Annotated in this window: 74 protein-coding genes and 3 pseudogenes; 40 read left to right on the plus strand and 37 right to left on the minus strand. The window is 43.8% G+C overall.

The window, feature by feature from the left end:
• Positions 1 to 190: 190 nt before the first annotated feature.
• The 6 genes from B5P39_RS20710 to B5P39_RS20735 form a co-directional block, all read right to left on the minus strand.
• On the minus strand, positions 191 to 643 hold the full coding sequence (locus B5P39_RS20710; RefSeq protein ID WP_037426858.1) for an RES family NAD+ phosphorylase: 453 nt from the start codon (positions 641 to 643) through the stop codon (positions 191 to 193).
• Complete coding sequence (gene parS, locus B5P39_RS20715) at positions 640 to 1,101, minus strand: type II RES/Xre toxin-antitoxin system antitoxin (protein WP_050991311.1); 462 nt, start codon at positions 1,099 to 1,101, stop codon at positions 640 to 642. Before parS ends, B5P39_RS20710 begins: the two co-directional genes overlap by 4 nt.
• A 133-nt stretch (positions 1,102 to 1,234) precedes the next feature.
• Entirely contained in the window at positions 1,235 to 5,479 is a 4,245-nt protein-coding gene (locus B5P39_RS20720; protein WP_088212822.1) for an Ig-like domain-containing protein, read from the minus strand.
• Between the two features lie 185 nt (positions 5,480 to 5,664).
• Complete coding sequence (locus tag B5P39_RS20725; RefSeq protein WP_088212837.1) at positions 5,665 to 6,570, minus strand: thioredoxin fold domain-containing protein; 906 nt, start codon at positions 6,568 to 6,570, stop codon at positions 5,665 to 5,667.
• A 55-nt stretch (positions 6,571 to 6,625) separates the two neighbouring features.
• Positions 6,626 to 8,620, minus strand: a complete 1,995-nt coding sequence (locus tag B5P39_RS20730) for a helicase-related protein (protein WP_088212823.1) — start codon at positions 8,618 to 8,620, stop codon at positions 6,626 to 6,628.
• 68 nt (positions 8,621 to 8,688) lie between these two features.
• Positions 8,689 to 9,180, minus strand: coding sequence for a hypothetical protein (locus B5P39_RS20735; protein ID WP_037426866.1), 492 nt, complete (start codon positions 9,178 to 9,180; stop codon positions 8,689 to 8,691).
• Between the two features lie 138 nt (positions 9,181 to 9,318).
• Here B5P39_RS20735 and B5P39_RS20740 point away from each other — a divergent pair, with 138 nt between their 5' ends.
• Positions 9,319 to 10,041: an HDOD domain-containing protein gene (locus B5P39_RS20740; protein ID WP_037426869.1), complete on the plus strand. Its 723-nt coding sequence runs from the start codon at positions 9,319 to 9,321 to the stop codon at positions 10,039 to 10,041.
• A gap of 30 nt (positions 10,042 to 10,071) precedes the next feature.
• Here B5P39_RS20740 and B5P39_RS20745 read toward each other — a convergent pair whose 3' ends face one another.
• The 3 genes from B5P39_RS20745 to B5P39_RS20755 all read right to left on the minus strand — a co-directional run bounded on the left by B5P39_RS20745 (position 10,072) and on the right by B5P39_RS20755 (position 14,324).
• Positions 10,072 to 12,756 (minus strand): TraC family protein, encoded by a 2,685-nt coding sequence (locus tag B5P39_RS20745; protein ID WP_037426871.1) that lies wholly within the window; start codon positions 12,754 to 12,756, stop codon positions 10,072 to 10,074.
• A 12-nt stretch (positions 12,757 to 12,768) separates the two neighbouring features.
• The gene (locus tag B5P39_RS20750) at positions 12,769 to 13,428 is read right to left on the minus strand and encodes a TraV family lipoprotein (protein WP_254915831.1); all 660 of its coding nucleotides are present in this window, start codon (positions 13,426 to 13,428) and stop codon (positions 12,769 to 12,771) included.
• Positions 13,429 to 13,496: 68 nt separating this feature from the next.
• Positions 13,497 to 14,324: a hypothetical protein gene (locus B5P39_RS20755; RefSeq protein ID WP_037426876.1), complete on the minus strand. Its 828-nt coding sequence runs from the start codon at positions 14,322 to 14,324 to the stop codon at positions 13,497 to 13,499.
• A gap of 278 nt (positions 14,325 to 14,602) precedes the next feature.
• Between B5P39_RS20755 and B5P39_RS20760 the strand changes: the two genes are divergently transcribed.
• The 4 genes from B5P39_RS20760 (at position 14,603) to B5P39_RS25195 (ending at position 17,743) form a co-directional block, all read left to right on the plus strand.
• Entirely contained in the window at positions 14,603 to 15,865 is a 1,263-nt protein-coding gene (locus B5P39_RS20760; protein WP_088212824.1) for a PD-(D/E)XK nuclease-like domain-containing protein, read from the plus strand.
• A 14-nt stretch (positions 15,866 to 15,879) separates the two neighbouring features.
• On the plus strand, positions 15,880 to 16,227 hold the full coding sequence (locus B5P39_RS20765; RefSeq protein WP_037426880.1) for a hypothetical protein: 348 nt from the start codon (positions 15,880 to 15,882) through the stop codon (positions 16,225 to 16,227).
• 259 nt (positions 16,228 to 16,486) lie between these two features.
• Positions 16,487 to 17,413 carry an Abi family protein gene (locus tag B5P39_RS20770; RefSeq protein WP_037426882.1) on the plus strand — a complete coding sequence of 309 codons (927 nt, stop codon included), beginning with the start codon at positions 16,487 to 16,489 and terminating at the stop codon, positions 17,411 to 17,413.
• 180 nt (positions 17,414 to 17,593) lie between these two features.
• Entirely contained in the window at positions 17,594 to 17,743 is a 150-nt protein-coding gene (locus tag B5P39_RS25195) for a zinc ribbon domain-containing protein (protein ID WP_425061542.1), read from the plus strand.
• A 623-nt stretch (positions 17,744 to 18,366) separates the two neighbouring features.
• On the opposite strand, the gene B5P39_RS20780 is transcribed toward B5P39_RS25195, so the two are convergent.
• From B5P39_RS20780 to B5P39_RS20790, 3 genes are all read right to left on the minus strand, one after another.
• Positions 18,367 to 19,440, minus strand: coding sequence for a hypothetical protein (locus tag B5P39_RS20780; protein WP_037426883.1), 1,074 nt, complete (start codon positions 19,438 to 19,440; stop codon positions 18,367 to 18,369).
• Complete coding sequence (locus B5P39_RS20785) at positions 19,430 to 20,647, minus strand: AAA family ATPase (RefSeq protein WP_011711563.1); 1,218 nt, start codon at positions 20,645 to 20,647, stop codon at positions 19,430 to 19,432. The genes B5P39_RS20780 and B5P39_RS20785 overlap by 11 nt, the downstream gene beginning before the upstream one ends.
• 1,274 nt (positions 20,648 to 21,921) lie before the next feature.
• Positions 21,922 to 23,085, minus strand: a complete 1,164-nt coding sequence (locus B5P39_RS20790) for a replication initiation protein (RefSeq protein ID WP_011711564.1) — start codon at positions 23,083 to 23,085, stop codon at positions 21,922 to 21,924.
• Positions 23,086 to 23,736: 651 nt separating this feature from the next.
• Between B5P39_RS20790 and B5P39_RS20795 the strand changes: the two genes are divergently transcribed.
• From B5P39_RS20795 to B5P39_RS20820, 6 genes are all read left to right on the plus strand, one after another.
• The gene (locus B5P39_RS20795; protein WP_011711565.1) at positions 23,737 to 24,312 is read left to right on the plus strand and encodes a hypothetical protein; all 576 of its coding nucleotides are present in this window, start codon (positions 23,737 to 23,739) and stop codon (positions 24,310 to 24,312) included.
• A 72-nt stretch (positions 24,313 to 24,384) separates the two neighbouring features.
• Positions 24,385 to 24,912, plus strand: a complete 528-nt coding sequence (locus B5P39_RS20800; RefSeq protein WP_011711566.1) for a single-stranded DNA-binding protein — start codon at positions 24,385 to 24,387, stop codon at positions 24,910 to 24,912.
• A 128-nt stretch (positions 24,913 to 25,040) separates the two neighbouring features.
• Positions 25,041 to 26,648, plus strand: coding sequence for a hypothetical protein (locus B5P39_RS20805; protein WP_011711567.1), 1,608 nt, complete (start codon positions 25,041 to 25,043; stop codon positions 26,646 to 26,648).
• 203 nt (positions 26,649 to 26,851) lie between these two features.
• Positions 26,852 to 27,139 carry a hypothetical protein gene (locus tag B5P39_RS20810; RefSeq protein ID WP_011711568.1) on the plus strand — a complete coding sequence of 96 codons (288 nt, stop codon included), beginning with the start codon at positions 26,852 to 26,854 and terminating at the stop codon, positions 27,137 to 27,139.
• 152 nt (positions 27,140 to 27,291) lie between these two features.
• The gene (locus B5P39_RS20815; RefSeq protein WP_254915832.1) at positions 27,292 to 27,696 is read left to right on the plus strand and encodes a hypothetical protein; all 405 of its coding nucleotides are present in this window, start codon (positions 27,292 to 27,294) and stop codon (positions 27,694 to 27,696) included.
• Between the two features lie 78 nt (positions 27,697 to 27,774).
• Positions 27,775 to 28,026: a hypothetical protein gene (locus B5P39_RS20820; protein WP_011711570.1), complete on the plus strand. Its 252-nt coding sequence runs from the start codon at positions 27,775 to 27,777 to the stop codon at positions 28,024 to 28,026.
• An 866-nt stretch (positions 28,027 to 28,892) separates the two neighbouring features.
• On the opposite strand, the gene B5P39_RS20825 is transcribed toward B5P39_RS20820, so the two are convergent.
• Positions 28,893 to 30,047, minus strand: a complete 1,155-nt coding sequence (locus tag B5P39_RS20825; protein ID WP_217895753.1) for an RNA-guided endonuclease InsQ/TnpB family protein — start codon at positions 30,045 to 30,047, stop codon at positions 28,893 to 28,895.
• 44 nt (positions 30,048 to 30,091) lie between these two features.
• Between B5P39_RS20825 and tnpA the strand changes: the two genes are divergently transcribed.
• Entirely contained in the window at positions 30,092 to 30,520 is a 429-nt protein-coding gene (tnpA, locus tag B5P39_RS20830; protein WP_011711573.1) for an IS200/IS605 family transposase, read from the plus strand.
• 105 nt (positions 30,521 to 30,625) lie between these two features.
• Here the strand turns inward: tnpA and B5P39_RS20835 are convergent, their stop codons facing one another.
• The gene (locus tag B5P39_RS20835; protein ID WP_011711574.1) at positions 30,626 to 30,937 is read right to left on the minus strand and encodes a helix-turn-helix domain-containing protein; all 312 of its coding nucleotides are present in this window, start codon (positions 30,935 to 30,937) and stop codon (positions 30,626 to 30,628) included.
• Positions 30,938 to 31,267: 330 nt separating this feature from the next.
• Here B5P39_RS20835 and B5P39_RS20845 point away from each other — a divergent pair, with 330 nt between their 5' ends.
• From B5P39_RS20845 to B5P39_RS20875, 7 genes are all read left to right on the plus strand, one after another.
• Positions 31,268 to 31,861, plus strand: a complete 594-nt coding sequence (locus tag B5P39_RS20845; RefSeq protein ID WP_012588474.1) for a tyrosine-type recombinase/integrase — start codon at positions 31,268 to 31,270, stop codon at positions 31,859 to 31,861.
• A 164-nt stretch (positions 31,862 to 32,025) separates the two neighbouring features.
• A complete protein-coding gene (locus tag B5P39_RS20850; RefSeq protein WP_088212827.1) occupies positions 32,026 to 33,129 on the plus strand; it encodes a helix-turn-helix domain-containing protein in 1,104 nt (367 codons plus the stop codon).
• The gene (locus tag B5P39_RS20855) at positions 33,110 to 33,604 is read left to right on the plus strand and encodes a PIN domain-containing protein (RefSeq protein ID WP_088212828.1); all 495 of its coding nucleotides are present in this window, start codon (positions 33,110 to 33,112) and stop codon (positions 33,602 to 33,604) included. Before B5P39_RS20850 ends, B5P39_RS20855 begins: the two co-directional genes overlap by 20 nt.
• Positions 33,605 to 33,659: 55 nt before the next feature.
• Complete coding sequence (locus B5P39_RS20860; RefSeq protein WP_088212829.1) at positions 33,660 to 35,219, plus strand: type I restriction-modification system subunit M; 1,560 nt, start codon at positions 33,660 to 33,662, stop codon at positions 35,217 to 35,219.
• Positions 35,216 to 36,490, plus strand: a complete 1,275-nt coding sequence (locus tag B5P39_RS20865) for a restriction endonuclease subunit S (protein ID WP_088212830.1) — start codon at positions 35,216 to 35,218, stop codon at positions 36,488 to 36,490. Before B5P39_RS20860 ends, B5P39_RS20865 begins: the two co-directional genes overlap by 4 nt.
• Position 36,491: 1 nt before the next feature.
• The gene (locus tag B5P39_RS20870) at positions 36,492 to 37,781 is read left to right on the plus strand and encodes an anticodon nuclease (RefSeq protein WP_088212831.1); all 1,290 of its coding nucleotides are present in this window, start codon (positions 36,492 to 36,494) and stop codon (positions 37,779 to 37,781) included.
• Positions 37,778 to 40,891 carry an HsdR family type I site-specific deoxyribonuclease gene (locus tag B5P39_RS20875; protein ID WP_088212832.1) on the plus strand — a complete coding sequence of 1,038 codons (3,114 nt, stop codon included), beginning with the start codon at positions 37,778 to 37,780 and terminating at the stop codon, positions 40,889 to 40,891. The genes B5P39_RS20870 and B5P39_RS20875 overlap by 4 nt, the downstream gene beginning before the upstream one ends.
• A gap of 328 nt (positions 40,892 to 41,219) precedes the next feature.
• Here B5P39_RS20875 and B5P39_RS20880 read toward each other — a convergent pair whose 3' ends face one another.
• From B5P39_RS20880 to mobI, 16 genes are all read right to left on the minus strand, one after another.
• Positions 41,220 to 41,831: a mobile mystery protein B gene (locus B5P39_RS20880; RefSeq protein ID WP_011711581.1), complete on the minus strand. Its 612-nt coding sequence runs from the start codon at positions 41,829 to 41,831 to the stop codon at positions 41,220 to 41,222.
• Positions 41,828 to 42,316 carry a mobile mystery protein A gene (locus tag B5P39_RS20885; RefSeq protein ID WP_011711582.1) on the minus strand — a complete coding sequence of 163 codons (489 nt, stop codon included), beginning with the start codon at positions 42,314 to 42,316 and terminating at the stop codon, positions 41,828 to 41,830. The genes B5P39_RS20880 and B5P39_RS20885 overlap by 4 nt, the downstream gene beginning before the upstream one ends.
• Positions 42,317 to 42,723: 407 nt before the next feature.
• On the minus strand, positions 42,724 to 42,993 hold the full coding sequence (locus B5P39_RS20890) for a hypothetical protein (protein ID WP_037426904.1): 270 nt from the start codon (positions 42,991 to 42,993) through the stop codon (positions 42,724 to 42,726).
• A gap of 19 nt (positions 42,994 to 43,012) precedes the next feature.
• Entirely contained in the window at positions 43,013 to 43,315 is a 303-nt protein-coding gene (locus B5P39_RS20895; RefSeq protein WP_011711591.1) for a hypothetical protein, read from the minus strand.
• 9 nt (positions 43,316 to 43,324) lie between these two features.
• Positions 43,325 to 43,588 carry a hypothetical protein gene (locus B5P39_RS20900; RefSeq protein ID WP_037426906.1) on the minus strand — a complete coding sequence of 88 codons (264 nt, stop codon included), beginning with the start codon at positions 43,586 to 43,588 and terminating at the stop codon, positions 43,325 to 43,327.
• 6 nt (positions 43,589 to 43,594) lie between these two features.
• Positions 43,595 to 44,137 carry a hypothetical protein gene (locus B5P39_RS20905; protein ID WP_011711593.1) on the minus strand — a complete coding sequence of 181 codons (543 nt, stop codon included), beginning with the start codon at positions 44,135 to 44,137 and terminating at the stop codon, positions 43,595 to 43,597.
• Between the two features lie 3 nt (positions 44,138 to 44,140).
• Positions 44,141 to 45,499, minus strand: coding sequence for a TraB/VirB10 family protein (locus tag B5P39_RS20910; protein WP_011711594.1), 1,359 nt, complete (start codon positions 45,497 to 45,499; stop codon positions 44,141 to 44,143).
• Position 45,500: 1 nt separating this feature from the next.
• A complete protein-coding gene (locus B5P39_RS20915) occupies positions 45,501 to 46,760 on the minus strand; it encodes a type-F conjugative transfer system secretin TraK (RefSeq protein ID WP_041413324.1) in 1,260 nt (419 codons plus the stop codon).
• A gap of 5 nt (positions 46,761 to 46,765) precedes the next feature.
• The gene (locus B5P39_RS20920; protein WP_011711596.1) at positions 46,766 to 47,422 is read right to left on the minus strand and encodes a TraE/TraK family type IV conjugative transfer system protein; all 657 of its coding nucleotides are present in this window, start codon (positions 47,420 to 47,422) and stop codon (positions 46,766 to 46,768) included.
• Between the two features lie 9 nt (positions 47,423 to 47,431).
• Entirely contained in the window at positions 47,432 to 47,716 is a 285-nt protein-coding gene (locus B5P39_RS20925; RefSeq protein WP_011711597.1) for a type IV conjugative transfer system protein TraL, read from the minus strand.
• Between the two features lie 71 nt (positions 47,717 to 47,787).
• On the minus strand, positions 47,788 to 48,186 hold the full coding sequence (locus B5P39_RS20930; RefSeq protein ID WP_083848304.1) for a hypothetical protein: 399 nt from the start codon (positions 48,184 to 48,186) through the stop codon (positions 47,788 to 47,790).
• Positions 48,187 to 48,300: 114 nt separating this feature from the next.
• The gene (locus B5P39_RS20935; protein ID WP_011711599.1) at positions 48,301 to 48,936 is read right to left on the minus strand and encodes a DUF4400 domain-containing protein; all 636 of its coding nucleotides are present in this window, start codon (positions 48,934 to 48,936) and stop codon (positions 48,301 to 48,303) included.
• Between the two features lie 12 nt (positions 48,937 to 48,948).
• Positions 48,949 to 50,823: a conjugative transfer system coupling protein TraD gene (gene traD / locus B5P39_RS20940; protein ID WP_011711600.1), complete on the minus strand. Its 1,875-nt coding sequence runs from the start codon at positions 50,821 to 50,823 to the stop codon at positions 48,949 to 48,951.
• Complete coding sequence (gene mobH, locus B5P39_RS20945) at positions 50,816 to 53,641, minus strand: MobH family relaxase (protein ID WP_011711601.1); 2,826 nt, start codon at positions 53,639 to 53,641, stop codon at positions 50,816 to 50,818. Before mobH ends, traD begins: the two co-directional genes overlap by 8 nt.
• Complete coding sequence (locus B5P39_RS20950; protein WP_011711602.1) at positions 53,641 to 54,360, minus strand: hypothetical protein; 720 nt, start codon at positions 54,358 to 54,360, stop codon at positions 53,641 to 53,643. The genes mobH and B5P39_RS20950 overlap by 1 nt, the downstream gene beginning before the upstream one ends.
• A 9-nt stretch (positions 54,361 to 54,369) precedes the next feature.
• Positions 54,370 to 54,861 carry a conjugative transfer protein MobI(A/C) gene (gene mobI / locus B5P39_RS20955; protein WP_083848305.1) on the minus strand — a complete coding sequence of 164 codons (492 nt, stop codon included), beginning with the start codon at positions 54,859 to 54,861 and terminating at the stop codon, positions 54,370 to 54,372.
• A 655-nt stretch (positions 54,862 to 55,516) separates the two neighbouring features.
• On the opposite strand from mobI, the gene B5P39_RS20960 reads away from it, so the two are divergent.
• The 7 genes from B5P39_RS20960 to B5P39_RS20990 all read left to right on the plus strand — a co-directional run bounded on the left by B5P39_RS20960 (position 55,517) and on the right by B5P39_RS20990 (position 65,779).
• The gene (locus B5P39_RS20960) at positions 55,517 to 56,584 is read left to right on the plus strand and encodes a hypothetical protein (RefSeq protein ID WP_011711604.1); all 1,068 of its coding nucleotides are present in this window, start codon (positions 55,517 to 55,519) and stop codon (positions 56,582 to 56,584) included.
• Positions 56,585 to 56,592: 8 nt separating this feature from the next.
• Positions 56,593 to 56,880 (plus strand): hypothetical protein, encoded by a 288-nt coding sequence (locus B5P39_RS20965; protein WP_011711605.1) that lies wholly within the window; start codon positions 56,593 to 56,595, stop codon positions 56,878 to 56,880.
• A gap of 98 nt (positions 56,881 to 56,978) precedes the next feature.
• The gene (gene traF, locus B5P39_RS20970; RefSeq protein ID WP_011711606.1) at positions 56,979 to 57,974 is read left to right on the plus strand and encodes a conjugal transfer protein TraF; all 996 of its coding nucleotides are present in this window, start codon (positions 56,979 to 56,981) and stop codon (positions 57,972 to 57,974) included.
• Entirely contained in the window at positions 57,971 to 59,365 is a 1,395-nt protein-coding gene (locus B5P39_RS20975) for a conjugal transfer protein TraH (protein WP_037426927.1), read from the plus strand. The genes traF and B5P39_RS20975 overlap by 4 nt, the downstream gene beginning before the upstream one ends.
• A 3-nt stretch (positions 59,366 to 59,368) precedes the next feature.
• Positions 59,369 to 64,219, plus strand: a complete 4,851-nt coding sequence (locus B5P39_RS20980; protein ID WP_088212833.1) for a conjugal transfer protein TraG N-terminal domain-containing protein — start codon at positions 59,369 to 59,371, stop codon at positions 64,217 to 64,219.
• A gap of 110 nt (positions 64,220 to 64,329) precedes the next feature.
• Entirely contained in the window at positions 64,330 to 65,220 is an 891-nt protein-coding gene (locus B5P39_RS20985) for a hypothetical protein (protein ID WP_037431066.1), read from the plus strand.
• A 13-nt stretch (positions 65,221 to 65,233) separates the two neighbouring features.
• Complete coding sequence (locus B5P39_RS20990) at positions 65,234 to 65,779, plus strand: hypothetical protein (RefSeq protein WP_011711610.1); 546 nt, start codon at positions 65,234 to 65,236, stop codon at positions 65,777 to 65,779.
• Positions 65,780 to 65,866: 87 nt separating this feature from the next.
• Here the strand turns inward: B5P39_RS20990 and B5P39_RS20995 are convergent, their stop codons facing one another.
• Positions 65,867 to 66,772, minus strand: coding sequence for a hypothetical protein (locus B5P39_RS20995; RefSeq protein ID WP_011711611.1), 906 nt, complete (start codon positions 66,770 to 66,772; stop codon positions 65,867 to 65,869).
• A 143-nt stretch (positions 66,773 to 66,915) separates the two neighbouring features.
• The gene (locus B5P39_RS21000; protein ID WP_011711612.1) at positions 66,916 to 67,788 is read right to left on the minus strand and encodes a DNA replication terminus site-binding protein; all 873 of its coding nucleotides are present in this window, start codon (positions 67,786 to 67,788) and stop codon (positions 66,916 to 66,918) included.
• A gap of 120 nt (positions 67,789 to 67,908) precedes the next feature.
• Here B5P39_RS21000 and B5P39_RS21005 point away from each other — a divergent pair, with 120 nt between their 5' ends.
• Positions 67,909 to 68,652, plus strand: a complete 744-nt coding sequence (locus tag B5P39_RS21005; RefSeq protein WP_011711613.1) for an OmpA family protein — start codon at positions 67,909 to 67,911, stop codon at positions 68,650 to 68,652.
• A gap of 30 nt (positions 68,653 to 68,682) precedes the next feature.
• Positions 68,683 to 69,447 (plus strand): hypothetical protein, encoded by a 765-nt coding sequence (locus B5P39_RS24780; protein WP_176370374.1) that lies wholly within the window; start codon positions 68,683 to 68,685, stop codon positions 69,445 to 69,447.
• A gap of 2 nt (positions 69,448 to 69,449) precedes the next feature.
• Here the strand turns inward: B5P39_RS24780 and B5P39_RS21015 are convergent, their stop codons facing one another.
• Positions 69,450 to 69,692: a hypothetical protein gene (locus B5P39_RS21015; RefSeq protein WP_041413326.1), complete on the minus strand. Its 243-nt coding sequence runs from the start codon at positions 69,690 to 69,692 to the stop codon at positions 69,450 to 69,452.
• 139 nt (positions 69,693 to 69,831) lie between these two features.
• On the opposite strand from B5P39_RS21015, the gene B5P39_RS21020 reads away from it, so the two are divergent.
• Positions 69,832 to 70,284, plus strand: a complete 453-nt coding sequence (locus tag B5P39_RS21020; protein ID WP_011711615.1) for a hypothetical protein — start codon at positions 69,832 to 69,834, stop codon at positions 70,282 to 70,284.
• On the opposite strand, the gene B5P39_RS21025 is transcribed toward B5P39_RS21020, so the two are convergent.
• Positions 70,265 to 70,549 carry a hypothetical protein gene (locus B5P39_RS21025; RefSeq protein WP_037431062.1) on the minus strand — a complete coding sequence of 95 codons (285 nt, stop codon included), beginning with the start codon at positions 70,547 to 70,549 and terminating at the stop codon, positions 70,265 to 70,267. The genes B5P39_RS21020 and B5P39_RS21025 overlap by 20 nt on opposite strands.
• A gap of 109 nt (positions 70,550 to 70,658) precedes the next feature.
• Between B5P39_RS21025 and B5P39_RS21030 the strand changes: the two genes are divergently transcribed.
• Both B5P39_RS21030 and B5P39_RS21035 read left to right on the plus strand, forming a co-directional pair.
• On the plus strand, positions 70,659 to 73,040 hold the full coding sequence (locus B5P39_RS21030; protein ID WP_011711616.1) for an Ig-like domain-containing protein: 2,382 nt from the start codon (positions 70,659 to 70,661) through the stop codon (positions 73,038 to 73,040).
• 10 nt (positions 73,041 to 73,050) lie between these two features.
• Positions 73,051 to 75,468, plus strand: coding sequence for an Ig-like domain-containing protein (locus B5P39_RS21035; protein WP_011711617.1), 2,418 nt, complete (start codon positions 73,051 to 73,053; stop codon positions 75,466 to 75,468).
• A 60-nt stretch (positions 75,469 to 75,528) separates the two neighbouring features.
• On the opposite strand, the pseudogene B5P39_RS21040 reads toward B5P39_RS21035, so the two are convergent.
• Both B5P39_RS21040 and B5P39_RS21050 read right to left on the minus strand, forming a co-directional pair.
• Positions 75,529 to 76,446: pseudogene (locus B5P39_RS21040) on the minus strand (IS5-like element ISSpu16 family transposase).
• Between the two features lie 495 nt (positions 76,447 to 76,941).
• Positions 76,942 to 77,893: pseudogene (locus B5P39_RS21050) on the minus strand (IS30 family transposase).
• Positions 77,894 to 78,085: 192 nt separating this feature from the next.
• Here B5P39_RS21050 and B5P39_RS21055 point away from each other — a divergent pair.
• The 8 genes and pseudogenes from B5P39_RS21055 (at position 78,086) to B5P39_RS21085 (ending at position 83,843) form a co-directional block, all read left to right on the plus strand.
• Positions 78,086 to 78,472: a hypothetical protein gene (locus tag B5P39_RS21055; protein ID WP_254915833.1), complete on the plus strand. Its 387-nt coding sequence runs from the start codon at positions 78,086 to 78,088 to the stop codon at positions 78,470 to 78,472.
• Positions 78,473 to 78,608: 136 nt separating this feature from the next.
• Complete coding sequence (locus B5P39_RS25055) at positions 78,609 to 78,779, plus strand: hypothetical protein (RefSeq protein ID WP_254915834.1); 171 nt, start codon at positions 78,609 to 78,611, stop codon at positions 78,777 to 78,779.
• 92 nt (positions 78,780 to 78,871) lie between these two features.
• Positions 78,872 to 79,123 (plus strand): annotated as a pseudogene (locus B5P39_RS25060) (DUF411 domain-containing protein); the annotation flags it as partial.
• Positions 79,120 to 81,138 carry a copper resistance system multicopper oxidase gene (locus B5P39_RS21065; RefSeq protein ID WP_083848294.1) on the plus strand — a complete coding sequence of 673 codons (2,019 nt, stop codon included), beginning with the start codon at positions 79,120 to 79,122 and terminating at the stop codon, positions 81,136 to 81,138. The pseudogene B5P39_RS25060 and the gene B5P39_RS21065, both read left to right, overlap by 4 nt.
• 23 nt (positions 81,139 to 81,161) lie before the next feature.
• Entirely contained in the window at positions 81,162 to 81,875 is a 714-nt protein-coding gene (locus B5P39_RS21070) for a copper resistance protein B (RefSeq protein WP_011711624.1), read from the plus strand.
• Between the two features lie 115 nt (positions 81,876 to 81,990).
• Positions 81,991 to 82,413 (plus strand): copper resistance CopC family protein, encoded by a 423-nt coding sequence (locus B5P39_RS21075; protein ID WP_088212835.1) that lies wholly within the window; start codon positions 81,991 to 81,993, stop codon positions 82,411 to 82,413.
• Between the two features lie 14 nt (positions 82,414 to 82,427).
• Positions 82,428 to 83,324, plus strand: coding sequence for a copper resistance D family protein (locus tag B5P39_RS21080; protein WP_011711626.1), 897 nt, complete (start codon positions 82,428 to 82,430; stop codon positions 83,322 to 83,324).
• Positions 83,325 to 83,399: 75 nt separating this feature from the next.
• On the plus strand, positions 83,400 to 83,843 hold the full coding sequence (locus B5P39_RS21085; RefSeq protein ID WP_011711627.1) for a YybH family protein: 444 nt from the start codon (positions 83,400 to 83,402) through the stop codon (positions 83,841 to 83,843).
• Positions 83,844 to 84,031: 188 nt separating this feature from the next.
• On the opposite strand, the gene B5P39_RS21090 is transcribed toward B5P39_RS21085, so the two are convergent.
• Complete coding sequence (locus tag B5P39_RS21090) at positions 84,032 to 84,577, minus strand: CueP family metal-binding protein (protein WP_011711628.1); 546 nt, start codon at positions 84,575 to 84,577, stop codon at positions 84,032 to 84,034.
• A 471-nt stretch (positions 84,578 to 85,048) separates the two neighbouring features.
• Between B5P39_RS21090 and B5P39_RS21095 the strand changes: the two genes are divergently transcribed.
• Positions 85,049 to 86,230, plus strand: coding sequence for an OprD family outer membrane porin (locus tag B5P39_RS21095; protein WP_140418344.1), 1,182 nt, complete (start codon positions 85,049 to 85,051; stop codon positions 86,228 to 86,230).
• The last annotated feature ends 259 nt before the right edge of the window (positions 86,231 to 86,489 follow it).

Genomic DNA, 86,489 nt, shown 5'->3' on the forward strand with positions numbered 1-86,489 from the left:
AGCTGTGGTGGTGCGCCAATTGAGATCATCCGGCAGTATATTGAGCAGCAACAAACTCCGGCGTAGCCCTCAGAACGGCTTCGCCGTTGCGCTATTCATCCTCGCCCTGAACGGCGAGGTTTTCCGCACTATCCGATAAATAAAATGAGAACCCGCTTAACCGAGTTGTCTATGCTAGCTAATCAACAACTTAAATTAGTCTTGGATCGATTTGATATTTTAAATCAACGGCATTCTTAACCGACTCAATTACAACTGGATTGGAAGGGTTGACCAACACATTGTGCTCCAAGGGCACAATAAACGAGGGCACCATCAGTCCAGCCGCCGATTCAGACTCTATAAACGAATCTCCAAGCCCTCTGGACATTATGTCGTTGTATCGCCACCCCTCGGCCAATTCGCTTTGTGGCAACATCATCAATTCACTTTCGGGCAATTCCAGTTCAAGCGTGACGAAGTTATCGAATCTTCGGGGTGAATTGAGATGCACTAAGACTTCTAGGATTGCTAGAGATAGTGTAGGAGAGGTATACACCATCGGTACTCCCAATGAGTTCCAGCGCCCCCCATACATTGCAGCCCCTTGTCCATTCCATGCAGAATCCACGTACTGCTTTGATACAATGCGATAGAGCTTCACATGTAAACTCCGTGCATTAATCTATTAATTAGACGAATGACATCTAATGTGCCCGACTCAGAGCCCATTAACTCAATTGGTCTTTTACCGTTCAATCCAATTGCGGGTTCATTGAGCCATTGAATAGCATCAGCCTTGTTTCCACCAAGCATCAAAGTTGCTGCTTCATACATTCGTATCATCCTTGCAAACGCTTCGCTTTCACTAGGTTTCAGTCGATGTTCTTTATCCTTTACCCGACGGGCGAAGGTTGCCCGGCTTAAACCGGCATACTGAACAAGGTTCGTAACGGGCATGGAAACGGCTTCGGCAAAGCGATTCACAACATCAATACTAAACCCATGATTTATTGCGTCACTTAGCACAGGGCCTTCGCCAGCAGGCAACCCCACTTTAGCCCAGATAGATTGATGTGCTTTAGGTTTTAATCTGAACTCACGTAATTGTTGAACAGCCATATCAATGACTCCTGCATTCCAAAATTATGATTAATTATCGCACTATACGTCTCATTTGACAAATTTTAATGTCTCACATGAAATTAGCATTTATAAAAAATCCCGCACTTGCGGGATTCTTTATTTGAACGGTTTAATATGTGTAATGTTTCTCAATAGAATTTGAGTAAGCGCCAGAGTCATCCACGCCTCTAGCGATAATCACAGCACTATAACCAGTTGACTTACTTACGTAAATATAAGATCCAATGTAGGGTGATACTTCACCGTTAATGTTCCACTCGTATTTCGCCATCTTACCATCTTCGTCAGTACATATCAGATCGAGTCGGAGAATGTTGGAATAATTGCTTTCCTTCACGTTACATTTGGGTTCTACGTTTTTGGCAACGGGGATTTCCATTTCGTACTCCCGTTGGATGTTGAATACGGATGTCATAACCGCTTTTAGTTTGTGAACACCCGCTTCAACACCACTTACCATCACCCTCAGATTGGTAGGCTCCACCAGCTTGCCATCTAGATACCAACTAACCGTGTTGATTCTGTCTAATGGATGTCCCATTTTGCCTGACAAGTTTGCTATCACGGTTAATGGCTCGCGCATCATAGTGTTGCTATAACGTGGCTCAATGCTCAACTGGGGCTCCGGCGCTTGGTTGGTGCCAATATAGCTTGAAACCACCTTAGCGTTTCCTCTGTTATCGGTGACCGTAGCTTGAACATTCTCGGTTCCCGCTTCCGTCACATTGAAAACCACTTGCTTATCTGACTTACGAACCACTTCAAATGTCTCAGGGATTTTCCATTCTACTGAGAAAGTCACTCCTGAATAGTAAGGAGGGAGATCTGTCGGTGTGTTAATCAACATTGAACCAGAAGTTGGGGCATAACTACTGTTCGTTTTGCTGATGATCTCAAAAGATGGGAAAGTATATCTCCATGCAGCAGGCGTTAACCGTTTCAGGTTTTCAGTCTCAGCCTGATACCCCTCTGCCCATGCTCTGACTTGTAGTGTAACCAGCTTATTAGTGACATCTGCCGCTGTTGGGGTGTAACTGATGGACGGCGCTAACGTCTTGGTGCCGTCTGGTAATGTCCACTCAGTGATGATTGGCGTACCCGCAGCGGTATCCGCTAGCTTCGTAGTCGCTTCCAGTGTGTACGGAACGCCTTCTTCCATCGCCTTGATCACCGGCAATGCCATTCGCACAGGTTGTAAACGTGCGGCACGTACAATCTTAGTAGCCTTCGCATACCTGGCGTCGCCAGCCAAATCAGTATTCACATAAGCTGCGCGAGCATAGATGTTATAGCGAGTTTCACTGTCCATCGTTAACGTGAAACTATCATCACCTTTCACCCAGTTCACGCCATCTAACGACCATTCTACTTCGGTTGATGTCAAATCGACTGATTCATCATTATCAAGCAGCTTATATTGGCCAATCTCGCCAGCATGTAATGCACTAACACCCTCAATCTTCAGTTCTGGTTGGTCGTACACCAACACCTCTTGGAAATCGGTGGTCTGTTTAATACCGCTGTACTTGTTAGCAATCTGGGCTCTAAATTGATAGATACCTTTGTTAGATAACAGGATTTGCACAAAGTCTTTGTTAGTGGCAATTTCTTCCCATGTACCGCCACTATCTTTCGACATTTCCCAAGTCACGTCGCCTTTAGCACGACGGTCATTTAGTGTATTAGGTACGTATAGCAATTGAGCCGCGAATGGCGCTTTACCCGCCATGCGCTTTATCAGGATATCTCCGTCAATAGCCTCACCTTTATAAATCTGGAAAAATGCAGAATTACTCTTAATCGTTTTTTGGTAATCAGCCAGTTTACTGTCCACAGTCACCAGAGCCACTAAGCGAGAACTGCCGATAGAAAAGTCCTTGAATGGGATTTCCGCAGATGCCACACCTTCACTGTTAAGCTTTAATGGCTCTGTTAGGTTTTGATAGCTAGTACCTTCTTTGTTTCGCGACTCCAATGCAATGACCGCAGACCAATCACCCATAGTCTCTTTATCGTAAGTCATTTTTCGAGTTAAGAAGTCCAGAGAGCCAATACTCACTTTAGCAGTGATCGTAGACTGAGTGTTTTGAAGTACCTCGGGGGTTTCTAGCTTCGCTACAATAGTATTAGCTGGCACAGTCAGAACTTTAACCTTCTTAGTGCCTAACGCGGTTTTGTCCCCAGTGTACTGAGCTTTTAGCTCAATATCTCTTGTGGTCCACAAGGCAGATGCCCCCACACTTAAAACTTTACCAATCCGCTTTTTAGACTGAGCTGAGCCTGATTGTGTGTAAGGGTATGACACCTGAGTGCCATCACTGCTAGTGATTGAAAAAGTTAAATCACCGTTAATAAACTCAGCTGACGTGGTGGTAATCACCCCACCATCAACTGTCGTCGTAAAAATGTCAGGTTTAAATTCACGGTATTTAGCAACAGTTACTACTGGCGGCTCCGGCTCAGTCACTTTAAATGCTTGCGAACCCACAAAGCTGAGCGCTTCTGAGTTTTTTCGGTTGATCATCCAAACCTTGTACTTAGCCTCGTTAAGTGAGGATGTACTGGTCGCTTTTTGGAACGTACCCGCGAGGACTTGCTGAGAGTTAGACCATTCAGAGCCTGTGCCATCAGGGAATTGTAGCCATTCAATAAAACAGCGATAATTTAACTGACCACCAGCTTTACGTGCCTGCTCAGCTGACGCATACATGCGACAACCAACCCCCTCGGTGTTTTTGAGTGGCATAGAGACCGCTTGAACACCTCTTCGATAGGTCTGGCTTCTGTCATCTATCTGCCATTTTACTGGCATATATCGAATTGAGACTTCCTGTACTGATGTGTTACCAGCATTATCCTGGACTACCACAGATAGTAATTTATCAGTATTGGGCTCTAATGGAGTATCTGGAGTTTTGAGCATTTTTAAATACTCAATCCCTTCATCAATACCATCTCCAAGAACTGATTGGCCATCCACTGACGCAGCAATCACCTTCCCCCCACCAGACATGGAATCAACAGCCGCAACGAGAATATCATCAAAGAAATAAATAGGGTCGGCAGCGTTAACAATGCCGCCGTTAGTGTTGTAAATCCTGATAGTTGGAGGATTTCTATCGATGTTACTGGACTCACCTACGACACCTTCCCAGGTGTTGCTGTAAGTGTCCGTCAACGTCGCGTATGGGATGTAAACGCCATCTGGAAGCGAAGACAGGTCAAACTCGAATGCCCATACATCGGAATGCTGCTCAACGAGCTTAGGGCTCAGCTTAAGTTCTCCCGTAGGTAAGGTAATAACATCGGTAGAGAGAATGTCATTTCCTGCCAGGTTATAGCTTGGTTGTTTGATTGAATACTGTGGATCTGGTTTTAGCGTAATAGTCGCCTGTGGATGCCACCACGTACCTGATTTACCCGCGTGAGGGGTAGCTACTGTTAATAGCGCTTTTTCGTTATCGATAGTTAGTGTCGTGCCGTCAGCAAATGTTTTAGTGATTGGCACCTCGTTACCCGAGGCCACCGCTTGCATCATATAATCGTCGAGTGTCGCGGTCCTGAAGTCCCATGCGAGATTGTATTGCGACTGATATTGGCCATTGATGGTTTTGAAATAGCCATTATCCGAATCTACGCTCATGCTGTAGTTGGTTGAGCCCGTCGAACTGCTTGTGTCGGTAACAATAGTCGTGCCAGCTGTGGACATGGTACATGATGTGCTGCCAATCGGGATGGTACACGCCCCGAGACTCGGCGCATTAACTACTTGGGTATATGGCCTTGAATCGGTCTTAACTTGGACGGTTTTGAGGATGTTTCCCTTGCTGTTGCTGGTTACGTCCGAACCTAACTGGATACCAGTGGTTAAGTCACTTACGATTTCAACGATGTTTGGGGAAATAGCTTGCGCCGCTTCCACAGTCATCGAACCTGTTTCAACCAGCACTTTTTCACTGCCACTGCCAGAATAAATACTTACGGTATACCCGATGATGTTATTGCCAGAGTTATTCAAGTAACCCTGAATACCATCGCTGTAAGTGCTTAACCCTGATGGCAAGCTCCACTCCAGTAAACAGAGCATGTTACCTTGGGATTGCGTAAAGGCTTTTGCCGCCGCTACATCCGTCGTTAAGCTACAACCCGCACCGGATCCTTGAGTTGGTTTGATTTGCACCTGCTGGACGTTTGCCACCACTCCTGAAGGTGGGGTCAAGACGATTTCGGGCATTTTTGCAGACAGTTCACCAGTGATGGTTACACCGGATACAGCTAAAGCGTTAAATGACCACGCCGATTGCGCTAGTATAAGTAGCGCTATAGCGGATTTACTGAAAGTTAAGTCGCGCATTCTGAACCCAACATTTTTTTATGATTACATAGGTTATCAGAATTATATAAATGGATAAATTTATTTACCCATTTTTTGAGCAATTAATGGGAATTTTGCGATGAATTAATACACATTAAATTAATCAAATGAGTTTATGATACCAAGGAGATCCCAATATGGGATCTCCTTATGGAGTTGGGAAATTAATTGACTGATGCGGTGAGTTGTAGCGAGTTTATGGCTTGGGAGATTGCGGCAAAGTTATTCACCACTTTGACCATTTCACCACCATTGCGATAAAACAGCGTCGGCGTACCTTGGATGCCCAGTGTACCCATGAGCTCAGAGTTTTGGATGATGGCCATCTTAGTTTCTGGGGTTGGGGTTGCAGTGGCATAAGCAGCTTTAGTTTGCTTCGCCTCTTCGTGCTTCCACACCGCGTCCTTACCGCCATCAATCATGGATTGGATTGCTGGGACAGAGTTGGCGCTGATCCACGCTAACGGCACCAAGCGCACATCCAACTGTTTGCTTTCAATCTCGGGTTTCAAACGTGCGAGTAAACTACTGCAAGCACTACAGAAGGGTTCAAAGAATACATAAATAGCTTTCTCAGCTGACGCTTGTTCATAGCCCAGTTGAATGTATTTCGCCGCAGTGAGACTTTGCCAATCCTGCTCAGTGTAAGATTGCTGAGCAACAGGTGCGCGTTGTGCTTGACCTGCTTGTTGTGGCTGATTCCTATCGGCTTCGGAGATGCCCAGCGTCGTTGCCCACTGCTCCGTTAAGTTGACGCCATTCGCATCCACCAGACCACCAGCAATAACAAAGTCACCCGTGCTCCAATAAATTTGTTTTTGACCACTCAGATCCACCAGCCAGCCCGTGATATTTTGCGAACCGTCGGTGACACTCCATTTCTGGATCACTTTGTTATTGACGTTACTGCTCAACAAAGTTGCTAGGGCCGTTGGGCCATCTTTGGCAACACCCGTTGGTAGTGATGTTTTATAGCTGTTGAACTGGCTCACTACCCAAGCGAGAAGGACAAGAGCCAAGATAACAATAAATGCGATGAACGATTTTTTGCTTAACGATTGTAGTTTCATACCTTGCCCATAAACCATAAAGCGCTTGGATTAATAAAATTGTGTTGATTTTGGCCTAACTTGAGGAATCAATCAACTCAATTGCATCGTTTAAATCATCAAGATTGATTTTGTAACCGAACAAATATCGCTGATTAACTCCCGTTTGCGAGCGACCTGATTTGGTTAAATCGCCAAATCCTCTTAATTTCATGTCCTCAATCGCTAGCGTCACGCCATGAGAAATTTGAGAAATTAACTCTAGCCTATCCTTTGATTTTGGGCTTATTTCAAGGGGTAACAGTAAATCAAAGTACCCTACCCCTCCGTGCCTTGCTAAGCGCCCTCTAAGCTGATGGAGTTGGACGAGACCTAGCCTGTCTGGATTCATCACAATGCAGTGGGTTAACCCTTTAATCGTCAGCCCAGTTTCAACTAATGTCGTCGCTACCAGCACGTTTGCATCACCCGTATTGAGCGCATCGATTGCCGCAGCATTTTCTTCGTTTGTTAGCCCTCCATGCGCCAGAACTACCCCGCTACCATCCGGCAGGAGGTGACGATTACTATGGATGAATCGGCACCATTTCTCGTATGCCTCTGTCGCATTCTGAATATCCGCAAATGCCTCACACTGGCTTTCATCTTTAAGGGCGCAAACGATCAATAACTTTTGGCCGCTTTGAAGCGTTTTTAACGCTCTTATTGCCAAGTCTCGACCTGCGTAATGCTCTAACAAACGACTCTCAATACGCTTATCTACGAAGCAATGCTTTAGCTCGTATACCTTCAGCACTCCATGTTTCAGCAAAGCCGCAGTTCGCGGTACTGGGGTTGCTGTCGATTCCAGTAAATGCGCCCCGTCAGCGCAAAAAAGCTCACGCTGTTCTACTGAAAACTTGTGCTGCTCATCCACGACGGCCAGATCAAATGTGAATGGCCACTGTTTGTGTAAAATCGCCGTGGTACCAATCAACATTCGACATTGGGAAATCTCTTCAATGATCTCCCCTTCAATGACTAACGTCGGGCTGATGTCAGGGTAATACTCAGAGAACTCTCGATGTAACTGACGCGCTAAATTCGAAGTAGGCAGCATAATGGCCACTCGCCCACCAGCATCCACAACTGAGGCGGCACAGGTGCCAATCACACAGCTTTTTCCGGTGCCAACGTCACCAATTAACATCATGTGTTGAGATACTGCCGAAGTCATTTGCGTGACCATACTAAATGCCGCGGATTTTTGTTCCTCGGTCATTTGGAATGGTAACGATTTAATGCGGTTATCTATCGCCTCTGACTCAAACTGCAACGGGACACGCTTTACTCCCCACTGTGACGCCAATTTCTTTGCCTCTGCACCAATGAGGACTGCTGCTAACTTACTAACTTGCCGAATCCGTGCGTAACCTCGTTGAACACAATCGGGGAAATGGATCTCCTGTAACATCTGCTCGATGTTGTCACTCGGGGCTGCACCCAGAAATTGCTTTAGTCGTTTGTTACTTACAGCGGTAGCTGAAAGCAGCTCTCTAATCTTGTCAGCACACTCCTTGATAACATCACGTTCTGACAGTAAGCGGCTGAGGAAATCGATTACCTTGGGTTCCGCTTTGCTCATTCCCTTGGCCAGTTCATAGCACACATGCAACCGCCCTAAATCATCGGGGGCAACAAACTCCTGATTTTTTAAAATCAGTTGTTGGTTTTGATATTCCGGTAAGCCATAGACATAGATAGGGTGATGCTGATTAGCCATCGCGAGCCCGTTGCTCAACGATTTTAGGTTTTCAGCTGTGTCGTAAACGAAGGTTTTCAGTCGGAACCCCTGTTGGTCTGTCAGCTCAACAATGATGAAGGGACTGCGTTTTTTAGTGCGTCCTAACTTGATGTCAGATACGGAGTGAATATGACCGCCGAAAAGCGTCATCCCAGAGAAGCCTTGATAGGGATTCAAGTCATATTGAACAAGGCGTAAATCTTTGTATTGCAGAGGCATTACAAGTCCAACTTGCCATAACTCAGTTATGCCAAACTTGGATAATTGCTCTAAAGACGTGTCTGTCATGCCCCAATCCGATTCGTGTTCTATGTCTCCATTAGATCACGCTTCTTGATTGAGGCAAATTTTGAGAATTAGATGTTGGGACTAGCACACTGCACGAATTCTTGGAATCCCCTTTTCGTCGGCTGCGCTTCTCTTTCGTCACAGCGTCCTAGGAACTCGATTGGCTTATTAATAACCCCCATACACGAGGCCAACGTCCAGTAGCTCCCAAACGATGCGCTATGACCCGATTGATAGTTGTTATATGCCGTGTGAATTAATCGACGAGTAATTTCAACAGGGATCTGATTGCTACCCTCGGTGTACTCTTTAGCAATATAATAATCAATAATCACCCCTTCTGGATTGACTTCGCTTTCTGCGTACTTAGGTGCCTCTAAACTGCCTGGGATCCATTTAGCCCCAGTCTCATAACCATGTGCGTAATAGCGAAACTGGGCCATAGCAACAGCACAGCTTTCAGCCTCATTAGGCGCGGGTGATGCGAATGCTGGCGCCGTGAACGAATAAAAAACAGCCAACATCAAACCTAACACCATACAATTTATATTTCTCAACATGCGACCCCCATAGTTAAAGTAGTTTATACTAATTAATTTTTTTGTACGGCATAGATACTGATGTACGATTACACTCAATCAGGTGTTTCATGATACTCTTCAGTCTAAGCGTCTAAGCTGTTAATTAATGGATGATTTATGGCTAACTACACCATATCGGCTAAATCAATAACTGACGCAACCCAAAGCGCTCAGTTTGATTTACTTATCAAAAATGTCCCCGTACCGGAGATCAGGGAAATTTTGAAGCACGACGATCCCATTAATGAACTTTACCGACTTGTTGGTAATGATGCTGCTCTCGCTGCGTTGTTCCTTCGTGTAGCCAATTCAGCTGCATTACCCGTCATTAAAAACTTTGATGATTTAAAACGTGCAATCACCAAACTAGGAACGCTCAGAAGTGTCAATCTGATCATTACCTACATGCTAAGACAACTTTTGCCTAGCTCCGCTTATGACGTCAGTACTCAACTCATAAACTATTCAATCGACACCGCCATCGCACTCGACTACATTCAGCGCAAACCCAGTTCGTATATCACAGGCATTGCGTTATTCGGTGGATCTATGCTGGTAGCTGGTTACGCTGATCACATGGGTATTAATGTCACAATTGGTGAATGCACAGCACTCAACCAAGAACTACTTCCTGTGTTCATTCGACACTGGTCATTCCCTGAAGAAACACTGCAAGCAATAGAGCTGTATCTTGCCAATGAACATTCGAGTATCACATTAGCGATTTCCGCTGTTGCCCATAAACATCTGTTATCCCCCTTCCCTGGGGTAGATTCGAGCCTCCCTGAGAGACAGCTTGAAGAAGTTGTTTCCAGTATCAACGCTAATCCATTCTTTTAAGTAAGAACGCGAGGCCTGCGAGCAGCAGGCCTAAGATTCATTTTCGGCGTCGAATCGACGTCGCCATGTCCCGACTAGATCTTTTCCTTCCCTTTCAGCAATCATCTGGCAAGCAGTAAACATATCGACCCCATTGTCTTTCATCATGATTTCAATCTGTTTTTTCTCGTCTGGAGCGGTAGAGTAAGTCAGTGCTTTAGCCCTTGGCAGATATAGCCTGCCTACAGATTTTGTGCCGCCACTGCATAACAGAACTTCACTGAAAAACGGCCTAACAGTCTTGATATTCCTCAGTAAAAGGTAATCCTGCTCAATGAACTTACCCTCTTTATTGAGTCGGGCCAGTTCCTCTCCGTTTTGCATGAGGTAGAATAAGTGAGCCGAGTTACTGGCCATCGCGATACCCGCAGGCGACTCGTTGGCATCCTTCATCGATTGCGAAATACACACACCCAGGCTGTTGTACTTACGGAAACGACGCCAACCAGATTCGAGGAATTTTGCCAGAGTTTGAAGAACCTGACGGGTCTGCTCATCTACACCCTTGTTTTCCTTTAAGAACTCCCACGCTTCATCGAGAATAAAGGCTTTCACAATATGCAGTTGATCATGCCTAAACATTTCCTGCTGAATACGTTGAATACACAGCATGATACACACCGCTTTGAGCTGGTCTGAACCGTTAAGTCCGTCTAGCTCTAACACCACTAAATCCTTCTCAAACTGAATGGGCGGCTTGCTAGGGTTGAACATCCAACTGTTTTGGCCACCGCGTAAGTAACACCAAGGAGTCAATTGGTCGCTGATTTGTTGAACTTCTTCTCGGGGATGTTTGGCACAAGCATCAGCGAAATCGTCAATACTGGTTTCCCTACCCTTCTCGTTCCACAGTTGCATGAGCAATACTGACATTGCAGAGTATTGATAGCTGTTACAGTCTCCAAGTGGGAAAGCCATCAACTTCAGGATGTTCAACAGCATTTCACCTTGAGCGCCTAAATAGTTGTTAGCGTCACTATCTACAACGCCTTCATCAGTATCTTTTTGAGATTCGTCGATACTCTTAAAAGGACATAGGTTAAACGCAAAGCGGTTGTCCGGAATAACCTCTACGAACTGTCCTGCGTACAACTCTGTTGTTTTAACGTATGAGCGACCTGAGTCGATGATGAATACGCGGCCACCATCAGGATCACCGTGGATATTACCAAGTGCATCTGGATAACGGTTTTCTCCGGTTGAAAGTAGACCTTCAATCAAATAGTTAGCAGAGACCGACTTCCCAGCGCCAGAGGTTGCGGTTATAAAGATGTTGTAATTGGAGTCTGACTTTAATGGGTCAAAGGTGATTAACTGACCATCACGGGCAATGTATGTCAGCACAGGGTGTCGAACTGCGTTTCCTGGCCACGATGCCACCATAGGAACGAAGAACTTGACCAAGTTACTAGGGAGAAAGTCAAAGCGTTCAATGAAACTACTGACTTCACTTGAGGTACACATTGGCAGACCATTTAGCCAAGTGAAACGGCCAATCAAGCTATCCACGCCAGCTGACCAACTAAAGCCTTCCATGCGCGTGATTAGTTTTTTAGTGCAGTTCTTAACTGACTTTAAAGTCGGTCCCCACATTTGAAAGTTTAAATGAAAGCGGCAATGCTGAGCCTTTTCTCGCTCTAGATAATGCTCGTAGTATTCAAAATCTTGCAGGCCGTATTTCAAAGACGAAATCCAACGAGCCCACGGACCTTCACCTATCTGTTTGGCCATTAGGCGGCGCTTGGAGTAATCCTTAGCGACTTTCTTAGGGCTCATTTCAACAACAAGGTTGATCATGAAATTGCCGGGAATAGCGCCATCATCCCCTTTCAACCAATCGCCAGTCATTAAATGTAACGTGCCTTGGTAAATGGAATCTGGGAACTCTTTAATGCTCACACTTTGAATAAATCGTGTAGAACCATCTTCTGCTTTAATCGCCATATAATCAGAACCATCGACTTTGACCTCAGTGCCAGGTTCAAGCAACTGCGCACGGATGGGCTGAGTAGAACGGTAACAGCCTTGTCTACCATCTACTTTAATTCCACGGCGCCAAACTGCATTCGGGGATGGGTTGTGGATCATCTGCAATCGGTTAATTAGGATCTCAGGTTGCATTTTGGTCGCTACACCAAAGATTTGTTGTAATGACGCTTCATGGTTGTTAGCCATATCTACAAAATCTTCGACTTCCTCTGTAGTCGGCATGGCTTTCTTGATAGGCACCTTGATTGAGGCCCATACCTCGAAGTTGCGAAGCGGTACACCTTCCATATCTCGCGAAGGGATTGAGGTATCAGCAAGCGCTTTATAATAATCAACCATGTATTCGGTCATATTGTCATTATCAATGACCGTATCGAACCGATTACGCTTGCCACGGCAATGTCGGTAATTGTCTAACACTGTTACTAAGTCGTCTGAAGCCACTAGCGAGAATTGCAGCACAGTCCCTTCTGGATAGACTTTTTTGAAAATCGAATCCAGCGTGGAAATCGTACTCGCACCATAACCACCTGACGGTGGGCATAGCCACGTTACGCCAAGGTAACCCCCTTCTAGGATGTAACCAAGATGTTCCCCTTCCTCACTCACAAATTCATCTAAGATTGGGATGATTGAGGAATATTTCTCAATGCCTAGACTATTTTTCCAGTTATTTACAGTTGTCATTTCGCACCCGTGTTAATTGCCGTTAGCGCGTAACGCTTCTTGAACAACTTTTGGCGCTTGATCCAAAGTGGCCTTTGCCGCTTCTAGGTCAGCATTGAAATTATTACGCCCAGGTTTACCTGTCTTAATGCCAACTCCGTTAATTTCGCTTGGGTTACCCCTTCGCTCTTCTTCAATGGATTGCTGACGAATATAAAGCGGAGTGATTTGAGCAGGCATGTTGAATGCTTCACGGCCATAGGTGTATTTACGGGTTTCAATTTCGGTATAGACATAACCGACATTCTGTAAACGGCCTTTGTCGTCTTGCCATGGAGCAAATGCAACACGAAGCATTTTGGGCGCCTGCCGAACAGCGATAGGCTCTGGAGCGGGTAATGCACGGTTGTTATCAGCCGTAAACATGTAAGCATTACTGACTTCATTCAGGGTGATTGGTTGGCCGTTAGCGTCCAAGCCATAGCCGGCCATGGCGCCGGAGTTAGCCACTGACTTTTTAGGTACTTTACAGTCTGGGCAATCTTCATCGCTTTCAGCTGCTCGCCGCGCTTTTTCTGCCTCAATGCCGCCAGGTGTATCAGCCAGTTTCAGAATTTCTCTAGTGGTGGTACAGGGTAATCCGCTGTTTTGAGTGTTTACACAAACCGTAGGCTCCTCACCCGTTTCGAACATCGATTGACATCCAAAAATAGTTGCCAAACTAACAGCGACCATGCCTAATTTTAATGCTCGAGTAATCATTATTTCTCCGTTTGGGAAATGAAATCAGTTAATGAATCGGGTAATCCGACGTTGTGCAGTCCGTGTCCGTTAACGAAATAGGGTAAACGACGGATCTGTAGAAATTGAGTAACCCCAATCGTGGTGGATAGCTTTTTAATGTCGCAGTTTTCGAGGGTTTCCGGGGCTGTGGTGAAATCACTGTTAACTAGCAAACGTAGGGATTCACTTTGGTCTTTGGCGCACCACAGCTCCCTCGCTCTAATCGCAGCCTCTTTACCATTCACTAATGGGGTAAGCAGTAACGCGATTTGCTTACCTTTAATCGAAAGGAGCTTATTGAATAGGTCAGCGTTTAACTTCGATAAAGGGTCCACAAATACAACTAGATCGGGCTCTGTTTTTGCTAAATCACCAATGTAATATGCAGCCATATCCTTAACAGAAACCCCTAAGACCTTATCAATCTTGGCAAGCCATGCCGCCTTTGCGTTGGCTTCAGTTGCTATAGGTGAACTGTTCCAGCCATCGAATACCTCGCCGCCTTTAACGAGAATCCTGCCATCCGTGGAGGCGAGCACTTGAGTACCATCTCGAGACACCATCATCACCATACCTTTCACGGGAAGCGCTTGAGACCATACGATGTCGTTTAACATCGAGAAAGCATTCTTGATAAGCTCCTTACCCTCACTTTCCGGCATTTTCTCTGGCTGTGTTTGTGCCTGCTTAGCTGATTTGTTTGCCTCTAACAAAGCATCTAAGCCACTGTTGGCCATAGCCAGCGGATGACACAAACCAAGCGATACTGCTAACGCAATTTTGGTTACCTTTCTTTTGATACTCATAGCACTTACAACTTAAAAAGTGTGTTGCATATTTCAGCAGTTTTGCCGCCACAAGTCAATTTTCAAGTCATTTTTCGTGAATTTCTTGTGCATTAAAATTTGATTGGTATGATGCAGTCATTATTAAAACAACTAGAACTTATAGCTAATAGCTAAAAGCTCACTCCAATAGCCCGCTCTTGCGGGCATTTTTTTGCTCCATTTCTAGAAATTTGCCTCAATAGGAAGCCGTGTAATGATGGTTTCAATTGAAGAGTTAGATTTTTGGAGTGAGTATCATGAGTTCATTTGATTTTGATTTAGATGCGTTAAATTCTGCTATGAACGCATTTTTTGACCCTGCCAGCGTGAGCATGGTTACCATCACCTGCCAGCAAACCTCAAGCATCATCCCTGCAAGCCTGACGCATTTAGTCAAGCCTAGTTATGTGGACGGCAAACCACAATTCTTATCTGACACCGGTGAACTTATCGAAGGTGTTTACTCAGACATTCCAAACGATGTGTATCACTCATTAGATGCCATTAGCTCAAGTCAGGTTAAGTGCTATGCAGATAGCCCAATGAAATACGAACAAGCGTATATCAACGGTAAAGGTAAACAGTTCAGCGCTAAATCCCGCGAGTCCGGTGTTCTAAGCCACGAATTAACACTAGAGGGAGCCGATGTATTTAATGCTCGCAGATTTGCCCTGCTCGACTCAGAGCAATTCCCAGATGATCCAAAGTCATTAACCGAGCTTAAAGATGCCTGCACAGCCAACAAACTAACAACCAGCGGCACCATTGCTGAATTAATCAAACGCCTTGAGCAAGCCAACGCTCCGCAAAAACCGTTTGAGTCACGTCAATTGGAGTGGATCAAAGCGAACATTGGTGACGAGTGTTTTGCGTTATGTGATACAGAACTACAGTCAGCGGTGACCTGTGCAGCAATCATTAAATTACTTCAGGATAATCAACATATCGCGATGAAGGCGCTTAAGCTGCCAGTGTCAAAGGAGATGTTTGATAGCGTTATAGGACTCAATCAAGCCATTGAACGCAACGCTCACGCGAACAAATTTTTAAATCGTAAAAAAGGTATGGCGGAAGTCGCATTCTTTACAAGAGATCCTGAGACCGGATTGATGCTTAAGTGCAAAGTGGATTGGTTAACAGCCGTTAAAAATTTTATTGTTCCTTGCGATTTGAAAACCACGCACAGTGCTAACCCAGCGTTAGCGGCCTACCAGTTCGCAGACTTACGTTACGATTTGCAAGCTGTGTTTTACTTAAAAGTGATTAAGCCACATTTGAATGAAACCGAGTATGCAGAGCGTCTATTCCCACTCATTACCGTTGAAACGGGTGATTGTGCAATTTGTGAAGTGTTTGAGCTTCACGATGATGATTGGGCTATCGCTGAGCAAGATCTGCCAATCATTCTTGATAATATGAAAAATAGCATTAAGAAAAACGAGTACCGAGGCTACACCGAACAAGGTAAGTCTGTTATCAAATTGGCAAGACGCAAATCTTCTCTGGCTGCAACTCGATAGGGTGGTGAAGGAATATGAATCTGCAACTCAAAGCACTTAAGGCTATTTACGACAAAAAACCTCACTTGGTGGCCAAGTACATCTCAGCAGGGCTCACCGGTAATCTATTGAACTTCAAAGATGGTCTTTTGCTGCGTGCGGCAATTACATCAAATCAGCCTGAGATTGCTAAGGCGATACTAAATGCCGGTGCAAACGGGTTTGTGCTAAAAGGGGAGGCTTATGCAGCAGCGTTTAAGCAAAACAATCCAGCATTGATTGAAATAATGCGGGACTGGGCGGAACGAAATCCGTCAGAGCTTAACACTATACCTGGGCTGGGCAGAAAACTCAGGCTTGATTCGGTGGAATCAGAGGTTTAAAAGTGAAAAATACAATTTATTATCAGTAACTTATTCACAGTTTCAGCTGGTGCAGATATATAGATTAAATCCAACATTGTAGACTTGAAAAGATTTTTAGGCTTCCTGAAATTGAAAACCCCAGCTCAAGGCTGGGGCAAATTCTTTAGGTCTTTACGCAAGGTCTTGGATATAATCCTTAGAGCCAGACGTCAACCTGACAAAAATTATATTTAATACTGACGCCGACGTCAACAACGAAGTTCGAGAGCAACGATAAATGCCACATACAATTAGCTATAAGGAAATTATAGAAGATTTTATTACAGAAGAACGTCTAAGAAGTTATAAGGTCACGTTTAAAACTCAAAGCGATATTGAATTGCTCGGGGCTTACTTATGGAACACCCACGTTTGTTCTGCTATATACCCTTTGCTTAGTGCCACAGAAGTGGCGCTACGCAACGCAATTGACTCTGCACTAACTTCTTCGGATTTAGGTTACTTTTGGTGGAAGAAGAACAAACTCCATTTTAAAAGTTTCGCCCCAGAACAGCCTGATAAGAATCCTCCATTTGAAGTCGAAGCTATCAGAAAAAACTTCTCTAAGGCTACAAAGCAAGTTCAACAAGACAAAAAGAAACGTTATAACATTGCCAATCCAACTCCGATGCATCAAGAGATAATAGCAAAAACTGAATTTTCCACATGGGAGTACATTCTTAGTAAAGAGTTCATGGGGCCAGGTTTGATTTGGCCAACTCACCTGGGTACCGTTTTCAAAGGAGAATGGAACACAACTAAGACCAAAGAGCTGCTAATCAATACAAAAGATCTAGTCAAAACCGTAAGAGAATTCCGAAACAGGGTTTCCCATCACGAACTCGTGTGGAAAAAATATGGTGTAGAGACTGAAATTGATGCTATCGAACATTTGCGCGATAAAATAAGCAAAATTTTGCAACTTTTGGAATTAGTATCCCCGGAAAAAAAGCGTCTTCTGGAAAAGAACAAAATTATCGAGAGAGCTTACCGTGCATGTACATTGGGTGAATTGAGACGATTCCAACACAATATTGCTACACACAATGTAAAGTCTATTTCTAAACTTTGCCGATTAGTGCAAAGCGCACATGATGCTAACTCAGTCGAGAAGATTCAAGTCTATGAAATGGGAAAAATTAGTTTTTTGATTCACCCAAACTAGGGTGTCAAAGCAATTCACCCCAAAATCCGCAAACGTCGAAAGAACGAATTACACAAATAAAATCGGAAGCTAGTCGATAGCAATGCGGTCATCTTCGTTGGTAACGTCAATTCCCTTTCGATGTTCAAAACCAAGCTGGCCAAATCAGCGTTGGATGCAGGCAGGTGGATGTTGAAAACAATGATGGAATACAAATGCGCTCACGCAGGTGTTGTTTTTGAAGAGGTCAACGAAAGTTACACAACCCAAACTTGTTCGTGCTGTAGGGAAATCCCCGCAAGTAGTCCGAAACAGCCAAGAACATGCTTACTGTCGGGTATAATCGTCTAGCGGTAGGAATGCCCGCCCTAAAAGGCGGAGAGGATACCAACAATAACACACCATAATTTTCGGAATTGAATAACAAACTCTCATCTCAATAATCCACATAGGGTACATCACCCATTACAGCGCAATCATTTGAAGTAAGTTCCTGTAAAGTATGTAAGCGCTAGACAGTATTAATCTGTGCTTGATTCGGTGGAATCACGGGCTTAATAATCGAAAATTTTCTTTATCTTCAACATTTTACCATTAAAAATGCTTGGTGCAGATATTTTCGTTCCATCTAAAAGCAGCACCAAGCTATAACCTCGTTAAATTATTGTTTTTATGCTAAAAAACTCAGAATTTAACGCTTGATTCCACCGAATCACTCCATAAAAAAACCAGCATCTCTGCTGGCTTTACTTTCTTAATTGGCTGTTTGTCTCATTTTCGCGCTACAACGATTTAGTTCTTCCAGTTCATAGAACTTCATTGCAGGAAGTCTGAATGGTAGTTTATTGGTAATCGCGTTGTTTAAGGCCGTGGCTAGTGTTAACATCACTTCTGCTGACATAAATACTCCGAATAAGTATGTTTGTTAGTGCATGACAGGTCAGGCTTGGCGGTCGGCCTGTCAGTTTCTTTTACTACTGGTTTTTTGCTTCTACTAAATCAATTAAGAATTGTTTTAGCTTCTCAATCTCTTGCTCCGACAATCTTGTTACTTCGACCTTGGTCTTTCGATTTTGGGTCGATAATTTAGCCCAACGATTGCGGTCGTCACCCTCGGCAATTTTATCATTTGCCAGCTTTTTGGGTTTTGATTGTTTATCAAAGTCTTCGAACACCTTCAGTATCTGACTGTTTTTCTGGCCATCGACATCAAATAGTCCCGCTACCGATGTTTCGCCTTCATTTGCATCGATGCAAATTTTTTCAATTTTCTCAAGTAACTGCTCGCTCAATAAAGCTGAAAGTTGATGCTTTTGAGTAATGTCATAAAGAGCCATAATTTGTGTTGAACTTAAAGCAGAAGGACAGGGGAACAACTCAATAATTTCATCTGGAATTTCTGCGGCTTTAAGTGCTCTCGTTACATACGAATAAGATACGTCGAATTGAGCAGCTAGCTCTCTCAGAGATAACTTAACTGTTTTGTTGTTGGCAATCTCGAGCTCGTTTTTCGCGAGTGCCTTTTTCATCTGAAAACCCGCATCTCGATAACTATACTTTTCAGAGGTTTGGACGTATTTAACGATTTCGTGAACTTCTTCTTCTGTTAGTACAAAATCGGTATACAGCACATTTAATCCAGCATTCTCTAAGATTGCTGCCATACGTCGGCGCTGACCATCAAACAAGTGATAACCAGTTGAATCCCGTGTGGCCAACGCATCAGAAAATTGCACCTTTGCAATAGTTTTACGGATCCGCAGTAATGAATTTGGTTTTACATCACCGGCTGGACGCGGGTTAAATGGGTGTACGAAAGACTTTGTTTTGAGTTCTTCCGCCGTTAAGTGCTTACGAGTGAATGTAAGAGTACGCCCACTGGACAATTTAATTTTAATTGAAGTAGCAGAGTCGTTCAGTACATCAGTATTAGCAACAAATGCAGACTCAGTAGTTTCTGGATGTAATTGACTATTTAAACCAGCAGAGTCAACTAAGGCTCTGCCAAATGGAACGCGCTTACGCGCTTCTTTAGCATTAGATACCATATTCTGAACCTCTAATTCTTGAAATGTGTTGGAATAGCGCCAAAGTAAATTGGTCTAGCGACTCTCTTGCTTTTTTAAGAGCTTTTGAGTCCCCTGTGTAGCTTCCAGGATGTACTGACACAACGGTATCAAATGTTTCTGCACAGCGCTTAAAGGCAGATAATTCAGGAATACTAGCCATCATCATGTCTTCAGCAAATACAGCGTTGGCAATCATTGAGCTATTAATATCTTGCTCGCTCTGCGAATACTTAGACATAAAAGCCAAATGGCCTTTCAAATTCGTTGTTGCGCCTTCTGCTTCTAAATGATCCAGCATTTCTGGAATACGAGTCACGTATTGCAATGTTGAATGTAAATCAACGGTTGAGGGCGGAAGTGGAGTCACTAAAACGTCAGCTGCACACAATGCACTTTTTAAAAGTGAGTCTAAGTGTGGGCCGCAGTCGATAAAGATAAAGTCGTAATCGTTGATTAGCTTTTCACAGACGTTGCGAGATAACGCCTCAAACGGATTAATTTCCGAACCAAAACGCTGAGCGCATAGAGCTTCCCATTGAGATGCTATAAAAGCATCTGCAATGCTTGACGGTATGATGTCAACACCAGGCACTTGAGTAGGTATGACAAACTCGTCTAACAGCTCTTCACGAGTTAAGTCTTGAAATACGGCTTGAACGACAGTGTTATCAATTGTACCAATGGAGTTTTTATGGCTCATGAACATACTGGCTGAGCTTTGAGGATCAATGTCCAGTACTAACACTTTTAAATCATGCTGAAGCATTTCAGAATGGCAACGTAACGCTTGGGCAATATTTACGGTTGATACAGTCTTACTTACACCGCCTTTGAGGTTACAAAGGAATACTACATAGCCGCGTTCAAATTTCTCACGCAATGCTTTATGTCCACGATGCTTGTAAATATCGACTACTTGCTCAACCGTTAGATCATAAACTTCAACGCTACCGTTTAGCTTCTTATCGAACTGGTAACCAGTAGCTTCCATCTCATTAATCGATTTTTCTACGATCTTACGAGTGAGGCCTCTCAGGTTAGCTAATGCGCCTTTTGAGTAACGCTGGTGAAATGTATCTAAACCAAATTCGATTTTGTGCTGTGTAATAGAGTCAGACATGGTGTTAAGCATTTTTCGTGCCCTGTCAGCAGTCGTTCTCATACGAGCTTTGAAGTGTTCATTCATAGCAATTTAACTCCATTTATCAATTGCGTATAAGATTACAGCTAAAAGGTGTGGATTTCAATATTTGGTACATTAAAATCCGCACCTATTTAATGGTGTGCTAATTTCCTCACCTGGATGTTAGTGTCTGATGATATTAGATATACACTCAGCTTCATATCATGAAAGGGCAATGATGCTTTATAGGTGAAGACTGTAGGTTGTAGGTTTACTTGTTTGCTATGGAGCATTCGGGAAGTTGAACTAGAATCGAATAGAATCCTGTTTCTTCTTTTGATCTTAAAAGGATCAAAAACAAGATCTATCTGCTTGGGAATATAAAAAGATATGATCTTTTTATTAAGATCTATTAAAGATATAAAGATCTATAGGGTAGAGTTTTTTATTTTGAATCAATATGTTATGCGTGTTTTTCAAATAGTTTTTTCGCTTTACACCTAGATCTTACTCGTCAGGTTCCCAGATCTCACTCGCTTTATGCCAAGATCTAACTCGTGACAGATCAAAAGTTTACTCGTTTAATACACTGATTTTACTCGTGTTACCCATAAGTATTACTCGTGTAGTTATCCACAGTAAAGAGTTTTGGTTGTTTATTGCCCTAAACACAGAGTAGATGCGCCTGTATTGATTGAATTTTATACTTTCTCATGTGTTTTATTCGTGTGACCCCTAGAGTTTATTCGTGTGAAAGACTGTACTTTACTCGTATTTATGAAAAATCAGTTCGTTGTCGCATCCAATTTTAAAATAACCCAAAAATAGACCAATAGTTTACTCGTTCATATGTCGGTAGTTCACTCGCTACTATATCAATAGTTTACTCGTCTATATGTCCGTAGTTCATTCGCTTCGATACCAATAGTTTACTCGTCTATATGTCTGTAGTTCACTCGCTTCTATATCAATAGTTTACTCGTTCAAGTATCTGTAGTTCACTCGCTTCTATATCAATAGTTTACTCGTTCAAGTATCTGTAGTTCACTCGCTTCTATATCAATAGTTTACTCGTCTATATGTCTGTAGTTCACTCGCCTCTATATCAATAGTTTACTCGTTCACATGTCGATAGTTTACTCGCATCTATAACCATTAGTTTACTCGTTCCTTTATCTGTAGTTCATTCGCTCCTAAACCTGTAGTTTACTCGTACCCATGTCTATATTTTATTCGTGACCAACTCAATATTTTTTTCGTGCACTAACCCAATAGTTTACTCGTATTTGAGTAAACTATTGAGAAAGACCAAAGGTTTGATATGGAGGGGAGGGGGATCAGGTATTGACGTTTAACAAGAAATCTAACTTATCGAGTGCAGAACTCTTCAGTTTTGGTCGTTCAGTTTGTTCAGATTCGTTTTCTGCTTTCTCAATCGATATTTTTCGGTAGTGTTTGTAAATGTCGTAAAATAATTCTCTACAGCGCGGTCTGTATTTCTCATAGTGTGATGAGAGAACGTAGTAAGCTACGGCCAGCTGCTCAGTCTCTTCTTGAGTAAGCGTTTCTTTTTTCATACGCAGACGATTCTCTGCATTCATTGCGACTTCCGCTGCTGCTTCAAGATCCATTGGATGCAATTTGATGAATTGATCTATCCAAAGGTACTCGAACTCAATGCTGGTAATTTTGTTGCCTGTTTTGTTTTCAATGATGCCATGACGTTTTTTACCAGAAGGATCTGTGTTGAAAAACATTACCTCGTCACTACAAGCCTCCTCTATTTCTTCAATCGACTTTACCAGCGCCTGATTGACGAATACCGATGTGTCCTTCATGGTTTTCTTGCCTGGCAGATAGTTATCTTTGTCGTCAACTAACCCGAAAATACCTTTGAGAGTCATAACGTCTGTCTTATACAACTGCTTCTCAGGGGTTTTGAACCTCGATAATAGGTCATACATTGGTTTAGAGTATTTTCCCCTCAGTCGTAGGAATCTAGCCACGTTAACGGAAGCGTATCCTTTTGACGCGTCGTGAAAAAAGTCTCTCAAGTCATAATTTGGTACCATTGTTAACTTTCCACGTGCATATTTCACTGTCGGGAAAAGGACGGATGATTCAAATTCATGAGTCGTCGGATGCTCTGCTAAAACCGTTCGTTTCTGAAGCCTAAGAGCGACAGGTTTAATTGTTGCCGCAAGGCTTTTGGATTCAACTTCAAGCCAATCAGCCAACCTAGAGGCGGGGATAGAAATTTCGAGCTGGGTTTCTTCTTTCCACTCTGTCTTTTGCATCTGGATCAGAAATAGGGCAAGTAGATTTTGCTCATGGGTCGTCATCGATATACGACTGTAGATTAAGTTGTGGTTTTTCTTATACGTCTGCGGTAATTGCGCTTCTGGATGTACATCGAATTTGTCAGTTTTGACTTTCTTCGATGTTGTAGTTACCCCATCTGAACCCTGTAGTACCTGTTTGTTGTTTGCTTTATCTGTCATGGCATCCTCCCTATGCATCAATATAGCGTTCGCCATTTTCTCATTCCATATTTTTTTCGTATTCCCTCCATATTTTTTTCGTGTTGACCCAACTATTAAATTTCAATCCCTATCTTTTCTTCGTGTATCTCCATATTTTTTTCGTGTTCACACAATATTTTACTCGTCATATACCTATATTTTATTCGTGTAATCCAAATAGTTTACTCGTCTTAAATTGTGATCAAAATTAACTCTGTAAATGTAAGTTATTGTTATATAAGAGTTAAGTGTGGGCGGTGAACAACGGGATCTTGCAAGTAAAAATCTGTATTTTTTTTGCACAAATATGTTAAATTTTTGAATCAGATTATTTAAAGGCAAAATGAAGTCTAAAAAAAATCGTTAGGTATTGTTTTAAAAGGGTTTTTAATGGTTTACATAGATTTCGATATAAATATTTGTGTATCAGCATTGATTTTGACAACCCAACTGTGAATGACACTCTAAAGATGACGAGAAAAATCTATGAGTAGACGAGTAAAATCTCGGGCTCACACGGTTTATTTATTGGAATTTTGAAGTAAATCGTGGCAGGGAGGGGAGCGCAAATTTGCGTGAATTGATTCAGAGGCCAATATCGGGCCATCTTTCCCCGATTGCGAGGCATTCATGAAAGTATCCAGTTCTAGCCAGTTAACCGATTTACTGTCTTCCGTTTGGCCCAATAACGAAGTTAACGCCTTACAAGGTCTGCTTTCATTGTTTGACACGTTAATTAATCACGGCGCCAGAGTATGCGAGCAGCCAACGCCGGATATTACTCCCGCTCAAAAGACGTTGTTTGTTCAGGCTGTCTATTCAGAGTTATCGAGCGGTAATCTCGACCCCATTGGAAAAGCAATTAGTTTTTATGGTGCCGATGCAGGGTTTACTCACGACAATCAGGATTTCCGCTTGTGTATCCATGCCGGTGATCGTCAGCCATTAACTGTGAAATCGTATTCATCATTGCAGTCCGGTTCGGGGCTGGATGTACAGGGTTATCTGTTACAGCTGGCTAACGGTTGTCAAAGCAACATCGTAAACGACCCATTTCATTCTCTCTGGATACGACTAGAAGATCCGAGTCGTAGCAAGCTAATTGCCGCATACGTGCAGATTACTCTGCTAATGAAAGCGATTTCTAAGCGAGTAGGTAGGGCGGTATCACCGTTTTGTGTGGAACTGGTGGCAATAAATATTTAAATATACAAAATTTGTGTGATTATGAGTTTGTGTTTTAATGTGCTCGTTAATTACTTCTTTGGAGAGAGCAAAATGGGTTCAGTTAATAAAGTTATCATTGTTGGCAATATCGGTCAGGAAATTGATTTTAAGACACTTCCTAGCGGTACAAGCGTAGCAAATTTCAGTGTGGCCACGAGTGACACTTGGAAAGACCAACAGGGTGTTCAGCAAGAGGTGACCGATTGGCACAAGATTGTTGTTTGGGGCAAGCTGGCTGAGATTATCAATCAATACGGTGGAAAAGGCCGTCAGGTCTACATCGAAGGCAAGCAAAAGACTCGCAAATATAAAGATGCCAATGGCCAAGAACGCTACACAACAGAAGTTGTCGTGGACTTTGATGGTCAAGTACAGCTTTTAGGTGGTTCACCAAAGGATAATGCAGGCCAAAGCTCTGGTTATCAGCAAAACGCACCACAGCAGCAAGGTTACCAGCAAAACGCACCGCTGCTGCATGGATACCAGCAAAATGCACCGCAGCAAGGCGGTTATCAGGCGCAACCACAGGGCGGTCACCAACAAAATACTCAGCAACAGGCTTATAACTACCACCGTTAACCTTTAGGGTTTGTTGAACTAGCCGCCTTCGGGCGGCTTTTGTTCTGTCCACAGGGGCTCATAAAGCCTGCGGCGCCGTGCCTTTAACTGGCCGATCCCAATAAGTCGGAGCCAAAAGGTTTTCGAATATGGGTTTAATGGCTTCGGGAGAAAGGAAAGCGAATTTATGCTTGCTTGAAAGAAATCGATGTTATCCGCAAACATTAATCTTAAATTATTCTATAGTGCTATATAAGGATGTTTCTCTGAAATACAAGATGTTATCATTGGCCATCACAGTCTCTCTTGCTGGCCCAATCCACGCAAGTGAGTTACCGATGTTGTTGGACAGACCCGCTGACTCTATTCCATTGGATAGGTCTATAGAGACAAAGCTCAAGCAAGCAGGGGGTTCTCCTTCGATTATTGCAAAGGCGGTAGCGTTGTCAGCGGCTAACATCAATATAAACGCTGATGCTGAGAACGCAGAGATTAACTGCAAGCCATATCCTCGTGGTAAATACTCTCAAACACTGGTTCAGGATTGCACCACTGTACCTGTTGATCTCTCCAAGACCGTAGCAGATGTGATTTTCTTTTATCACCCTCGTTGGATGGAGCAAATGCCATCGAAGGGGCAGGCATTTAAAGCAATCAGAGAAGAAATAGCTACAACAAATAGGGTGTTAGCTCAAAATACTCCTGCACAGCTCAAACTGGTAGCATTTGAAGAGCCGACGTTTGCTGGCTATCGAGATTTCGAAGTGGCTTTATATGGCGGGGAAGAAAAATACCAAGAATTACTCGCTGTGGGTTTGGATGAAGTGCCAAACAGCTTCGATGCCTATAACAATCGTTCATCTAGCTACACCTACCAAGGTGAAAAGTGGACTAAGTATTATTATGGCGCTGAAGGGATGTTAAATCTGTCGTGGAACTATTTACCATTTTATTTAAGTGGGCGAATGGGTATTGAGACTCTGCCAGAAGATACCAAGATGCTGTTAGATTACAGCCCAGACATTGAAATTTATGGTCGTTTAGCCGAGCCTGAATACAGTGATTTCGAAAAAACACTCTGTGGCTCAGCTGGATTTAACGCTGCACAGCTTACGTCCCATGGTGTAAATACCTGCCCGAACACCGTTGTGCATGAAATAGGGCATGTGTACTTGGCCGATCATGACCTAGCGCACCGCAATACCGATAATATCGCTAAATTTAAACGTGCTACTGATTCCCCTTGTGATGGCGGTTATACGGTAATGACTTGGCAATCATCTCCGGACACCAAACTGTATTATTCATCCCCTGAAGTGATTGTAAATGGTAGTGTTTGTGGCGATGAAAGCCTGAGTTTTGTTGTGTCTCGTAACGGCGATTTATCAAAGTCAGCGTCGGTGAAAGTGTTCATTGATAACGCGGTAACACTGCTGGATTCAGATTTTATTGATGTGAAGTTTGCCGCCGGTGAAAGCACTAAATCTGTTGTAGTAAGCATCATAGACAATGCCTCAACCGCTGAAAACAGTAGTTTAGTGGCGGAACTTGTTACCCCAAGACTATTGAAGGTGACGGGCAGTACGATGGCGATCACTATCAACAATGACGATGTACTACCTGTGGTGACTCCGCCGACTACCTCGACTACTCCAACCACCCCAACAACACCAGAGCCGGAATCATCTAGTGGTGGCGGGTCATTAGGGTATATCAGTCTCGTTTTCCTCGCCTTAGCTAGACGATTACGAAAATAACCCAGCGCTTCAAAGACAGCTCCCATTGGAGCGGTTTTTTTGTGCGTAATTTACAGTCATATTTGATGACCAGAAATATTTAAGTGATAGGTTAACAGAGTAAGCAGTATCGAGCCTGGGAACCCCAAATTTTTGCGTGAATTTCCCGATATGAGTTAATGAGCATGAGTCAAATGGCTCAATAATTCTGAGAGGGAAGGGTAGTGGATATACTGAATATTGCTGACATCAATGTGGCTGAATACGTTGAATACGATACGCCAGATCAAACGCCTGTCTGGGCATGGATTGAAGACAACGCGACGTATACGCATCGCAAGAACCATGACGCGGATAACTGCGGCATTTGGGAGTTTGTTGTGAATACCTGCTGCATTACCGATGAAGATTGTGATGTATCAATCGAAGATGTGCCGCAAGAAATCAGGGGGGCGGTCCGAGAGGCCATTGATAATGGCGCAGCCTATATTCTGTTTCATCAAGGCACCTAAGCAGCTGCCTAAGATGTAATTTAGCCCCCTGATAGATTTGGTTCTATCGGGGGATTTTGTGTTAAATTGCTGATGAAACAGAGGAAAGCAAATGTTGTATTAAGCATATCCAAGCGTTATTCACAAAATCTGTGGATAAAAGGAAGCCTATAATGAAAGTGAGATTTTTGTGTGCAGTAGCTCTTGCGAGTTCACTCAGTGCCTATGCCGCAGACGGTGGAATAGATCTGAAAAAATCTTTTACCCAATTGGATTGCTCTGAGACTAAACCCGTTGGTAAACAGCTCGGCTATCAGTCTGATTTTGATGATGGCAGTCGCTCAAGATTGTTCTATCCCTTCGTGAAGGCTTTTGGTGGTGTTCATCGTGAGTTTAGTTTGCAGAGCGGGTACAACGATGACCGCTCTCAAACTGCCGATTACTTTTATACACAGATAGGGACATCACGCGTCAGGTATTTTGAAACTACGGCCAATTTTAATTCTGAGTACGGGGCTAACAAAGTACCGCTATACTGCTTCGAGATAGAACGCGCTTATATTTTTCCAAAAGTCTAATCCACCAGATCTGAAATTTGCCAGAAATTCAATCACTGGTAGCCTATTCACAGTAACTAACCCAATGAGGAAAAATAGATGGAAACTCAATCAGTAGACCCAAGAGAAGCGTTTGTTAAAGAAATCACTGGTGAGTCAGATGTTGCTAACTGCTCTTCTTCAGACTACGAAAGGATAGAGGATGCGTTTATTGATGGCGCAAGCGAAATGGGGAAATACCTTGAACAATGTGAAGCACTTCGAGCGGCAGGCTTTACTGAGCTGGCTGACAGCCTAGTCACGTTAGACAATCATCGCCAAGCCTTCGATTGGGCGCGTGAAAACCTCTAATGCCTTTGAGCATCCCTTCTAATTAATACCCGCTTAGTGCGGTTTTTTTATTGCCATTAAGCATGATAAAAGGCGCTTAATCGCGCCCTTATTCTGAATAATCCAGCAGTGTAATAGCGGCTTATTCTTCTTGTCGACAATGCTCACAAGCATTACAGCTAAAACAGTATCGGCAACCGCATCCTGCGCCACCTTCGCTCACTCCGCAATCACTGCAATTGAAGAGAGAACTACAGTCCCACTTGCCGGATTGATTAAGGCATTGAGTGCTGTCACCTTCGCTCTTTGTTACTGGCCCTAGGATATTCATCGTCATCTTGTACGCTCCTGCTTTGAGTTTCTAGCAGCTTCTCTCACAGATTCCAAACGACACAAATTTCTAGGGAATCTCTCAAACGGGGATTGATGTTGTTCTGATGGCTCAAGTACGACAGCTCCGGGACGCGCTTTACCCCAGGCTGACAACTCTGTTAGGCGATTACATGGGAATTGTGATTTTGGCCAATGCCCGGATAGACATGAAGCGATGTTGAGATGTGTGTTAAGCACTGACATTGATACGAGTATTTTAGTCCGGGACATCTCCTGCTCCGGGACATGATTTCCCTAGGCTGACAACTCAGTAAGGCGTTAACGTGTTTTGAGTGGGGACGCGGCGATTAGTTTAAGTAGGGGAGGGCTAAATTCAATCTTTGATTCGGTGGAATCACGCTAAAAATATTAAAGTTAACCCTTTACATTCAGGTTGTTAGGTGTGATTTAGCTTGGTGCAAATTTGTAGGAATTTGAATGGAAGATGTGACTTCTCACCGCCCTATCGGACGATGCTTCTTATTTCGTTAGCCGTTGCTCGATAGTATCGAGACTTACGCAGCTTCCATAAGCAGAGACGACCGTCCAGCCGCCTTTAATTCCAGAATGCCTTTATCTCGGATATTTAGGGCGGCGTTTAAGTCGCGATCAATATCTGTAGTGCCGCAAGATGGGCAGTTCCACTGACGAACCGATAAGGGCATATCATCCATTTTATGACCGCAACAATGGCAAGTCTTAGAGCTGGCGTACCACTGATCGAGCTTTATTAGATGCTTGCCTTGCTCTTTCAGTTTGTATTCCAACTTAACGACAAAGCTATGCCATGAGGCATCCGCTATATGTTTCGCCAGTTTGCGGTTTTTCATCATGTTTGCCGATTTCAATGTCTCAACTATCACTGCTTGGTTTTCGTCAACGAGAGTTCGAGAGAGTTTGTGTTGAAAATCGGCACGAGCATTAGCTACTTTTTCATGGCATTTAGCAACTCGCAGTCGAGCTTTCGCACGATTGGCACTGCCTTTTGCTTTTCTGGATAGCTGACGCTGCTTACGTCTGAGATTCTTCTCAGCACGTTTTACAAATCTTGGGTTGGCTGTCTTTCTGCCGTTTGACTCAATGGCAAAATGAGAAAGACCCAGATCAATACCTGTCACTTTGTTCACAGTATGAATTGGGCTAGGAGCGTCCACAGCATCATCCGCAAGGATTGATGCGTAGAACTTACCTGTTTTACTCATGCTCACGGTGATGCTTTTAACTGTACCCACAATCTCACGGTGAATATTCGCCTCTACTGGCTTCATTTTCGGTAGTTTGATTGCGCCATCGAGTACCTTTACGCCTACACAATGGTAACTCGATTGTTTTCCATGTCTGCGTTTGAATTGTGGATATTTGGCTTTCAACTTTGGATTAAAGAAGTTATCAAAGGCTTGGTGAAGATTAATCACCGATTGCTGCAAAGCAATTGAATCATATTGCTTCAACCAATGATATTTTCGTGATTTCTTTGCAACCGAAAGCAGTGGCTTTATATCCTTTTTTGGACTCAATGTGACACCATGTTTGCGGTACATGTAAGACTTTAAATGTAGAGCTTTGTTATACGCAAAGCGCACAGCCCCAAACTGAGCAATTAAAAACTCAGCTTGTTCTGGCGTTGGATAAATGCGTACTTTCGTTGCTCTTAACATTTCAGTGCTCATCTATATAATACCATTATAATATTGGCTTAGATGGAACTTGTAAAGTGAGTGTACGCAACAAAGAATTACTTCAAGACTACCTTAAAAAAAGGCACAGCGTGAGCAAGTTGGTTGTTCATCTAGTGTTTACAACGAAATACAGACGCAAGTTGTTTACGGGAGTTATGATCGAGCAATTAAGAGAGGCTTTTGAGTCAGCTTGTGTAAAACTTGAATGTGAATTGATAGAAATGGATGGAGAACAGGATCACATTCATTTACTGATCTCATACCCTCCGAAACTTTCAATTAGCGTAATGGTTAACAACTTGAAAGCAGTTTCATCTCGCATGTTGCGACGACAAAATACGCACCTTACGAGACAGAGTAAAAGCTCCGCTCTATGGTCTCGTTCATACTTTGCTTGCACTGCTGGCGGTGCAACAATTGAAACATTAAAAGCCTATGTAGAGAGTCAATCGACTCCAGATTAAGACGCTATCGCGTCTTACGCCTTATATCCCCGCCCTCATCGGGCGAGGGTTTACGGCGAAATTGCTAAAACGGAACCTATCGGTTCCGTCTGCGGCTTGTATCTCTTAAGAAAGCACGCACTCAATGCCTTTCTTATCAATCATATTAAGCAATCTTAGCGCGGCACCCTGTGGCTTAGACTTTCCCTGTTCCCACTTTTGAACGCTCTCGTTGCTCATATTCAGAATCGTAGCTAGGACACCTTGGCTAATGTGCTCACGCTCTCTTAGATTCTTTATTCGCTCTGCTGTCATTTCATCTAGCTTTGCGCTGAGTGCGAGCGCATCGATTTTTCGCATGGTTAGCTGATCCATCGTGCCATTTTTAGCTAAACGCTGAGCCAGTTTGTGCATTCTATCTAAGCGTACATCAGTCATATAGAACCTCTCTTAACTCACCACTTTTGATGATATAAGTAAGACCATCATCACTTCCCTCCTAATAACTAAGGTAAAGAATACTATAGTTTTTGTTGTTCAATAAATGGCAGAGTCGAATAAAATGGAGGCAATCCTAATGTTGGGGCTTAACACAGATGGGGTTGGCTTTATTTCGAGGATGCCCCATTATCAGTTAGACCAAATACACTACAGTTTTGAGTTTCAAATCTGTCACAATTTCCTAAATTGCATATCTATTCAACTCATTGACCTCAATCTCAAGCTAAAATAAATAAGGACATTTCTAAAGTCATTTAGGGGTCAGTTATGTGGACGAAAAAAGGCCATCGAACTGGGCAGAAAAAGCCCTTTAAGCTCGAGGATATCTGGCGTATCCGCACTAGACTCGAAATCGAAGGTAATATCATGGAGCTAGCGTTACTTAATCTCGCTATTGATTGCAAGTTACGCTCATGTGATTTACTCAGGATGAAAGTAAGGGATATTTCGTCAGGTGGTATTATCCAAAATCGTGTCCTTTATAGCCAAAGTAAAACGGGTAGAGAGGTACAATTTGAAATCACGTCACGCACGGCACAATCGTTAACCCAGTGGTTTATACACAGCCAATTAGCCATTTCAGACTATCTTTTCCCAAGTCCTCGAAAGTCGGGCAGACCAATGAGTTATAGCTGTTATTCAACAATCATTCGTCGTTGGGCATCACAACTTGGCTATGACTCTCACCTGTATGGAACTCACTCTATGCGAAGAACAAAAGCAACGTTGATCTATGCTCGAACAAAGAACATACGAGCCGTGCAGCTACTACTAGGCCATGTCAAGTTGGATAGTACCATTCGCTATCTAGGGGTAGAAATGGAAGATGCATTAAATATATCTGAAGATATAGAGTTTTGACGTTACCCGTAATAAGTCTATATACATCGGTAGGTTGTAAGGTTAGGCATGAGCAAAATGGAGAACCCTGCGCTGCAAAATAGATAGAAAATCTTATTTATAAGGTTTATATTAAAAATAATTTTAATGACTTTATAAACCGAGCTATTGCTTGAGAGGATTCCATGTTTGCAGAACGCTTAGAACGAGCCCGTAAGGCTGCCGGGCTATCCATGAATGCATTAGCCAACGAGGTAGGACTGTCCGCTAACGCCATTAAAAAGTATGAACATGGCACGGCTATGCCTTCTTCTTCAAACCTACTAAAACTCGCGAAAGCGCTCGATGTGCGCACTGAGTACTTCTTTCGTCCAACGAAGGTGAAACTAGAGGGCGTAGAGTACCGCAAGCGTGCTAGTACACCAAAGAAAGTTTTAGACCGAATTAATGGCGATGTTTTAGAACAAGCTGAACGTTGGCAAGAGCTTTTAGAGTTGTATCCCGACTCAGTGAAGCCTATCCCTGAGTTTACTTTACCAAATGAGCTTCCTGAACAAATCACTAGCATAGAACAAGTTGAAGACTTAGCTATTCAAATGCGCCATGCTTGGGAGCTAGGGCTAAACCCTATTCACGATATGATCGATACCCTCGAAGCTAAGGGCGTGATGATTATTACCACGGATGTGGAAACAGGTAAGAAGTTTGACGGTTTAGCGGGCAAGATTGGTAGCACTCCTGTAGTGGTGATCTCTACCGCCCAAAGTGGTGACCGTCAGCGCTTCACCTTGGCCCATGAACTTGGGCACTTAGTCGTGCATGGTCGTTTAGCTGAAGGGATTGATGAGGAGAAGGCTTGTAATGCCTTTGCTGGTGCATTTCTTTTACCTACCCAATCACTTATTGAACACTTGGGTGAAAAGCGCCGTCATATTGAACCGCGTGAATTACTGATGCTAAAGCACGAATACGGTATTAGCATGCTAGCGGCACTGTTTCGAGCTGGCCAATGTGGAATAATTACGCCTGCGACTCAGAAAAACCTATTTATGCTGTTTAGCAAAAATGGCTGGCGAACGGAGGAGCCAGGAAAAGCATACCCTCATGAGTCGACTTATCTACATAAGCAGTTGGTATATCGTGCTTTAGGTGAAGAATACATAGGGGAGTCAAAAGCTGCAGAGTTACTTGGCATGTCTGTTTCTAGCTTTCGTAAAGAACGAAAGTTGGAGGTGCCGACTCAAGCACAGTTAGCTCAGGAGGCTAGCCGTGCAGCAGCTGCTAATTAGTGATGCCAATATCCTCATTGACATGGAAGAAGGTGGTTTACTGGAAGCAATGTTTCAGTTGCCCTATGACTTTGCAACGCCAGATATTCTTTTTGTTGAAGAACTTGAAGAAGATCATCCCCACCTTCTGGATTTAGGGTTAGCGCTAAAAGAGGTTTCTGCAGAATCAATGATGTATGCCATGCAGCTAACGGGGACCTATACCCAAGCGAGCCGAAACGATTGTTTTGCCCTTGCTTTACCAAAGCAAGAACAGTGTCCTTTACTGACTGGTGATATGGCACTGAGAAAAGCAGCAGAAAAAGAAGCTGCCATTGTTAAAGGCACAGTTTGGCTAGTAAGCCAACTGGTGGTTCATCAGCAAATCAATACCGAACAAGCGCGAGCAGCCTATAAGCAGATGCAAGCCAATGGCAGGCGTCTACCTTGGCATATCGCAGAACAAGCTTTAGTAGAACTAGAGCAAGTAAATTAATAATTAATAGGTTGCCCTCATAAAGTGCAATTTAGAACGATCAGGAATTCTAATAATGACAAGTTTACAGCAACGTGCCGAACTTCAACGCCAAATATGGGCGATTGCCAACGATGTAAGAGGCTCAGTGGATGGTTGGGATTTTAAACAATATGTACTGGGTACGCTGTTCTACCGTTTTATCAGTGAAAACTTTGTCAACTACATCACAGGCGGCGACGAGAGTGTTAACTATGCTGCCATGTCTGACGATGATGAAAACATCAAGTTTGCTAAAGAAGATGCCATTAAAACCAAAGGCTATTTTCTTTACCCTAGCCAGTTGTTTAGCAATGTGGCAGCCAATGCACACAAGAACGAAAATTTAAATACGGATTTGGCAGCTATTTTTGCTGCAATCGAAAACTCAGCCAATGGCTTCGATTCAGAAAAAGACATCAAAGGCTTGTTTGCGGATTTTGATACCACCAGTAATCGCTTGGGTAATACGGTAGAGGCAAAAAACAAACGCCTAGCAGCCGTGTTAAAAGGCGTGGCAGGTTTAACCTTCGGTAATTTTGAAGACAACCAAATTGATTTATTCGGTGATGCCTACGAGTTCCTGATTTCTAACTACGCGGCAAATGCGGGTAAATCCGGTGGCGAATTTTTCACCCCTCAGCACGTTTCAAAATTGATCGCGCAGCTCGCCATGCACGGCCAGACCAGTGTCAATAAAATCTATGACCCTGCGGCGGGTTCGGGCTCGTTACTGTTACAAGCCAAAAAGCACTTCGATGCGCATATCATTGAAGATGGTTTTTTTGGTCAAGAGCTCAACCACACCACCTACAACTTGGCGCGTATGAATATGTTTTTGCACAACATTAACTACGACAAGTTTAATATTCAGTTGGGTGATACCTTAACCGAACCACACTTTTTAGATGACAAACCGTTTGATGCCATCGTCTCTAACCCGCCTTATTCAGTGAAATGGATTGGTAGCGATGACCCAACCCTAATCAACGATGACCGCTTTGCGCCCGCTGGTGTGCTTGCGCCCAAATCAAAAGCCGACTTTGCCTTTGTTCTGCATGCGCTAAGTTACCTATCAAGCAAAGGTCGTGCAGCCATTGTCTGCTTCCCTGGTATTTTTTACCGTGGTGGTGCTGAGCAAAAAATTCGCCAGTACCTAGTAGATAACAACTACGTTGAAACCGTTATTTCACTGGCTCCTAACCTGTTTTTTGGCACCACCATTGCCGTGAATATTTTGGTGCTGTCTAAACATAAAGCCGATACCACCACCCAGTTTATAGACGCTAGCGGCCTGTTTAAAAAAGAAACCAATAACAACGTGCTGACTGACCAGCATATCGCAGACATCATGAAGGTGTTTGCCAGCAAAGAGAATGTGGAGCATTTTGCTAAATCGGTTGATTTGGATGTTATCACAGGCAACAGCTACAACCTATCGGTGAGCAGTTATGTGGAAGCTAAAGACAACCGCGAGCTAGTGAATATTACAGAGCTTAATGCCGAGCTTAAAACCACTGTTGCTAAAATTACTCAACTTCGCAGTGATATTGACACCATTGTGGCAGAGATTGAAGGTGAGGAGCTTGAGGCATGAGTCAGTTGAACTATTTAGAGAAACTGCTGGATGGGGTTGAGGTAGAGTGGAAGCTGTTAGAGCAATTGGTGGTAGATAAGTTTTGGATCATGCCCGCAACTCCAAAATTCAATGAAGGAGAGACAATTCCATACATCACATCAAAAAATATTAAGGGTGGCCATATAAGTTTCGATAAAACCAAGTTTATTTCTCGCGAAGATTATATTGAATTATCTCGTAATAGGCCGATTCTTGCTGGTGATTTTTTAATAAGCATGATTGGTACAATTGGTGAAGTAGCTGTTGTAAAGGAATCAGACTTAGCGTTTTATGGTCAAAATATGTACCTTATTCGGTTAGATGAAACTGTCATTATGAGTAGGTATTTTTGGCATTTCTTTGACTCACCTAGGATGAAAAGTCATTTTCAAGCAGTAAAAAACAACTCGGGTCAGGGGTATCTAAAGGCAAACAATATTGACAAACTAGAAATCCCCATCCCATGCCCAGATAACCCAGAAAAATCGCTGGCAATACAAGCGGAAATAGTGCGCATTCTGGACGCATTTACCGCCATGACCGCCGAGCTGACCGCCGAGCTGACCGCCGAGCTTAACATGCGGAAAAAACAATACAACTACTACCGCGACCAGTTGTTAAGTTTTGAAGAGGGTGACGTTGAGTGGAAGGCGTTGGGGGAGATTGGTCACATCGTGACTGGCCGCACTCCAAAGTCGTCAGATAAGTCTGCATGGGGTAATGATGTTGATTTTGTAACCCCCAGCGATATCAAGAACGGGATGCGAAACATCGCATTTCCAAGTCGTCGTTTATCAGCTGAAGGAGCAGCTTCGATGTCAAAAGTTCTGCTCCCTAGTGGCTCATTGCTAGTCACGTGTATCGGCGCTGATATGGGTAAGACAGTAATTAATGCTAACGACTGCATCCCCAATCAACAAATCAACGCAATTACATTGACCGATGATAGCGTTCAAGTCGGCTACCTATTCCACGTTCTGACTGCTATGCGTGAGGCACTGCGTCGGCAAGGGGAGTTGGGCGGAGGAACAATGCCACTCATAAATAAAAGCGACTTTTCAAAGATTGTTGTTCCGATTCCTTCGCATGAAGAACAGAACCGAATAGCTACAATCCTCGATAAATTCGACGCTCTCACCAACTCAATCACCGAAGGTCTGCCCCGCGAAATAGAACTCCGCCAAAAGCAATACGAGTATTATCGTGATCTGTTATTAAGCTTCCCTAAAACTGAAGAGGCGGCAGCTTAATATGGGTAAGGAACTTAAGGGCATAGCTAAAGACTTAATCAGCAAGAATAAAAAGGTACAGTTGATCTATGCCTTTAATGGCACAGGAAAAACGCGTTTATCACGAGCCTTTAAGGAGGAAATAGCTCCTTCTACACAAAACGATGATAGTGAAGAAGATGGTGAGAAAACTCGTGATAAGTTTCTGTACTACAACGCCTTTACGGAAGACCTATTTTATTGGGATAACGATTTAAAAGTAGATTCAAGGCCAAAGTTAAAAATACAACCAAATACTTTTACGGGTTGGTTGATAGACTTGTTAAAAGAGTTGGGCGAAGACGGCAACATCGCTACAAACTTTCAACGTTATACGGGTAGCAAAGCTACCCCAATATTCAATGAAAAATACAAAGCTAAAATTGATGAAAAGGAAGTAACGATACCTGCGTTTTCTGAGGTCACTTTTCAAGTAGCCGCAAATGAACCTGTCAACTATGAGCCAGGTACTGCCGCGACTGATGGTGTCGAAAATGTCGTTCAAGGTAAATACGAAGTAATAAAAATTTCAAAAGGTGAGGAAAGTAACTTTGTATGGAGTGTTATGTACACTCTTTTACAACAAGTTGTTTCCACCCTTAATGAGCCAGATGTTGCTAATAGAATTACTGATAAGTTTGATGCTTTAGAATACGTATTTATTGATGATCCAGTGAGTTCATTGGATGATAGTCATTTAATTGAATTAGCGGTTGATTTAGCAGGTTTGATCAAGTCTAGTACGTCAGACTTAAAATTTATCATAACAACGCATAGTCCCCTTTTTTATAATGTGCTCTGCAATGAGCTCAATAATAAGGCTTATCAAAAGCAGGCCGATGGTACTTTCAAACCAATCTATAAGCCAAATAAGGAATTTCAAAAATACCGATTAGAAAAGCTGGCTGATGGTGATTTTGAACTACCTGAACAACCGACAGACTCGCCGTTTTCTTATCACTTATTCCTTCTAAATGAGCTTCAGAAAGCCATTAATGACAGACAAATCAGAAAGTATCATTTTAGTCTTCTGAGAAATGTTCTTGAGAAAATGGCCACTTTCCTAGGTTATAACTATTGGCCTGCACTTCTTCAAAAATCTCAAGACGGAAAGCCAGATCCATTCGCCAATAGAATCCTTAATTTATCCAGCCACTCTGCTCATGCTGGCGACGAGATCTCGGATCTAGAAGATAAAGACAAGGATAAATTAGAAGCCTTGGTTGGTTACTTAATAAACACTTATGGATTCAAGAAGCAGGAATTACAATGACCAACTATAAAAGTATTGCAGAATCGAATAACTTTATTGTTTTAGATAAATATACACGACAAGACCAAATTGCTGAGGGCTACCAGAGCGAAGGTGATTTAGAGCGTGAACTGATTCAGGACCTAAACAACCAGGGCTATGAGTATTTACCCGCGCTAACGACACCCGATGCCATGATGGTGAATGTGCGTAAACAATTACAAGCCCTCAATAAGGTCGAGTTTACTGATGCCGAGTGGGCTCGCTTTTGCGAGCAATACTTAAACACCCCAAGCGATAATATTCTTGATAAAACTCGCAAGGTGCACAGTGACTATATCTTCGACTTTGTCTTCGATGATGGCCATATAGAAAATATCTACCTATTCGACAAGAAGACCATTGCTCGTAACAAAGTGCAGGTCATTAAGCAGTTTGAGCAAACGGGAAGCCATGCCAACCGTTACGATGTGACGATTTTGGTCAATGGTTTGCCTTTGGTGCAAATTGAATTGAAAAAGCGTGGTGTGGCGATCCGTGAGGCGTTTAACCAAATACATCGCTACAGTAAAGAAAGCTTTAATGCAGAGAACTCGTTGTACAAGTTCTTGCAGCTATTTGTGATCTCTAATGGCACCGATACGCGCTATTTTGCCAATACCACCAAGCGCGATAAAAACAGCTTCGACTTTACGATGAACTGGGCGAAGTCAGACAATACGCTGATCAAGGATTTAAAAGACTTTACCGCCACTTTTTTCCAGAAAGAGACCTTGCTTGAAGTGATCTTGCGTTACTCGGTGTTTGACGTCAGCAATACCTTACTTGTAATGCGCCCCTACCAGATTGCCGCCACTGAGCGCATTTTATGGAAGATCAAGAGCGCATTTAACGCTAAGAATTGGAGCAACACCGAGAGCGGTGGGTACATTTGGCACACTACCGGTTCAGGTAAAACACTCACCAGCTTTAAAGCGGCACGTTTGGCCACCGATTTAGACTGTATCGATAAAGTCTTTTTTGTGGTGGACAGAAAAGACCTCGACTATCAGACCATGAAAGAGTATCAGCGGTTCTCGCCTGATAGTGTGAACGGTTCAGACAGTACCGCTGGGCTAAAAAGCAACCTGGATAAAGACGATAACAAGATTGTTGTTACCACCATCCAAAAGCTCAACAACTTAATCAAAAGTGAAAGCGATTTAGCTATTTACAATAAGCAGGTTGTCTTTATTTTTGATGAGTGTCATCGAAGCCAGTTCGGTGAAGCGCAGAAAAACCTGAAGAAGAAATTCAAAAAGTACTACCAGTTTGGTTTTACCGGTACGCCAATTTTCCCTGAAAACGCCTTGGGTGCTGAAACCACGGGCAGCGTGTTTGGCCAGCAGTTGCACACTTATGTGATCACTGATGCCATTCGTGATGAAAAAGTACTCAAGTTTAAAGTGGACTATAACGATGTTCGTCCGCAATTTAAGAGCATTGAGACTGAGCAGGATGATAAGAAGCTTAGTGCGGCGGAGAATAAGAAAGCGTTCTTGCATCCAATGCGCATTGGTGAAATCTCGCAGTATATTCTGAGCCATTTTAACCAAAAAACGCATCGAGCCTATTCTGGCGCCAAAGGGTTTAACGCCATGTTTGCGGTTAGTAGTGTTGATGCGGCGAAAGCCTATTATGAAACCTTCAAAACATTGCAGGCCGAGGCTGAGAATGGACCCACAAGTAAGCCTTTGCGCATAGCGACTATCTTCTCATTTGCTGCCAATGAAGAGCAGGACGCCATTGGTGATATTTTAGATGAGAGCTTTGAAGTCAGTGCCATGAACAGCAGCGCAAAGGAGTTTTTGAGCGCCGCAATCACTGACTACAACGCCATGTTTAAATCTAACTATGGCGTGGACAGTAATGGCTTTCAGAATTACTACCGTGACCTTGCCCAGCGCGTGAAGAATCAAGAAATAGATCTGCTCATAGTGGTTGGTATGTTTTTAACGGGCTTTGATGCGCCTACGCTCAATACCTTGTTTGTTGACAAAAATTTGCGCTATCACGGCTTGATGCAGGCGTTTTCTCGCACCAATCGTATTTATGATGCAACGAAGACCTTTGGCAATATTGTTACCTTCCGGGACTTAGAGCAGGCAACCATTGACGCCATCACCTTGTTTGGTGACAAAAACACCAAAAACGTGGTGCTGGAGAAGAGCTACAAAGAATACATGGAAGGCTTTAACGATATTGCTACTGGGCAGGCGCGTCGAGGTTTTGTTGATATCGTCAAAGAGCTGCAAGAACGCTTTCCAAACCCAGAAAATATTGAAAAAGAACAAGATAAAAAAGAGTTTGCCAAGCTGTTTGGTGAATACCTAAAAGCAGAAAATATTTTACAAAACTACGATGAGTTTGCAGGATTAAAGGCACTGCAAAGCTTAGATACCAGTGATGAACAAGCTGTTGAAGAGTTCAAGTCAAAGTACTATCTGGACGATGCTGACATCGAGGCAATGCAAGCTATCGATATGCCGAGCGAACGTGCTATCCAAGATTATCGCTCTACTTACAACGATACCCGTGACTGGTTGCGACGCGATAAAGAAGGTCAGGACAAAGATAAGTCAACGGTAGACTGGGGCGATGTGGTCTTTGAAATTGATTTGCTTAAATCGCAAGAAATCAACCTCGATTACATTCTTGAACTAATTTTTGATCACAATAAGAAGAACAAGAGCAAAGAAGGCTTGATTGAAGAAGTTCGCCGTATGATTCGTGGTAGCCTTGGTAATAGAGCGAAAGAGAGCTTAGTGGTTGATTTTATTAACCAGACAAACCTAGATGAGATCAATGACAAAGCCAGCATTATCGACGCCTTCTTCAAGTTCGCCCAGGCGGAGCAGAAGCGCGAAGCCGATGCCATTATTGCCTCTGAAAAGCTCAATATCGATGCTGCCAAACGTTATATTGCATCATCACTCAAACGTGAGTACGCCTCTGAAAATGGCACTGCTCTTAATGAGGCGCTGCCCAAACTTAGCCCATTGAACCCACAGTACCGAACCCAGAAGCAAACGGTTTTTCAGAAAATTGCTGCATTTGTTGAAAAATTCAAAGGTGTGGGTGGGCAGTTGTAGTGATATGAAGAGCTCTTTTCACGTAGTTAATGCTTGATGAAAAGAGCTCGATATTTTTAAATTAGTGCTGTTTTTTTTCGAGATAGCAGATATGAATATTCAAATTAGTTTAATTATTATGCATTTTCTGGATAGGTCATTGGCCCACAAATGGAGCTAATAAGTAAAGCTACTAAATGATTTCTGTCCCAAAGTTACTTAGAATTGCCGTTGTGGTGTTGGGGGTTGTTTTGGTGAGCTTGCTCTCTGTACAAAGAAAAGAGGCTGACGTTCCAGCCTGTTTTAACTATCCACACTGTAATTGTATATTTAGCTCTTAACGCTTGGTTTAAGTCACATTCCCTTTCGCCTGAAGATATTGAATTAAAGGCGCATAATCGCCGGCATCAGCTTGGCGTAAGCTCGCAATGTACTCACCCCGCTCTTGGCTTTGTTTATCCAAATCTGTATTGGACCAAACTAAAGGCTTTTGTTTGAGTAGTACCATTCGTATGTAGTCCGTCATCACTCGCGAGTGACGTCCGTTGCCGTTAGGAAAAGGATGAATTTTAACTAACCTGTGCTGTATCCGAGCCGAGAGTTCTAGGCTGTCATAGTGTTCAAACTCAATCCAGCATTTGATGTCTTCCAGTAAGTTGTATAAATCTGGCCGGATATTCAGCGGATCGACACCAATGTTCAACTCTCGGTGACGGTAGCTGCCGGCCCATTCCCACACATCACCAAGCAAACGTTGATGCAACTCTTCCACAAACGCCATAGAAAGAATGTCATCCATGCTGGTTTTAGGCGTCGTGGATAACCAACTCAACCCTTGTAGTATGTTGGCATTTTCAAGCTCATTAAGCTCTTCGCGAGTCGTGATGTGATCAAATTTCAGCCCGGCAACATCATCGGCATTTAGTTGGGTTGCACCCTCTGGTTCAACAAACAGACTCATTGGTATTTCTCCTGCAAACTGACTTTCCACAAATCTCGGGTGCTGCCCGTTTTAATTTCATTGGCTAATTGAACCAGCGCTTGCTGTTGTTGCTCTGAGGTTAACTGCTGTGCTTCTAAAAACATCGATTGGTGGCTCATGGCCAAACGCTGCTTGGCCAACTCCATAGCGCGCGCTTCTATCATGTCATCAATCGACTGACGCGGAACAATCGCATAAACCAGTTCGGCATCGAGCCCGGTCGCCAGTTGTTTAAGTTGTTTGAGTGTGATGGTTTCATCAGCTTCTTTACGCTCCAATATGGAGACCTGATTACGAGAGAGATTAAGACGTTCACCTAATTGCGCGCCCGACATCCCCAAGGCCTCACGGATACTGCGCACCCAACCATTTTTCGGCGGTTTAGGCACAGATAAACCGAGTAAAGCGCTGATTTTTGCTTTGACTTGCTTGAGTGCAACGGCATAGACACCGGATTTTTTCATAATTTTGTATCTCAAATTAAATACACTACAGTGATAATGGTATCTAATTTCGCATACATTATAAAGATTGTTGTATCTATTTTTTAATACGCGGCAAGGGGGAGTGTATCGATTATAAAATACATTACTTATTTGGCTATCTGTTTACTGGACAATGGTCGTGTCAAATTCATCTTGGAAGTGCAAACGTCTTCGGCAGCGCTAGAATGGGAAGTGAACGGTTTAGGTTGATTTAGAATGGGGATTGTTTCGGGAAAGTACACAATCCAGACTTTTGCTCTGAATGATTTCTGTCCAAACAGCGCCTGAGAGACGCTGGCTTAGGTAGGGACGTAAACGTTTTAGAAATGGCGCGTACTCTGATCGTTGCCATTTAAGTATGAAACTTTAATACTCAGTATGAGGAACTATATTCTACTCACGCAGCTGAGCACTAAATGAATGAAGCTAAGTGACGGCAGAGCCCCACGGCTTTCCGCGTCGTCACGCACTGACATGACGATCTCCACTGGCGCTTTCCAGAAAATGATTTCGCCGTCCTCTTCCTGCATCGCACATGTCGCGCCGGTTGGCCAATCGATGTCAGTTATTAACGCTGATAAAGCCTTGGTTGTCCCGGTGATCCCAGGCATAAACAAAGGCTGGTCAAGTTGAATAAAAGATGTTGCTACGTCCATGATTTCCTTGCTGATAACGTCAAATAGGTGTTGAGCTAACCCGTATTGGGTGATGTTGATAGGATTTAGCCAGTAAGCGGCTAATGCCCTTGGCCAGTTTTATTTCCCCTAAGCCCATAGCCTGCCAATAAAGGCAGTCAAGCGCCCCTAAGCAAAGCGCGATTATATAGATCTCTTGTGACCGCTCAATGGCACGAGTTAACTCTGATTTGCTCTCGCTAAAGTGCCGACGTAAATGAACACGGATGGGACGCTGTTGGCGTAAGCCCATAACATTTTCGTCATCGCCGGTGATTTTTTTGGCTGCTTTCTTACTGGCCATACATCCTGCCTAACTGTGCTTTTGGGTGAGCAGTGACAATATGGTGCGCCTGATTGATTCAGTCTCACCAAATGTCGTTGGAATTGGGCAACGCAGAAGGGACTGCGCTGCCTCGGGGTGTTGCTGGATATTATCTGCGTTAATCTCAAATATGTTGATGGCTAATCGCAGTGAGTGTGGGAGCTCACCCAGATTGTGAGTCTCAATAATCTGGGCTAGCTGGTTTTGTTCACTAGCTGCCAACAACGCTTGAGCGATTTCCATGTCAGCCATAAACAATTAATTCCCTGCCATCTGAAGCAGCTGCTGTGGCGATGGCGGTACTTTGCCTTCGTCTTGGTATTCGCTACGAATTTGCTTAATGCGGAGCAACACCTCTGCTCTTGGGATGTCCATTTTGAACTCTTCAGGAATGCGCAGCGTCATACTGCTATCTATGACGAGGTATCCCATGTCAAAGTAGAGCTGTCCCAGTTCTTGAGCCGCCGAGCTTAAATCCGCTTGGTTAACCGATTCCTTTGACCATTGCTGAAACATCTCACCTAAATCTGCTACTACGATTTTGGATTGAGTATTGGTTTGTTCGGCGCTTACACCCGTGCCAAAGAAGCTCATGCCAAATTTCATCACGCCAAATAGCAGCACTAGGCCTGCCATCACCATGATCATTTTGACGGGGGACAAGCCCTGCGGAGCCGCGGGTGTCGCTGGCGTTGGCTCAGCGACGGATTGTGCAACCTCAGCGGGAGCGGCTTGCTCTGGCTCAGCCAGAGCGCCGATAGTCGGTTCCAATTTTTCAGAATTTACGTTTTCGGTTGTCATTGCTTAACCCTTATATTTGAGACTAACACCGCGTTGAACAATGAGGTCAACACCTTCAATGCCGCCGTGCATTTCCAGATACGGCCTGGCTTCGTCGGCTAACTGCAGGTAGAAGTCAGCAATCTTATCGAATGCGGTACTTGAGCCACCAGCAAGTGAGCTGGTCGCCGTGTTTTTGAAATAGGTGCCGTCATAAACCACATCACCAGACACTCGATTGGTCGCGGCTTGTGTGAGGGTTTGGGCGCCAGTGCCATAGATGCCTGCCCAGAAGGATTGCTTCACCACTTCACCGTAGAGTGTTACTAACTTGGCTGGGATACCGCTATGACCGTCTTGACCTTGCACTGCGGCAATGAACGGCTGTTCAATCGCACGACCTCTCTGGTCGATACAGCTGATACTCTCAGCGCGGATTTCGACACGACGGGTACTGGCACTACCACGGGCCGCGCCAATCACTGTGCAACCCACTAGATCGATAGTGAAACCGTTAGGCATCACCCCAACGTCTACGATTTTTAATAACACTGGAGCTGGGTTTGATTGCGCCGATGAACTGGTAGGTACATGTTGACCCGTAAGCAAGACGGTTGGTATTACTGTGCCAGCTGACAACCATGTCTCAGGCTCTTTTTCAGTTTTCTTGATAGAACCTGTGTTCTCTTGAGAAATCGCTTGTTTTGCTTTGGCTGCGACTTGGTTTTTGGCTGTTGACGCATTACCAACATTTGCTTCATCACCTGTGGCAGCGGCCTTACCTAAACTCACGTCACCACGGTTCATGGTTAAAGTCTTTGACGCTGGCGGGGTCATGGCGACATTCGACTTAAGGCTTGCCATTGGGTCTAGGCTAAACTCGGTACTTGGCAATGAAGGTGCTTGCTGGGCGATATTTTCTGGTCGAGCTCCTTTCGCGCTCACACTGTCTCGAGCTGTTGCGGCATTTTTGCTTTGTTGTTCAACCAGCATTTGCATTTGATGCGCGATGGTCTCGAGGCGTTTTTGTGATTCAAGCTGAGACATTTGCAGGGTATCGACCTGTTGCTGAATTCGCTTTTCACTAGCTTTTTGCTCGGTGTACTGTGCATCAATCGCTTTTTCACGCTCTTGAATTTTCTTTCGCATAGCTATGAGCTGGCCGGAAGTCTGGGTGGACTCCAAGCGCTCGCTCCCCATGGTACTCATAAACATAGGCTTCGCTCTGGCTGGGATTGAGCTGACAGGGGTTTTCGGCGCTGAAGGGAAAATGGCTTCAGCCACAAGATAAGCAGGTATTGCCAATATCACGATTAACGCGATAGTGCGCTGATTCGATGGAAGCGCAAGCCACTTGGTTTTTAAATCCTGTAACGCTTGCATGTTAACCTCCTACACGACTACGACGTGGAACTTTCATTTGGCGCTCGAAGTAGCTGCGGTCACGCAGAATGTACACTTCGGTGCTTTCCCTTGGGCCTAATGTCGCTTTATCTAACACACCAACGGCCATCACATCTTCACGACCTGGCCCCATGCAGGCCTCGTCGCGGAATGAACGTAAGCCATTGACATCGTTTCTGACCTCCATGATGTCAACGACCAATTTGGAGCCAATTAAGCGTTGTTTCACTTCATGGTAAAGGGGGAGCATTTGGCGAATATCGCACGGGTAACGCACTTCCGCCGGAATGGTGTCACCTTCAAGCAGTTCGTAACCTGCCGGAACTTCGGCTTTAGCCACAACTTCCAGTAATGTCATTACATCGTCAACATGGCTGTCAGCGACGGGTTGGTTATTAGTAATACGCTCACGCTCTGCTTGTTTTGCCGATTCCAGCTCCTTAGCTTCGTTCTCGCTGTAGATAGACACGGCTTGCAAAGCTGCATTGCGTTGACTCGCGTTATAGCTAACGGTTAACTCCACGAGCACTGGCGGGACGTTTAATGGCACCAAGTAGAGTGATACTGCGGTCTCTGGTGCGCCATCTTCTTCAACTATCAAGTCAATCGCGCCAGCGTTAACGCCAGGTGTGACGTACACAAAACCTTGCTCACCGTAAACCAGCGCCGCATCACTCGGTACTGACGTGGTTATTTTGGCGTTTTTGAAAGAGGTCGCGATTCGGTTAGTGGTTGACAGCGAAATTGGCAATGTCGTTGTGCCACCGGCTTTCAATGCAATCACTTGATGGCTTTTGTACTGCTTGCGTAAGTAGTCCATTGAGTCATCACGACGGCTAATGACTTCTCCGGCATTGGCAGGGGAGATCGCCGTCGGATTAACAGGGCTCGCGCCGCCGTAAGTGGGGACTTGTTGATGATCTGCTTGTTGCATCGGTTGCTGCGATGGCGGCTGGGTCACTGGCTGTTGATAGAGCACTTGTTCATTGGGCGAAACCGATAATGCAGTTTGGGTACCAATTTCTTTGCTCGTATCGATGGACAGAGGTTGATTCGCATAAGGGCTGTTTAATTCAGCCTGTAGCTTTTCTTCTGCTTGATTGAAATCAGTACCCAAAACAGGTACTCGTTGCGGATTCACCGATTCAGTCGGTAACGAATAAATGTCATCGTCAGCCGCAAAAGCAGGAGCGATCATTAATGAAAGAAGGATTGCAGTTGAAAGGGGTCTTTTATTCATAGGTCTCACCGTGACTCGATTTTAATCACACTGTCTTTATCCAAGGCCGTTGTTGCGTTTTTACCTTGGAGAATTTCACGCTCACGTTGAGCAGGGTTAACAGCAGCTGGATATTGTTGAATATCCAGAATCATGGGATTGCCGTTTCGGATCCCGATTTTTAATTCAAAGGTGTACGCAGTAGTATCAGCTGCGCCTGTTTTTAATGAGATTGTGGTTTGTTCACCCACAACCCATACGTAATCTGTGACAGATGAATAAATCGCGTCAGACGGGACAAACTTCTGACTAACACCCCTAAGCGCCATTTCTTCGATAGCTGCGGCCATCGTCGCTTCCGCTTCATCGGGGTTAAGTTCTAACGGGATCATCTTGGTCACCCTGTCGATGACGAACTTAGCATTCTTGGGGGTGATGTTGCCGATAATGGTTGCAATCATCAGGCCCCATTGGATTTTGAATTCTTGAGTCACGCTATTGCCGTTCATGACAATCGGCTCTTTAAAGTCGTTTGGCATGACAATGACTTCGGTCTGCTTGGTCATCACCATGAACAGCAAAAGTACCACGCTAATGCTTAGTGCCAGATTAGAACGACCTATGTTTTTGTTAGAGATATTGAGATTGTCGTAACTCTCTTTAATCTTCGATTTCCAAAGCATGTTGACCTCTTACTTAATTAATCGACGAATGGCTGGTGACATGAGGGTTTCCGGCCCTTTGGAAATCCACAAACCGTTTACCCATAACAGATGCTTTAATACGCCACGCCCAAACTTTTTAAACAGTGTTTCTACTACGGCCATGCTGGTAATTGCCGCGATAATGCCTAAGTTGATGTGACCTGATGCAAGACCAAAAACCATCACAATCACCGCCAGCTTGATTGAGTCCCAGTGGATAGTTCCAACTTTGATAGCGCCGTTACAACGCTTAGGAAATCTCGCTTCACTCATGTCTCACCCCTTGAAAAAAAAGGGTGCATATAAGATTGCACCCTTCCTTGATACCGCAAAAATTGTCGCTATTAGTGAACTAGGCCAGCTTTCAGCGCTTCTACGGTTACAGTTAAACTGCCGTCGATAGTTGTAGGCGCGTTAGCCAGTACCAGAATTATGACTACAGATGCTAAGAAACCAATTAGGTTTGGTTTAATCATTGAGAATGCGATAGTGCCTAAAATCGACAAACCCATGATTGCCTTAGCAGGCGCACCCGTCATTAAACCCTTTACCTCGTCCCACATTTGGTCGAAGAATGTGTGTAGGGTCGCGCCAGATGCTGATACCGCACTTGCTTCTCCAGCAAACAGCAATGAGCAAGCTACCGCGACAACGATAAGTGCGAAAAACGCTCTTACGGCAACAGGGGCTTCTTTAAACTGCTGGATCAGTCCTTTCTTTTCGGTTTTAGCGCTTTGGTTCATTGTGGATCTCCGTTAAATGTGACGGTCAAATTTTAACTGTTTGCTTGTTACTGTCAACACGTTATTTGTATGGCGCGTGCTATCTATATTAAAGATGACACACGGAAGAGGGGGTTACATGTTCTTCGCGCTGTTAGCCAAGGTGGTTTTCAACAACCAACCGATAATGACTGCGGCGAATAGTGGAAATAGCGGGAATATCTCATTGGAGATTAACGCAGGGGTAATGCAGTAAAGCTCTAACAGAATTGCGACCAATATCCCTGACCAGAGCGCTACCCTGAAGTAACCCGTCGAAGGCGCCGTAAACTCATGCTGCTTAATTTTCCGCTGCATCAATCCGTCAACCGCTGACGCGGCTATCAAACCAATGGCCATCCAGAACCAGAAAATCAGCAGGGATACTCTCAGTAAACACTGATACCAAATGGTTTTGATGTTTTGAGCAATCCGTGTAAGCGGTGTACGCCACAACTGGTCCCCCTTTAAGCCAGTGTCTTGGTGATACTGGTCGATGAACGCGGCTAAACCAGATTCCACCATCGTCGCTTCGTACCAACTCTTCGCCCTGAACACCACAACCTTTGTCGCCTCAGTGCTAATGGCCTTTTCGATATTTGAGATTTCCTTTCGTAACATCTCGTTATGCTCTTGGGGCTGCATGAAAATCAGTACATAAATACTGATTAATGCCCCAGCCGCTAAAATCAACCTGCCGTGCAGGGTCTTACTCTCAACTACATCGTCCATAATCAACACTCACTACAGTAAAATCGGAATACGACATTGATAGGTCTTACCGTTGGCCAGACGTGCGACGTACTGCAACTTAGGTAATTCCGACATCAATGAAAGAGGGTACGCTGGCTTGTCAGCTTCCATAATCCGCTCACCCACCGAGCCCGAGAAGTTATGGAGCTTACTGGTCGAATCGGTGTTAGAGCTTAACTGCCATTGCTTTGACTTAATTGGATACTCCGGGAGTAGCGCCGCAAATCGCTCCCTGGTGATATCATCTCGAGCTCGCAGACAGAACCAGTTAGCGGTTAAAGACAGGACCCGGCTCGCTACTGCTTCACCGGCTTTATCAATCAAATCGGGAACACCCTGCGTAGATAGGTGCAATTCAAAGCCTGCACCACGACCCATCGCTGCTAAGTTAATTAGGCCGTCGGAGAGTGCAGAGTGGATTTCGTCACCAAACACCGACACACGCACCCCTTTTCCGCCTTCGTAGTTGTAACGTGAAGCAGCTGCCGCGCAGGTATCCTCCATAATGAGTTTCGATGTAGCTGCTGAAATTGCAGGATTACCCGATGAATCGGTGGCGATGTACAACACGCCGCCCGTATCAATGAATTTCTTGATGTCGATAATAGGACGCTCGTCTTCCGTATCATTCGGGTCAGGGCTTAACATCTTGTCCAGCGGCGCAGCGGTTAACTGGGTTAACATCGGCTTGGTGGTCGCTAACATCTTACTTTGGTGAGATTGGTCGTGCGTTAAGAAACCAATAAAACTCGATACCGCGTCTTCACCTTTGTCGTCAGGGATTAACACCTGTTGGTAGCGCATGATTAAACCCTGTAGCAAACTGCCGCGGCCTTCCTCGGCAATTTGGGTCGCCATGTTCGCGTACCAATCTGGCCCGTAATGCATAGTCATAATCTTGCTTAAGGCTGCTAGGGCTAATTCGCTTTTGCGGTTTAGCATGTAATCAGCGACCATCTTGATTGATGGTCGCTTACCGATAAAACGTAATGCTTCAGCCGTGACGTAGAATGAGTCCCAGGCATAGGAGCGAAAACCCTCAGAGCTTCCTGAACCTTTTTCTAGGACGTTAGCTAAGCGCGATGCAATCTCGGTCGTCACTGTAAAGTTCACCAGTGGGTCGATACGCACCGACTGACTTGGCTCAGCAATGTTGAAGTAATAAAACGGGACGCCTAAACGCTTCGCTTCTGCGCGTAATCTGTTCTTCCAGTTTGGATCGTTCTTAGGGTCTAACACTAATACAGAGTTACCACGGTAAAGGGCGCCAACACTGTTAAGCGTTAACATCGTTGTTTTACCCGCACCTGGTAATCCGGTGTAGAAACTGTGAGACCAGAATAGCGACGCATCCAGCCACAAATCCTGCTCGTCACCACACCCCTGAATCCACGGCCGACCTTCTAATTTCTCGGTATCTGCTTCGACTTTCTTCAGTGCTCTTCGCACTGCCCAAGGCAAGAAACCCTTAGCGTGTTCTGGGCGTTTACCCACCAGCTGATAAGCTCGGTTTGCTTCGGTGATCGTCCACTCAAAGCCGCGACCAAAGAAGGCCTTATCCCTCTGGGTTTTGCTCAGCTCCCACAAAGCGCTAGATTCAATGAGGTATTGATAGTTATATACCAACTTAATCTGGCGACGTATTTGCGGTAAGGCTTCTTTTAAGCGCTTAACCGACATACCTGCTGTGGCCGCTATAACCGAAACTGCGACCATCGATACATCGTGTCCACTTACCCCGTGGTATACCCACGAGCCTGCCGTGAACAAGGAGGCTCCAGCCCAAGCATAACTGGATTGGATTTCATAAATCGGCCTATACATGTTCTCCATGAATAAGCCGTTAGTCTCGATGCTTTTACTCATGCTCTATTCCCACTGTCTCAAATACCATCCATGCAACTTGGTTACTGTCTGTCGCAATTGAGGCGTTGTCGCCTGCTGTGCGCTTGAGGCTAGTCGCCTCTTTTTTTGCTAACCCTACTTCTTGCTCGTAAGTGGTTAACGCGAAACTTTGGATTCGGATCACCCCAGGGCGGAGGTCTATACCGGACTTGCCTGCGCGAGCCATCGCCCAACCAATGAACACTTGCAACTCAGGCGGGTACTTGCTCTTTTCCTTCGGAGACTTGTTACCCGTGGCGACTTTTAGCTGTGAAAGTGTCGATACCTGCTCGGCAGGAGGGGTAAAGCTCGCAGACGTGGTGGCGGGCTCAACGGCAGTTTCAATGGCCGCTTCAGCGACGGGGACGGTAGGTTCCATGTCAGTCGTTAACATCGATTGCTCTTCCGGCGTAAACCATGGCAGCTCATTCTCCGGCGTGGCCAAAGACATCTCCCGCGCGTACTCGGACAACGGTGGAAGTTCGTCAGTCATTAATGAAGATAAATCTTGCTCCGGGACTTCTGCCATTAGGCTATGACAGCTTGATTCTGGTGGTACTTCGTTAGGCATTAACGGAGATAATTCTTGCTCCGGGACTTCTGTCTTCGGGCCATCTATCACATCTTTGATAGACGACTCCTGCGTGGGCAGGCTATTCGGCTCTGTAATGACTTCGGTGGTTAGGGCTTTATTCTTTTGCTTTCTAGCTTTGCGTTCATCGGCCTTAGCTTGAAGCTCAGTCAGCATGTCACCCACTGGCTTGGCAAGAACGTCGGCTAGCTTCAGCTGGTAGAACTTTTGTTTGTTAACGACATGAATAACTTTACGCGGCGCTTTAGGGTCTGGAATAAGTAACTTGTTATCCATCAAATCCTTCAGCACGGCGCCCTCGGCAAAACCAAGCCCTCTCATTTGCTGGTCAATTTCTTCGAATAGGCTGGCATTCAATGTCAGCACGTCACCATCCAGCTTTGCTCGGTGTAGTGTGTTGTTAGCCGTTAACAGGTATTCGATTAAAAGCTCAATACAGGTCTTTTCCTTCGACACTTCTACAGGCATTTCTTGAGCTATTGGCTCAGTTATCTCTACTGCCGCCTCCGCTGGCTCACTGACTATCGGAGTGTCATTCATGTTCTTAAACACGATACCCTTGGTGTCTGGCGCCGGAGCTCTGGTATTGGATTGTTCTGGCTCTACCTGAGTTTCGACTTGCGATTTCTCTGGCGCTGGCTCACTTGGCGTTGTTGCTGGTGCTGGTGCTGGTGCCGGAGTGTTGGTGCTCGCTCGAGCTGATTGCTTCTTCGGTTTCTTTGTCTGAGCCTTACTTTGATTTGTTTGCGACCCATTCTGCTGTACCGGTGCTACCGCAGGAGTAGGGGTTGGCGCAGGAGCGGGTTGGGTTGGTGCAGCCGTGTTGTTAGCCGGAGTTTGCGGGTCTGGCTCACGGGTATCTGTCAGGGTGATTAGCCCCGTATCGGCGTAATGGATTAACAGCGAATCGTCACGGGTTAATGAGATTTTTCCATGAATGCCGCGTTGCGGAATATCCTCGCCATAAACGATGCCTGCCCATTTTGGCTTAACGACTTTGATTGGCCCTGCCGTCCATTCTGGATTCGTAACAGGGTGCAAGTGGCCACTGGTGTAATCCTCAAACAGCGGTTCAAATAGCTGACGCTCTACCAGCATCTCAAGCATTTTTCCGACTTGCATTGGGACGTTAAAGCCATCTTCCTTGAGCGATGACATCACCTTGTTGAAACTTGCTGGGTAAGACACGTACACATCTTCGGCGCCCAGGCACCAAATATCGGCTTTCTCTTCGTTTACCTTCCAGCCGCGACGCATCATTTGTAAGCGCTTAATAAACGCTGCTTCCAGTGGCATCTTGCGAGCACCGGTTAATCTGTCCCATTGCCACATCATGTCTTTGTGGACGGAACGCGCTTCGCCTTTTTTTAGACTGTCTCGCAGTGAGTTATTAACTTCGATACTGCCTGATAAGGTTTCATAGATGGCGACCTGAAGGTCATCTTGAGTGCCAAACAAATACTGCTTAGCTGCCTTGGTCAGTACCGTGTTGAGCATGGATGATGCAAGCCCAATGTGCTTGCCGTGACGGTCTGCATAGTTCCACGTCACTTGATAACGGGATACTTGGTTGCGCCCTGACCAATCATAGATATTTTCGAGTTGTGGGTTCCAGACTGAATCATCGGCCTGCACGGTCATATCATGCAGCGCTTTACCGATGTCATGCACTAACCCGATTACCCACGCCGCATATTGCCAACGGATTTTCTTTCCGTGCAATTCGTCGGTAAATTTGGTCTCTCTAATATCAACCGACGCCATGTGACGCAGGGAGAACAGAGCCACCTCAAGACTGTGACGTGCTAAACCACCAACAGCTGCGTGATGATGGTTTTCTGAGGCTGGGAGTAAGTGAGCGTAAGAAAGGAAATTCGCTACCACATCCCTAACCAATGTCTGTGCGTTATAGACTTGATTGTATTCAGATAGGTTGGCAGGATTGAACGTGTCACGGTGAATATCAGTCAAACCCAGTTCACGAATCGACATATCGATTAGGTCATTATTGGATTTAATGATTCTCGCTTGATTCACGACTGCTACACCGTCAGCTACGGGAGGGTAGAAAGTCTCTGCCAACTCTTCGCTGACCGCTTTAGTTTCAATCCCACCAAAAGCCATCCGTACCGCATTCTTATCTGGGGTTTTGCCATCCAGTAAGAAGGATCGAACAGCCAAACTAACTAGCTTGGCTATTTTCTTCATTATGCGTTCACTACCAGGTTTCCGGAATCCTGCTCAATTTCTTCAGCCCCTGAGTCGTCATTGGCTGACTGGTCATCTGGATTGTTGCGGGTGATGGTTTGCATGATTTTGTTGTAAGCGTCTAACGAATAAATTCCGCCCTTACGGTCAGCTGAATCTGTAGCTACAGTTCTCATGCGACCAAAGAAACGAGTCATGGTGTTCATCGCAATGCCGCGACTATTGTTGCTGACTGACTCAGAAATCACGCCAGCTAACCAGAGGTTTTCAATAGCTGCGATAGATTCATCAATCTGGGAAATTACGTCGATTACACGCCAGTAGATTGGGTGCTCGATTTGGAACGTCACTCTGAACGATTCTGGTGTCACCACGTCAAAATCGGCATTGTTGCCAAGCGAGGTAGACAACTCATTGTTGTGGATTGTGTTGAGAAGGGTGCTGCGACGAACAGCTTCTTCTTGCTCAGCTACAAACCACGCATCTAAACGGTCACGGATTTCTTTGTTGTTAGACGTCAACACAAATAGACCAGCGATACGGGCAATGCTGTATTTGATATTCTGCTGACGAGCATCATTGCTAAACAGCTGCTGGATGGCGCTGCTCTTGAAATCCATTTCCTTCAGAATGAATTTACGCTGCTGAACTTGACGAACTGCAGATGGTTTCTGAGTACGCTTTGATGCAACTTGTGGGTTCTCGTTGGTCTGACTCATATAATCCTCCTAGGATTGTTTTCGCTCTATGCGACGTAGTTTGACTTTTGCTTCATGTAGACACTCAAGGGTTTCTCTCAACGGAGCCAATCGATTCTCTGTGTCTTCAATCATTCGCGCCTCCCACTCTGGGGATTTGCGGGTTAACTGGTCTAAGGTGTATCCGCGCTGGGTCGGTTTAACGTCATCGCCCCAAGACTTGCTGATGTTTCCAACTCGCCCTGGTCGATACCTCGTCCAGACCAAATACACCTTTTCGTTTTTTACAACGACCCGGGGGGCCATCTCACCGCCACTAAACTTCCCACCGTCATCACTGCGCAACTGACGGTTTGAAGATCTCCATTTCAGCCAGTAATCATCGACAATGACCTTTGCCTGAAACTGAGCGGCTTCAATCAACCCCTCTAGGCTTCTGATGGTATTCACCAACTGGAACCCTAATGCGGGTACGGGCTTCCCGTTCTCAGAGCTACCCGAAGTACCTGAGTAGTCATTCATTCATTTACCTACTGTTTGTTCGTCTTCAGTAATCCGTTTTCGGCCTACGGGGACAACTCATGCAGAAACCCAGTTCGTTGGCGAACTCGTGTCGCTCACTAATCGTCATTCTGCCAGTTGAGTTTGGGATAAATCCCAGGTGCCTCCGGTGTTGGCCATCCTTTGAAGATTTTCAGTTCGTTGGCCAACTCATGCTTTTCGCGTGATATACACACCGATTCATGGGCAAGCCCCCTGAGAAATCCTTTCTCACGTCTGCGATTCAGTTGGCCACTTCAGGTTTTTTCCCAGTTCGTGAGCCAACTTGCGCTTTCAGAGCGTTGATTTACTGATTTTGGAAGCCGTTAAAACTGCTTAATTTCGAAGAATCCAGAGTAGGAATTTCGCTACTAAGCCAGACTTAGTTGCACTTCAGTTCGTTAGCCATTTCATGTTTTGATTAATTCACTAGCGACATGTTATGGATAACAAAGTGCATAATATACACACAAAATAAATAATACACGAGCCAAATATATTGTGTATTATATGGATCCCAGATTGGTATTGGAATGGTAAGAATAATCTTCAAGAGCAAGCTGGAAAGGTTTTGGAAGCCTCTTAAAACCCTCTTAAAACCCCAGATTGGGGGTCATTTGGTGTGGAGTTGGTATTTATGAATAATCCCGTCATCATCACAGTCGATGTTGGCTATGGCACAACGACTTGTGTACACAAGGAATCGCTAGGCAATTACTCAGTGAAGACGTTCCCGTCCCTGCCTATTCCGATTAAATCGGATATTAATCTGGGTTTAGCAGGCGAGGAACGCGATGTAACAAACGTGGAAGTCGATGGAATCACCTATGAGGTTGGTTCAGACGTAGGGACCTCGGTCGGTTCGCGAAATGTTCGCGTTCTCAACACAGAATCGTTTATCACGAGTGACCGCTATAAAGCGTTATTGTTTGGCGCCCTGTCATTTTTAGGCAAATCAAATCACATCGATATAGATGTGTTAGTGCTTGGTCTGCCAGTGAGTGTCATGTTCAGGAAAGATGAACTCGCCAAGATTTATACCGGCACTCACCAAATCACACCGAGTCGCAAGGTCACCATTCGTCAGGTCTTGGTTTTTGAACAACCGCTTGGTGCGTTGATGTCATTTTTGCGCCAAGGCGGAAATGAACGCTTTGCCCAGTGCAAAGATAAAACCATGTTATCCATTGACCCAGGTTATATGACCACCGACTTCATTACGTCGAAAGGATTGAAGGTCAGTCCAAATCGTTCTGGTGATTCTGAAACTGGGATGTCCAAAGTGATTGGTGCAGTCGAAGTCGCGCTGCGCTCGCAACTCGAAGGTTTCAACATCAAACAGATTAACCCTGAGTTGATCGACCAAGCCTTTATCAGTGGTGAGCTTAAGCTGTACGGTAAAGCGATGAAATTCCCTAAGTGCGATCTATTTGATGTGACTAGCGCGATTCGGTCTGTTACTGACGAAGCATTAACAAGTGTCGTCAACAAAGTAGGTGATGGTCAGGACATTGACCTGATTATTGTCTCCGGTGGTGCCGCAGCGGTATACCTGCCTTCGATTCAGCGCGCATTCCCTTTCCACAAAATCGAAGTCGTTGATGACTCTCTGACAGCTGTTGCCCGTGGCTTGCAAACCGCAGGCGAGCAATTCATTCGTGGAGCCATAGCGCGAGGCGATTATCAAAAGTTAAAAGCAGTCTGAGGTGAGGGATGCCCAAAACAATCGAGAGACACATTCGGATTGCCGATGATACTCACCCGCTAATTTTCGCTCATTTAGATCAGTTTGGGCCAAAGGCACTGACCCGCGAGATGATGACCCTGATGGAATTTGGATTAATGGTGAGACAGCAGGGATTTAATCTAGGCACTGTGTTGGCGCCGAAGGTAGAAGTCGAAAGTGAAAGGGAGAAAGTGGAAGCAGATGCAGAACCTCGAAGTCCAATGGAAGATGACTTTGATATTAGTGATGATTTTTTTGTCGCCCGAGAAACGTGAAAAACAATAAATCAGCCGCCTGCAATTAAGGCGGCTTTTTTTCATCCAGTGAGGCGTGATATATTTAGCCTATAGAATATAAAAAGTGTGTTGGCGTAATGAAAGTAAATAAATTGATGGCTTTGATTTTTGCGGCTCTGGCTCTGCCAGTTGTGGCAGAAGATCCTGCAAATAGCAATGATGGTGGTAACTTCTATAAACAACGCGAAAAGGGCTGGTATTGGCACGAGTACATTCCTGAGCCCGAAGAAAAGGAAGAGGAAGAACCTATAGTGCCAACGCCATCTTCTGCACCAACTGAGACTGAAACGAGTAAAAATTCAGTAGAGGCCATGAGCGTTAAGTGGTTCCAAGAAAACTTGCCCAAGGCAAAGGAGTTGGCGCTTAACACTGGAAAACCAGAAGACGTTAAACGCTACCTTTACATCCAGCGTGCCGCAATAGATCGCGCCAACCAGTTTGCCGCTACTTATATTTCCGAACAAATGTTTGACCCTTACCTCGATGAAGGGTTACGCCGTCCTGAAAACGACGTGACGCTGCAAACTTTCAAAGGCGCTCAGTCTGAAAACCAATGGAAGTTAATTGAAGCCATCGGCAAGAAAGCCACCCTCATTTATTTCTATGGCTCTCAGTGTCCGTATTGCGCAAAGCAAACTCCCTACCTAATCCGTCTGGCAAAGGAATATGGATGGTCGATCATGCCTGTTTCTCTCGATGGCGGCACCGTTCCAAATGATGACTTTTTAGCATTAGGCGATTATCGAGTGGCGACTTCCGACATGGCGCAGCGCTTCGACGTCTTGGCGACACCAACACTGTATCTAACCAACAACACGGGTGATTACTTCCTGTTGGGTTCTGGGCTAATCGGCATGGATTCTCTCAGTGAAAGGATCATCGAACTCGCTAGCCGCGAGAAAATTATTAGCCAAGCAGAACTTAATAATGTGAAGCAGGTACGAGCTCTGTATATGACCGATGCAGAAGCCAAGGTTGACACGCAAAAAGTGTATGAAGACCCAGACTACCTCATTAACAAGATGCGGAATTTTATGCTCGGAAAACCTGATAGCGAGGGTGAACAAGAATGAAAAAGAAAGTTATAGTTGCTTTACTTTGTTGCCCGTTATCAGCGACAGCTGCAAGCGGGTTAAACAATTTATGGGATCAGATGTTGTCTGCCAGCTCCGGTGCAACTTCATATTCAGGCGCTAAACGTGACGGATTTTCTCTGGGGAGTGCGTCGGTACGGATTAAAACCACTAACGAAAAGATTGTGGCGGTTAGGGCTCCTTACCTTCAATCATCCTGCAAGGGGATCGACTTCTTCGGCGGCTCACTGTCCATTATAAAACGTGAAGAGCTTGTTCAGATGGCAAGATCTATCGCCGCCGCCGCCCCGATGTACGCATTCCAATTAGCAATGGGAATGTTATGCCCGGACTGTAATGCAATTCTCGCAGACCTAGCGAAACGCCTCAATGCGTTAAATGATTTTATCAGCAAAGATTGCGAGGAATGGGCTGATCTGGCCGAGCAACAGTGGCCATCACTTCAGGTACAAAGTGACCGTAAAATGTGGAAAGCCTACAATGATTCGGCGGGTGCTTGGTTTGATTCATTCGCTTCATCGACGGTTGAGCGCAGTTCAATAGACTCCCACTCGAAAGCTGCACAGTTGACTCAGGCTGGCGACGAGATGCAGTTCAACTCGGTGTATGAAACCTTCATGCAGTCTGAAACTACCGTCCCAACCCTATCCTCAGACCGCCATGTCGTCGCTCAAATGTTAATGACTATTTTAGGGACTGAAATTTATAAATTCGACAGCACATTAACTGCATCGGCTTCAGCAGGAAGTGATGCGGTCAGTCAGTCATTTAGCCCACAAGTTTCATTGAAAGACTTGTATCAGCCTCAAGCGACTACATCAATGGCTGTAGCTAAACAAATGGTGGTCTGTGAGCAGGCCCAATCTGCCGATAGCAAGTGTCTATCGGCTAAGGTCGCGACTGTACCAATTAGCGATCCACGCTATTTGGATTCGTTCTATCGATTTTATGGTGATGCAATTTGTGGCTTAGTCGATTCTAACTTAGTCGGTTCGAGCATCATGGCCATCTATGCTCAGAAAGGAAATTATAGTGATTCTCAAGCACAGATCATGGCCAATATGAGAAGTGAATTTGAAGACATTATTAAACGAGCCTCAACAGTCAATGTCATCAATACAGGTAATTGTAAGTTTATCTCCGAAGCGATGGCCATAGATGCAACCCAGCAGTTGCTTGACGGACTACGAATTGCCGCGAGTAAGATGGCTTCGACTGATAAAGGTCAGCGCGGCGCGTTTTCATCAAAGTTGTTAGAGAAAATCGACGCGCTGAGCCTCGAAAGGGAAGAAATGGCCAACAGAAGACGTGAAATGGAGCAGGAACTATTAAGTCAGATCAACTTTAGTGCAAGTATGAGAGGTAAGTAATTCATGTTAACTATCTACTCTCTCGGTGACCTCGATTTATTGATAAAGATGGCGCAATCGGCGGAATTGGCATTCAGTGATGGCGGCATTGCAAATAGCAATCTTATTGCGATTGGATTGGGTATTACCCTGCTAGTGTCTGCTTTCAAGCAAATTTTTGCCCCTGATAAATTCCATGTAAAGGAGTTTTTCATCGCCTTGTTCACTTACATGTTTTTGTTCACCCCGAAGGTGGATTTTTACGTTGAGTCAGTCAGAACGGGCGAAGTGTCTCAGTCATTTACTTTGCCCTTTGGGATTGTGGCGCCAGCTGCATTAGCTACCATGATTGGTGGTGGTTTTGCTCAAGGGATGTCAGAAGCATATGCCAGTATAACACCTGATTATGACACCGAGCCAGGCACCAACATAGACCCTCTAAAAGCGTTACTTAAAGCCCGATTTGTCGGCACTTCTGAGGCAGATGCGAGTTATCGTTCTGTCGGTGAAAATTTGGGTGCGTACTTTAAAAACTGTTATTTCGAAGACATTCGGAACGGTAAAAATCCGACGGGACAGGCGGTACAGGAGGTAAATCACGACGAGAGTGTCACTGGGGCGTTTGACTTCACTAAATTAAAAGTCACCTCGGGAAGCTGGTATACGCCTTACTATGATGTTAACACCAAGTCATACACCAAAATTACCTGTACCGATGCTTATGCCAAGTTAGGCAATGATCTCTCTGACAGCAGTCCTTGGGCCGAAGAAATGAAGGGGAGAGCCGCCATAATGTATAACATGGCAGAAGAGTCTCAAGTTGAGAAAGTCTTCGAGTCCTTAACAGGGGATACTGCTAACCTCATAAATTTGTATCGAGCCAACTTTGTAAAAGCAATGATGGCCAAAGTTGGGGCTAGCTATGTAGAGTTAGAGCCCTCTGAACGATTGGCGTTTCAGCAAGAATTTGATGCGATTCAACAGCGTCACTTAAGCCAAGCAGCTCAGTCTTCATTTTTCTTGGAAACTGCCCCTGCACTTATCACTTGGTTTGAGTGTTTTATTTTCCTCATTGCTCCGCTGCTTCCGGTTTTCCTGACCTTCGGCTCCAAAGGGATCATGATGGCCGGAAAGCTCTATTCATTTCTACTCGCTGTGAACTTTTGGCCGATTATCCAAGTCGGCGTCAACATGTATACCAACCACTATTTCAATAAGCTGATGTGTTCTCTGCCAGGGAATGATTCGAGCTCGGTTCAGAACTGCATGATTGCGCCTAGCATGCGAAATTGGAGTATCGATTCTCTGGGGGGAATGGATAGCGCCTACACCACACTTGAGACTTTTGTATCTCAAGCGGCAATCATTCAAACGATGGTGCCAGCGCTGGCTATGATGATTGTCTTCGGCGGTGTGCATACTATGATGGGGGCAACACAAAAAGCCCAAATGGGCGCCAACATGGATGCCAAGGGCGTATCACCACAGACGGTCAATAGCGATGGTAAAACCGTTTCGTCAGGTGGTTATAGTCAGACAATGACATCGAATGGTGAGTGGATGGAAAGCCGTCAGGGTGCCGGAAATATGGCTGGGCTTAGTACGGGGGGGGCAACCTATAACGCTCTATCTGCAGGGGCAACTGCCCTTAGTAAAGCAATATCTGACGTTAGCAGTATTACACAATCGGATACAGCGGCAAGGCAAGCGGTTGGTGCTGCTAATGAAAGGTTAATCACTTCGGTAGGAACCGGAAATGTCTTCCAAAATGGCGCTCAAGCAGGGTTAGGGTATGAAGAAACTCTTGGTTTCGCAGCAACTTCTCTAATAGGAAAGGGAAGCGAACATGGATCTAGCGAAGTAAGAGCGAAAATATTGAACACCTTGGCGTCTATGAATGAAACGGAAGCCAATGAGTTTGCGACGAGTTTTGGGGTAGGACTGGCGCTTGGCCATAGCGGAAGTTCAAAAACAGAAAGCGCTAAAGGTATTAATCCGGTATCGACATTGCTTAGTACGCTTGGTGTTAATGCCAAAGCCGATGCTACATGGTCGCAAACACAATCCACAATTAGGTCTCAGCTTCAATCAGAGGGGGAAACCAACACAAGCACTTTAACGTCTGCAGAGAAAGAGAGCGTCGCCAAGGCATACCAAGAACAAAATACGGAGGCAAACCGCAAGACCTACAACTCAACTCAAGTAGATACGTCTTCTGCAGTTTATCAAGATGCAAAGTCTAGAGATGAAGCTGTATCACAGCAGCGAACCACAGGCGAACAATTGCAACAGGCAGAGGCTAGATCTCGTGAATTACGTGATGGTGTTACTTCGTCAGGTTCGGCTGGTAGTAGTGCGAACATTAAGTTTGGCGAGCTGATTTCTACCAATAATTCGGGATTATTTACTAAAACGGATACGTTACGCCAAATTGCTCAGAATGCCGCTGATGGCGCGATGCGAGGCAAATATGGAAACGATTGGGATGCTGCTACGAATGGCTTGGATACGCTCGACTTTATAAGCACAATGAGTGCTTTAGATGCTAAAGCCGCTGGTGCTGGGGCTGGGACAGCAGAAGAAGCCAAGTTGAATGCGATGAAACAGGACTATGCCGCTAATCAATCATTATATGACGTGGCTCGAGATAATAATGCTCTACAGGGGATTGTTAATAATTCGCAGACTCTTATGTCTGCGAATGGAAAACCAATTCCTCTCAATGATGTAGGCTCAATAGCTGACCGATCTGTCGGTATGTTATCGGATATAATGTCACGTACTCAATCAGACCCTATGATGGCTGACGCGGTTCGACATCTTACCGTAGGTTCGGCTATCGGATTTGCCGCTGTAAATGGAACGGAATCTGCCAACACGACAGCGATGGCTGTAGGTGACCGATTCACACAAATTGGTCAGTCACAAATATCGGATTACGACAAGCCAGCCCTAACGAGCGAGCAACAAAAGTTCAAGTCTGATCAAGAGGCAGGTATTGGAGCAACAGGTCAGCGCATTAACAAAGAAGGTCAAAAGGTAGAAGATGAGGCAGCACAAAGAGCTAAGGACTTTAAGCCTTCTAAAGAGGATTACGATAATCAACATCTAGAGTCGCCTGCAAAATGGACACCTGAACAGCAGCATAAACTTGATAAGTTAGACAGGAATATTGATGACCTTTGGAAGAAGTTGGAAGAAAGCCAAAAGGTCGGCGGAACCGCTGGTGTGAACAATATCATCGATACTTTGGGGCAAGAGCTTAAGTCGGGAACTTTTGGTGCGGTATCGCCAAAGGTTGTTGATGACGTTATGAAGGTGATGAAATCAGCTGCAGAGTCTCCAGCTGAATTGTCTAGGGTGCTAAATGATTTTGCGAATAGACAATCAAGTTATTACACCGGCGATCACGCATCTCAAGTGGCGCCAGTTATCGCTGCGATGGCTAACGCGGCCGATGGATTACTGGGTAAGGCCATTGACAGTGGTCAATTGAGCCCAAGCGAGAAGTCAGTATATCAAAATGCACAACAAGCCTTTGGTCGTGTGAACGAAGCGTATGCTAGTCAAGATATTGTAGATCGGCAATCCCATGCGGGTAATGCTGCGGCTCAAGTTATTTCGACGTTGGGCTCCGACAAGGATATGAAGACTCAAAAAGCTGTTGCTCTGGCATCAGTAATTGCGGCAGACGGTGATACTAAAAATCCATTACCAAGCGCTGAATTTAGTCGATTGCAAAGAGATGGCAATCCATCTAAAGACGAAGTGCTAGATATGAAACTCGTAACTGATCGTGCTCAAGATATTGTGACTCAAGCAATGGCACAAGAAGGGTTATCGGAGCCTGTGAGAGAAAGATTAGTTCAGACGCTTCAAGGCTTACAGGACTTTGATCAGAAATTATCAACATCACGCAACTCGGACGCACATACAAGAACAGGTACAAGTTATGACCATGCAACTGACTATGACGATGCAACCAAAAATAGTCCGGTAATGAGTGGGCTAAGCTCAAGCGAACGGATTCATCTAATGGATGGATTCCACCGCATTGGTGAGGGAGAAGGTTCAACTCAATCTAGGATGGAGAACACCCGATTTAACGGTCAAGGTGCGAACATGCAACTTGAGTCCATTGCCAATAAGATGTCGCCAGAAGATAAAGCAGCAATTTTAGGTTCTCTTCCAGATTCGGTAAGGGCGAATGTCGAGCGAGGTATGGAATTAACCGCAAGCAATTCATCGCCATCAAGTGAAAAATTTCCCATAGGTGAGACACAATTCCCATCAAGCCCAGTGGCTTCGGCTCAGGGTGATGCGGTGAGCCAACAAGGCGCAGCGCCTGCAACTACGGCTCAGGGTGATGCGGTGAGCCAGCAAGGCGCAGCCCCAGCGGCCACGGCTCAAGGTGACACGGTGAGCCAACAAGGCGCAGCGCCTGCAACTACGGCTCAGGGTGATGCGGTGAGCCAACAAGGCGCAGCCCCAGCGGCCACGGCTCAAGGTGACACGGTGAGCCAACAAGGCGCAGCTCCAGCAAGTACGGCTCAGGGTGATGCGGTAAGTACAGCAAGTCCTGAAAGAAGTGAACCAGAGGTTCGTTATGTCGAAACTCCTGCCGAAAATTCTACGCAATCGGGAAGTACAGTTGTTGAGAACAATCCTTTCGCCTTCGATGGTAATCAAGCTGGATTCAATTTCTCTGTAATGGGCGGATTTGGGAACAACGTCCAACCCTCAAACGTGAGTTATAACAGTGTTGATTTGGTGGGTGGTGTTGCGGCCAGCGGTCACTCTGTCGCAGGTTCCAGTAGTAGCGGTGGACCATCTATGGACACTTCCAATAGCAACGTGCCAACGATGGAGCGTTGATTGATTGAGGTTTTAAATTCGGCGGTTTTTACCGCCGTTTTTTTTGGGAAATTTGTTGTTTTTGAATAGTGATGTAGCATGGATGGAAATGTAGTGGTAGGGGAAAAATTTTGAAGATATTTAGCCTATTAGTGGCAGCTTGTTTTAGTTCAGTCAGTATTGCCAATGCTGAAGAGATAACAGTTACAGAGTCAGCAACCGATTTATGGGGTGTGAGTTATTTAAGTGGTAAACCAGTGGGCCGCAAAATGTCACTCAACAATTTCAAGGCGGATCTAATTGACCGAGCGGCGAGAAAAGCAATTTACTCTAAATTAAACCCTACAGCACAACAGGGCGTATTGATCAGGTCATCATCTAATGACGAATCGGTATTGCATGAGGTCGTTACTGCAAGTTCTTATATGTATTCTGTAAATAGTGTTGAATTCGGCTATAACGTGTTGCCTGCAGGTATTGAGATTAAAGCAGATATAACCGTTAGCATTCGTCCTTATGACGAGTCCATGCTGTTAAAACAGTTGGAAACGGATGTTCATCTATCGTCGCAGAATAGGCGCCACTGGACACCGATTGATGGACGCTATTTGAAAGAAAAAGAAGATAGAATTTATGGCACTCCTAATAGTTTGTTTGTGATCACCGGCAATCATGAGAACACTATGCCCTCCGACTATCAGTTTGTGTCTACTGAAACCTTTTTGGATTATTGGGTCATACGATACAAAGTCATGCTCGCTGACGCTTACGGGCGCCGTGGGGTAAAGGGTTCCTTTTTAGGTACGGTAGATGATGTTAGCTCAAGGCCAGATAAGGTCTTTGATGCCGTACTGTCACATAAGCCCCAACAACAGATTAAATATCCTGACCAACAGATGATTAAAAGGATGGATGGAGCATTAATCTTAGTTGGTAAAAAGGTCGTATCTGTCAACAATTTGAAAAATACGCAAGTACCCATAGGTATGAGCGCAACAATTCAGGCAATGCCGTCGAAGTAGGGATGGATTTTATATGCAAAAAATTAGTGCCGCGCTGCTAATAATTACTATGTTGTTAACTAATACAGATGTCATTGCGGGTGAGTTTGATTATCGTGGTAATGGTGTGTCCAGGTTAATTGTTCATGGATTCGACGACGCCGATTCGCTTGCGCACACAGGAAGTATCAAATCGATTCAATATGCGCTTTACGATGCTTTGATGCAGTCAGGCCGCAAGATTGAAAAGCCTTGGGAAGTTGTGATGGTTTTGAATTTGTCCCCGTATGAAGTTACCGGGAGTGATTTAGCCTTTGAACAAGGAGTGATAGAAGGCCAGTCGGAGCCGATATTTAGAATTGTTGCCAGCAAAACAATAACAGTGAGAGGTGATGTGATTGATCGTGCTTATAAAAATGTTTTGAGGTTGGAGCAAAATCAGGAGTTTCAAAAGGCTTTTGACCAGTATTCTAAAGCGATGAATCATAAAAATGCGGGAGAGATGTCAAGGATCTTTATGAGTTTTGAGGCGCTTGATAAGCTGGGAATTTATCTTGAACACACGATTTCAAGTTATTGATATACAATCGTTTTAAAAATGGCTTTTCGAAGATTTTTGAAATTAAGATATAAAAAAGCTGGGAATGTCCCAGCTTTTTTTAGGAAATTAACCTTGAAGGAAGTTTGTCCAGCCTTTCCAAAGGTCTTTATAAACGCGATCTGGTGCAGACGGAATTTGAGTCGCTAGTTTGTTGCCACTGGCTTTCAATTCGCGATGTTTAGCTCTAAATTCCAACATACTGCTGCAATTCCACTTCTTAACTTCTTTACTAGCTTGGTTAAAAGTGACGTACTTTTGTCTTTTAGCAAGAAGGTCTTTGAACTTGACACCGAATAACATGGTCGGTGCTGCTGGCACAAAGTCAGGCAGTTGTTTATTTGCAGCCATTTCTAAAAATTGAGTTGAAGTGGTGATGTTATTTTCTTTAAACCATCTTTTCACTTTCTCAAGAGTACCTTTTTGGTGGTAATCATAAGGTTCTTCATTTCCTAGGAAATGGTTCCAAGATTGCCACATACCTTTTCTTGTATAGAAAGAACGAGGATCAGAAGGAATGTTTTTAGGTTTTTCATTCTTCTGGTGATACTCCACCCATTCGGCCATTGTTTTAATGCCAGATGCTTTGGCATATTCGGAAGATGTCTCATAACTAGCAAATACGCCGCCGCGACTATGAATGTCATCTTCTTCCGATTGCGGTATTACAGGTGCGTTAGGGTTCAACACCCCCCAACCTTGCCATAATCCTCTACGGCCATAGAATAATGATGGCGACACTGGTAGATATGGAGGGATTTCATTAGCCTCGACGTATCTAAGCCATTCTGCACGACTGGTAACTCCGAGATCTTTTATATACTCCACCCAATCTTCATAAGATAAAAACTGCACCCCTTTCCGTGAGGTTATCATCTTCTCCGAAGCAACTTGCTCTGGTTTTTTGATGTTATCCTTGGGTACGTGCGTTAGTGGTGCAGTAACCGGAAATTTAAGTACGTTGTTGCTATTCATGATGTTTTCTCGATTTTTTGACGGCTTCGCGCTGGCTAGGCTCGTAAAATTCCTGAGAGGGTAGTTGTCTACTCAGTACGATTTTCATCTATGAGTATGTGCGAAATCTCTCACAAACACAATTCAAATATTCTATAGGTTAATTATTCCTTGTTAATCTTTGACATGTAAATGTGTAATTCTGGAATGAGAAGATCCGTGTCAGGCGTTGCATCATTGCGTTTTGAACGTGTCTTAGTACCGTAATTACTTTCTAAGTGTTTGACCTTTATGTCGTAATCGGAGAAAACGAAAAGAGGTGTTTGGCCGTTGTATTGCAGTTTTTCTTTACTACTACCAGCTTTCCAAATGTTGTAAATCGTTGTTGGTATTATGTTTCTTTTTATTCGAAAACTATGTGATTTTTGGTTTTTTTGAAAAATTTCTAGATATTCATTTCCTTTTGAAAATTCCAGAATGTTGTTTTGCACTGCTTTTTGTATTCTTGTTGAAAAATCCTTTTCTTTCAAAACGCGCATTCCACTTCTCATGTACCAAGAGACTGAAATGGTAGATTTTTCTTCGCATTTTAAAACGTGGATTTTTCTTGTGAGCATAACGAGTGAGCACAATGTATTTTGCCGGGCTAACGTTGCTCTTAACTTGTGTAGGTCATGCGTTGATAGTAACGCTTGAATGTTATCTTTCGTATTATTTATTTTTTCAATCAGTTGATTTATATGGTTATATTCTGAATGAGGGAAAATGATAACACCTGGTGTTATACTGGTTCTGCCGATTGAATCTTCAGAAAGCGTCATTTGAGTTAAGGAAGATGCTATCCACCCTCGCGCTTTGATGTCAGAAAATAGTTCTACTTTGAATTTATCAAATGTTTGGGGTGAAGGAGTTATTTTATAAAAAAATGACTGATTGCTAGCTGCATCAGGAAGATGACTGGCTAGTTCAATTAATTCAAGAGTCAGTTTGTTGTACAAAACATCAAAAGAGTTAATGTCGAATGCGGCGTTAGTCACCGTCTACCTCGTAAAATTCCGAAATTCCCTTTCTTCTGATTCATTTGAAAACTTAGAACTCTTCTAAAAAAATGTTATTATATATTAAAAACTTTGCGTTTAGAAAACTGTGTAGGCCATATGATGAAAATCAACAAACTAGCAACAGTATCACTGTTCGCCATGATGCTTTCAGCGTGTGCTGTATCAGTATCAACTGAAAAACCTGAAATTTCTGATTGCTGTAGTAAAACAATTTATGATCAAAATATCAATGTAAGGCATCAACAAAGATACGATGTTCGGAACCTTTCAGCTGATGCTGGGAGAAAAATAGGCGATCTCGATCTTGCTTTCGAATTGGAAAAGGCGAGAGATGCGGCTGTTAATGATGGCCGTAGCTCCATGATGAATTACTATCGTGATGTTTACCGTGCAGCAGTTTCATCTGCTTACAGTGATAGCTATCTGCCAACGCAAGCGCCAGCTGCAAATGATGAAAAGCGTGATCTGCAACAATTCAATGCTGATGCCCAAATCATTATTCACCAACCCACCGATAGAACGCTTTATTTTGAGTATGATGCTGTCGGCTATTCCGATATTGCCGAGGCTCAATATGTTTTGGCTAAGCACCGTGATTATCTTTTAAAAACCCACGGTAGAGTGCTGGTTGTTGGTTATGCTGATATTAGTGGCTCAGCTGATTACAATCTTGCTCTTGGACGCAAACGTGCGGAGCGAGTAAAAAACGAATTGGTCACCAAAGGGGTGCCTAGTGAACTGATTAGCGTCGTTAGCTATGGGGCTTCGTATTCGCCACCACTTATGAGCGGTCATACTGACAATTTGAAGTTGTGGCGTAAAGTCGAGTTGTATTATTGAGTCGAAAGGCCAATTTTTGCGTCATTTGAAATGTCTGGTCTAATCATAGTCATGATGATTAGTGGAGATTTAAAAATGAATAACAGCTATTACAGCCAACCCGCTTACAACGCAACCCCACAAGCCCAATCTCAATCTGCTCCAATGCAACAGCAGACGCATTATTTTCAACCGCGCCAAGGTAACCCTATGAATATTGGGCCTCACCACGAGGCCGCAAATTATGATGAATATCAGCAGTACCAACCCCAGCATGACAATCGCCGCGGATTTGAAGAGCAATCCGCACAAAGCGCTCAAAATGTTCAGCCTGCAGCTGCTCCAGAATTTGAAAAATCGGTAAAAATCCACGGTAAGGCCGCTGCGCTGACCATCGTCGCATCTGTCACTAAGAAAGGTTTTCACACCTTGAACATTGAAGGCGCAAACGGAATGGGGGATGGCACTAAAAAGTTTGATTGGCAGGATAAGACAATAATTCAAATCACCGCGACTGAATATCGGCATTTGTTAGCCGTGCTATTCGGATTCATTCCATTCATTGAGTTTAAGTCACATGGCCCACAGAAAAACAAAAGCATCTCGGTCAAGCGACAACAGAATGGGTTTTTCTTCTCAATCAATGAGGGTGGCAAGAAGCCAAAAGCTGTTCCTGTGAGCTTTGATGATGCTTACTTACTCGGGGTCTACGCATTGGATGTATTTGCACGAAATTACCCTAACATTGACTCACATTGCCTGTTAAATACCGTTCAAACCTTTACACAGCTGCCGTACTATCCTGTCCAGCAGTAGTGCTAGGCGTTTTCAATCGGCAAGGAATGAGTTTTGAAAGCGCCGTAGGTGTGGATAGCCAGTTGAGGATAATGCGACAGAAGAGTCTCTATCCACGTCTGCGCAACCGATGGATTATCGGTCATGCTTGGAAGTTGGTACTTAACAATGATCTTGTCATTTGATTCTGGGATAACTCCCAGTTTTAAATGGTAGGCCGCGCTGTGACCTCGGGCATGAATAATTTGAACTAGCACTACTGGCATTTCTGACTCTAGTCGTTTACCGCATTCGTCCACTAATTCTGAATATGAAATAAACAATTTACATATGCCTTAGCATTATAGATTTGTGTTATTGACGCTACTATAATCCATCCTAATTCAAATATGGAGATGTAATTTTGTGAATGCGATAAGAATTTGTCACAACAACCCTAAAATCCGAGTATGGTTTGGTACTTCATTCACACCTTACCCTCGCTCAGTTTTTTATTCGTTGATCTCAATTGTGGGTTTCAGCACGTTGTCTGTGATCGTCAACCTCCATAACTCATTAACTCCTTGGGCTGGGATAGTTGTACTTGGGGGGGGGGCGTTGGTGGCGCTTGGATTAAAGAAGAAGGTCTATATGTCTTATCTTTACGAGTCTGATTGCCTGCTCGAGTTGACACTGTGGGGGGGGCGCATTTGGAGTCGAGAATTCAACTTAGCCAATGATGAACTTAAAATTGAAAGTACAATGAACGCTTATCGCGTGGTTCTCAGTGACAAAAGTATCGTGCTTACCAATTCGCGGGGATTAGCTGAGCAGGTTCATGGGCAGTTAGCAAAACTGATTAAGGTTTGTCACTCTTAGGCTTACTGTATATACGTGTTTCGACTTTCCAAGACTCAACAACCTCCGTGGTTTTCCCACCTTCTGATTTCATCGTTTTTTGTTCCCATGAAGAGACAACTGGCTTGCTGAGCTCATTACGTTCAGCAAGTTCGATGTAAGCATTTTCAGCCATCAATTCGTTTAGGGTTGGCCGTTTCTTGCCATCATCTTTGGCGTAGACATTTAGCGTAGCTGAAGCAATCGCACAAATGGATACGGCTTTAATCAGTCTGATAAGTTTCATGAATTTCCTACCTAGAACTATGGTTTATGTTAGATCTTAACTTAGATTAAATAACATGCAAACTTAATTATCTGTGTTAAAGTAATCGCTCTCGATGAAGGAGCTACTTATGAATTTCAGTCAGCATCGCTACAAACTTTTAGCGGCTGCGTTATTAGCCTTGCCACATTTTGCATTTGCGGAAATTGAAGGTATGACCTTTACGTCTGTTATGCAAGAACAGACGACTTTGACACCTGCTTCGGCTATGGCCATCAACCCGGTTCTTGAACATTCAATGAATGTTTATGTGTCTGCCGGTCTTGACCGAAAGCTAAAACTATATTGGCTTTCTAGTGGGGTCAAGCTTAACGAAGTCAATACGGGTGTGATTGGTGTTTCCGACAGAATTACATTTCAAGGAAAAGACTTTTACGGAAAACAGATCTCTATAGTTGCGCCTAATTCACAGGGAAATTATACCTTACAGGCTGACTTGTTAACCGTTGATGGGAATGTGATTGGCTCTTGGTCTATTCCGGTGACAATAGATACTCAAGCACCAACAGCCAATAGTTCTGATTTAGCTTTTAACTATAGATCCTTCGGTGGAACTTTAGCTTCATATAGCCCTATGGATTTCGGCCAATTAAAACTCACAGGTATTCAAGATACAGGTGCTGGGCTCAAAAATGTTCTCTACATTGTGAAAGATGATGTGAGCCTTTCATTAATAAATTCGATTAATGCTCAATTGGATTTAGATACTTCCACTGCGAGCCTTTCGTCCCTACCATCTGAGGTTTTACCCAGTGATAGAGGTTGGTATCAGGCTGGTTTTAGGGTCTTTGATGCAGCAGGTAATTATTCAGATTTTACTGCTCGCTCGTTTATCGAAAAAGCCTCATATCCCTTACCAGTTCGTAGCGACATTTATGATGCTTCAAGTGCTACGTGGAAGCCGTACACATCTTGGATGACCATCTACAACAATCCGATAAAAGTCCGCTATAGACGGCCCTATTCTGAAACGTTGGAAGCAAACGGGGATTATGGTTGGAGTAGTTATGGTTATCGAGAGGGTGATTTTGTCTATAACGAATTTACTGTCTCATATCCTACAGTAAACCCATATTGGGTTGCGCTGACGAAAAGTGGCATTCACTCAGTCAATTACCTTTCTGATTTCAAGTTCACCCTAGGCCCAGGTGTTGATCGTTCGCCTACTAAGCAACCTGACACTGTACAATGGTTTAGTGAGGAAGGTGGCAGTGGGGGCGAAAGAATCAGTGTTGGCAAATACACAAAAGTGGTAAGGCTTCGTCTAAACAGTGAAAAAATGGGTTATGAACAATTAGCCGTTGTTTCAGGTTTAGGCTCCTGTGTTATCCCAATTGGTGAAACCTATTGCGATGTTACAATCAACAGAGTATTTGAGTCTGGTTTTGGCTATACACCCTACAGCTATGTGGTCTACTCAAGTGTGAACGGTGTCAGTGATGGACGTTTTAGTGCTCAATTTAATTATTGGTATACATATTGGGATTTTATTGCTCCCACAATCGAATCGGTCAATGTTACTGATGATTCAATAACTGTAAACGTGTACGACACGAACACTACTAGCGATTGGCGTTCTGGAATGTGGAAGACAGAGGTTTTCCGATTGCAATCTAGTTTAGGCTTCGCAATATCTCCCGATTCTTGGGTGATCACCGGCACCGGCCGTCATCGAGTTACTTTTAAACTCAATCGATTACCAAGTGGTCGTCAAAATATTTCGTTTTACGCAGATGACACCTATGGTAATCGGGTAACACAGTCGATTCTATCCAATTATCTAAACGACACTACGCCTCCAGTTTTGCGATTGCAATCGCCTTCTGGAGCGCAAATCACAAACGGAAGCACCATTAATGGTTTAGAGAGTTTACGTATCAGCATTACTGATGATAGTGAAGCCAATATCAATTCGGTTGTGCTATCTGGAGGGGCTGCTAAGGATTCAGTTTATGTTTCTACAAATAATTTAGGTGATGGTATTTACGACCTGAATTACCCTCGTTTATTCCCTAGTTTGGAAGCGAATGAAACTTACACTATCAATATTACCGCTCAAGATACAGCAGGGAACGCATCGACGTTAACTTCAACCTTCTTGTATTTGCCTGCCAACTTATTGCAAGTTGGGCAAATGACGACTTTGGCTGTTAATAAACAACTGCAGAACACGCAAAACGACCCAATTACATCAATTAAAACTGGTGTGCTCAGAACGGCTGAAGGACAACTCGCGTCCGGTGCTCAAACGGCATTTATCACGTTACGCAGTGACGCCAAAATCAACGTCAATATCCTTGGTAGCGTGTTGCAACCTGGGGAAACTAAACAAATCACGATCATCCCCAGCATCACAGGTGAAGTTGTTATTCCTGTTTACTCTGCTTCTCCTGGTGTGAAAGGGCAGGCAAGCTTCATGATCGACATTCCGCAAATCACTTCTACCAATTAAAGGGCAGGCCATGCAAATTAATAAATCACTACTTTTAGGGCTGTGTAGCGTCATCTGCTCTGGCATGGCTAACGCGGCAGTAGAAGGCTTTTCGTATACAGACACCAACGCTACAGTGAAAACCACTGAGGGCTCGCTCATTAACCCTCAAACTGATGCGATGGTTTACCTCTCTGGAGGGCTTGATAACAAACTTAAGCTATCAGTCATCAACACCAGTGGAGTGACGGTGTTCAACAACACCACAGATTTTATTCGAGTTTCTGACAGGTTAAGCTTTTCTGGACGAGAATTTTACGGAAAATCAATAACTATCCCCAAATTGATGGATGGTTTGTATAGCCTTAAAATCGAAACGATTAACAGTTCTGGTACAACAATTGATCAGTATACAAAGGTTGTTGAAGTTGATACTGAGGGACCTATCATTGGAGACTGGTATGGAAATGGAACAAGCAATTATGGTGCCGAAACAGGGTCGAATGAGATTTGGTGGCTAAATACACAAAACACCGGCGAAGATTCGAAAATTTGGATAACGGATGTAAAAGGTGCGGTTTCAGGTTCTGTCATTGTACAAAAACTAAATTCCGATTCCATCGTATTAACAAGACCCATGGTCATAGACCAAGCAGCATTCAAAGCTGTGATAAATGCACAAACAGACTTATCAAATATATTACCGTCAAATAACGCTTCTGATCCATATTCAATGCAGGCTCAGCTATATGATGCAGCAGGTAACATCACTCGTTCAACTGTCAAAACATTCTATTACGACAACTATGGTGGGGCTCCATCTTCTCCTTTTGCAGTCTTCGACCCGGATGCAAACTTGGCTGAAAGTGTATCTAGTTCATTTGTAGGTTTTGTAGCTTATACTCCAGGCATGACAGTCAAAACCAACCCCGTTCGATTGTTATATAGAGTACCAGTAGATAACGTTCGAGACGCTGGAGTGAAAGGGGGGCTTGCTCTCGCGAACTCAGTGGGAGCGACAAATGTTATAATTAATGGTGAATACGGTTATTTTGATATGACAGCGCCATTTGGATATAACAACGCAAACCAAATTAAGTGGGTTGACTTTGGTCGATGGATGGCAGGCACTATCCAATACAATTTGTCATTGTCTGAAACTGCTTCAAAATCCCCAGTGTTGACGTCAGCAACATTTTTGTTAAATGACGTTCGAATGTCTATTACGACAGGGATCATGCATCATAATTCGATTTTGCCAGCTACAATGACTGATTTTGAGCTTCGGGTGCAGCCGCGGGATTACGTGCAACGCGCAAGTTTTCGTGGATATTCTTGCGACATTCCAGCAGGTGAGTCAATTTGTAGCTTAACGGGTTTAACATATGAGATGACCAAAGGTGGATATGGCTATTTGCACGATGCTATCGGTGTTGTGTCAGTGGGCCTGCCGATGGGAACACTTTACGCGAATTACAGCTACGGCGAATCAACCTATAACGATGCTCAATACCCGCAAATGACCAGTTTTAAAGTTGATACGACAACTAACACTCTTACTGCATTTGTTTATCTACCGGGTGCAGGCAGTTGGTTTGAAAGGTTAGTCATGAAGGCCGCTAGAATTAAATATGGTACAAAATATTTAAACCCTATTAGTTCAATTCGCAACGGTGTTAATTGGGAATACGTCTTTAACTTAAATTCTCTGCCGACTGGAAACCATTCACTAGAATTAGAGATGGTCGAGAATCACGGGCCTACCACTGTGTCCCCGCTTCAAACATTCAAAGTAGAAAACGCCACACCAACAATAAGCATTACCAATTCCGGTAGTGCAGTATTCAATGAAATTGTCGGGCTAGATGACTTGGTAGTGTCCATTGCAGATGAATCAAGCTACACCATCGATAGTGTTATTATCTCCGGCGGTTCAGCTAACGACACGGTTTACTTGGCCACTGTAAGTAAAGGCAATAACGTGTATTCATTGCAATATCCAAGGCTTTTCCCATCACTTACATCCGGTGAGATTTATACTTTAACGGTGAAAGCTACCGACGTTTTTGGCAACCAAGGCGTTAGTAGCAAGAGCTTTACTTATCAGCCGCCTAACATAGTAAATGTAGGCTCATTAACCACTCTTGCAGTATCTAGGGATTTAGCTAGCTCTGCAGACAAACCTGTCAGTGAAGTCGTCATTAATGATCTGAGAACAGTTGAAAGCCAGCTCGCTTCGGGACCGCAAGATGCTTTATTTACGTTACGCACTGACGCAGAAATAAGTGTTCAGGTACTTGGTCAAGTGGTAAAGCCAGGTCAAACGGTAACGTTAAACCCGGTGGCTACTTCGGGAGTCGTTAAATTTTCGGTGTATCCCGCGGCGAGCGGTCAAAAAGGGAAGGCACAGTTTTTATTTGAAATATTAGAAGTGAAGAGCAACATCTGATAAGGGCGTTGTTGCCTAAATCAATCTTAGGTATGCCTTTTCCTAAAAGGGTTCCTGGTATTAATTGACCCTCTGGCGAATAGGCATACCCAGTCCTATGACTTTGTTCATCACTTTCACACCAGCCAGTGCCTCGCCGACTTGGCCGTTGTAGTCCCGCAGGCTCAATTTCGGGCTAATCAGTTGCTTGTAACGATACATAGCTGTTTCTGACAGGGAGCGTTGGTGATAGTCATTCTCTTGTTTCCATTGTTTGAGTTCATCACTTTTCAGAGCGCTGACGGCCTCGTTTCTGGGATGACCTTCTTCCCAATAACCTGCATTTTTTCGCGGCGGTATCGTAGGTTTACACCCTCTGCGTTTCAGCAGCTTATGACATTTTTTGGTGTCATAAGCACCGTCAGCTGACACTTGTTTTACCTTGCGCCTTAGTGGGTTTAATAACGTTGGGAGAACCTCACTATCTGCCACACTCTCTAAACTGACTTCGGCTGCGATGACTTCATGTGTGGCCGCATCTATCGCAAGGTGCAACTTACGCCAAGTTCGGCGTTTTTCCTTACCATGTTTACGCATTTTCCATTCACCTTCGCCATATACTTTCAGTCCTGTGGCATCGACAACTAAGTGAGCAATCGCGCCTCGGCAAGGGGGGCGGTAGTTAACTTTGACTGTCTTTGCCCGCTTGCTGATGCAGCTGTAACCAGGTGAAGTTAATTGCAGACTCATCAAACTAAACACTGAGTTGAGAAAACCTTCTAGTGCTCGCAAGGGGAGATTAAACAAACCTTTGAGCATTAAGGCGGTTTATATCGCCGTGTCACTGTATTGAAATCCCCGACCTCGACCACCATGGTGTTCAGTGTGACACCAGAGGTTGAGCGCCTGCTCGTCTATCCAAAAAGTCAGTGAGCCTCGGTTGGTCAACGCCTTGTTATATTCCGGCCAATTGGTAATGCGAGATTTAGATTTGCCCATCTGATAGCGGTTTCTGCGTGGTATTCACAGGATCTGATCGCATCTGAGACGGAAGGTTCATTCATTTAGGCAACAACGCCCCGCAGAAGGAAAGAAGCTTAATAGACACCACATAGAAGCACTCAGTCAGCGCTTTGGTGTGCCTGTATCATTATTTTTTTAGCTCAGTGAATCAGACTTGCCTAGTCTGGTTCACGTGATAACATCTCGCTACACGCTTAGCTCGTCAACCAAAGGTGGCTAGCAAGCTGCCTTTGCACCGATGTTGTTACACGCTGCATTTATCCATGTTCGGGCATAAATATCTCCCTAACTCACAGAGTATCACAGGGTGAGATTATGCTTTGTAAATTCTGTTAACATTTAGCTATTTTGTTCTTAAGTCGACTTAATGCGAGATTATTGATTGATATAAATCATCCATAATCGAATGAAATTCGTTCGACTGGATAGGTTTGTCCCTAATTCAACTGCGAAGTGCGACACTCGCCAATATCAAGCAGCCAATACCATTTCTTTAAAGACAATCGCTGGTTGCTTGAAATCTAAACACTTTTTCGGTCGATAATTTATCCGCGATAAAGCGAATTCAATATCACTGTCTGTTACCGTTGTTAGGTCGGTTCCTTTCTTCACATATTGCCTTAAAAGACCGTTAGCATTCTCATTGGCTCCACGCTCCCAAGAACTATAAGGGTGGGCAAAGTAAACATCAGCCTCCAACTCCTTTGCGATGGTTTCATGGCCTGCAAACTCTCTCCCGTTATCTGCCGTGATGGTATGGACATGCTCCTTGTAAGGCATGAGTAGTTCTATGGTTGCTCTAGTGACATCATCCGCTGACTTGGATGGCACTTTCTTCACCAAGTAAAATCGTGTTTTACGCTCTAAAATAGTCACCATCGCCCCCGTGCCGTGCTTGCCTAATACGGTGTCGATTTCCCAATCACCAAATCGCTCCTTACTGTCAACTATGCTTGGCCTATCATCGATAGAAACCGCATTTTTGATCGCTGGTGCTTTCTCTTTTTTACCGCGACGATACCGCTTGTGACCTTGCCTCAAGTGGCGATATAACTTGCCACCCGAGCGTTTATCCTGCGCAACAAATCGGTAGATCCACTCATAGCTGACAGCGGCACCGACTTTAGTTAATACACTGGAAATCTGCTCTGGACTCCAATCCGCTTCTAAAAGGAGGCGGATAAAATCAACACGCTCCTGAGGTATTCTGTATTTACGCGCTAATGTGCGTTTTTTGAGTGATAACACCTGACTGAGCTTCGTTTGGGCAATAATGACTGCCCTTGCTGCCACGTTTAAGCTCCCGATATACCGTGGAGCGATGGCACTGAACGGTTTTAGCAATCTCAGAAACTGAAATCCCCCGTTCCAAAAGAGCAGAAATCTGGTATCTTCTGCCTTCGGTCAACTGCTGATAATTCATGGTAGTACTGCTTGTTTCTTTGGCGAGAAGAGCGTCCCACTTTTAGCAGTTGGCTTCCTCTTCTACACCTTTCCATGAATGTCGCACTTATTATCTGAAATCGGGATCGGGAATTATGTTTTTCAAATAAATTTTCATTGCTAAATGCAGTATTTTTCACTACTATTATTTGAAAATCGTTGGAGATATATTTTGCGTAGAATCCACTTAATCATGATGTTTGTTTTACTGACGTTTGTCGGTCAAACTTTTGCGTCTGTGATTATGCCTGGTACTATGCCAATGAATTCAATGACGACTTCAAATATGCCTGCTGAAAATGGCAAAGCATGTCATGACGCTAGTATGCAAATGAACATGAACATGAACATGGATATGGATATGAGTGATGGTGCGGATGATAGTTGCTGCGCCCAAGCGTGCCATTGTCCTGTCGGATCATGTTTATCAGTCGCTTTAACGATGGCGATGCCAACGCTTAAATCAGAAGTCAATTTAGTTAATGCTGCAACAATGTTTACCTCAGCACTAATGCCTCAGTATCGTTCTTCTTTATACCGTCCTCCAATATTTGCCTAACATAGGCACAGTTACGCCTTTTTTTTGCTAGCTGTCCTAGCCAATCATGTAGTTTCAATTTTTTAACCTTTTGGTTAATAAACTGACATTAAACCGCGTTGTTTAATGTGACGAAATTTGATTTGGAGGCAATATTATGTCTGCTCTATATCGCAATTCTATTAGTTTTTTTCGTGTCATAGGTACTATTTTTATTCTGCAAACTATGGGAGGGATATTAATTGCCCGTGCAGCAGAGCCCGGCACTACGGAGCCATTACTCACCGTTTATAAAATGCTAATTGCGGCTGTTGTGAGAAATGGCTAACGCATATTAGTGAGCGTGGATTTAGTGTTAGTGCCCACAATATTAACAACCTTTATGAGTTTAAACAGTCAAAGGGCATTCCTGCTTCAATGCAATCTTGCCATACCGCTGTGTCATCTCAAGGTTATGTGTTTGAAGGGCATGTCCCTGCAAAATTCATTAGTCGTTTTTTAGCCACCCCTCCTAAAGATGCTATCGGCTTAACCGTACCCGCTATGCCAGTGGGCAGCCCTGGCATGGAGTACCAAGATAAATTTATGCCATATCAAGTCTTACTGTTGAAAAAAGATGGCAGTAGTGAAGTTTACGCCCAAGTGAACTCGCTTGAGGAGTCTGTACAATGAAATCGCAATACATGATAAAACCCATGATTCAAATGACAAACAGTGAACTCAACAACAGCCGACGCCGGTTTGTGTTTGGTGCATCCGCCATGTTGGCATTGATGTCGATCCCTTTCCCTAAAAATGCCGTTGCCAATGCGTTAAGCCAATCGTTGAGCCAGCTCTCTGGCAAAGTGTTTGACTTAACAATTGACTATAAAATGGTTAATTTTACCGGGAAATCTGCTCGAGCTACTGTGGTAAACCAATTACTGCCCGCGCCGTTATTACGTTGGAAAGAAGGTGAAACAGTCACCTTAAGAGTAAAAAATAATCTCGACCATGATAGCTCTATTCACTGGCACGGTATTATTTTACCCACCGAAATGGACGGTGTGCCTGGCTTTAGCTTTGATGGCATTAAACCCGGTGAAACATTTGAGTATCAATTTACCGTCCAGCAAAGTGGCACATATTGGTATCACAGTCATTCAGGCTATCAAGAACAAACCGGTTTATTCGGCGCTATTGTGATTGATCCAGCGACCCCCGATCCGGTTATATATGACCGTGACTATGTGATCATGCTGTCAGATTGGTCTGACGAAGCCCCTGAAAACATTTATGCCAAATTAAAGAAACAAGCCGATTACTATAATTACCGTGAGCGTACGGTAATGGATTTTTTCTCTGACGTGAATAAAAATGGCTTAGCCAATACGTGGAACGCTCGTTCGATGTGGAATAACGCGCGCATGAGTGACAGAGACATATCTGATGTTACGGGTTCAACTTACACCTATTTAATGAATGGCAATCCTCCGCAACAGGGCTGGCAAGGGTTGTTTGAACAAGGTGAGAAGGTGCGCTTACGCTTTATAAATAGTTCTGCTATGACCATATTTGATGTACGTATACCGGGTCTCAAAATGAGTGTTGTCGCCAGTGATGGTCAGAACATTCAACCGGTATCTGTGGATGAATTTCGAATCGGTGTTGCTGAAACCTATGATGTGGTTATTGAGCCAGAGGTTGATAATGCCTATTGTATTTTCGCTCAAAGTATTGACCGCACCGGCTTTACGGTAGGTAACCTTACCTCAGATGCCAGTTTACATGCTCCTATTCCCCCAATGGATCCAAGGCCAGTCCTTGGCCACAGTGATATGGGCATGGATATGAGTGATATGGATATGAGCGGTATGGATCATAGCAAAATGGACATGGGCGCTGGTGATATGTCAGGCATGGATCACAGCAAGATGGCTATGGGTGGCGGTGATATGTCAGGCATGGATCACAGCAAGATGGCTATGGACGGCGGTGATATGTCAGGCATGGATCATAGCAAGATGGCTATGGGCAGCGGTGATATGTCAGGCATGGATCACAGCAAGATGGCTATGGGTGGCGGTGATATGTCAGGCATGGATCACAGCAAAATGGCCATGGACGCTGCGAAAGCGACAGTCTCAGGACTAGGGCTTGCAGGCTTTGGCAGTAACAATGAAATTAAACACATTGACACCGAGTTCGGCCCACAAGTGGATATGCGTGCAGATGCGCCAAAAAGTGGTTTACACGATCCCGGGATTGGATTGCGTGACCATCAACAACAATTTAATCGCAAAGTATTAACTTATGGCGATATTAAAGGCTTACATCCTACCTACGACACGCGCCAACCTAGCCGCGAAATTCAACTGCATTTAACCGGCAATATGAACCGATATATGTGGTCTGTGAATGGGGTGAAATTTATGGACGCCGCGCCATTAGAGTTTGAATACGGAGAAAGACTGCGGATCACCTTAGTGAACGACACGATGATGACTCACCCTATGCATTTGCATGGTATGTGGAGTGAGTTAGAGACAGGCGACCCTGATTTTATTCCCCGTAAGCACACGGTATTAGTTCAGCCGGGTTCTAAGATCAGTTACTTAGTCACCGCCGATGCAAAAGGGCAATGGGCATATCATTGCCACTTGTTATTCCACATGCCAGGCATGTTCAGAAAAGTCGTGGTGAAATAAGGGGTATACAAAGGGGTATACAGATGAATAAAACGAATTTAGTGGCATTGGGACTGTTGAGTCTGAGCGCCTCATTGGCTAGCTCAGCTGTGTTTGCCGGCGGTAATGATGATCCTCTATTAACAAAAGTCATGCTGGATCAATTTGAAAAAGGCGTGGATCCGCAAGATCCTACCCAGTTTAGTGCACAAGCCTGGTTAGGTTACGATTTGAATAAGTTGTGGCTTAAAACCGAAGGTGAATATTCAAATAGTGATAAGCAAGACCTTGAAATTCAGGCTCTTTACAGTAAGCCCATCGCACCATACTGGGATGTACAATTCGGTATTAAAACCGATATCAAACCGACGCCGAACCGTAATTGGGCTGTGATTGGGGTTCAAGGGTTAGCGCCATATTTTTTTGATATTGACGCGGCCTTATTCATCGGTGAACAAGGCCGTACGGCTATGCGGTTGAGTGCGGAATATGAACTGTTAATCACTCAAAAATTGATACTCACACCTGAAGTAGAAGTTAATTTATTTGGTAAGGACGATGCTGAACTTGGAATAGGCTCAGGCTTATCTGACGTCAGTGCAGGGCTGCGATTGAGATACGAGATTGTTCGAGAGTTCGCACCCTATATCGGTGTTGATTGGCGTCAGAAGCTCGGTAATACCGCCGATTACGCCCGAAGTGAAGGGGAAGATACACAAGAAACCCAGTTTGTTATTGGTTTTAGCGCGTGGTTCTAAGACCTCGTTCGTACACTGAGTTATAAGCTTGGCGCCAAGATGTTAGCTAAGCCAATATTAAATCATTTATGTAAACCGTTTTTCGATCGTTAAAAACAATATAAAAGGAAATATCATGAAATTATTTAACAACGTTTTAGTCGTAACAAGTCTATTCCTGAGTGCTTCAGCATTTGCTCATGTCGGACTGAGCAGTTCTATGCCCCCTAACGGTGCCATGCTAAGTCAAGCCCCAACAACGCTTGAACTGAACTTTACGGCTCCGGTACGTTTGGTCAAATTAACAATGCAAGATGAGAAGCAGCAAAGCGTACCGTTAACATTACCTTCAAGTGCGGCCAGTCAAGCTGAATTTTCATTCGCCCTACCAGCATTAAACGCAGCTAATTACACAGTTAACTGGATGATCATGGGTGATGACGGTCATAAGATGAAAGGCAACATGAGCTTTATGCTTCACGACTCTGGCATGAACACTCGCAGTGCACCGCCTATGACAATGGAGCATGAGACTAGCGAGCACACTGCACATCAATAAGTGGATGAGTAAACATGATATTAACCGTATTTGAAATATCGGTGTTGATATCTAAATGGGTTATCTATCTGAGTGTTGCCGCTGTTATTGGCGGCACATTGATGCAATACCTCATTAAGGGTCAACTTAATCTGAGCATTAGCGTTGCAAAATATACCGGCCTAGGTGCCGTATTGGGATTGATTGCCGTTAGTATCAATTATTTTGCGCAAGTAGGGGCTTTTGCTGAAAACGGCTTGATGGGAATATTTGATGCGCAGATGCATGCTTTTCTGTGGCCAACCCAGGTAGGGCAAACGGTGCTTTGGCGCTTAATCGGTTTTGGGTTAATGCTAGTGGCTAGTGGTTTACTGTTACATAAGAACCGTTATATCAAAACGTTTTCTGCGGTATTAGCGATTCTCAGTTGTCTGTTAATTGCTGTCACGTTTACTTTTATTGGCCATAGCACCGAACTGGGATTGCTTGCTCAAGGCTTAATATTGATACACGTGTTGATCATTGGCAGTTGGATAGGCGCTTTTTATCCATTATGGAAATTATGCTGCACCGATGACCACATCGTCATAAAAAATGTCATGGATACATTTGGTCGTTTAGGCATAGTGATTGTCATTCTAGTGTTGCTTTCAGGCATGGGAATGGTGTGGATGTTGTTTGATAGTCCCACTGAATTAATCAGTTCCGATTATGGTATTGCGGTCACCATCAAGCTCTGTTTGGTGGCTATCATTTTGCTTATAGCAGCATGGCATAAATTGGTTTTAGTACCTAAATTAACGATTGCGAACACATTACTCGCAAAACAAAAACTACAAAAATCGATTGGATTAGAAGCATTAATAGCAGTACTGATATTAGCGACAACAGCGGTACTTTCGAGCGTGCTAGGTCCTATGAGCCTTGGATAATCACTATAAATTAACAGAGAGATAAAAATGAAAAATAGCCCTTTAACAATACTCATAACGACCGGGATATTACTGATGTCCGCAGGACAAAGCTCATTGAGCTTCGCCCATGGTGATGAAACACACCCGATAGAACAAAAAGCGTTTATCGGTGTTGATTCCGCCGCGGGCAATGTTGTCAAACATTTTCATGCTGCATTACAAGCGGGCAATGAGGTTATTGTTAGGCAGTTATTAGCAGCCAATGTTCAAATTTATGAAGGTGGAAAAGTAGAACGTTCACTTACGGATTATGCCAATCATCATATGCTTGCGGATATGGCTTACTTAAAAGGGTTAACCATAACGCCAAAAGAACACCAAATAACGATTACGGGTGACATTGCTATTTCAACGTCAATAAGTCACGCCCAAGGTGAATATAAGGGTAAAAGTATTGACTCGATGACCATGGAAACGCTTGTGTTAATTAAACAAGTGGATGGTAGTTGGAAAATAACCCACGTGCACTGGTCGTAACTAATAAGAATTTCATCAACCAGATAAAGGATTATCTTGAGTTCCTTTGTAGGTAGTGTTCCCAAGAAAACCACAAAGACTCACGTCATGTTAATGCATGATATTTTATGGAAAAGGATTTCCATTTTTTATATAAAAAAGACCGGAGTAATTCCAGTCCTTTTACAAGCCATATTTAAATGTTAATTTTAAATAAGTTTCATAGTTGTAATGCAAGTTCTATCGTTATTGAAAGTAGACAATACTTCTCTCGCCACTCTTTTGCTTCCGTCTTTTGCTTCATAGTAAATATTAAATGCTAAGTTTTTATCTTTTGGAACCCAAAAGTCTATAAATCCATCACGTTGTGTCGTCATTTTTTTGTCTATTAATGTTTCACCTGTGTCAGTATCAGTCATGACAACTTTCATTGTTTGATTTATTATCTCTCCGGTACAACCTGTTAAAACATGATTCGTACATGGATGAGAACTATTAATGTACGGAGCTATTGAAAGAAAGAATTGATCTTTTGGTATTGCTACAGAACTACTTTTACCATCTGAGAAAGTTGCAACTATTCTATCGGGTAATACTTTTATCATTATCCCTTCATTATTTTTGTATAGTGTATGTGCTGTTGTAACAGCACTCTTATAGTCTAAATTTTTAAACGTTTCTGCATTTATTATTGTGGCATATGATTGACTTGAATATGCAACTATAAGTGCTAATAGAATGTGTTTTTTAATCATGGTCTGAGTTATCCTATATAGTTTATAAAATATTTTTATTTAAACGTGCCTCGCTTTTTTTATTGTAACGATTGTGGTTATATATATATTGAGCTAATTCACATTATTGATATTGGCCTGATGTTTTTGGTCGTTTGTTTTTTTGTTTTTTAAATATATGCTTTAACGCTCTATTCTCCTAGGTTTTTAGCTCAGGTTTTAAACTTGCGTCTTCATATAATTTTTCTACCTAAGTTTTTAAACTTGGGTTTTAAACCTATGTTTATTTTAAATTAATATTTATGTCGGTTTGATATTTTTTTGTTAAATAGATCACTGTTAAAAATGCTCTAGTTTGTATTATCGATTGGGTTTGTAATTTATTTGTTTATCTTTGATTTTAGTTTTACTTAATATAGTTTCTTATTTGTAACTTAACGTTAATAAGGTTTGTATGTTTAAATATAATAAATATTTTTGGTGTTATTAGCAATGAGTAATAATGCACTCTCTAATGATGATATTGAGAGTTTTTCTGAATGGATACACAATGGTAATGTTGGAGGTACAGCGAGATCGTACTATTTCGAACAAGATTTTGACGATTCAAATACAGAGAATAGCTCGATTTGGGTGAATGGTGGTAATGTTACTTTTAATACATCAGAGTTTAATGGGTTTAAATTGGGAGGAGAGGTACAGGGGTCATACGTTAGTAATATCAATGATGATGATGATACAACTGCGGGAGATATGAACGCACAAGGTCTTGTATTATCGGAAGCTTTTTTGAAGTATCAGTTTGGTGATACTGTGTTTTCTGGAGGTAGACAACACTTTTCATCACCCCTTATCGCTAACTCAGGTTCAAGATTGATAAATGAATCTTTTGAAATGTATCAGGTGTCTTCAAGTCATTTTGATGGTACTGATATTTCGATTGGATATGTGACTAAATATCAGACTCGAACAGATAAATCGTTTTATGTTGATAATGAATTTGTTGATTTTGATTTTAATGGTTCTGGCTCTCCTGGCGATTTTTATAAAATAGGTAATGATGGCGTTTTTTTCGTACAAGTTAACAAGCGAATCGCTAAAAAATTCAAAGTTAACTCACAGTACGCAAATGTAATAAATGAAGTCCAAGCACTTTATGCGGATGTCGAATATACATTGCCAACTAACTTTAACAGTTATATTGCAATGCAATATTACAAAACTAAGTGGGATAAAAATGAACTAGTCGATAATGATCTTTTGGGCTTTAAAGTAGGTTTCAGTCAGGGAGGAGTAGATTTTTTTGCTGGTTATACATTAGCTGGAGGAAATGAAGGAGATAATAGAGTTTTTAGAGGCATTGGTCAAGGAGCTTATTATCAGTTTACTGCCACTACTAAAACTGCGGGTGTTGGGGCATTTGAATCTGGAACAAATTCGTATCAATTGGGGTTAGGTTCTGCTATCTCTAATCTTAAAGGTAAAATATTTTATACATCTTTTGACAATCCCATAGTGGGAAAAGATTTAAATGAATGGACGGTTAATCTTGCATATCAATTTGATGGTAAACTCGAAAATATCGGTATATCAATTGATTTTTCAATATTGGATTATGAAAACAATCAAAAAGACGCTACAGATTTAAGAACGAAATTCACTTACAGCTTTTAAAGGTTGTAAATGTTTTTGACAAATGTTAATTCCCTAATAATTATATTGTAATTGTAAATTCAGGTCGTGTTAATGGGTGTGCTTGGGTTTACAATTTTATATGAAAATACGTCTAGATGATTAAAGTTGAAAAGGCTTTGTTTCCTAAATCAGTTGAACTAAAACCATAGCTGGTGATCTGATCGACATAGCCCATCAACTCGCCCATCAATCGTGTCAAAACCTCAATATAAAACAATCAACTGGAAGCAATACAATC

The sequence above is a fragment of the Shewanella sp. Shew256 genome (assembly GCF_002196695.1).
GTDB lineage: Bacteria > Pseudomonadota > Gammaproteobacteria > Enterobacterales > Shewanellaceae > Shewanella > Shewanella mangrovisoli.

What these genes read in the sequence shown, in the direction of transcription:
- B5P39_RS20900 (WP_037426906.1), bottom strand. Translation starts at nt 43,588, where the DNA reads ATGGCTGACATGGAAATCGCTCAAGCGTTGTTGGCAGCTAGTGAACAA.
- B5P39_RS21070 (WP_011711624.1), top strand. Translation starts at nt 81,162, where the DNA reads ATGAATAAAACGAATTTAGTGGCATTGGGACTGTTGAGTCTGAGCGCC.
- B5P39_RS20890 (WP_037426904.1), bottom strand. Translation starts at nt 42,993, where the DNA reads ATGGACGTAGCAACATCTTTTATTCAACTTGACCAGCCTTTGTTTATG.
- parS (WP_050991311.1), bottom strand. Translation starts at nt 1,101, where the DNA reads ATGGCTGTTCAACAATTACGTGAGTTCAGATTAAAACCTAAAGCACAT.
- B5P39_RS20935 (WP_011711599.1), bottom strand. Translation starts at nt 48,936, where the DNA reads ATGGACGATGTAGTTGAGAGTAAGACCCTGCACGGCAGGTTGATTTTA.
- B5P39_RS20750 (WP_254915831.1), bottom strand. Translation starts at nt 13,428, where the DNA reads ATGTTCGAAACGGGTGAGGAGCCTACGGTTTGTGTAAACACTCAAAAC.
- B5P39_RS21065 (WP_083848294.1), top strand. Translation starts at nt 79,120, where the DNA reads ATGAAATCGCAATACATGATAAAACCCATGATTCAAATGACAAACAGT.
- B5P39_RS25055 (WP_254915834.1), top strand. Translation starts at nt 78,609, where the DNA reads ATGTCTGCTCTATATCGCAATTCTATTAGTTTTTTTCGTGTCATAGGT.
- B5P39_RS20835 (WP_011711574.1), bottom strand. Translation starts at nt 30,937, where the DNA reads ATGACTGATGTACGCTTAGATAGAATGCACAAACTGGCTCAGCGTTTA.
- mobI (WP_083848305.1), bottom strand. Translation starts at nt 54,861, where the DNA reads ATGAATGACTACTCAGGTACTTCGGGTAGCTCTGAGAACGGGAAGCCC.
- B5P39_RS21090 (WP_011711628.1), bottom strand. Translation starts at nt 84,577, where the DNA reads ATGATTAAAAAACACATTCTATTAGCACTTATAGTTGCATATTCAAGT.
- B5P39_RS20865 (WP_088212830.1), top strand. Translation starts at nt 35,216, where the DNA reads ATGAGTCAGTTGAACTATTTAGAGAAACTGCTGGATGGGGTTGAGGTA.
- B5P39_RS20960 (WP_011711604.1), top strand. Translation starts at nt 55,517, where the DNA reads ATGAATAATCCCGTCATCATCACAGTCGATGTTGGCTATGGCACAACG.
- B5P39_RS21025 (WP_037431062.1), bottom strand. Translation starts at nt 70,549, where the DNA reads ATGAAACTTATCAGACTGATTAAAGCCGTATCCATTTGTGCGATTGCT.
- B5P39_RS20965 (WP_011711605.1), top strand. Translation starts at nt 56,593, where the DNA reads ATGCCCAAAACAATCGAGAGACACATTCGGATTGCCGATGATACTCAC.
- traF (WP_011711606.1), top strand. Translation starts at nt 56,979, where the DNA reads ATGAAAGTAAATAAATTGATGGCTTTGATTTTTGCGGCTCTGGCTCTG.
- B5P39_RS20770 (WP_037426882.1), top strand. Translation starts at nt 16,487, where the DNA reads ATGCCACATACAATTAGCTATAAGGAAATTATAGAAGATTTTATTACA.
- B5P39_RS20895 (WP_011711591.1), bottom strand. Translation starts at nt 43,315, where the DNA reads ATGGCCAGTAAGAAAGCAGCCAAAAAAATCACCGGCGATGACGAAAAT.
- B5P39_RS20995 (WP_011711611.1), bottom strand. Translation starts at nt 66,772, where the DNA reads ATGAATAGCAACAACGTACTTAAATTTCCGGTTACTGCACCACTAACG.
- B5P39_RS20805 (WP_011711567.1), top strand. Translation starts at nt 25,041, where the DNA reads ATGGGTTTAATGGCTTCGGGAGAAAGGAAAGCGAATTTATGCTTGCTT.
- B5P39_RS21005 (WP_011711613.1), top strand. Translation starts at nt 67,909, where the DNA reads ATGATGAAAATCAACAAACTAGCAACAGTATCACTGTTCGCCATGATG.
- B5P39_RS20860 (WP_088212829.1), top strand. Translation starts at nt 33,660, where the DNA reads ATGACAAGTTTACAGCAACGTGCCGAACTTCAACGCCAAATATGGGCG.
- B5P39_RS24780 (WP_176370374.1), top strand. Translation starts at nt 68,683, where the DNA reads ATGTCTGGTCTAATCATAGTCATGATGATTAGTGGAGATTTAAAAATG.
- B5P39_RS20735 (WP_037426866.1), bottom strand. Translation starts at nt 9,180, where the DNA reads ATGTTGAGAAATATAAATTGTATGGTGTTAGGTTTGATGTTGGCTGTT.
- B5P39_RS20760 (WP_088212824.1), top strand. Translation starts at nt 14,603, where the DNA reads ATGAGTTCATTTGATTTTGATTTAGATGCGTTAAATTCTGCTATGAAC.
- B5P39_RS20920 (WP_011711596.1), bottom strand. Translation starts at nt 47,422, where the DNA reads ATGCTTTGGAAATCGAAGATTAAAGAGAGTTACGACAATCTCAATATC.
- mobH (WP_011711601.1), bottom strand. Translation starts at nt 53,641, where the DNA reads ATGAAGAAAATAGCCAAGCTAGTTAGTTTGGCTGTTCGATCCTTCTTA.
- B5P39_RS20990 (WP_011711610.1), top strand. Translation starts at nt 65,234, where the DNA reads ATGCAAAAAATTAGTGCCGCGCTGCTAATAATTACTATGTTGTTAACT.
- B5P39_RS20745 (WP_037426871.1), bottom strand. Translation starts at nt 12,756, where the DNA reads ATGACAACTGTAAATAACTGGAAAAATAGTCTAGGCATTGAGAAATAT.
- B5P39_RS20820 (WP_011711570.1), top strand. Translation starts at nt 27,775, where the DNA reads ATGGAAACTCAATCAGTAGACCCAAGAGAAGCGTTTGTTAAAGAAATC.
- B5P39_RS20725 (WP_088212837.1), bottom strand. Translation starts at nt 6,570, where the DNA reads ATGAAACTACAATCGTTAAGCAAAAAATCGTTCATCGCATTTATTGTT.
- B5P39_RS20980 (WP_088212833.1), top strand. Translation starts at nt 59,369, where the DNA reads ATGTTAACTATCTACTCTCTCGGTGACCTCGATTTATTGATAAAGATG.
- B5P39_RS21075 (WP_088212835.1), top strand. Translation starts at nt 81,991, where the DNA reads ATGAAATTATTTAACAACGTTTTAGTCGTAACAAGTCTATTCCTGAGT.
- B5P39_RS20885 (WP_011711582.1), bottom strand. Translation starts at nt 42,316, where the DNA reads ATGAAAAAATCCGGTGTCTATGCCGTTGCACTCAAGCAAGTCAAAGCA.
- B5P39_RS20975 (WP_037426927.1), top strand. Translation starts at nt 57,971, where the DNA reads ATGAAAAAGAAAGTTATAGTTGCTTTACTTTGTTGCCCGTTATCAGCG.
- B5P39_RS20850 (WP_088212827.1), top strand. Translation starts at nt 32,026, where the DNA reads ATGTTTGCAGAACGCTTAGAACGAGCCCGTAAGGCTGCCGGGCTATCC.
- B5P39_RS20720 (WP_088212822.1), bottom strand. Translation starts at nt 5,479, where the DNA reads ATGCGCGACTTAACTTTCAGTAAATCCGCTATAGCGCTACTTATACTA.
- B5P39_RS21035 (WP_011711617.1), top strand. Translation starts at nt 73,051, where the DNA reads ATGCAAATTAATAAATCACTACTTTTAGGGCTGTGTAGCGTCATCTGC.
- B5P39_RS20740 (WP_037426869.1), top strand. Translation starts at nt 9,319, where the DNA reads ATGGCTAACTACACCATATCGGCTAAATCAATAACTGACGCAACCCAA.
- B5P39_RS25195 (WP_425061542.1), top strand. Translation starts at nt 17,594, where the DNA reads ATGATGGAATACAAATGCGCTCACGCAGGTGTTGTTTTTGAAGAGGTC.
- B5P39_RS21015 (WP_041413326.1), bottom strand. Translation starts at nt 69,692, where the DNA reads ATGCCAGTAGTGCTAGTTCAAATTATTCATGCCCGAGGTCACAGCGCG.
- B5P39_RS20905 (WP_011711593.1), bottom strand. Translation starts at nt 44,137, where the DNA reads ATGACAACCGAAAACGTAAATTCTGAAAAATTGGAACCGACTATCGGC.
- B5P39_RS20950 (WP_011711602.1), bottom strand. Translation starts at nt 54,360, where the DNA reads ATGAGTCAGACCAACGAGAACCCACAAGTTGCATCAAAGCGTACTCAG.
- B5P39_RS21095 (WP_140418344.1), top strand. Translation starts at nt 85,049, where the DNA reads ATGAGTAATAATGCACTCTCTAATGATGATATTGAGAGTTTTTCTGAA.
- B5P39_RS20880 (WP_011711581.1), bottom strand. Translation starts at nt 41,831, where the DNA reads ATGAGTCTGTTTGTTGAACCAGAGGGTGCAACCCAACTAAATGCCGAT.
- B5P39_RS20780 (WP_037426883.1), bottom strand. Translation starts at nt 19,440, where the DNA reads ATGGTATCTAATGCTAAAGAAGCGCGTAAGCGCGTTCCATTTGGCAGA.
- B5P39_RS20730 (WP_088212823.1), bottom strand. Translation starts at nt 8,620, where the DNA reads ATGACAGACACGTCTTTAGAGCAATTATCCAAGTTTGGCATAACTGAG.
- B5P39_RS20870 (WP_088212831.1), top strand. Translation starts at nt 36,492, where the DNA reads ATGGGTAAGGAACTTAAGGGCATAGCTAAAGACTTAATCAGCAAGAAT.
- B5P39_RS21085 (WP_011711627.1), top strand. Translation starts at nt 83,400, where the DNA reads ATGTCCGCAGGACAAAGCTCATTGAGCTTCGCCCATGGTGATGAAACA.
- B5P39_RS20815 (WP_254915832.1), top strand. Translation starts at nt 27,292, where the DNA reads ATGAAAGTGAGATTTTTGTGTGCAGTAGCTCTTGCGAGTTCACTCAGT.
- B5P39_RS20785 (WP_011711563.1), bottom strand. Translation starts at nt 20,647, where the DNA reads ATGAATGAACACTTCAAAGCTCGTATGAGAACGACTGCTGACAGGGCA.
- B5P39_RS20755 (WP_037426876.1), bottom strand. Translation starts at nt 14,324, where the DNA reads ATGAGTATCAAAAGAAAGGTAACCAAAATTGCGTTAGCAGTATCGCTT.
- B5P39_RS20795 (WP_011711565.1), top strand. Translation starts at nt 23,737, where the DNA reads ATGAAAGTATCCAGTTCTAGCCAGTTAACCGATTTACTGTCTTCCGTT.
- B5P39_RS20825 (WP_217895753.1), bottom strand. Translation starts at nt 30,047, where the DNA reads ATGAGCACTGAAATGTTAAGAGCAACGAAAGTACGCATTTATCCAACG.
- B5P39_RS20800 (WP_011711566.1), top strand. Translation starts at nt 24,385, where the DNA reads ATGGGTTCAGTTAATAAAGTTATCATTGTTGGCAATATCGGTCAGGAA.
- B5P39_RS20910 (WP_011711594.1), bottom strand. Translation starts at nt 45,499, where the DNA reads ATGCAAGCGTTACAGGATTTAAAAACCAAGTGGCTTGCGCTTCCATCG.
- B5P39_RS20875 (WP_088212832.1), top strand. Translation starts at nt 37,778, where the DNA reads ATGACCAACTATAAAAGTATTGCAGAATCGAATAACTTTATTGTTTTA.
- B5P39_RS20925 (WP_011711597.1), bottom strand. Translation starts at nt 47,716, where the DNA reads ATGAGTGAAGCGAGATTTCCTAAGCGTTGTAACGGCGCTATCAAAGTT.
- B5P39_RS20765 (WP_037426880.1), top strand. Translation starts at nt 15,880, where the DNA reads ATGAATCTGCAACTCAAAGCACTTAAGGCTATTTACGACAAAAAACCT.
- B5P39_RS20930 (WP_083848304.1), bottom strand. Translation starts at nt 48,186, where the DNA reads ATGAACCAAAGCGCTAAAACCGAAAAGAAAGGACTGATCCAGCAGTTT.
- B5P39_RS21030 (WP_011711616.1), top strand. Translation starts at nt 70,659, where the DNA reads ATGAATTTCAGTCAGCATCGCTACAAACTTTTAGCGGCTGCGTTATTA.
- B5P39_RS20915 (WP_041413324.1), bottom strand. Translation starts at nt 46,760, where the DNA reads ATGAATAAAAGACCCCTTTCAACTGCAATCCTTCTTTCATTAATGATC.
- traD (WP_011711600.1), bottom strand. Translation starts at nt 50,823, where the DNA reads ATGAGTAAAAGCATCGAGACTAACGGCTTATTCATGGAGAACATGTAT.
- B5P39_RS21080 (WP_011711626.1), top strand. Translation starts at nt 82,428, where the DNA reads ATGATATTAACCGTATTTGAAATATCGGTGTTGATATCTAAATGGGTT.
- B5P39_RS20790 (WP_011711564.1), bottom strand. Translation starts at nt 23,085, where the DNA reads ATGACAGATAAAGCAAACAACAAACAGGTACTACAGGGTTCAGATGGG.
- B5P39_RS20845 (WP_012588474.1), top strand. Translation starts at nt 31,268, where the DNA reads ATGTGGACGAAAAAAGGCCATCGAACTGGGCAGAAAAAGCCCTTTAAG.